Annotated in this window: 105 protein-coding genes, 1 tRNA gene and 1 riboswitch (2 of these 107 only partly in view); of the genes, 69 read left to right on the top strand and 37 right to left on the bottom strand. The window is 44.4% G+C overall.

Annotated features, from left to right (window positions below; genetic code table 11):
• The 5 genes from xthA to dinG all read right to left on the bottom strand — a co-directional run.
• Window positions 1-27: the beginning of an exodeoxyribonuclease III gene (xthA, locus tag J4N40_RS11500; RefSeq protein ID WP_005378433.1), read on the bottom strand. It extends 780 nt beyond the left edge of the window; the window shows 27 of its 807 coding nt (coding positions 1-27); the start codon lies at window positions 25-27; its stop codon lies off the left edge, out of view.
• A gap of 95 nt (window positions 28-122) precedes the next feature.
• Window positions 123-287, bottom strand: a complete 165-nt coding sequence (gene rsmS, locus J4N40_RS11495) for a pleiotropic regulatory protein RsmS (RefSeq protein ID WP_005378432.1) — start codon at window positions 285-287, stop codon at window positions 123-125.
• The gene (locus J4N40_RS11490) at window positions 287-832 is read right to left on the bottom strand and encodes a primosomal replication protein (protein ID WP_033905048.1); all 546 of its coding nucleotides are present in this window, start codon (window positions 830-832) and stop codon (window positions 287-289) included. The genes rsmS and J4N40_RS11490 overlap by 1 nt, the downstream gene beginning before the upstream one ends.
• Entirely contained in the window at window positions 829-1,614 is a 786-nt protein-coding gene (locus J4N40_RS11485) for a sulfite exporter TauE/SafE family protein (protein WP_115385848.1), read from the bottom strand. Before J4N40_RS11485 ends, J4N40_RS11490 begins: the two co-directional genes overlap by 4 nt.
• Before the next feature lie 14 nt (window positions 1,615-1,628).
• A complete protein-coding gene (gene dinG / locus J4N40_RS11480; protein WP_250654251.1) occupies window positions 1,629-3,704 on the bottom strand; it encodes an ATP-dependent DNA helicase DinG in 2,076 nt (691 codons plus the stop codon).
• Between the two features lie 515 nt (window positions 3,705-4,219).
• Between dinG and J4N40_RS11475 the strand changes: the two genes are divergently transcribed.
• Window positions 4,220-5,299 carry a porin gene (locus J4N40_RS11475; RefSeq protein ID WP_005378424.1) on the top strand — a complete coding sequence of 360 codons (1,080 nt, stop codon included), beginning with the start codon at window positions 4,220-4,222 and terminating at the stop codon, window positions 5,297-5,299.
• A gap of 76 nt (window positions 5,300-5,375) precedes the next feature.
• Entirely contained in the window at window positions 5,376-6,053 is a 678-nt protein-coding gene (locus tag J4N40_RS11470; RefSeq protein ID WP_213910982.1) for a DUF2057 family protein, read from the top strand.
• Window positions 6,054-6,138: 85 nt separating this feature from the next.
• On the opposite strand, the gene J4N40_RS11465 is transcribed toward J4N40_RS11470, so the two are convergent.
• Window positions 6,139-6,840 carry a pseudouridine synthase gene (locus J4N40_RS11465; protein WP_206957394.1) on the bottom strand — a complete coding sequence of 234 codons (702 nt, stop codon included), beginning with the start codon at window positions 6,838-6,840 and terminating at the stop codon, window positions 6,139-6,141.
• Between the two features lie 311 nt (window positions 6,841-7,151).
• Here J4N40_RS11465 and J4N40_RS11460 point away from each other — a divergent pair, with 311 nt between their 5' ends.
• The gene (locus J4N40_RS11460; protein ID WP_005378404.1) at window positions 7,152-9,377 is read left to right on the top strand and encodes an NADP-dependent isocitrate dehydrogenase; all 2,226 of its coding nucleotides are present in this window, start codon (window positions 7,152-7,154) and stop codon (window positions 9,375-9,377) included.
• A gap of 183 nt (window positions 9,378-9,560) precedes the next feature.
• Here the strand turns inward: J4N40_RS11460 and cspD are convergent, their stop codons facing one another.
• Window positions 9,561-9,779 carry a cold shock domain-containing protein CspD gene (cspD, locus tag J4N40_RS11455; RefSeq protein ID WP_005378407.1) on the bottom strand — a complete coding sequence of 73 codons (219 nt, stop codon included), beginning with the start codon at window positions 9,777-9,779 and terminating at the stop codon, window positions 9,561-9,563.
• A 704-nt stretch (window positions 9,780-10,483) separates the two neighbouring features.
• Here cspD and clpS point away from each other — a divergent pair.
• Window positions 10,484-10,804: an ATP-dependent Clp protease adapter ClpS gene (gene clpS / locus J4N40_RS11450; RefSeq protein ID WP_005378419.1), complete on the top strand. Its 321-nt coding sequence runs from the start codon at window positions 10,484-10,486 to the stop codon at window positions 10,802-10,804.
• 50 nt (window positions 10,805-10,854) lie between these two features.
• Window positions 10,855-13,122 (top strand): ATP-dependent Clp protease ATP-binding subunit ClpA, encoded by a 2,268-nt coding sequence (gene clpA, locus J4N40_RS11445; RefSeq protein WP_005387879.1) that lies wholly within the window; start codon window positions 10,855-10,857, stop codon window positions 13,120-13,122.
• A 133-nt stretch (window positions 13,123-13,255) separates the two neighbouring features.
• Here the strand turns inward: clpA and infA are convergent, their stop codons facing one another.
• The 3 genes from infA to aat form a co-directional block, all read right to left on the bottom strand.
• On the bottom strand, window positions 13,256-13,474 hold the full coding sequence (gene infA / locus J4N40_RS11440; protein ID WP_001040192.1) for a translation initiation factor IF-1: 219 nt from the start codon (window positions 13,472-13,474) through the stop codon (window positions 13,256-13,258).
• Window positions 13,475-13,555: 81 nt separating this feature from the next.
• A complete protein-coding gene (locus J4N40_RS11435) occupies window positions 13,556-14,257 on the bottom strand; it encodes an arginyltransferase (RefSeq protein ID WP_005378346.1) in 702 nt (233 codons plus the stop codon).
• The gene (gene aat, locus J4N40_RS11430; RefSeq protein ID WP_005387881.1) at window positions 14,254-14,961 is read right to left on the bottom strand and encodes a leucyl/phenylalanyl-tRNA--protein transferase; all 708 of its coding nucleotides are present in this window, start codon (window positions 14,959-14,961) and stop codon (window positions 14,254-14,256) included. The genes J4N40_RS11435 and aat overlap by 4 nt, the downstream gene beginning before the upstream one ends.
• Before the next feature lie 39 nt (window positions 14,962-15,000).
• Between aat and J4N40_RS11425 the strand changes: the two genes are divergently transcribed.
• A complete protein-coding gene (locus tag J4N40_RS11425; protein ID WP_005378348.1) occupies window positions 15,001-15,477 on the top strand; it encodes an outer membrane lipoprotein in 477 nt (158 codons plus the stop codon).
• A gap of 290 nt (window positions 15,478-15,767) precedes the next feature.
• The gene (gene aroA / locus J4N40_RS11420; protein ID WP_005387883.1) at window positions 15,768-17,048 is read left to right on the top strand and encodes a 3-phosphoshikimate 1-carboxyvinyltransferase; all 1,281 of its coding nucleotides are present in this window, start codon (window positions 15,768-15,770) and stop codon (window positions 17,046-17,048) included.
• 63 nt (window positions 17,049-17,111) lie between these two features.
• On the opposite strand, the gene J4N40_RS11415 is transcribed toward aroA, so the two are convergent.
• On the bottom strand, window positions 17,112-17,360 hold the full coding sequence (locus tag J4N40_RS11415; protein WP_005387884.1) for a YciN family protein: 249 nt from the start codon (window positions 17,358-17,360) through the stop codon (window positions 17,112-17,114).
• A gap of 434 nt (window positions 17,361-17,794) precedes the next feature.
• Between J4N40_RS11415 and topA the strand changes: the two genes are divergently transcribed.
• From topA to J4N40_RS11395, 4 genes are all read left to right on the top strand, one after another.
• Entirely contained in the window at window positions 17,795-20,425 is a 2,631-nt protein-coding gene (gene topA / locus J4N40_RS11410; RefSeq protein WP_005378351.1) for a type I DNA topoisomerase, read from the top strand.
• Between the two features lie 608 nt (window positions 20,426-21,033).
• Window positions 21,034-22,251 (top strand): glucose-1-phosphate adenylyltransferase, encoded by a 1,218-nt coding sequence (gene glgC, locus J4N40_RS11405; protein WP_017634726.1) that lies wholly within the window; start codon window positions 21,034-21,036, stop codon window positions 22,249-22,251.
• Window positions 22,241-23,698 (top strand): glycogen synthase GlgA, encoded by a 1,458-nt coding sequence (gene glgA / locus J4N40_RS11400; RefSeq protein ID WP_017820031.1) that lies wholly within the window; start codon window positions 22,241-22,243, stop codon window positions 23,696-23,698. The genes glgC and glgA overlap by 11 nt, the downstream gene beginning before the upstream one ends.
• Before the next feature lie 109 nt (window positions 23,699-23,807).
• Window positions 23,808-24,611: an alpha/beta fold hydrolase gene (locus J4N40_RS11395; RefSeq protein WP_005387891.1), complete on the top strand. Its 804-nt coding sequence runs from the start codon at window positions 23,808-23,810 to the stop codon at window positions 24,609-24,611.
• A gap of 31 nt (window positions 24,612-24,642) precedes the next feature.
• Here J4N40_RS11395 and J4N40_RS11390 read toward each other — a convergent pair whose 3' ends face one another.
• The 5 genes from J4N40_RS11390 to torD form a co-directional block, all read right to left on the bottom strand.
• Window positions 24,643-24,963, bottom strand: a complete 321-nt coding sequence (locus J4N40_RS11390; RefSeq protein ID WP_017820033.1) for a DUF2007 domain-containing protein — start codon at window positions 24,961-24,963, stop codon at window positions 24,643-24,645.
• Between the two features lie 20 nt (window positions 24,964-24,983).
• A complete protein-coding gene (locus tag J4N40_RS11385; protein ID WP_005378366.1) occupies window positions 24,984-25,670 on the bottom strand; it encodes a TVP38/TMEM64 family protein in 687 nt (228 codons plus the stop codon).
• Between the two features lie 114 nt (window positions 25,671-25,784).
• Window positions 25,785-26,375 (bottom strand): TfoX/Sxy family DNA transformation protein, encoded by a 591-nt coding sequence (locus tag J4N40_RS11380; protein ID WP_005378367.1) that lies wholly within the window; start codon window positions 26,373-26,375, stop codon window positions 25,785-25,787.
• 116 nt (window positions 26,376-26,491) lie between these two features.
• Window positions 26,492-26,581, bottom strand: a riboswitch (cyclic di-GMP riboswitch).
• A gap of 287 nt (window positions 26,582-26,868) precedes the next feature.
• Window positions 26,869-27,873, bottom strand: a complete 1,005-nt coding sequence (purR, locus tag J4N40_RS11375) for an HTH-type transcriptional repressor PurR (protein WP_005378368.1) — start codon at window positions 27,871-27,873, stop codon at window positions 26,869-26,871.
• A 468-nt stretch (window positions 27,874-28,341) separates the two neighbouring features.
• Window positions 28,342-28,989: a molecular chaperone TorD gene (gene torD / locus J4N40_RS11370; protein ID WP_005378369.1), complete on the bottom strand. Its 648-nt coding sequence runs from the start codon at window positions 28,987-28,989 to the stop codon at window positions 28,342-28,344.
• A gap of 266 nt (window positions 28,990-29,255) precedes the next feature.
• Here torD and torR point away from each other — a divergent pair, with 266 nt between their 5' ends.
• On the top strand, window positions 29,256-29,966 hold the full coding sequence (torR, locus tag J4N40_RS11365) for a two-component system response regulator TorR (RefSeq protein ID WP_005378370.1): 711 nt from the start codon (window positions 29,256-29,258) through the stop codon (window positions 29,964-29,966).
• A gap of 72 nt (window positions 29,967-30,038) precedes the next feature.
• Here the strand turns inward: torR and elyC are convergent, their stop codons facing one another.
• A complete protein-coding gene (elyC, locus tag J4N40_RS11360; protein ID WP_005387893.1) occupies window positions 30,039-30,824 on the bottom strand; it encodes an envelope biogenesis factor ElyC in 786 nt (261 codons plus the stop codon).
• A 114-nt stretch (window positions 30,825-30,938) separates the two neighbouring features.
• Here elyC and cmoM point away from each other — a divergent pair, with 114 nt between their 5' ends.
• From cmoM to mukB, 4 genes are read left to right on the top strand one after another with little or no spacing between them, the layout of a single operon-like run.
• The gene (cmoM, locus tag J4N40_RS11355; protein ID WP_025998624.1) at window positions 30,939-31,730 is read left to right on the top strand and encodes a tRNA uridine 5-oxyacetic acid(34) methyltransferase CmoM; all 792 of its coding nucleotides are present in this window, start codon (window positions 30,939-30,941) and stop codon (window positions 31,728-31,730) included.
• A 2-nt stretch (window positions 31,731-31,732) separates the two neighbouring features.
• On the top strand, window positions 31,733-33,070 hold the full coding sequence (gene mukF / locus J4N40_RS11350) for a chromosome partition protein MukF (protein WP_205460885.1): 1,338 nt from the start codon (window positions 31,733-31,735) through the stop codon (window positions 33,068-33,070).
• Window positions 33,051-33,776 carry a chromosome partition protein MukE gene (gene mukE / locus J4N40_RS11345; RefSeq protein ID WP_005378379.1) on the top strand — a complete coding sequence of 242 codons (726 nt, stop codon included), beginning with the start codon at window positions 33,051-33,053 and terminating at the stop codon, window positions 33,774-33,776. The genes mukF and mukE overlap by 20 nt, the downstream gene beginning before the upstream one ends.
• 2 nt (window positions 33,777-33,778) lie before the next feature.
• Window positions 33,779-38,242 (top strand): chromosome partition protein MukB, encoded by a 4,464-nt coding sequence (gene mukB, locus J4N40_RS11340; RefSeq protein ID WP_176311283.1) that lies wholly within the window; start codon window positions 33,779-33,781, stop codon window positions 38,240-38,242.
• Window positions 38,243-38,385: 143 nt separating this feature from the next.
• Here mukB and J4N40_RS11335 read toward each other — a convergent pair whose 3' ends face one another.
• The 7 genes from J4N40_RS11335 to J4N40_RS11305 all read right to left on the bottom strand — a co-directional run bounded on the left by J4N40_RS11335 (window position 38,386) and on the right by J4N40_RS11305 (window position 45,028).
• Window positions 38,386-38,538, bottom strand: a complete 153-nt coding sequence (locus J4N40_RS11335; RefSeq protein WP_005378381.1) for a hypothetical protein — start codon at window positions 38,536-38,538, stop codon at window positions 38,386-38,388.
• A gap of 227 nt (window positions 38,539-38,765) precedes the next feature.
• On the bottom strand, window positions 38,766-39,734 hold the full coding sequence (locus J4N40_RS11330) for an alpha-L-glutamate ligase-like protein (RefSeq protein WP_005378387.1): 969 nt from the start codon (window positions 39,732-39,734) through the stop codon (window positions 38,766-38,768).
• A gap of 3 nt (window positions 39,735-39,737) precedes the next feature.
• Complete coding sequence (locus tag J4N40_RS11325; RefSeq protein WP_005378389.1) at window positions 39,738-41,243, bottom strand: inactive transglutaminase family protein; 1,506 nt, start codon at window positions 41,241-41,243, stop codon at window positions 39,738-39,740.
• Window positions 41,244-41,254: 11 nt separating this feature from the next.
• Window positions 41,255-42,001 carry an ATP-dependent zinc protease family protein gene (locus J4N40_RS11320; protein ID WP_005378391.1) on the bottom strand — a complete coding sequence of 249 codons (747 nt, stop codon included), beginning with the start codon at window positions 41,999-42,001 and terminating at the stop codon, window positions 41,255-41,257.
• Window positions 42,002-42,277: 276 nt separating this feature from the next.
• Window positions 42,278-43,249, bottom strand: a complete 972-nt coding sequence (gene cmoB, locus J4N40_RS11315; RefSeq protein WP_017820038.1) for a tRNA 5-methoxyuridine(34)/uridine 5-oxyacetic acid(34) synthase CmoB — start codon at window positions 43,247-43,249, stop codon at window positions 42,278-42,280.
• A gap of 81 nt (window positions 43,250-43,330) precedes the next feature.
• Entirely contained in the window at window positions 43,331-44,068 is a 738-nt protein-coding gene (gene cmoA, locus J4N40_RS11310) for a carboxy-S-adenosyl-L-methionine synthase CmoA (protein WP_005378398.1), read from the bottom strand.
• 93 nt (window positions 44,069-44,161) lie between these two features.
• Complete coding sequence (locus J4N40_RS11305; RefSeq protein WP_064367988.1) at window positions 44,162-45,028, bottom strand: DUF72 domain-containing protein; 867 nt, start codon at window positions 45,026-45,028, stop codon at window positions 44,162-44,164.
• A gap of 273 nt (window positions 45,029-45,301) precedes the next feature.
• Between J4N40_RS11305 and aspS the strand changes: the two genes are divergently transcribed.
• From aspS to J4N40_RS11200, 21 genes are all read left to right on the top strand, one after another.
• Entirely contained in the window at window positions 45,302-47,080 is a 1,779-nt protein-coding gene (aspS, locus tag J4N40_RS11300) for an aspartate--tRNA ligase (RefSeq protein WP_005378401.1), read from the top strand.
• 144 nt (window positions 47,081-47,224) lie between these two features.
• The gene (locus tag J4N40_RS11295) at window positions 47,225-47,971 is read left to right on the top strand and encodes a YebC/PmpR family DNA-binding transcriptional regulator (RefSeq protein ID WP_005378402.1); all 747 of its coding nucleotides are present in this window, start codon (window positions 47,225-47,227) and stop codon (window positions 47,969-47,971) included.
• 92 nt (window positions 47,972-48,063) lie between these two features.
• Entirely contained in the window at window positions 48,064-48,585 is a 522-nt protein-coding gene (gene ruvC, locus J4N40_RS11290; RefSeq protein ID WP_005387909.1) for a crossover junction endodeoxyribonuclease RuvC, read from the top strand.
• A 67-nt stretch (window positions 48,586-48,652) separates the two neighbouring features.
• Window positions 48,653-49,264: a Holliday junction branch migration protein RuvA gene (ruvA, locus tag J4N40_RS11285; protein ID WP_017820041.1), complete on the top strand. Its 612-nt coding sequence runs from the start codon at window positions 48,653-48,655 to the stop codon at window positions 49,262-49,264.
• Window positions 49,265-49,551: 287 nt separating this feature from the next.
• The gene (gene ruvB, locus J4N40_RS11280) at window positions 49,552-50,556 is read left to right on the top strand and encodes a Holliday junction branch migration DNA helicase RuvB (protein WP_005378312.1); all 1,005 of its coding nucleotides are present in this window, start codon (window positions 49,552-49,554) and stop codon (window positions 50,554-50,556) included.
• 461 nt (window positions 50,557-51,017) lie between these two features.
• Window positions 51,018-52,604, top strand: coding sequence for a cytochrome ubiquinol oxidase subunit I (gene cydA / locus J4N40_RS11275; RefSeq protein WP_005378311.1), 1,587 nt, complete (start codon window positions 51,018-51,020; stop codon window positions 52,602-52,604).
• A 17-nt stretch (window positions 52,605-52,621) separates the two neighbouring features.
• The gene (gene cydB, locus J4N40_RS11270; protein WP_158173765.1) at window positions 52,622-53,758 is read left to right on the top strand and encodes a cytochrome d ubiquinol oxidase subunit II; all 1,137 of its coding nucleotides are present in this window, start codon (window positions 52,622-52,624) and stop codon (window positions 53,756-53,758) included.
• Between the two features lie 12 nt (window positions 53,759-53,770).
• A complete protein-coding gene (gene cydX / locus J4N40_RS11265) occupies window positions 53,771-53,878 on the top strand; it encodes a cytochrome bd-I oxidase subunit CydX (RefSeq protein ID WP_000270284.1) in 108 nt (35 codons plus the stop codon).
• Entirely contained in the window at window positions 53,871-54,173 is a 303-nt protein-coding gene (ybgE, locus tag J4N40_RS11260) for a cyd operon protein YbgE (protein ID WP_005378304.1), read from the top strand. Before cydX ends, ybgE begins: the two co-directional genes overlap by 8 nt.
• A gap of 172 nt (window positions 54,174-54,345) precedes the next feature.
• On the top strand, window positions 54,346-54,765 hold the full coding sequence (gene ybgC / locus J4N40_RS11255; RefSeq protein ID WP_017820044.1) for a tol-pal system-associated acyl-CoA thioesterase: 420 nt from the start codon (window positions 54,346-54,348) through the stop codon (window positions 54,763-54,765).
• Window positions 54,755-55,453, top strand: coding sequence for a protein TolQ (tolQ, locus tag J4N40_RS11250; protein ID WP_005378301.1), 699 nt, complete (start codon window positions 54,755-54,757; stop codon window positions 55,451-55,453). Before ybgC ends, tolQ begins: the two co-directional genes overlap by 11 nt.
• A 3-nt stretch (window positions 55,454-55,456) precedes the next feature.
• The gene (locus J4N40_RS11245; RefSeq protein WP_005378298.1) at window positions 55,457-55,900 is read left to right on the top strand and encodes an ExbD/TolR family protein; all 444 of its coding nucleotides are present in this window, start codon (window positions 55,457-55,459) and stop codon (window positions 55,898-55,900) included.
• Window positions 55,901-55,913: 13 nt separating this feature from the next.
• A complete protein-coding gene (gene tolA, locus J4N40_RS11240; protein ID WP_042522108.1) occupies window positions 55,914-56,981 on the top strand; it encodes a cell envelope integrity protein TolA in 1,068 nt (355 codons plus the stop codon).
• A 12-nt stretch (window positions 56,982-56,993) separates the two neighbouring features.
• Window positions 56,994-58,346 (top strand): Tol-Pal system beta propeller repeat protein TolB, encoded by a 1,353-nt coding sequence (gene tolB, locus J4N40_RS11235; protein ID WP_005387925.1) that lies wholly within the window; start codon window positions 56,994-56,996, stop codon window positions 58,344-58,346.
• A gap of 30 nt (window positions 58,347-58,376) precedes the next feature.
• On the top strand, window positions 58,377-58,901 hold the full coding sequence (gene pal, locus J4N40_RS11230) for a peptidoglycan-associated lipoprotein Pal (protein ID WP_005378293.1): 525 nt from the start codon (window positions 58,377-58,379) through the stop codon (window positions 58,899-58,901).
• Window positions 58,902-58,916: 15 nt separating this feature from the next.
• On the top strand, window positions 58,917-59,669 hold the full coding sequence (ybgF, locus tag J4N40_RS11225; RefSeq protein ID WP_005378285.1) for a tol-pal system protein YbgF: 753 nt from the start codon (window positions 58,917-58,919) through the stop codon (window positions 59,667-59,669).
• A 251-nt stretch (window positions 59,670-59,920) separates the two neighbouring features.
• Entirely contained in the window at window positions 59,921-60,982 is a 1,062-nt protein-coding gene (gene nadA / locus J4N40_RS11220) for a quinolinate synthase NadA (protein ID WP_017635054.1), read from the top strand.
• Window positions 60,983-61,100: 118 nt separating this feature from the next.
• Window positions 61,101-62,144: a potassium channel family protein gene (locus J4N40_RS11215; protein WP_017635053.1), complete on the top strand. Its 1,044-nt coding sequence runs from the start codon at window positions 61,101-61,103 to the stop codon at window positions 62,142-62,144.
• Window positions 62,144-62,560, top strand: a complete 417-nt coding sequence (locus tag J4N40_RS11210; protein ID WP_005378281.1) for a DUF350 domain-containing protein — start codon at window positions 62,144-62,146, stop codon at window positions 62,558-62,560. The genes J4N40_RS11215 and J4N40_RS11210 overlap by 1 nt, the downstream gene beginning before the upstream one ends.
• Before the next feature lie 8 nt (window positions 62,561-62,568).
• The gene (locus J4N40_RS11205; protein WP_025766906.1) at window positions 62,569-63,138 is read left to right on the top strand and encodes a DUF1190 domain-containing protein; all 570 of its coding nucleotides are present in this window, start codon (window positions 62,569-62,571) and stop codon (window positions 63,136-63,138) included.
• An 8-nt stretch (window positions 63,139-63,146) separates the two neighbouring features.
• Complete coding sequence (locus tag J4N40_RS11200) at window positions 63,147-64,313, top strand: glutathionylspermidine synthase family protein (protein ID WP_042522104.1); 1,167 nt, start codon at window positions 63,147-63,149, stop codon at window positions 64,311-64,313.
• Between the two features lie 73 nt (window positions 64,314-64,386).
• On the opposite strand, the gene J4N40_RS11195 is transcribed toward J4N40_RS11200, so the two are convergent.
• Window positions 64,387-64,998 carry a YecA/YgfB family protein gene (locus tag J4N40_RS11195; protein ID WP_005378278.1) on the bottom strand — a complete coding sequence of 204 codons (612 nt, stop codon included), beginning with the start codon at window positions 64,996-64,998 and terminating at the stop codon, window positions 64,387-64,389.
• Between the two features lie 51 nt (window positions 64,999-65,049).
• Between J4N40_RS11195 and J4N40_RS11190 the strand changes: the two genes are divergently transcribed.
• The 3 genes from J4N40_RS11190 to J4N40_RS11180 all read left to right on the top strand — a co-directional run bounded on the left by J4N40_RS11190 (window position 65,050) and on the right by J4N40_RS11180 (window position 68,654).
• The gene (locus J4N40_RS11190) at window positions 65,050-67,470 is read left to right on the top strand and encodes a hybrid sensor histidine kinase/response regulator (RefSeq protein WP_115385852.1); all 2,421 of its coding nucleotides are present in this window, start codon (window positions 65,050-65,052) and stop codon (window positions 67,468-67,470) included.
• A 502-nt stretch (window positions 67,471-67,972) separates the two neighbouring features.
• On the top strand, window positions 67,973-68,422 hold the full coding sequence (locus J4N40_RS11185; RefSeq protein WP_005378276.1) for an L-alanine exporter AlaE: 450 nt from the start codon (window positions 67,973-67,975) through the stop codon (window positions 68,420-68,422).
• A gap of 144 nt (window positions 68,423-68,566) precedes the next feature.
• Window positions 68,567-68,654, top strand: a tRNA-Ser gene (locus J4N40_RS11180).
• A gap of 273 nt (window positions 68,655-68,927) precedes the next feature.
• Here J4N40_RS11180 and J4N40_RS24555 read toward each other — a convergent pair.
• The 3 genes from J4N40_RS24555 to J4N40_RS11170 form a co-directional block, all read right to left on the bottom strand.
• The gene (locus J4N40_RS24555; protein WP_005378275.1) at window positions 68,928-69,056 is read right to left on the bottom strand and encodes a hypothetical protein; all 129 of its coding nucleotides are present in this window, start codon (window positions 69,054-69,056) and stop codon (window positions 68,928-68,930) included.
• A 349-nt stretch (window positions 69,057-69,405) separates the two neighbouring features.
• A complete protein-coding gene (locus J4N40_RS11175) occupies window positions 69,406-70,398 on the bottom strand; it encodes a cytochrome d ubiquinol oxidase subunit II (RefSeq protein ID WP_115385853.1) in 993 nt (330 codons plus the stop codon).
• 2 nt (window positions 70,399-70,400) lie between these two features.
• The gene (locus tag J4N40_RS11170; protein WP_086046618.1) at window positions 70,401-71,732 is read right to left on the bottom strand and encodes a cytochrome ubiquinol oxidase subunit I; all 1,332 of its coding nucleotides are present in this window, start codon (window positions 71,730-71,732) and stop codon (window positions 70,401-70,403) included.
• Window positions 71,733-72,548: 816 nt separating this feature from the next.
• On the opposite strand from J4N40_RS11170, the gene J4N40_RS11165 reads away from it, so the two are divergent.
• On the top strand, window positions 72,549-72,797 hold the full coding sequence (locus J4N40_RS11165; RefSeq protein WP_005378271.1) for a hypothetical protein: 249 nt from the start codon (window positions 72,549-72,551) through the stop codon (window positions 72,795-72,797).
• 5 nt (window positions 72,798-72,802) lie between these two features.
• Here the strand turns inward: J4N40_RS11165 and J4N40_RS11160 are convergent, their stop codons facing one another.
• The gene (locus J4N40_RS11160; RefSeq protein ID WP_213896180.1) at window positions 72,803-73,792 is read right to left on the bottom strand and encodes a Solitary outer membrane autotransporter beta-barrel domain; all 990 of its coding nucleotides are present in this window, start codon (window positions 73,790-73,792) and stop codon (window positions 72,803-72,805) included.
• A gap of 774 nt (window positions 73,793-74,566) precedes the next feature.
• Between J4N40_RS11160 and J4N40_RS11155 the strand changes: the two genes are divergently transcribed.
• The 4 genes from J4N40_RS11155 to J4N40_RS11140 all read left to right on the top strand — a co-directional run bounded on the left by J4N40_RS11155 (window position 74,567) and on the right by J4N40_RS11140 (window position 81,616).
• A complete protein-coding gene (locus J4N40_RS11155) occupies window positions 74,567-76,204 on the top strand; it encodes a methyl-accepting chemotaxis protein (RefSeq protein WP_053307463.1) in 1,638 nt (545 codons plus the stop codon).
• Between the two features lie 465 nt (window positions 76,205-76,669).
• On the top strand, window positions 76,670-77,809 hold the full coding sequence (locus J4N40_RS11150; protein WP_086046620.1) for an efflux RND transporter periplasmic adaptor subunit: 1,140 nt from the start codon (window positions 76,670-76,672) through the stop codon (window positions 77,807-77,809).
• Window positions 77,810-77,811: 2 nt separating this feature from the next.
• Entirely contained in the window at window positions 77,812-80,973 is a 3,162-nt protein-coding gene (locus J4N40_RS11145; protein ID WP_250654250.1) for an efflux RND transporter permease subunit, read from the top strand.
• A gap of 187 nt (window positions 80,974-81,160) precedes the next feature.
• On the top strand, window positions 81,161-81,616 hold the full coding sequence (locus tag J4N40_RS11140; protein ID WP_033905066.1) for a MarR family winged helix-turn-helix transcriptional regulator: 456 nt from the start codon (window positions 81,161-81,163) through the stop codon (window positions 81,614-81,616).
• A gap of 44 nt (window positions 81,617-81,660) precedes the next feature.
• Here J4N40_RS11140 and J4N40_RS11135 read toward each other — a convergent pair whose 3' ends face one another.
• Window positions 81,661-82,617: an AEC family transporter gene (locus tag J4N40_RS11135; RefSeq protein ID WP_053349488.1), complete on the bottom strand. Its 957-nt coding sequence runs from the start codon at window positions 82,615-82,617 to the stop codon at window positions 81,661-81,663.
• Window positions 82,618-83,218: 601 nt separating this feature from the next.
• Here J4N40_RS11135 and trpS point away from each other — a divergent pair.
• Entirely contained in the window at window positions 83,219-84,241 is a 1,023-nt protein-coding gene (trpS, locus tag J4N40_RS11130; RefSeq protein ID WP_250654249.1) for a tryptophan--tRNA ligase, read from the top strand.
• 84 nt (window positions 84,242-84,325) lie between these two features.
• Here the strand turns inward: trpS and J4N40_RS11125 are convergent, their stop codons facing one another.
• Both J4N40_RS11125 and J4N40_RS11120 read right to left on the bottom strand, forming a co-directional pair.
• Window positions 84,326-85,282 (bottom strand): hypothetical protein, encoded by a 957-nt coding sequence (locus J4N40_RS11125; RefSeq protein WP_064368018.1) that lies wholly within the window; start codon window positions 85,280-85,282, stop codon window positions 84,326-84,328.
• Entirely contained in the window at window positions 85,279-86,607 is a 1,329-nt protein-coding gene (locus tag J4N40_RS11120) for a sphingomyelin phosphodiesterase (protein WP_017634955.1), read from the bottom strand. The genes J4N40_RS11125 and J4N40_RS11120 overlap by 4 nt, the downstream gene beginning before the upstream one ends.
• A gap of 292 nt (window positions 86,608-86,899) precedes the next feature.
• On the opposite strand from J4N40_RS11120, the gene J4N40_RS11115 reads away from it, so the two are divergent.
• Both J4N40_RS11115 and J4N40_RS11110 read left to right on the top strand, forming a co-directional pair.
• Complete coding sequence (locus J4N40_RS11115; protein ID WP_017634954.1) at window positions 86,900-87,166, top strand: hypothetical protein; 267 nt, start codon at window positions 86,900-86,902, stop codon at window positions 87,164-87,166.
• A gap of 155 nt (window positions 87,167-87,321) precedes the next feature.
• Window positions 87,322-88,950, top strand: coding sequence for a methyl-accepting chemotaxis protein (locus tag J4N40_RS11110; protein ID WP_017634953.1), 1,629 nt, complete (start codon window positions 87,322-87,324; stop codon window positions 88,948-88,950).
• Window positions 88,951-89,075: 125 nt separating this feature from the next.
• Here J4N40_RS11110 and miaE read toward each other — a convergent pair whose 3' ends face one another.
• Complete coding sequence (miaE, locus tag J4N40_RS11105) at window positions 89,076-89,846, bottom strand: tRNA isopentenyl-2-thiomethyl-A-37 hydroxylase MiaE (RefSeq protein WP_017634952.1); 771 nt, start codon at window positions 89,844-89,846, stop codon at window positions 89,076-89,078.
• 97 nt (window positions 89,847-89,943) lie between these two features.
• Window positions 89,944-90,708, bottom strand: coding sequence for a hypothetical protein (locus J4N40_RS11100; protein ID WP_005378247.1), 765 nt, complete (start codon window positions 90,706-90,708; stop codon window positions 89,944-89,946).
• A gap of 313 nt (window positions 90,709-91,021) precedes the next feature.
• Between J4N40_RS11100 and cysB the strand changes: the two genes are divergently transcribed.
• Together cysB and J4N40_RS11090 are read left to right on the top strand one after the other, a co-directional pair.
• Complete coding sequence (gene cysB / locus J4N40_RS11095; RefSeq protein WP_005388967.1) at window positions 91,022-91,996, top strand: HTH-type transcriptional regulator CysB; 975 nt, start codon at window positions 91,022-91,024, stop codon at window positions 91,994-91,996.
• Between the two features lie 53 nt (window positions 91,997-92,049).
• Window positions 92,050-93,246, top strand: a complete 1,197-nt coding sequence (locus J4N40_RS11090) for a methyltransferase (protein WP_250654248.1) — start codon at window positions 92,050-92,052, stop codon at window positions 93,244-93,246.
• A 93-nt stretch (window positions 93,247-93,339) separates the two neighbouring features.
• On the opposite strand, the gene ald is transcribed toward J4N40_RS11090, so the two are convergent.
• Entirely contained in the window at window positions 93,340-94,464 is a 1,125-nt protein-coding gene (ald, locus tag J4N40_RS11085; RefSeq protein ID WP_005378241.1) for an alanine dehydrogenase, read from the bottom strand.
• Between the two features lie 156 nt (window positions 94,465-94,620).
• Between ald and lrp the strand changes: the two genes are divergently transcribed.
• The 8 genes from lrp to J4N40_RS11045 all read left to right on the top strand — a co-directional run bounded on the left by lrp (window position 94,621) and on the right by J4N40_RS11045 (window position 103,534).
• Window positions 94,621-95,115 carry a leucine-responsive transcriptional regulator Lrp gene (gene lrp / locus J4N40_RS11080; RefSeq protein ID WP_005378234.1) on the top strand — a complete coding sequence of 165 codons (495 nt, stop codon included), beginning with the start codon at window positions 94,621-94,623 and terminating at the stop codon, window positions 95,113-95,115.
• Between the two features lie 152 nt (window positions 95,116-95,267).
• Entirely contained in the window at window positions 95,268-98,315 is a 3,048-nt protein-coding gene (locus tag J4N40_RS11075; RefSeq protein ID WP_250654247.1) for a DNA translocase FtsK 4TM domain-containing protein, read from the top strand.
• 61 nt (window positions 98,316-98,376) lie between these two features.
• On the top strand, window positions 98,377-99,003 hold the full coding sequence (gene lolA / locus J4N40_RS11070; RefSeq protein ID WP_009705737.1) for an outer membrane lipoprotein periplasmic chaperone LolA: 627 nt from the start codon (window positions 98,377-98,379) through the stop codon (window positions 99,001-99,003).
• Entirely contained in the window at window positions 99,004-100,359 is a 1,356-nt protein-coding gene (locus J4N40_RS11065; RefSeq protein ID WP_020196990.1) for a replication-associated recombination protein A, read from the top strand.
• Window positions 100,360-100,450: 91 nt separating this feature from the next.
• On the top strand, window positions 100,451-101,758 hold the full coding sequence (serS, locus tag J4N40_RS11060) for a serine--tRNA ligase (protein ID WP_005437179.1): 1,308 nt from the start codon (window positions 100,451-100,453) through the stop codon (window positions 101,756-101,758).
• A 206-nt stretch (window positions 101,759-101,964) separates the two neighbouring features.
• Window positions 101,965-102,696: an ATPase gene (locus J4N40_RS11055; protein WP_250654246.1), complete on the top strand. Its 732-nt coding sequence runs from the start codon at window positions 101,965-101,967 to the stop codon at window positions 102,694-102,696.
• A complete protein-coding gene (locus tag J4N40_RS11050; protein ID WP_213966517.1) occupies window positions 102,690-103,130 on the top strand; it encodes a hypothetical protein in 441 nt (146 codons plus the stop codon). The genes J4N40_RS11055 and J4N40_RS11050 overlap by 7 nt, the downstream gene beginning before the upstream one ends.
• A 137-nt stretch (window positions 103,131-103,267) precedes the next feature.
• A complete protein-coding gene (locus J4N40_RS11045) occupies window positions 103,268-103,534 on the top strand; it encodes a DksA/TraR family C4-type zinc finger protein (RefSeq protein WP_033905078.1) in 267 nt (88 codons plus the stop codon).
• A 69-nt stretch (window positions 103,535-103,603) separates the two neighbouring features.
• On the opposite strand, the gene bioA is transcribed toward J4N40_RS11045, so the two are convergent.
• Window positions 103,604-104,884, bottom strand: a complete 1,281-nt coding sequence (gene bioA / locus J4N40_RS11040) for an adenosylmethionine--8-amino-7-oxononanoate transaminase (RefSeq protein WP_064368027.1) — start codon at window positions 104,882-104,884, stop codon at window positions 103,604-103,606.
• Between the two features lie 130 nt (window positions 104,885-105,014).
• Between bioA and bioB the strand changes: the two genes are divergently transcribed.
• From bioB to bioD, 4 genes are read left to right on the top strand one after another with little or no spacing between them, the layout of a single operon-like run.
• On the top strand, window positions 105,015-106,067 hold the full coding sequence (bioB, locus tag J4N40_RS11035; RefSeq protein WP_025766889.1) for a biotin synthase BioB: 1,053 nt from the start codon (window positions 105,015-105,017) through the stop codon (window positions 106,065-106,067).
• Window positions 106,054-107,205 (top strand): 8-amino-7-oxononanoate synthase, encoded by a 1,152-nt coding sequence (gene bioF, locus J4N40_RS11030; RefSeq protein WP_025766888.1) that lies wholly within the window; start codon window positions 106,054-106,056, stop codon window positions 107,203-107,205. The genes bioB and bioF overlap by 14 nt, the downstream gene beginning before the upstream one ends.
• On the top strand, window positions 107,205-108,026 hold the full coding sequence (gene bioC, locus J4N40_RS11025; RefSeq protein WP_005388087.1) for a malonyl-ACP O-methyltransferase BioC: 822 nt from the start codon (window positions 107,205-107,207) through the stop codon (window positions 108,024-108,026). Before bioF ends, bioC begins: the two co-directional genes overlap by 1 nt.
• Entirely contained in the window at window positions 108,023-108,709 is a 687-nt protein-coding gene (gene bioD, locus J4N40_RS11020; protein ID WP_025766887.1) for a dethiobiotin synthase, read from the top strand. The genes bioC and bioD overlap by 4 nt, the downstream gene beginning before the upstream one ends.
• Window positions 108,710-108,790: 81 nt before the next feature.
• On the opposite strand, the gene J4N40_RS11015 is transcribed toward bioD, so the two are convergent.
• Window positions 108,791-108,958, bottom strand: coding sequence for a hypothetical protein (locus J4N40_RS11015; protein ID WP_005378215.1), 168 nt, complete (start codon window positions 108,956-108,958; stop codon window positions 108,791-108,793).
• 509 nt (window positions 108,959-109,467) lie between these two features.
• On the opposite strand from J4N40_RS11015, the gene htpX reads away from it, so the two are divergent.
• The 7 genes from htpX to J4N40_RS10980 all read left to right on the top strand — a co-directional run.
• On the top strand, window positions 109,468-110,337 hold the full coding sequence (gene htpX / locus J4N40_RS11010; protein ID WP_005388085.1) for a protease HtpX: 870 nt from the start codon (window positions 109,468-109,470) through the stop codon (window positions 110,335-110,337).
• Between the two features lie 209 nt (window positions 110,338-110,546).
• The gene (locus J4N40_RS11005; protein ID WP_005378211.1) at window positions 110,547-110,966 is read left to right on the top strand and encodes a nuclear transport factor 2 family protein; all 420 of its coding nucleotides are present in this window, start codon (window positions 110,547-110,549) and stop codon (window positions 110,964-110,966) included.
• Window positions 110,963-111,688 (top strand): SDR family oxidoreductase, encoded by a 726-nt coding sequence (locus tag J4N40_RS11000; protein WP_025766886.1) that lies wholly within the window; start codon window positions 110,963-110,965, stop codon window positions 111,686-111,688. The genes J4N40_RS11005 and J4N40_RS11000 overlap by 4 nt, the downstream gene beginning before the upstream one ends.
• A 12-nt stretch (window positions 111,689-111,700) precedes the next feature.
• Entirely contained in the window at window positions 111,701-113,011 is a 1,311-nt protein-coding gene (locus J4N40_RS10995; protein ID WP_025766885.1) for an NAD(P)/FAD-dependent oxidoreductase, read from the top strand.
• A 1-nt stretch (window position 113,012) separates the two neighbouring features.
• Window positions 113,013-113,831, top strand: a complete 819-nt coding sequence (locus J4N40_RS10990) for a DUF1365 domain-containing protein (RefSeq protein WP_025766884.1) — start codon at window positions 113,013-113,015, stop codon at window positions 113,829-113,831.
• Window positions 113,825-115,081 (top strand): SAM-dependent methyltransferase, encoded by a 1,257-nt coding sequence (locus tag J4N40_RS10985; protein ID WP_025766883.1) that lies wholly within the window; start codon window positions 113,825-113,827, stop codon window positions 115,079-115,081. Before J4N40_RS10990 ends, J4N40_RS10985 begins: the two co-directional genes overlap by 7 nt.
• Window positions 115,082-115,087: 6 nt before the next feature.
• A protein-coding gene (locus J4N40_RS10980; protein WP_025766882.1) for a DUF2878 domain-containing protein crosses the window boundary here: on the top strand, window positions 115,088-115,343 show its 5' end (the start). 257 nt of this gene lie beyond the right edge of the window; only the first 256 of its 513 coding nucleotides appear in the window; it begins with the start codon at window positions 115,088-115,090; its stop codon lies beyond the right edge, outside the window.

The following is a 115,343-nucleotide window of genomic DNA, read 5'->3' as shown; positions in this document are numbered from 1 at the left end:
ATTGATGTTAAAGCTGATTACTTTCATTATTTATCCTTTTGGGGGCGTACTTTTTTATGAATAGTATCATTGTGTAAGAGCACTGAAAATGAGTCTCGGTGAAAGGATTGAAACGCTCTGAGCTACTTTGCTTTTAATTTGTTTTCTAAGTCGTTTTGCACGATCTTTAAAGCGTTAAGCGCAACTTCTGGATCTATCTCATTGCTCTCAAGCAAATAGATTAAATCGACAGCCAGTTTGATCTCTTCAGGTGCGTCATCTAAAGGCGAGGTTGGTTGATCAGCCATTATTGATGTTTTTCCCTATGTGTAATTTGGTTCTCTAGCTTAAGAAGTGCTGCTTCACAACGCGCTAAACGTTGCTCGGTTGCTAGTAATACTTTTTGAGCGTCGGCACGCATAAAACTCGGAGCGCTTTCGACAGCACGTTCTTTTTCTAACACCATCTCGCGCAAGCGTCTTGCCCACTCTTGGTGTTGAGCGAGTTCCTGATAAAGCACGTTGATAGGCTTGCGGAAATAGCTGCTATGTTTGATTTCATTCTTACGAATTTTAGTGGTAGAAATCTCGCGTTGAATTGCACCGATTTGCGCCACTAACCGTTCAGTGAGGTACTCAGCACGCAAAGCGGTGAGCTTACCTTCATTTTGCTCACGCACAATCGCATCCAGCGTGGCTTTTGCTTCTTTTACGCAAGGAGTAAGTAAGCGAGAGCGGCAACCAAATAAACGCTCATCAAAAAGCGGAACATGATGTTCGCCTCTTTGACGGTCAAGAACAGCGGCTTGCTTCGCCATTTGTTCTAGATTTTCCTGGAGTTGAGAAATGTTCATGACAAACCTACAAACCATGCGTCATAAGCCAATTTAATGGCTAGTATGCTGACGGCAGTAACAAATACAGGACGAATGAATTTAGAACCAAATCTAATAGCGGAGTGCGCGCCAACAAAAGCACCAGCCATTAAACATACTCCCATTGTTAAGCCTAGCACCCAGTTGATATGTCCGAGGAATGCAAAAGTGATCAAAGAGGTAAAGTTACTGGTAAAGTTCATTGCTTTTGCTAAGCCAGAGGCGAGCAAGATATTCAGCCGGTACAGCGCCATTGAACTTACTGTCCAAAAAGCCCCAGTTCCAGGCCCTGCGAGTCCGTCGTAGAATCCTATGGATAAGCCTTGCATGTACTGTTTTTTATGAAGTTTTGGGCAAGGCTCGGGTATTGGACTTTGATGAGCAGAGTGGGGGGTTTTATGAAAAACGGTATACAACGCTGCCGCCAAAATAACAAGCGGCAATCCTTTTTCCAGCCAGTCCGTACTAATCGCATCTACAAATAGCGTACCTAATGTCGCTCCGACGAGTGTTGCCACGAATGCACGCCTCCAGCATTGAGGTTTGAATAGACGTTTTTTGTAGTACGTAAATGCTGCAGTAGAAGAAGCAAAGGTAGCGGCAAGTTTATTGGTGCCTAGTGCAATATGAGGCGGCAAGCCTAGCGAAAGTAGAGCAGGTACGGTAAGCATGCCACCACCACCGGCAACTGCATCAATAAATCCTGCGACAAAAGCGACAAGCGCCAACACCAACAGCATGGTTGGCTCAATCATTTCCATAAATGGTGATTCTTCTAATATTCTATTTTACGTTTAAATGGAGGTAGTGAGTCGATTAAGGCTTGTCCGTATCGCTTAGTGACTAGGCGTCGATCAAGAATCGTTACTCTACCAGAATCTCTCTCTTTACGCAGTAAGCGACCTACGCTCTGGATCAGCTTTTTGCTTGCGTCAGGTACAGTTATTTGCATAAACGGGTTTCCTCCTTTTTTCTCGATGTATTCGGAGTGAGCCTGCTCAACAGGGGAGGTTGGAACACCAAATGGAATTTTTGTAATCACCAAGTTTTCAAGTAATTCGCCAGGTAAATCTAGCCCCTCAGAGAAACTGCCAGTACCAAATAAGATGCTGGTTTTATTTGATTCTATTAGCTTTTTATGTTTTTTTAGAATTTCTTGACGTGAGATTTCACCTTGAACTTGCAACGCCCAGCCTTTTTTTATGAACTCCGAAGAGAGTGCCTTCGCGACTTGGTTCATCTGCCAATAGGATGAGAATAATACTAAGTTGGCTTTCTTGTCTTCCAAGTACTTAGGCAAGATCTCAATAAGATATTCAGTAAATTGAGGCGCTGGTGGTTCATATTTCATCGCAGGGATGAGTAATTCTGCCTGGTTTTGGTAATCGAATGGTGACGCAAGCGCTAAAAACTGTGTGCCTGATTCTGGCTTGCCATCAATACCAACCTGATGGCAAAAGTAATGGAAGGAGTTTAATGCACGCATCGTTGCGGAAACCAAAATGGCGCCAATACATCTGCTCCAAATCTGTTGGTCGAGTTGCCATCCAATTTCAAGTGGCGAAACACTCACAATGAAATCACCCTCGCGATCGGGGTGGGTTTCTAACCAGCGAGCTAAAGGCGCACCTTTTTCACGAGCTGGTTCAGCCATTAAATGCCATACTTGCGCTAGGTTTTCTAACCTTTGAATGTAGAAACCGAGCTCTGCAAGCGCTGGTTCAGCCAACCTTGTCGCAAGCTCCCCGTCTTTTACTCTTTCCGCAATAAGATCGGCAATTTTTGCCACACTCTGATTTGCTTTTTTACTGAACTGTTTTAGTTCTTTGGATTGGTTCTCTAGCCACTCCGGTAGTTCACCGTGTTCGAAGCGGTAGATACCCTCTTCAAATTGAGCTGGGTCGAACTGTTTGGGCAATTGAGTCAGTGCCGGTATCAAGTTCTGAACCGCGTCTTGAAGGTCATTGCGAAATCGAGCTACGCGTTTCTCGTCTGCGAGTGATGAAAACTTACTAATCGACTGATTTAACTTCTCAAGCCATGCTGCCGCACCTTTTAAACTCGCAGATGCTGAAGCATGGTCACGAGCGACGTGAGGTAAGTGATGTGCCTCGTCGAAGACGTATATCGTGTTTTCTGGCTCAGGTAAAATCACGCCGCCACCTAAATCTGCGTCTGCCATGACGAGAGAGTGGTTAGCAATGATGACATCGTTTTTATCCAACTCTGAGCGCGCTTTTTGGAATGGGCAGCCGCGGTGGCCTGGTAAACTGTTATTGCAACTGTGTTTATCACTGACAATCAGTTGCCAAAGCTTATCATCGATGGTTTTAGGCCAAGAATCACGGTCACCGTCCCATTTCCCTTGCGCAAGAGAGCGATGCATTGTTTCCAACAGCTCTATATCTTTTTGCTTAGGTTTGGTTTCAAACATGGCTAACTGGCCACCATCAGCACCGCTAGCAGTGGCGAGCTTTTCAGCGCAACAATAGCGTTGACGGCCTTTTGCCAAAATAAAAGAAAACTCGCGGTCAGTAATCCGACGAAAAAGAGGGAGGTCTTTATTTATGAGCTGCTCTTGCAGAGCGACGGTCGCCGTTGAGATAACCACTTTTCTATTATTATGTACAGCCACGGGAATGGTCGCCATTAGATAGGAGAGCGATTTACCAATTCCAGTCCCTGCTTCTGCAACGAGTATTCGGTTAGATTTGTGATACTGACCGCACAGCGTTTTTGCAATCTCTGCAACAAGGTAGTTTTGTGCTCTTCTAGGCACAAAGTTATCAAGTTGATCTTGAAGGTTTTGATAGCTATTACGAATCGATTTTTGAATGTTACTGGTCAGCATACGGGCCTCAAATGCGTTGGAGGCGAATAGTAGCACACATCACTAGTTGTACAGTAGTTCACAAAACGGAATGCTTTTATAAGGAATGTAGATCTCCTTCACAAAAAAATATTGAACCTTATCTTAATGAAATTAATTTCATTATATGAAAAATATAAAACTCCAACTTGGTCTGATTTGTGGGTTTTTATTCTTTTTTTTGTTTTTTTAAATTTACTTATTGGATTAAAAAACCATTTGTTAATAATTTTGTAAATTACAAATAATAATGGAGATTGGTTAGATGTTCGTCGAATAAATAAAGGTAAACTTATCAAGTTATTGTTTTATAATGGTATTTTGTTTTTTTTACATTGGTATTTAGAAAATTTGACAGCCAGAATAATCTTTTGCACTCTTAGCTCCAGATTTTGAGGAGGTGCTGTATAACGTTTTGTTAACGCTCTACCTCAAACATATAAAAAAAGGGAACCGGACAAGGATATCCCGAACTAAGAAAAGGCAGTGGATTAATTATGAAAAAAACTCTATTAGCACTAGCTGTAGTTGCGTCTGCAACTTCAGTGAACGCAGCTGAAGTATTCAAATCTGAAGAAGGTTCTGTAGATTTCTACGGTCAGCTACGTCCAACTCTTCTATTCACAGAAAAAACTGATCACACAGCAGAGCTAAACACTAGCTCTTCTCGTACTGGTGTGAACGCGGTTTACGTTGTTGACGAAAGCCTAAAAGTTCTGGGTGAAGTTGAAATCGGTGTTGCTCTAGGTGACAACTACGACGCAGGTGCTGATTCAAGCGAGCGTACAGATGACTCTGTATACGTACGTCGCCACATCATCGGTTTTGATATGGGTGATATGGGTACTCTTCGCTTCGGTAAAGAAGGTACTTGGGCTGATGACGTATACTTCGCAGATTACTCTTACTTCTTCGGTGGTAACGCAGCGGAAACTGCATACGGTCACGCTTGGAACAACGATTCTCAAATCAAATACGCTTACGAAAATGACGCGTTCTGGCTAAAAGCTGGTTACGCGCTAGGCGAAAAAGATTCTAACGAAGAAGTACTAGAAGTATTCGTTGGTAAATCTTTCAACGACCTATCTCTACACGCTGGTGTACTTACTGCGAACAACGACATCAACGTAACTAAAGAGAAAAAACTAGTTCTTAATGGTGTAGAGCAAACAGTTTCTCACACAGAGCGTACTGATAACGAAAACCTATCTTTTGAAGTAACTGCTGAGTACGCACTAAACGAGCACACTCTAGGTGCTACGTACTACTACAACGAAAACGAAGATAAGCTAGGTAAATCAACAGTTGATTCACACTACATCGTTGTAGCTGGTATGTTCGCTGTTGCTCCTAAAACAACTCTATACTCTGGTTACGAGTACCTAGCTCAGTCTACTGACGAAGCAGGTAAAGTAGACGCAGACTCTTCTTGGTTCTACGCTGGTGTTGAATACAAGTTCTCTAAATGGGCACGTGTATTCGCAGAAGCGGGTTACACTTTCGAAGGTACTGACTTCGACAACAAAGACACAGACGACGCAACTAACTTCGGTGTTGGTGCTCGTTTCTACTGGTAATCAATACCCAGTTTGATATTGTAAGACCCAGCTATATGCTGGGTCTTTTACTATGAAGATAAGGATGAAAAATTCTATGCAGTTATCATTAAAAGTGGCAATGGCACTGTCTATTTTTGCCAGTACAAACCTCTACGCTGCAGCGACTTTAGTGGTTCCAGAAGACGTGAAGTTATTGGCCGTCAACATGGAGAAGCCAGATCTAGAAGGTGGTCTTTTTTCTAGTGAGAAGACAATCGAACTACCTGACGGAACGAATCAAATTGTCTTCAAATATCAACCTACATTCGAAATTAACGAAAACCTTAAGACGGTTTACAGTGATGTAATCGTTGCTAAATTTGATGCTGAAAACGAAAAGCTAACGTTTGAACTGCCAGAGTTTAAAACTCTTCGCCAAGCGCAAAACAACATCTCGCCTCTAGATTGGCAATTACTGGATACCAAAGGCCAACCTATTGCTTTGGTCGAAGATGTATTAGAGTCAGATGGTGTTCAAATTGGTCGTAATTACCCTCAAGAATCTCGTAACTACAATATTGCTGGCGGTATCGCGAGTGTTGCCGTTAGTTATGTAACTGTGAATCAGCATCAACAATCAGTAAGTGATATCGAGCCTCGAGTTGAGACTAGTGATACCCGTTCAACAGCCGCATCGAACGACAGCCCAATGGTTGATGTATTAAAGACTATGTACCAGAAAGCGTCTCCGGCGGAAAAAGAGGCATTTAAAAACTGGCTTGCTGAGCAGTAATCCCTTAGTTCATTAGATAGGGCTTAACTGAAAAAGTACGAATCTAAAAAGCAGGCTTTAAGCCTGCTTTTATCTTTTCTGCTTATTAGAGAGAGATTTCTCTCCATTCACCAGGCATTAGGTCGTTAAGGACGATATCACCCATCGAATGACGAATGAGGCGCAAAGTAGGGAAGCCAATGTGCGCAGTCATGCGACGCACCTGACGATTTCTTCCTTCGATAATGGTAATGGCTAACCAAGTGGTAGGGATATTTGCGCGAAAACGAACCGGAGGCGTTCTGTCCCAGACTTGTGGTTCTGGAATAACTTCAACTTCGGCTGGTAGAGTCATACCATCTTTTAGCTCTACTCCCTTCCTCAATTTTTCAAGATCTTGCTCCTGAGGAGCGCCATCGACTTGAACCCAATAAGTCTTCGGCGATTTTGACTTTGGCTGCGTTAACTTCGCCTGCAAGATGCCATCGTTAGTGAGTACCATCAAACCTTCGCTGTCTCGGTCCAATCGGCCAGCCGCATAGACATTTTTGATTGGGATATAGTCCGCTAACGTTTTGCGACCATCGCCATCGGTAAATTGACTGAGCGTATCGTAAGGCTTATTGAAAATAATGACTTTACGTTCTTTAGGGGCCACTTTTGGCTTTTGGCTTTTTGTTGGGCGATTAGGGCGGCGGTCTTGCTGAGTACGAGTCTTCGAACCATTGCGAGCTCCTGAGTGTTTAAAATGGCCCGTTTTAGACTGGTTACGACTGCGACCTTTTTCCTGACCTGTACGAGATGACATGTTAACTACCCTGCAAAAATGTAAATGAACTGTGTTTGAAAGTTTTAAGTTTTCTCATGATCGGATATGATTTGCGCGCCTAAAACTAACAAACGCGCACAGAATGATAGACTAATTCGTGTTATTTGTTTAATTATATCAGTGCACTCATGGATTCAGAGCTTAGAGCTTCAAACTACAACAAAGAGTGCGAACCGCATGTGGCGTTAGTGAGGAGACATGTACTGCTAACGTGCAGCAATGCGTCAATTAAACCAACTCAGACGCTGAGTTGATCAGCCAACAAGTTGATTAAAAAATAGGGAAATTTCATGCCTACAGAAAAACCTACAATTATCTACACCATCACTGATGAAGCGCCGGCGCTAGCAACTTATTCATTACTACCAATCATTCAATCATTCACAGCATCGTCTGGCATCAATGTAGATACTCGTGATATTTCACTAGCAGGTCGAATTATCGCTAACTTCCCAGAGCATCTAAAAGAAGAACAGCGCATTGGCGATGCGTTGACTGAGCTTGGTGAACTAGCTCAAACTCCAGAAGCAAATATCATCAAGCTACCTAACATTTCAGCTTCAGTTCCTCAGCTTAAAGCGGCGATTAAAGAGCTTCAGGCGAAAGGTTACGATTTACCAAACTACCCAGAAGAGCCGAGCACGTACGAAGAGAAAGCGATTAAAGCGGCTTACGACAAAATCAAAGGTAGTGCGGTTAACCCAGTACTTCGTGAAGGTAACTCAGACCGTCGTGCTCCGACTTCGGTTAAGAACTATGCGAAGAAAAACCCACACTCAATGGGTGCATGGTCAGCAGAATCTAAGTCTCATGTTGCGAGCATGTCAGACAATGATTTCTTTGGTAGCGAAAAGTCTACAACTATCTCTGGTGCAACAGAGGTCAAAATCGAGTTTGTCGGTAATGATGGTACAGTTAAAGAGCTTAAGTCTGCATTCCCATTACTAGATAAAGAAGTCATTGATACTTCAGTAATGAAGAAGAAGGCGTTGGTTGAATTTTTCGAGAAAGAGATTGCTGAAGCGAAAGCACAAGACGTGCTGCTGTCTCTTCATATGAAAGCGACGATGATGAAAGTTTCTGACCCTGTCATTTTCGGCCATGCCGTAAAAGTTTACTACAAAGACGTTTTCGATAAGTACGGTAAGCTGTTTGAAGAGCTAGGCGTTGATGTAAACAATGGCATCGGTGATGTTTACTCAAAAATTGAGTCTCTACCTGAAGCGCAAAAAGCAGAAATTGAAGCGGCCATTCAAGCGGTTTACCAAACTCAACCAGAACTTGCGATGGTTGACTCTGATCGTGGTATCACAAACTTACATGTACCAAGTGACATTATTGTAGATGCTTCTATGCCAGCAATGCTTCGCTCTTCGGGTCAAATGTGGGGACCAGATGGTAAACAAAAAGACACCAAAGCGATGATTCCAGATCGTAGCTACGCAGGTATTTACCAAGCGGTTATTGATTTCTGTAAAGAGCACGGCGCATTTGATCCAACCACTATGGGTAGCGTACCTAACGTTGGTCTAATGGCTCAGAAAGCTGAAGAGTATGGTTCTCACGACAAGACATTCATTCTAGACGCTGCGGGTACTGTTCGCGTTGTTGATGCTTCAGGTAACGTACTGTTAGAGCAAGCGGTTGAAGAAGGTGATATCTTCCGTATGTGTCAGGTTAAAGACGCACCAATCCAAGATTGGGTTAAACTAGCAGTGACTCGCGCACGTGCAACAGGTGTTCCAGCTGTATTCTGGCTAGATGAAAACCGCGCGCACGATGCTGAGCTCATCAAGAAAGTAAACGCCTACCTACCAGATCACGATACTGACGGTCTAGAGATTAAGATCCTATCTCCTGTTGAAGCTTGTAAGTACTCACTAGAGCGTATGAAAGCGGGCCTAGATACTATCTCTGTTACAGGTAATGTTCTTCGTGACTACCTAACAGACTTGTTCCCAATTCTAGAGTTAGGTACGTCTGCTAAGATGCTATCTATTGTTCCATTGATGAATGGTGGTGGTCTATTTGAAACAGGCGCTGGTGGTTCTGCTCCTAAGCACGTTCAACAAGTAGAAAAAGAGAATCACCTTCGTTGGGATTCTTTGGGCGAGTTCCTAGCGCTTGCAGCTTCGTTAGAGCATTTAAGTGTAGCGACAAACAATCCTAAGGCTCAGGTTCTCGCAGATACACTAGATAAAGCGACCGGTGAGTTTTTAGACACCAACAAATCTCCGTCACGCAAAGTGGGTGAGCTAGATAACCGTGGAAGCCACTTCTATCTCGCACTTTACTGGGCGAAAGCGCTTTCAGAGCAAACGGATGATGCGGATCTTGCTGCTGAATTTGCACCAATTGCAAAAGCGCTGTCAGAGCAGGAAGAAACGATCGTTGCTGAGCTAAATAATGCGCAAGGCGTGAAAGGTGAGCTAGGAGGTTACTACTTACTAGACGATGCATTGGTTTCTAAATTGATGCGTCCAAGCGAAACCTTTAACGCAATCATTAACAAGTAAGTTAGTGTAAAAACACGTCGTTTTCGACGTGTTTCCTATCCTGTAAGTGCGTTGTAAGTGTTCCTTTTGTAACGCGTGCTCTAAATAGTAAGAAACCCGCTATCTTGGCGGGTTTATTTTTCTCTTCAAAACATCAACGTGGCGTTTCGAGAGCAATATTTTTATATTTCGACAGCGCTCTAATTATTTGGCTTGGCCTTCAAGAGGCACGACGCTACTCGCGTGACAGCCTTTGGGACCTTTTTCAATCTCGTAAGAGACTTGTTGGCCTGCTTTCAGTGTACGATAACCGTCCATCTGGATAGTTGAGTAGTGGGCAAAGATATCTCCCTCTTCTTCATCTGAACAAATAAACCCAAATCCTTTGGCATTGTTAAACCACTTTACTGTACCTGTAGCCATGCTTTACATCCCTCATGCATTTTTTACTGATGTTGTTACTGCAACCAAGTTATACCTTTAACTTGGTACTACCATTGTCAGCGAATGCCAACAAACGTCAAATCAATGATAAGTCACATTCATCAAACCACTTAAAGAAGAGAGGTTTCAAAATGATGATTTATGCATCGACACTTTCCACTGTAGTCAATGAATTTCGACAGTCAATAGCAGTGAGCAACAAACAGAAACATAATTGAAAACAAATCACTTTTGAGATTAACAAATTTGCAAACAGTTTTTCGTATATACGCAGAAGTTTAGTCAATTTGCCTATGAAGTGGCTCATACTGAAAAAGCCATACTGTCCGTGTTGCTTATGGGAGAAGAATCCTCTGACTGAATAAAAAATGAAGTTTTCGTGATAATTACCGTATTCTCAATGAGGAAGTGTGATCCAGATAGAAGATGATGGGGTGGTTTGCAATAGTCCGAGAGCAATAAATAGAAAGTTCTTTTATAAGAAAAAATGTGTAACTTATCGACAAGCATCTTTTATTTGCGCCGTATCAAGACGTGCATTAGTCTCTATATTAGGTAGCAACTTTTATCGATCAAAGATCGAATTCGGTGCCATAACTCACTACACCGCGCTGCATGCTTGTGGTAGATTGTTTTTATAGGTCGAAAACATCAACCCTTTGATACGATATCTTTAGATTGCCATGAGTAAAAATTTTGAATGGGTCACTCCGGACTCTGATCTTCTGGAGCGAGAAAGTACGAAAGTCCAGCCACCTAAGCTGTACAATGTCGTGCTCAATAATGATGACTATACACCTATGGATTTCGTCATAGAGGTGCTTGAGCGATTTTTCTCACATGATATTGATAAAGCAACTCAAATCATGCTTCAGGTCCACTATGAAGGAAAGGCAATCTGCGGCACATACAGCGCAGAAATTGCCGAGACAAAAGTAGCGCAAGTTACGATGTACGCAAGGGAAAATGAACATCCGCTACTTTGCACTATGGAGCAAGCGTAAACAAAGAAGACTTGCTCGAACAACCCCAGTTGTTTTTTCGGGAGGTACTTATGCTAAATAAAGAACTAGAGTCAAGCCTTAACGGTGCATTTGCTCGGGCGCGAGATAAACGCCACGAGTTTATGACTGTCGAACACCTCCTACTTGCATTGTTGGAAAATGATGCAGCTAAGGAAGCCCTTCTAGCTTGTAAGGCGGATCTTGACGCTTTACGCAACGAACTCGATATTTTCATCGATCAAACTACGCCTCTTATCCCAGATAGTGATGAGACGCGTGAAACGCAGCCGACTTTGAGTTTTCAACGTGTACTACAACGCGCCGTCTTTCATGTACAGTCGTCTGGTCGTAATGAAGTAACAGGCGCCAACGTGCTTGTTGCTATCTTCAGTGAGCAAGAGTCGCATGCCGCTTACCTTCTGAAGAAAAATGACATCTCCCGATTAGATATTGTTAACTTCATCTCCCACGGTATTACTAAAGCATCAGGTGCAGGTGAGGATTCATCATCAGACTCGTTTAGCTCAGAAAGTGTTGAAGAGCCTAATTCTGAAGAACGCTTAGAAAGCTTTGCGACGAATCTTAATCAAGTCGCTAAAGATGGAAACATCGACCCACTCATTGGACGTGATAAAGAGTTAGAGCGCACTATTCAGGTACTTTGTCGACGCCGCAAGAATAATCCACTACTAGTGGGTGAGGCAGGGGTTGGTAAAACAGCCATAGCGGAAGGTCTTGCATGGAGAATTGTCGAAGGGCAGGTCCCTGAGGTTATTCAAAACAGCGTGATTTATTCACTAGATATTGGCTCTTTGCTCGCTGGTACCAAATACCGCGGTGATTTTGAAAAGCGCTTCAAGGCGATTTTGAAACAACTTGAAAAAGAAGAAGATGCCATTTTGTTCATCGATGAAATACATACCATCATCGGTGCAGGCGCGGCATCTGGTGGTCAAGTCGATGCAGCAAATCTTATTAAGCCTCTTTTAAGTAGCGGTAAGTTGCGTTGTATTGGTTCGACGACATACCAAGAATACAGCAACATTTTCGAGAAAGAGCGTGCGTTGTCTCGCCGCTTCCAAAAGATAGACGTTGTAGAGCCCTCATTGGATGATACAACTAAAATCTTGATGGGCTTGAAGCCGAAGTACGAAGCTCACCATGAAGTACGTTATACCAATAAAGCACTGCGTGCCGCGGTAGAACTGTCGGCTAAATACATTAATGAACGCCATCTACCAGATAAGGCCATTGATGTCATTGATGAAGCTGGTGCTCGTAGTCGTCTTGCTCCTGCAAGCCGTCGTAAAAAAACGGTCGGAGTGGCTGATATCGAATCAATGGTTGCCAAAATGGCGCGAATTCCAGAGAAGTCGGTTTCTTCTTCAGATAAAGACATTTTGAAAAACTTAGATAGCAAAATGAAGATGTTGGTATTCGGTCAAGATAATGCGATTGATGCATTGTCCGAGGCGATCAAGCTGACACGTGCAGGTTTAGGTGTAGACAACAAACCTGTTGGTTCATTCTTGTTTGCAGGCCCAACAGGGGTTGGTAAAACAGAGGTGACGGTGCAGTTATCTAAGCTTCTAGGTATCGAGCTACTTCGTTTTGATATGTCTGAGTATGGTGAGCGTCACTCCGTAAGTCGCTTAATTGGTGCGCCTCCTGGTTATGTCGGTTATGACCAAGGTGGTTTGCTAACCGATGCTGTTATTAAGCATCCACACTCGGTCGTATTACTTGATGAGATTGAAAAAGCGCACCCTGATATCTTTAACCTGTTGTTGCAAGTCATGGATAACGGTACGCTAACGGACAACAATGGTCGCAAAGCAGACTTCCGTAATGTCATTCTTGTTATGACAACTAACGCAGGTGTGGCGGAAACCGAGAAGAAATCAATTGGTTTGATTCAACAAGACAACAGTCACGATGCAATGGCGGAAATTAAGAAGGTGTTTACTCCTGAGTTCCGTAACCGTCTTGATAACATCATCTGGTTTAACAGCCTTGATGAAAGCGTTATCCATCAAGTGGTTGATAAGTTCATTGTTGAACTGCAAGTGCAACTTGATGCGAGAGGCGTTTCAATGGAAGTATCGCAAGACGCTCGCCATTGGTTAGCACATAAAGGTTATGACAAAGCTATGGGGGCTCGTCCAATGGGGCGTGTTATCCAAGAACAGCTTAAGAAGCCTTTGGCTAACGAACTGTTGTTTGGATCTTTAGTTGACGGCGGTACAGTGAAAGTAACGCTGGTCAACGATACGCTTGAGTTTGAATACTTAAGTGAGAAAGAGACAGCGATGCATTAATCGTTAGTCGGTAACAAACGCAAAAGCGCACGAGAAGATCGTGCGCTTTTTTATCTGAACTAAATCGGAAAAAATTGTGCAATAAAAAACGGAGCAGCTTGCTCCGTTTTTTATTGCATCCGAAAATCAGAGATTAACGAGCGCGGAAGACGATGCGGCCTTTTGACAGGTCGTATGGAGTCATCTCTACAGTTACTTTGTCACCCGTTAGGATACGGATGTAGTTCTTACGCATCTTGCCAGAGATGTGAGCAGTCACAACGTGACCGTTTTCAAGTTCAACACGGAACATAGTGTTTGGTAGAGTGTCAAGGACAGTGCCTTGCATCTCGATTACGTCTTCTTTAGCCATTTAATCCTCTTTAGAAATTAGGCAATATTAGCGGGCTATATTCTGCCGCTAAATAGTAATTATGTAAAGTTGAGGCGTATTCTACCCTCGCCAACGCTGATTTACTAGCCTTTGGTGGCGTTGAAAGCGTGTTTTGTAGCTCATTGCTGGGCACTCATCAATCTGATATCCCAAATATAGCCACTGTTGTTTGTTTTCTTGGCAGTATTTAATTTGATAAAGCACTGCTAACGTGCCAAGAGATAACTCGTAGTCAGGGTCAAAGAAAGTATAAAAAGCACTCGAGCATTGTGGCATCAAATCTGTCACCGCAATGGCGAGCAATTGATCTGATTCATCGTAAATGTGTAAAAACGACGTTGTCAGCCAGCTAGTTTGAGCAAATCGAGCAAACTCATCACGCTTTGGTGGGTACATAGTGCCGTTTTTATGCCGTTTGCAGATGTACCGACTGTAAAGCTCAAACCATTCCTCATCCATTTCAGGTTTCATTTCCCAGCGTAAAGACTGTGCTTTATTAAGCAGCCTCTTCTGACTTTTTGATAATCTAACGTCTGGAATCGAGACTCGAATTGGCTGGCAAGCGGTGCAATGCTCGCAATGCGGTTTATATATGGTATCTCCGCTACGACGAAAACCGTTAGCCATGAGCAACTGGTAATTTTCTTCAGTATGCAGCCTTTCATCAAGCGCCACCGCAACCCGCTCTTGCCGTTCAGGCAAATAACTACAAGGGTGATTATTCGTCAACCCTATTCGAATATGTTGTATATCCGTACTCATACTGAATCCTGCAAAACTTGGGGCTGATAGGCATCAAATAGTGTTTGCTTTTCTCTTAAAGATAGTAGTTTTTGCATAAATTCGTCACGCTCAAGTTCAAATGCGCCAAGTGATGCCAAGTGAGAATTCATAACTTGGCAATCGATTAATTGACCTTGCTTTGACGCCAAATGGTTGCATAAGTACCACAATGCAATTTTGGATGCGTTATCTTTTAGGCTAAACATCGACTCCCCGCAAAAAAGTTGGCCCACGCAGATGCCATATAGTCCGCCAATCAGGTTGTTGTCATGCCATACTTCTACAGAGTGACAGTGACCAAGTTTGGCTAACTCAATGTAGGAAGCTTGCATTTCCTCGTTGAGCCATGTTTCCTCTGCAGGGCGTGTTGAAGAACATAGTCTAATCACTTCTTCTGTCGCGAAATTGAGTGTTACTTTATAGTTATGTTTACGCTGAAATTTTTTGAGACTTTTAGATGGCTTAAACTGCAATGGGTCAAACACAGCGCGCGGAGAAGGGCTCCACCATAAAATAGGTTCACCAGGACCATACCAAGGGAAAATGCCTTGATAATAACCATTGAGGATTCTCATGGGGTTTAAGTCACCACCAAAAGCCAGCAAGCCATTGGGGTCGCTGAGTGCTTTATAGGGTGAGGGAAAGTTGAACGTTTCATCGAGTTCAGTTAAATAAATAGCCATAAGAAGTCGTTACCAACATTGGAGTCAGAGGAGTTTATGATGACCTGGTTAAGAAATATCGTAAAAGTATGGCTTGGGATCATACTGTTTTTACCACTTGTCGCCAACGCAGCCTATGAAAGAAATGTTGCCAAGCCAGTTAATGAAGTAGTTTACGGGAAGATTGACTCTGTCCGTTATATTACTCAACAAGAGGTTGTTCAATCGAAAAGTAACGGTTGGAAGACACTACTTGGTGCCACTATCGGTGGTTTAGTCGGTAATCAATTTGGTGGCGGTACGGGAAGAGAAGTCGCGACGGCAGTGGGTGCGCTTGCAGGTGCCGCAGTTGCTCAAAACCAAAGTAATTACCAATACACGGTTGAATATAAGTTAGTTGAGCTACTCATCAAAGTGAAGGGTGATAAGCTAATTAATGTCATCCAAGATGTTGATAAAAATATGTTATTTAGTCGAGGGGATGAAGTTCGTATTTTATATTTTGATGATGGAGTCAGGGTTGATATCACTTATTAACCCTAGGTTGTTTTAGCCTAACGAAGCCTAATCAGGCATGTACAGTCGGGCTGGCTTATCGTCAAATAAAGTCGAAATAGTTTGCTGTTTCGCCGTGCTTCTTTCGCTCTGATTTACATCGCTGGCAATGCCTTTAATTCTGTATCTTTAGGCTGCTTGAGGATATTCATAAATTAGCACCGATTTACTCTGGTTTTGTCGTGTTTTTTTGGGTAGTCTGAATTCACGAAGAATTGTTTAGCCCTCATAAAAAATCGTATGTTGAGGGCACAAAGGATTATCAACTTTTAATGGAAAGCCTAACGTTACAACCTATCAATAAAATTCAAGGGGAAGTGAACCTTCCTGGCTCTAAAAGCGTTTCTAATCGAGCTCTTTTACTTGCTGCTCTTGCTAAAGGCAGAACTCGCCTTACTAATCTCCTCGACAGTGATGATATCCGTCATATGCTGAATGCGCTGACTAAACTAGGCGTTCAATACCAACTTTCCGAAGATAAAACAGAATGTCTCGTTGAAGGCCTTGGGCGTCCGTTTTCTGTCTCAGAGCCGGTAGAGTTATTTCTCGGCAATGCTGGCACTGCGATGCGACCATTAGCTGCGGCTCTTTGTCTTGGAGAAGGGGAGTATGTACTGACGGGCGAACCTCGTATGAAAGAGCGTCCAATTGGTCACCTTGTCACGGCACTGAAAGATGCTGGTGCGAACGTTGAGTACATGGAAAACGAGAACTTTCCGCCTCTCAAAATAATTGGTACTGGCCTAAAAGCAGGTACAGTTTCTATCGATGGGTCCATTTCAAGTCAGTTCTTGACCGCTTTCTTAATGTCTGCGCCATTGGCTGAAGGTGAAATTCGCATCAACATTGAAGGCGATTTGGTTTCTAAGCCTTATATCGATATCACCCTGCATATCATGAAGCAGTTTGGAGTCGATGTGATCAACAACGACTATCAAGAGTTTGTGATCCCAGCCGGTCAGCAATACATCGCTCCAGGTGATTTCTTGGTTGAAGGTGACGCGTCTTCTGCTTCTTACTTCTTGGCGGCGGCAGCCATCAAAGGTGGAGAAGTTAAAGTCACGGGTATCGGTAAAAACAGCATTCAAGGTGATATTCAATTTGCTGATGCGCTTGAAAAAATGGGTGCAGAAATTGAATGGGGTGATGACTACGTAATTTCACGTGTTGGTCAATTAAAAGGCATTGATATGGATTACAACCATATCCCTGATGCTGCAATGACCATCGCGACAACAGCGTTATTTGCCGAAGGCACTACCGCTATTCGTAACGTTTATAACTGGCGTGTAAAAGAAACAGACCGTTTGTCAGCTATGGCGACTGAGTTACGTAAAGTTGGTGCGGAAGTGGAAGAAGGGGAAGACTACATCATCGTCAAACCTGTCTCTCAGTTAAAGCATGCAGCGATTGATACTTACGATGATCATCGTATGGCGATGTGTTTTTCGCTGGTGGCACTTAGTGATACGCCTGTGACGATTAACGATCCAAAGTGTACGTCGAAAACGTTCCCTGACTACTTCGACAAACTTAAGGCTTTGAGCTGCTAAATATTCTGACCTGAAACAGGAAAGCCAGAGTGAATAACACTCTGGCTTTTTTGTTTCCCAATACTATTTAACCAGCGTAAATTCCTTAGAAAGGTGATGCGCTAAGTATTTGAACATATTGAATACTGCAGTCGTATTTGAAGTTGGTAAACCTTTGTCATCAAGGAAGTATTCACCTTTAAAAACTAAAACACCTTCTTTTTCTTCTACACTTGTTGCTCGCATTCCCTCGATGTAATCATCGTGCTCTTGGATGATTTGGTTAGCGATCAAAAGAAGGTCGAACTCTTCGATAAACGTTCTATCAGACATATTCTTTCTACCATCCTATTCAGTTAAGAACGCTGAGTATACCTACAACTAAAATGGGTTTGCATGATTAATTCAGTCAATCGTTCAGTAAGACTAAACAGATCAATTTTTAGAGTATAAGCATGATGCGGAGGAAGATGGCAGAGCATTGAACCAAACTATTTTGTGATGGGTAACAAAATTTATTGCATTGGATTAGCGGATGCTAAGTTTGCCTGTTTAGATATGCCGCTCAATACCTTTCAGAACCCTGTCTCTTTGAAGTATAAAGACGATGAATTGTCAACCAATCGGATCTGAATTTCAAAAAAGCAGTTGATCTTCTTTTCATCTCGCACAATAGTAAAAAAAGAAGCAATGAAATAGAACATTATGCGGGTGGCCTTTAAACAAGGCTTCTACCCGCATTATTATGAAGGACGTTAGAGTCAGTTATGGGTAAATCACTCGTTATAGTGGAGTCACCAGCCAAGGCAAAGACGATAAATAAGTACCTTGGTAAAGACTTTATTGTTAAGTCTAGTGTTGGTCATGTGCGTGATCTGCCTACGGCCGGTCAAAGCACTGGTGAGAAAAAAGCCGCAGCCATCTCAACTAAAGGGATGAGTCCGGAAGAGAAAGCGCGCGTTAAAAAAGAGAAAGACCGCAAAGCGTTGATCAAAAAGATGGGGATTAACCCATATCATGACTGGGAAGCGAATTACCAAATCCTTCCAGGCAAAGAAAAAGTTGTCAACGAACTACAAAAACTCGCCAAAGACGCAGATTGCGTTTATCTCGCAACCGATTTGGACCGCGAAGGGGAAGCAATCGCATGGCACCTTCGTGAGATCATCGGTGGCGATGAAGAGCGATACAAACGTGTAGTTTTTAACGAAATTACGAAAAACGCGATCCAACAAGCTTTCCAGACACCTGGCGAGCTGAACATGGATGGTGTAAATGCCCAACAAGCACGTCGCTTCATGGACCGTGTCGTTGGTTTTATGGTTTCACCTTTACTTTGGAAAAAAGTAGCTCGTGGCTTATCTGCTGGTCGAGTGCAGTCTGTTGCGGTGAAATTGTTAGTTGAGCGTGAGCGTGAGATTAACGCGTTTGTACCAGAAGAATTCTGGGACATTCATGCGAATACGAAAACGAAAGACAAAGCGGACTTTAAACTGCTTGTTGCGCAGAAAGACGGTTCTGCGTTTAAGCCAGTTAATGAGGCAGAAACCAAAGCAGCGATGTCTGTACTTGAGAATGCAAGTTACGAAGTATGTAAGCGTGAAGACCGTCCTACAAAGAGCAAGCCTTCAGCACCTTACATCACCTCTACGCTTCAACAGGCAGCGAGTACACGTCTGGGCTACGGCGTGAAAAAGACCATGATGCTAGCTCAGCGCCTCTATGAGGCCGGTTACATCACTTACATGCGTACTGACTCGACTAACCTAAGTGCCGAGGCTGTGGACGCTGTACGTGACTTTATTGGTTCTGAGTTTGGTGATAAGTACCTGCCAGCGAAACCATTGACGTACGGTAGCAAAGAAGGGGCACAGGAAGCGCACGAAGCGATCCGTCCTTCAAATGTGGGTGTTAAGGCGGAAGACCTGCAAGGTGTCGATGCTGATGCGCACAAACTTTACGCTTTGATTTGGAATCAGTTTGTAGCGTGTCAAATGACGCCAGCAGAATACGATTCAACAACCATCAGTGTAAAAGCGGCAGAATACACGCTTAAAGCGAAAGGCCGTATCCTTAAATTTGACGGCTGGACTCGTGTACAGCGTCCAATGGGCAAAAACGAGGATACAATCCTTCCTGCGGTACAACTTGGCGATAAGCTAAGCTTAGAGTCACTTGACCCTAAACAGCACTTTACAAAGCCACCTGCGCGCTACACTGAAGCAGCACTGGTTAAAGAGCTGGAGAAACGAGGTATTGGTCGTCCGTCGACTTACGCATCGATCATTTCTACGATTCAAGATCGTGGCTACGTGAAAGTTGATCAGCGCCGTTTCTACGCTGAAAAAATGGGTGAAATTGTTACTGACCGCCTTGATGACAGCTTTAACGATTTGATGAACTACGACTTTACTGCGCGTATGGAACAGAAATTGGACCAAATCGCTGAAGGTGAAGTGAACTGGAAAGCTGTGTTAGACAACTTCTTTGCTGATTTTACTGGCGATCTTGAAAAAGCGGAGCTGGATGAGTCAGAAGGCGGTATGAAGTTAAACCACATCGTCATGACGGATATCGAGTGTCCGACGTGTAGCCGTCCAATGGGCATCCGTACTGCTTCGACAGGTGTGTTCTTAGGCTGTTCAGGTTACGCGTTACCACCAAAAGAGCGTTGTAAGACAACCATCAACTTGGGTGACGAAGAAGGTATTATTAACGTTCTAGAAGAAGACGTTGAAACCGCAGCTCTTCGTGCTAAAAAGCGTTGTCCGATCTGTGAAACAGCGATGGACGCATACCTGATTGATGACAAGCGTAAGATGCATGTTTGTGGTAATAACCCGAATTGTGAAGGCTACCTTGTTGAATACGGCGAGTTCAAAGTAAAAGGCTACGATGGTCCAGTTGTTGAGTGTGACAAATGTGGCTCTGATATGGTGCTTAAGAACGGTCGCTTTGGTAAATACATGGATTGTACGAGCGAAACGTGTAAGAACACTCGTAAGATTCTTAAGAATGGCGAAGTCGCGCCACCGAAAGAAGATCCTGTTCATTTCCCCGAGTTGCCATGTGAAAACTCAGATGCGTATTTCGTACTTCGTGATGGTGCTTCAGGTCTATTTATGGCGGCAAGCAACTTCCCGAAATCGCGCGAGACACGTGCTCCTTTGGTTGCTGAACTGGCACGTTTTGAAGAGCGTTTACCTGAGAAGTTCAAATACCTAGCGACCGCACCGCAAGAAGATCCTGATGGTCGTCCTGCAGTCGTACGCTTTAGTCGCAAAACAAAAGAGAACTACGTTCGTTCGGAAGAGAATGGCAAACCATCTGGTTGGACAGCGCTCTTTGTTGACGGTAAGTGGGAAGTCACTGATAAGCGTAAAAAAGCGAAAGCATAATAACGTACGATCTAAGTAATGTAAAAAGGCAGCGATATCGCTGCCTTTTTTGCGTTTTGTTTTTGCGTAAAGGCCACTGTGTTGTTCGTATAGATCTTTGCTGCTTTGACTGAGTTTTGCTGACGCGAGAAGATCCCAGCATCAATATTTCGTAGTCGCTGATGTATTTTTTATGTAAAAAATATTCGTTGTAACTTTCATTTTGCATTCACATATTTGTTATACATTGGGCTAAAAAATCGGTGGTGTAGTGAATCCGTTCGTAAATTGTTTTCACAATGTAATCGTTTGCTTTTCCATGTGTGATCTAGATATCGTCTTGAGTACGCAAGAGCTGTATGGTACACAGAATGGCGTATTAAAAATTGTAATTTAGAACCCGCTTAGATAATTTATTACAAAAATTAGTGCAACTGTGTGCATTGTTTGCGTCAAAAAATAAGGAAAGAGTGGACGTTGCATACTGGAAGTGCCGTAGCTTTTTTATCCGTGTTGTAAGAGTTCACAGAAACTCAGAGACGGTTGCTAAATGTATTCGCTTGACTCCCCGAGTATGACTCATTCAAGCGAGTACCAAATCCAAGCTATAACGATATGGAGAACAACAAATGGCTGGTGTTTTGGGAATGATTCTTGCTGGTGGTGAAGGCTCTCGTTTGAGACCTTTAACGGAATCTCGCAGTAAACCTTCGGTACCGTTTGGTGGTAGTTATCGATTGATCGATTTTGCTCTAAACAATTTTGTTAATGCGGATCTGATGCGCATTTACGTCCTAACCCAATTTAAATCTCAATCTTTATTCCATCACTTAAAAAAGGGGTGGAACATCAACGGCATTACAGACCGCTTTATCGATCCTATTCCCGCTCAAATGCGTACTGGTAAACGTTGGTACGAAGGGACGGCGGACGCGATCTATCAAAACCTGCGTTTTATGGAATTAGAGGAACCAGAGCAAGTTTGTATTTTTGGCTCTGACCATATCTATAAGATGGATATCAAACAAATGCTGAACTTCCACTCAGAAAAGCAGGCTTCTCTGACGGTATCTGCATTGCGCATGCCACTAAAAGAGGCGTCGCAATTTGGGGTTATCGAAGTGGATAGTGAAGGTCGTATGATTGGCTTTGAAGAAAAACCAGCAAATCCAAAGTCGATTCCTGGTGACCCTGATTACGCTTTAGTTTCAATGGGTAACTATGTTTTTGAAGCTCAGGTACTGTTCTCAGAGTTGGTCGAAGATGCGGATAATGAAGCTTCATCACATGATTTTGGAAAGGACATCATTCCAAAGATGTTCCCTAGAGGTGATGTGTTCGTGTATGACTTCAGTACCAACAAAATCAGTGGCGAAAAAGAAGAGGTGTACTGGCGTGATGTCGGAACTATTGATGCGTACTGGCAAGCGCATATGGATCTGCTAGAAAAAGATGCTCCATTTTCGCTGTACAACCGTAAATGGCCATTGCACACCTACTACCCACCATTGCCACCTGCGACATTTACCGACTCTGATAATGGTCGTGTGCAGATAATCGATAGTTTAGTGTGTAATGGCAGCTATGTTAGAGGCTCAAGAATCGAAAAGTCGGTGCTTGGTTTTCGCAGTAATATTGCTTCTGCTTGCGATATCAGCGAATGTATACTTCTTGGTGACGTAAAAATTGGCGAAGGCTGTGTTTTACGTCGTGTGATTGTCGACAAGGATGCCGATATTGCTCCTGGTACTCAGATTGGTGTGAATCTTCAAGAAGATAAAAAACACTTCCACGTGTCTGAGGAGGGCATTGTTGTTATTCCGAAAGGAGCTCGAGTTGGCTACTAACAACTTATCTATTCTGTTTGTAGCTTCTGAGGTTGAAGGCCTCATTAAAAGTGGTGGCTTGGCAGATGTTGCCAAGGCACTACCGGAAGCCCTTCAAAACCTACAGCAAGACGTAAGAATTACCATCCCTGCGTACAGTAGTATTGATAAACTCGCAGACGCAGAAGTTGTATTAGAAACAGAATTAACATCATGGCCGCATACGGAGTATCGAGTTTTGCGGCTCATGTTAGGTCAAAATCCTGTTTACCTGATTGATTGTCCGCCGTATTTCAATCGACCATCAATGTATGCGGAGAACAACCAAGCGTATACTGATAACGGCGAGCGCTTTGCGTTTTTTAGTGCAGCATGTCTCGATATGTTACCCAAGCTCGCCTTTCAACCTAATATCATACACGCGAACGATTGGCACACAGGTCTTGTTCCATTTTTGCTCAAGCACAGGTATGGCAATGATCCGTTTTTTGCTCATACTAAAAGCGTCATTTCAATTCACAATGCGGTCTTTAAAGGCGTATTTAGTTATGAAGACGTGCAGTGTTTGCCAGAGTTTCATTGTAGAAACGTTCCCGATGCTGCGGTGAGTGCAACGCATATTACGATGCTTAAAGCTGGTGTAATGAATGCAGATAAGATAAACGCGGTTAGCCCTACGTACGCAGAGGAACTAAAAACAGAGCTTGGCAGTCACGGCATGGCTTGGGAGTTTCAGCAACGTGCGCAGGACTTAGTCGGCATCTTGAATGGTTGTGATTACAGCGCTTGGAATCCGGAAACTGATACCTACTTGCCGGTTAATTACTGCGCCGACCAGCAAAGTATGTCGCAAGGGAAGAAAGCTTGTAAAAAAGCATTACAACAACGACTAAATTTGCCCGAAAAAAATGTAGCTATGTTCGGTATGGTTTGTCGGTTGACCCAGCAGAAAGGCGTTCATTACTTGTTGCCTGCTTTGGCCGATTTTTTGAAGCACGATGTTCAGCTAGTTGTCGTTGGGACCGGAGACCCTGTTCTTGCCGCTCAGTTACGAGAGGTTGCCGCGCAGTTTTCTAGCAAATTTGCCTTTGTAGAAGCGTATGACAATGAACTTGCGCATATCGTTGAAGCTGGTTCTGATTTCTTCTTGATGCCTTCTGAGTTTGAACCATGTGGCTTAAACCAAATCTATAGTATGGCTTATGGGACATTACCGATAGTACGCGGTGTTGGTGGCTTAAAGGACAGCGTTAGCGATTATGATGTAAACCCATCTGAAGCAACGGGGTTTGTTTTTTTCGAACCGACACCGCAGGCATTGTTGTTAACGATGCTAAGGGCACTGTTGCTCTACGCTCAAAACGAGCCTGAAGTGAATAAAGTACAGTTGCACGCGATGCAACAAGACTTTTGTTGGCAAAAGGCCGCAGAATCTTATTTGCAGCTTTACCACTCAGCGTTAGTTTGACTTAAAATTGTAACGAAAGGCACCGAATGAGGTGCCTTTATTATCTTGAGTAAGGGGAGTGTGGTAGGATGGCTTTTTACTCAATAGCACGATCTTTTTGATACTCAATATGACCCAGCCGCTACTTTTTCATAAAACCTATTTGCACCCTACTAGTCATGAGTGGGTTGTATTTGTGCACGGTGCTGGTGGTAGCTCTTCTATCTGGTTCAAGCAAATTAAAGCTTACAAGCAACACTTTAACTTATTGCTGATCGATTTAAGAGGTCATGGAAAGTCAAATCAGTTACTTAAAGAGCTCATTGCTAGCCGTTATACCTTTACGGAAGTTACCCAAGATATTTTGAAAGTATTGGACCATTTAAAGATCCAATCCGCTCATTTTGTCGGTATGTCGCTTGGTACTATTATTGTTCGAAACCTTGCTGAATTGTCATCAGAGCGCGTACGTTCGATGGTGCTCGGCGGTGCTGTCACAAGGCTTAACACTCGTTCTCAGATATTGGTGAAATTAGGTAATTTTTGTAAGCATATCCTACCGTACATGTGGCTCTACAAACTGTTCGCTTATATTGTTATGCCTCAAAGAAGCCAACGAGAATCTCGCCACCTTTTTATTCGCGAAGCCAAGAAGCTTTGCCAAAAAGAATTTAAACGTTGGTTTATTCTCGCCGCTGATGTAAATCCGTTAATGAAATATTTTAAAGATCGAGAGTTACCCATTCCGACTCTTTACTTAATGGGCGACAGGGATTACATGTTTATTAAACCTGTCAAAGAAATGGTTGCAGCACATAAGCTCAGCATTCTACGAGAAATCCCGAATTGTGGTCATGTATGCAATGTAGAGCGTCCAGAAGACTTCAATCAACACTCCATCGAGTTTATTAAACAGCAAGCTGTATGTGCTTAAAACTGAGTGCATCCACTGAATAGGAGAGCCGCTATAGCTCTCCTAGTTGATATCCACATTGCCAACATGCACCAAATTGCCCTTCGTTTATTTCATGACATTTTGGGCATTGCCAATCTTGATACTCATGCCTATCGGATTGTTTTCGATATGCTTTTACTATTTCTTCAGCTTTCATCTTTTGTGCAGTGTCAAAAAGCCACACATAAGGATCGGTATCATCACCAAACGGCAGTTCTCCTTTTAAGCCGAAAATACCTTCTCCACGAACTTCACAGTAAATTTGTTCCACTTTAAGCAGCTCACATACAATGTGTGCTTCTGCTGGGTTTTTAGCGATAAATATTTTCATCAAAATACCCACTTCACCAATTACGAGTTTTGCTGACTTGGTGTCGGCCTTACTTTATTCATAACCCATTTAGTGATGATTGGAAATAGTCCCAATAGCGCAAAAGACGCTAATACTGCGGGTGAAACAATGCCCGATAGGCTTTCAATTGTTGCTAATTGAGTACCTGCATTCAGATATACGGCTGTGCCTGGCAGCATACCTATTTGGCTAGTGAGATAAAATCTACCTACAGACATCGGCGTTAAGCCCATCAGTAAGTTGATTAGAAAGAAAGGGAATACAGGGATTAGACGCAAGGAAAATAGATAAAAAGCTCCGTCTTTTTCGACACCTTGATTAATTGCGTTGAGTTTATTTCCGAATTTGTTTTGTACCCAGTCACGCAATAAGTATCGGCTGCTCAAGAAGGCCAGTGTTGCCCCCATAGTGCTAGCGAAAGAAACCAGTAGCAAGCTTGTCCAAAAACCAAATAAGGCTGCACCAAGTAAGGTGACTACTGCCGCTCCTGGGATAGAAAAAGCGGTAATTGCAATGTAGGTAAAAAAGTAAATCGCAGCCGAGAATACAAAATTCTGATCGATGTATGTAGTTAGTGCTTCTTGTTGGGCTTTTGCATTCTCTAAGGTTAAATACTGGCCAAAGTTAATACCTAAAAAGACGATAGCCGCTAGTAGGATGAGACCTAAAATCAGTTTCTTATTCATAATTTTGATTCCAATTTGGGATATATGTAATAAGACAGTAGGAAAACCGAAAAAATTTCACAAAAAAACCGCAGATTAGACTGCGGTTTTACAAGATAGTTTTTAGGCCGACTTTTATTGGAGGCCGTTCATCAACTCATCTCGGCGAGCTTGAGGTACCACACTCCAATGAGTGCCGTTGATAGCACCTTCTAGTGCCCATAGCAACTCAATGTTGACGGTTGCAGAGTGCGTATCTCTTATCGCTTTATAGGCGTTAAGCGCACCTTCCTCTTCAAGCTTCTCTACGGATTCGATGCCGGCTTTTTTTAGCATGCGCTCGGTAGCCAGTCGTAAGTTAGGCAAATCTTTCAAACGGTTAGGCTTTGTACTTGCTTGCTGTTCTTTCTCAAGCTTTGCCTTTTTCAATGATTGATTCGCTACTTCGATTAAGCGTTCGCTTGATTCCCATAAATCGCTGGAAATAGCGTAGTACTTTGTAACGACTGGAAAGCCACGTTTTTTATAAACGTAAGGCTTTAGCCCTTGTTTCTCGAAGTCAGATGAAGTTTTTTGGTCTGCTCTGATATGAAGCTGATTGTTTACCACTAGTGCAAACATTGTTTCATCAGCGAATAGTCCGAAGCCACCAAACATTGAGCGCGACTTGATATTACCAAGTGCCTCAAATAGCTTCATAGAGTCTTTGAGTATCGGTTTATCCATGTTTTGTTATCTCGGTGTAATTAATATTACGCCACCAAAAGTCAGGTCCGAGAGAGTAGCAAACATGCGTAAAAACAATGTCATTACAGAGTAAAGTCATTGCTTACACACTTGCCATCGGTAACCCCGCTACCTTCCATATCGTAATATGGTTCAGGCCGGAGGCTTTGCGTCCCACTCTTTCGAATGGTTTGCCCTGTGCGTGACACAATGAGCATACTTCTTATATTGAATTAACATCACGGTTTAGCGTTAAAAGTGTGATTTCGGTTCAATAAAAATGATAGATTGAATGCTCTATTTTGCATATGGAAAGGTGTAAATTGGCCTTTGAAAAGTAGTTCTTAATATATATTACATTTATATAAAACAGGGAGTTAACGTTAGTCAATTGTTATTAGAGCAGTGTGAAGTATTAGAGAATGCTTAATTTTCCCAAAAAAATAAGCGCCCCTATAGAGCGCTTATTTAACACGGTTAAATACAGTGAAATTTAGTTCATTTTTTTCACAGTATTTCGAATTACAAGCTCAGGTTGCATTTCGAAAATTCGTTTTTCGTGTTCTTTATCTTTGATACGCTCAAGTAGAATTTCGAATGCATTTTTACCAACACGACGCTTAGGTTGGTGGATAGTCGTTAGCGGTGGAGAGAAGTATTCCGCAAGCTCGATGTTGTCGTAGCCGATCACTGAAATATCTTCAGGAATTTTGATCCCGTTTTGTTGCAAGCGGCTCATTAGGCCTAGAGCCATTGTGTCGTTAAAACAGAATACCGCCGTCGGGCGCTTGTCCATTGCGGTAATTTTATCTGCAACTAATACGGCCGTATCACATTCAAAGTTACCTTCAAGGATCCAGTCTTCATTTACAGCTAGGTTCGCTTCGCTCATTGCGCGACGGAAACCTGCAATGCGCTCTTGGCAAGCAAGCTTTTCAAAATGACCGCTTAGACAAGCGATATCCGTATGACCATTGTCAATCAGATGTTTGGTTGCAATGTAGCCACCTTCTTCTGAGTTATCCATGATCTTGTCTGCTTGTGAGCTCTCTGGGCCCCAATCCATGACCACTTTAGGAATGTCCGCATGACGGTCAAGCATCTCTTTTAGTTCTTCGGTTAAGTCAGAACACATCACAAGGATGCCATCAACGCGCTTTTCAGCCAGCATACGAATGTAATCGCGTTGTTTTTCGTAAATCCCGCCTGTGTTACATAAAATCAGAGTATAGCCTTGGCGGTAACAGTAGCTCTCAACGCCATCAATCACTTCTGAGAAAAATAGGTTAGTTGACTGAGTTACTAACATGCCAATCGTACGAGTTGAGTTGCATTTTAGGCTGCGTGCAACGGCACTTGGCGCGTAATTCAGCTCGTCAACGGCTTTCATTACTTTTTCTTGCGTTGCTTCTGCAACGAAACGCGTTTTATTGATAACGTGCGAAACTGTCGTAGTGGAAACGCCGGCTAAGCGAGCAACGTCTTTTATCGTGGCCATAAATGGTGTCCTGTATCGAGCTACTGAAATATGTCGTATTGGATGTACCTGATGCTCTAATGGTTTCACACCTAGCAATCTAAAATTGGCGCTAAGTGTCTCGGCAGCGGTTGATCCAAGTGCGACAAAAGGGTGCGTAGCAGCATCGGTCGATGAATTTTATCTTTTTTCTATCTGATGAGAAATTGCCATCAACCTGTTAAGAAAACACAAAAACCGCTATATTTCAGCGGTTTACATATAAATCATATTTAATCGTTTGCGCTCACATTTTAGCCCTATGTGGACTGACTAGCAATGTTTTCAGCAAGAGATTTGTGTATTTGAAGTCACATTTTGACTGCTAAATAACCAAGCGTCTTTGCGCTAAGTTAAGGCAAACGAATATTATACCCAAGTTACTTACAATTGGTCACTTTCAGGCATACAGGAAGCCCGATAGGCAGGCTCCCTAAAAATAGGCGGCAATTATTCACCAAGAAGGTAGGCGCTGTCTAGTTTACAAAATGCAACTAATAGTTTCGCGACACTCGAGTAAAATCCAAATTCGTCGAATTTTTTACATTTGTCTGAAAACTGAGGTAACCAAGACATCAATTGTTGCTGGATAAAGTCGTTTTGTTTAACGAAGGCTTCTTCCATGTGTTTTTCTTGTTCAAGCTCGTTTGAGCGGATAATCATGTTCCCGAGAAAGTCGAGCTCAACGGCTAAGTGATCCGCAGGTTCCTTTAGGTTTTCGTCTACTTGAACGCCAAATTCAGCCATCAACTTTTCCATTTCCTCAGCTGGCTTGTCATTCAGTAAACCTGATTCACCAATGTACATGGATGCGTAAGGAAGAGCGCCGTATTTTTCTGTCTTCAAAAACAGTTCACAAAAGTCAGCTGCAAGCTCTAGTTGTGCATCTTCACGATCTTGTAACCGATTCAATGCATCAACTAGGCTATCAACAGCTGGTTTCAGCGACTCATTTTCACCTAAACCTGCGAGAAAACTGCGAATTTCAACACTGTGATAGGCTTCCAATTCTTTCTCTGTTAGTTCTTTTGCGAACAAGCTCGAAAACCACCAGTAAATTTCAGCGCGTTTTTCATTAAAAGCTTTCACTTCTTGCATTTTGGGCTCCTGAATGATGCTTCAAGTCATGCATCACAAAGTCAATTAGGGATATCCCCTAAGTGTAATCAATTAAAATGAATAGCAGTAACTATAATTGTTATGTTTTATGGTCAAAAATGACCGTTTATTAATAGCAATGGGCAAGCTTGTTTTGAATCAATAAAAACGCTAAATCTTGCGTTTTAATGTATCTATGACTAGAAATGTTACTAGTTATGAATAGAATACGTCTTGGATAATAAGAAGACAGAAAAGTGGTGTAAATGAGCTATCACGTATTAGTCGTAGAAGATGATGTTGTAACTCGTAGTAAGCTTGCGGGATATTTCCAAAATGAGGGCTACCAAGTCAGCGAAGCAGAGAGTGGCGCAGAAATGCGTGAAGTTTTGCAAGCGGGCGATGTAGACCTGATCATGCTGGATATTAACCTGCCTGGTGAAGACGGCCTGATGCTTACTCGTGAGTTACGTAGCCAATCGGATATTGGTATCATATTAGTAACAGGACGCACGGATAGCATTGATAAAATCGTAGGCCTAGAAATGGGTGCTGACGATTATGTGACAAAACCTTTTGAACTGAGAGAGCTGTTAGTTCGCGTTAAAAACTTGCTGTGGCGTATTTCAGCAGCGCGCAGTGGCAGCTCGAAAGCGAATGAAACCAGTGAAGAGCACATTGTGCGCTTTGGGGAGTGGACATTCGACATTCAACGTCGCGCACTTAGCCGCAACGGTGAGCCAGTAAAACTAACTAAAGCAGAGTATGAACTTTTGGTGGCATTATCGTCTTACCCTAACCAGGTGTTAAGTCGTGAGCGTATTTTGAACATGATCAGCCATCGAGTGGATGCGCCGAATGACCGCACCATTGATGTTCTTATTCGACGTATGCGCGCAAAAATGGAGTTCGATCCTAAGAACCCACAGATTTTTGTAACGGTACACGGCGAAGGCTATATGTTTGCTGGTGACTAGTTGGAACATAACTCAATCGTAAAAAGAAAAAGGAGAGCTTCGGCTCTCCTTTTTTGTGGCTTCAAGATAATACTAGTTTGCTTCAACCATTGGTGTTTGGCCGACAGTATCACGCAACCTTTGCCAAATACTGCCCAAGTACTCATGCCAATAAAGCTCTGTTTGTTCTAAGTAACGCGCTTTAGGTGAGTATTTATCCCAAGGTTGACTGATTTCGCTAATAGCTAAGAAGTTGGTCGGGGCTGGGATTGGTTTAATGCCTGCTGCGTTGAACTCATACAATGCACGGCTCATGTGACTCGCAGAAGTGACTAACACAATCTCCTTTTGTTGAACGAATGCAGCCGCTTGACGCGCCTCTTCCCACGTATCTTTCGCATCTTCTAATAAAATGATATCGGATTTCGCGACTCCCAACGCAAGGGCAACGTTCGCCATCATTCGCGCGTGGCTAATTTCAGATCCGCCAGCATAGCCGGATAAGATTAATTTCGCGCCTGGATACATTCTTAAAATACGAATGCCCTCAGTTAAGCGCATTAATGCTGCACGGCTTAACTGCGAGGTGGGTGGAATTTCGTCATCGATAACATGACCATTCCCTAAAACCATCACGTAGTCGATGGTGCCAGAAACTGGCAAAAAGGCTTTATGCTCTCGCTCTAACGGCATAAGAAGCTTGGTTGAAACAGGTTGGAAGGCAACAAGAAAAATGCCAACAAAAGAGAATAGAACAACGAAGCAGCCAGTTTTACGTTTTGTAGTAAAACTAATGAGAGCAAGACCCAACAAGCCTATCAGCAGCAATGCCGGAAGGGGCATAAGCATGGCTGACACTACTTTTTTCAGCTCAAACATACATAAATAGTCCGAAAAAACATCAATTGATAATAAAAATGAGGGTATCCCTCTTTATTCCTGCTTTCCTTGTGCCAGAATAGCGGCACAATCCGTTATGATAACTCAGCAGAAGTGACAGAAGACCGCAATTTCGACGATATCGCCCACAAATTTGCAAAAAATATTTACGGCTCCGATAAAGGGGAGATCCGCCAAATCATTGTGTGGGAAGATTTTCTACAGATTCTAAGTGAATTAGATGCTGACCAGCAACCCCTAGAAGTGTTGGACGCTGGTGGTGGTTTGGCACAAATGTCGCAAAAGCTTGCTAAGCTCGGACATCGAATCGCTTTATGTGATCTATCTTCGGAAATGCTGCAGTTGGCTAAGCAGGATATTGAAAAAAACGGTTTGCTTGAGCAGTATCGCCTGATTCATTCGCCTGTCCAATCCATCGGTGAACATATGGATGTACAGGTCGATCTGGTTATGTTCCACGCTGTGATGGAGTGGCTGGTTGATCCTAAGGCCGCACTTGAAACAGTTCTAGAACAAGTAAAACCGGGAGGCATCGCATCAGTCATGTTCTACAACCACCACGGTTTAGTCTATAAAAACGTGGTTTGTGGCAACATTCCTCATATATTAGACGGCATGCCTCACCGAAAAAGATTTAAACTACAGCCGCAAAAAGGCTTAAAACCTGAAGAAGTCTACCAGTGGATAGAAAATTCAGGTTTTAATATTTGTGGCAAATCTGGTATTCGCTCATTTAGTGATTACATAGGCAATATGGAATACATGGGTGATTACGAGTTTGAAGATGTGTTGGCGCTAGAAAAACAACTTTGTCGACAAGAGCCATACCTCTCATTAGGCCGCTACATTCATGTGTGGGCTAAAAAGAACGATAAACAGGAATAACAATGAGTGAGATGACTCTCAATGCTGCAGAGCAACCAATCGATGAGCTGGTTGGCTGGGTTAAGCAGCACGATTTCTCGTTGAACCTGACCACAGAGCGATTGGCATTTTTGATAGCCATTGCCGTACTGAGTAATGAAAGGTTCGATGAAGAACTGGGTGAAGGTGAACTGCATGATGCATTTGCCATCGTCACTCGACTATTTGATGAGACCGGCGAAGCCTCCGCTTTTCGTGCGAACAATGCGATCAACGAGATGGTTAAGCAGCGTCTTATGAGCCGTTTTGTCAGTGAGATTACTGACGGAGCGAGCATTTACCGCTTGTCGCCATTAGCGATAGGAATAACCGACTACTACGTGCGTCATCGTGAGTTCTCAAAACTGCGTCTATCTATCCAGCTATCCATGGTAGCGGATGAAATGGCGAAAGCGATTGAGGCAGCGCAAAAAGGTGGCACACCGGGTCACTGGAAGAAAAACGTATACGGTGTTTTAAAATATTCTGTAGGCGAGATCTTCGATCAAATCGACCTTAACCAACGTGTGATGGATGAGCAGCAACAGTCTGTTAAACAACAGATTGCTGATCTGCTTAACAAAGACTGGCGTGAAGCGATCAACAACTGTGAGGCGCTACTGTCAGAAACGTCGAGCACGTTGCGTGAACTTCAAGATACGCTGCAAGCTGCCAGTGATGAACTGCAAACTCAGATCCTAGATATTCAAGAAATTGTTTACGGTGACCCTGAGCTGGAGTTCATCGAAGAAGCCTTGTTTGGTCTGCAAATGAAGCTGGACCGAATCACAAGCTGGGGCCAGCAAGCGATCGATCTCTGGATTGGTTATGACAGACACGTACACAAGTTTATCCGTACTGCTATTGATATGGATAAGAACCGTGCGTTTAGCTCGCGTCTGCGTCAATCCGTCAAAGATTACTTCGATGCGCCTTGGTATCTGACTTATGCAGATGCGGAAAGGCTTTCTGACCTTCGTGATGAAGCCCTAGTACTGCGTGATGACGAGGTAACGGGTCAAGTTCCGATGGAAGTAGAATACGAAGAGTTTCAACAAGTCAATGATGAGTTGGCAGAGCGAATTGGTGACATGCTAAAAGCGCATAAAGATCAAGGCACACCAATCGACTTGAGCGTGGTACTGCGAGATTACCTTGCACAACACCCATACACTCATCACTTTGATTTAGCTCGCATTGTCGTTGATCAGGCGGTACGTCTGGGTTACTCAGAATCCGACTACCAAGCTGTTCAGCCAGACTGGAAAGCAATCAACGAATTTGGTGCAAAGGTACAAGCGAATGTCATCGACCGATACTAATGAATACATGTCAGAGAATCTGGCAAAAGCAATTTCTAACCCTCTGTTCCCAGCGCTAGACAGCATGCTTCGAGCAGGGCGTCATATCTCAAGTGAAGATCTAGACAACCACGCGTTGTTGTCGGATTTCGAACTTGAGCTTTCTTCTTTCTACCAACGCTACAACACCGAATTGGTGAAAGCGCCAGAAGGTTTCTTCTACCTTCGTCCACGTTCAACGTCTCTGATTGGCCGTAGTGTTCTTTCTGAACTGGATATGCTGGTGGGTAAGGTATTGTGTTTCCTTTACCTAAGCCCGGAGCGTCTTGCGCACGAAGGCATCTTCACTAACCAAGAGCTGTACGACGAACTGCTTGCTCTAGCAGATGAAAACAAGCTGATGAAGCTAGTGACGAACCGTGCGACTGGTTCCGACCTTGATAAAGAAAAGCTGTTTGAAAAAGTACGTACGTCACTTCGTCGTCTACGCCGTCTAGGCATGATCATCAACATCGGTGAAACCGGTAAATTCAGCATCAGTGAAGCGGTATTCCGCTTTGGTGCCGATGTACGTATTGGCGATGACATGCGTGAAGCGCAGCTGCGTCTGATCCGTGATGGTGAAGCAGTAGTGCACACCAAAGAGCCAAGCCAAGGCAGCTTATTGTCTGAAGAAGATCAAGACGACCAAGCCCAAGAAGAAACAACAGAAGAGGGTGAAGCATGAGCATGATTGAACGCGGTAAATACCAATCGCTGACCATGGTCAACTGGAACGGCTTCTTTGCCCGTACGTTTGACATCGATGGTCTGGTCACCACGCTATCAGGTGGTAACGGTGCAGGTAAATCAACCACAATGGCGGCGTTCATCACCGCATTGATTCCTGACCAAACGCTGCTGCACTTCCGTAACACGACAGAAGCAGGCAGCAGCCAATCGTCTCGCGACAAAGGTCTGTACGGTAAGCTACAGCCGGGCGCGTGTTATGCGGCGCTTGACGTGGTTAACTCACGTAACCAACGCCTATTGTTCGCAGTAAAACTGCAGCAAGTTGCAGGTCGTGATAAGAAAGTAGATATCAAACCGTTTGTTATCCAAGGTCTTCCAAGCCATGTGAAACCAACAGATATCTTGGTTGAAAGCGTATCTGCGACTCAAGCTCGTGTACGTCAAATCAATGAAGTAAAAGAATCAATCGCAGAATTTGAAGGCGTTCAATTTAAAGCCTTCTCTTCTATCGTGGATTACCACGCACAAATGTTTGAATTCGGTGTGATTCCGAAGAAACTGCGTAACTCTGGTGACCGTTCTAAATTCTACCGCCTGATCGAAGCATCGCTTTACGGTGGTATCTCAAGTGCGATTACCCGTTCGCTACGTGACTACCTTCTGCCACAAAACGGCGGCGTGAAGAAAGCGTTCCAAGATATGGAATCGGCGCTGCGTGAAAACCGCATGACGCTAGAAGCGATCAAAACTACGCAAGCAGACCGTGACTTGTTCAAACACTTGATCACAGAGTCGACTAACTACGTGGCAGCGGACTATATGCGCCATGCTAACGAGCGTCGTAAAAAACTAGAACAGACATTGTCTTTGCGTTCAGAGTTATTTGGTTCTCGCGAGACCTTGATTGAGCAAAACAATCTGCTTAATCGCGTTCAAGAAGAGCTGGAACTGCTGATCGAATCAGAATCTTCTTTAGAGCAAGACTACCAAGCGGCTTCTGATCACTTGCAACTGGTGCAAAACGCGCTGCGTCAGCAAGAGAAGATCGAACGCTACCAAGAAGATCTTGAAGAGCTGAGCGAGCGTCTTGAAGAACAAATGATGGTAGTGGAAGAAGCGCAAGAACGCGTGATGATGGCTGAAGAGCAAGCTACCGTTGCAGAAGAAGAGGTGGATAGCCTTAAGACGCAACTTGCTGATTACCAGCAAGCTCTTGACGTTCAGCAAACTCGCGCCCTTCAATATCAACAAGCAGTTCAAGCGCTGGAGAAAGCGAAGCAGCTACTTGGCGATGACAGCCTAACGGCGGAATCGGCTCAAGCGCTTGTCTCTGAGCTTAAGAGCAAAGAATCAGAACACACCAATGCGTTGCTATCGGTTAAGCACAAACTGGACATGTCTTCTGCAGCGGCAGAGCAGTTTGAAACCGCGCTTAAACTGGTACAAAGCATCGTTGGTCAAGTTGAGCGCAAAGACGCGTCTGAACATGCGAAAACTGCAATTGCGAAAGCGCGTGAGTCACAACAAATTGCACAAAACGAACAACAATGGCGAGCACAACACCGTGATCTCGAACGCAGCCTTAACCAGCAGCGTCAAGCACGTGAACTGGTTGCTGAATACAAAAAGCAATATCACGTTGAACTAACCGATGAGGTTACGTTTGAACAAGAACGTGAACGTCATGCGACGCAAATCGAATCACTAGAGATAGCTCAAGAAGAAGTTCGTGATCAGCGTGGTGAACAGCGCCGTCTAGAGCAAAACGCGGTGGCAGAAATCAGTAAGCTTGAAGCAATAGCACCAGCTTGGATTGCGGCGAACGATGCGCTAGAGAAACTGAGAGAGCAGAGCGGTGAACAGCTTGAGGATCGCCATGCGGTAATGAACCACATGCAAGTTGTCCTTGAACAAGAAAGGGAGCTGTCTTTAGCTAAAGATAAGCTTGCTGAGCGCCGTAGCCAGCTAGACTCTGAGATTGAGCGTCTTGCTTCTCCTGGTGGTTCAAATGACCCTCGCCTGAAAGGTTTGGCAGATACGCTGGGCGGTGTATTGCTGTCTGAGATCTACGATGACATCACGATTGATGACGCGCCTTACTTCAGTGCGATGTACGGTCCGGCTCGTCACGCTATCGTCGTTTCTGACTTGTCAGGCATCGAAGAGAAACTGGTAGAGCTAGACGACTGTCCAGAAGACTTGTACATCATTGAAGGTGACATCGATGCCTTTGATGACAGCTCGTTCGATGCAGAAGAGTTAGAGGGCGCGGTTTGCGTTCGTATGAACGATCGCCAAATGCGTTACTCTCGCTTGCCTGAGATCCCATTGTTTGGCCGTGCGGCACGTGAGCAGCGTCTAGAGTTGCTGCGTAACGAACGAGAAGAAGTGGTAGAGAAACACGCAAAAGCGGCGTTTGATTCTCAGAAAATGCAGCGCTTGTACCAAGCGTTTAACCTATTTGTGTCTAACCACATTCAGGTTGCTTTTGACGCCGATCCAGAACAAGCACTGGCAACTATTCGTGATAAGCGTAACCAAATTGCTCGCGTGCTGGCGGATCTGGATGCGAAAGAGCAACAACAACGTTCTCAGCTTCAAACCAGCAAGCAAGCGTTGTCTTCTCTGGACAAGCTAGCGTCACACATGGTGCTTGTTGAAGATGAGTCATTGCAAGCGCGTTTTGATGAGCTAGAAGAGAAAATCGCTCAGCTTGCAGAGGCGAAGAACTTCTTAAGCAACCATGCAAAAGCCGTCGCGCAATTAGAGAATATTGCGTCTGCGCTTGATGCTGACCCAGAGCAATTCGATGCACTAGAAGCAGAATACAAAGCGGCAGACGAGCGGCTACAAGATCTTAAGAAGCAAATCTTTGCACTCTCGGATCTCGTTGAACGTCGTCACTACTTCGCTTACTCAGATTCAGTAGACCTACTGAACAAGAGTAGCGAACTGAGTGAGCAGCTAAAAGCTAAACTGGTTCAAGCTGAACAAATGCGTACTCGCTCTCGTGAAGAGTTGAAGCAATCGCAGGGTCAAATGAACCAATACAACCAAGTATTGGCATCATTGAAGAGTTCACACCAAGCGAAACTGGAAACGGTTCAAGAGTTCAAACAAGAACTTCAAGAGTTTGGTGTTAATGCGGACGAAGGTGCGGAAGAGCGCGCAATGCGTCGTCGTGACGAATTGCACGAGCGTCTACACACGTCTCGCAGCCGTAAGAGCGAATACGAGCGCACGATCACCTCTACTGAACTAGAGATGAAAGGCTTGGCAAAACGTCTGAAGAAAGTTCAGAAAGAATACGTTGAGCTGCGTACGTTCGTGGTTGCTGCGAAAGCTGGCTGGTGTTCAGTACTTCGTCTGGCGCGCGAGAACGATGTTGAGCGTCGTCTACACAAGCGTGAACTGGCTTACATGTCTGCGGATGAACTGCGTTCAATGTCGGATAAATCATTGGGTGCGCTGCGTCTAGCTGTTGCGAACAATGACGACCTGCGTGATGCGCTGCGTCTATCAGAAGACAATGCACGTCCAGAGCGTAAAGTTCTGTTCTACATCGCGGTTTACCAACATCTTCGCGAGCGCATTCGTCAGGATATCATCCGTACTGATGATCCAGTTGAAGCGATCGAAGAGATGGAAGTGGAGCTAGCGCGTCTAACAGAAGAGCTAACGCAACGTGAAAACCGCCTAGCGATCAGCTCTGAGTCGGTAGCGAGCATCATCAAGAAGACGATTCAGCGTGAGCAAAACCGTATTCGTATGCTGAACCAAGGCCTGTCGAACATTTCGTTTGGTCAGGTGAAGGGCGTACGTCTAAACGTGAAGATCCGCGAAAGTCACGAAGTGCTACTGAACGGCCTAGCGACACAACAAGAGCAGCATAAAGATCTGTTTGAATCGACTCGCTTTACCTTCTCTGAAGCAATAGCGAAGCTGTTCCAACGCGTGAACCCACACATCGATATGGGTCAACGTTCTCCTCAGGTTCTGGGTGAAGAGCTACTGGATTACCGTAACTACCTAGAGCTAAGTGTAGAAGTGAACCGTGGTACAGATGGTTGGCTACAGGCTGAGTCTGGCGCGCTATCAACAGGTGAGGCGATCGGTACTGGTCAGTCAATCCTACTGATGGTTGTTCAAAGCTGGGAAGAAGAATCACGCCGCCTGCGCAGTAAAGACATTGTGCCTTGTCGTCTGCTGTTCTTAGATGAAGCAGCGCGTCTGGATGCGAAATCGATCGCGACATTGTTCGAATTGTGTGACCGTCTGGATATGCAGCTTCTTATCGCGGCACCAGAAAACATCAGCCCAGAGAAAGGTACGACCTACAAACTGGTGCGTAAGGTGTTTAAAGACCACGAACACGTACACGTAGTGGGTCTGCGCGGTTTTGGTCAAACGGATAAACCTAAGACCGAAGCACAAGAGATGATTGAAGAGTTTGAATCGTAAACTTCGAATCTAACAAAACGCCCGCAATGAACGCGGGCGTTTTTGTATCTGTTTGCGAGGCAGGCTTCGAAATACATAAGATAAGCCGAGACTGTAGGACGGCAGTCTCGGCTTATTAACGGAACTTAATGAGGAAGCGACGTTTATTCCTCTGGAATATCGTCCCTGACTTCGATCATTTCAGCAAGCTCTTCGAGTGCTTGGACAGAAAGCTCAGACAAGCGTTGTAGGTGTTGGTCTAAGCTCTCTTGTTCTTCAAGCTCTGGTTCATCATTATTTGTTTCTTTTATTAGCATTTCCCAACCTCTCAAGTTGAGTAAGGGGAGCTCTCATCATACTCAAAAGGCAAAGTAGAAAAGAAACGATCTATGTTGATTTTGTTAGCTCGATCATTGATTCAACTTATATATGAGAAGGATGTGTTTAATAAGGAGAGCAAGTGCAAGGTTTTTGGATGCGGGAACAAAAACGCCAGTAATCATGACAATTACTGGCGAGTAATAACGAACATTATGTCGGAGGGTTAGAACAACGGCTTCACACCGAACTGCTCTGCCGCGTAAGCGACGCGTTCAATCGGTTTTGGATACTCAGCAGGTGTGCCAAGGCTCTCTATGTGTTTCAAACGAGGAAGCAAGCCTGCACCATTAGCGATTTGGATAGCCAGACCAGGGCGAGCGTTAAGCTCTAAAACCATAGGTCCTTCATCTTTATCCAGCACCATATCCGTACCCATGTATCCCAAACCTGTCATTTCCCAGGCACTTGACGCAAGCTCCAGCAAGCGCTCCCAATGCGGTACTTGAAGGGTCGAAAGGTCTTTACCTGTATCAGGGTGATGAGTCACTGGATGATCGAACTGCACCGCTCTGACGGCTTTACCTGTCGCGATGTCAATGCCTACTCCTACCGCACCTTGGTGAAGGTTTGCTTTGCCGTCGGAAGCCGCTGTAGAGCAGCGCATCATCGCCATAACTGGATAACCTTTAAATACGATGATCCGAACATCTGGTACGCCTTCATAACTGAAGCCATCAAAACAGTCATCAAACTTGATTAAGTTTTCAACCACAGCAACGTCATTTTTACCACCAAGAGAGAAAAGGCCAGCTAGCGCATTACTAATGTGACGCTCGACCTCATCCCTACCAATTGTAGAGCCGGAGGGTTTGGTATATACCCCGTTTTTGTGAGACGTAACAACCAGAATGCCTTTACCGCCACTACCTTGTGCAGGTTTGATTACAAAACCAGGCCAGTTCTCAACCATTTTGTGGATAGTCTTAACTTCAGCTTGGTTATGAATGACACCGATCAGGGCAGGAACTGTTGCTCCTGCTGCCTGTGCAATAATTTTGGTCTTTAGCTTGTCATCGACAAGTGGGTATTTAGAACGATCATTGTAACGGCCAATATAGCTGTGGTTACGCTTGTTCATCCCCATAATGCCTTTATGGCGAAGCTTAGACGGCGAAGTAAAACTTTCGAACATCGTTTAGTCCTCCGCTAGTGGTTTGAAGCGTCGTAGCTCAGTGAGGCGGTAACCTGTGTAAGTACCTAGTAATAGAATACCGGCCAGAACAATCAACTGTAGACCAATGAAGTTAAAGGTTAAGTGTTGAATGTATGAGTTCGTCATTGCAAGATAAACTAATACCGCTGTCAGCAATGAACCACCACCTTGCAGAGCAACTTCCTTCGCACCTTCTTCTTCCCATAGGATTGACATACGTTCAATCGTCCAAGACAAGATGATCATAGGGAAGAAGGTAATTGTTAGGCCTTCCGTTAAGCCCATCTTAAACGCAACAACGGTGAACACCGAGATGATCATGATAACGGTAATAATGACCGCAGATATCCTTGCTACCAGCAATAAGTTCAACCTAGACAAATAGCTTCGAATAATCAGGCCTGTACCTACAATTAGCAAGAAACCGACAATACCCGTTAATAGTTGAGTTTGAACAAAAGCAACGGCAATCAACACAGGCATGAAGGTACCGGATGTTTTCAGGCCGATAATCACACGCAAGAACACAACGATCAGAGCACCGATAGGGATGAGCATAATGGTTTTGAACATCGCTTGCTCTTCCAAAGGTAGGCTATGAATTGAAATATTCAGTAATCCATCTGCTTCTATTTTGTTGTTTGTAGCTTGTTGTGGTGTCATTTCTTGCTTAATCATCGAGAAATGCACTTGGCTATTTTTACCACCAACAAGGTCAAGCAAGGATACGTTTGATTCATCCCACACTAACAAGTTGGGTTTCACTGCTTTTTGTTCGGATTTTGGCGAAAACAGTACCCAATCTTTACCTGACCAAACCTGAACCATTGGTTGAATTGTTTGGCGTCGACGACCATCTTCTAGTTCGATAACACCGACGGTTTTGCTCTGTATACCTGCGGTAAGCAAAATGTTATGTAGTGCATCAGTACGGCTGAAATCGTTCAGTAGTAGCGACGAGTTTTGGCTATCTGGGTCATTAAGCGCTTTGATAAGCTCACGAGTAAACGTCACATTATCGGCTGAGCGACTCATCGCACGTTCGATAAGGGCATTTGCCGCTGCTGCTTGTGGTGCTGATAGCGTTGGTGGCGTAATGTCTTCCGTTGGCGGTAAAGGAGTGACTTTAGCCTGAGGGTCTACTAAGAACTGGGCTTTGTAGTATATGGTTTGTGGCCCTTGAGCTTGGCGAATTGACCATTCTGCACGACGGCCTGAATCGTCATTGATGTAGGAAACGCCATAACCTGATGAGGAAGCAGATTCACCTATAAGTGTGTAACCACTTTGCGTATGAGGTGCTGCAAGTGACGCTTTTACTTCGTTGCCGTTAGCATTGAACTCAATACGAGCTTCTACATCCCACACCTGGCGAGTTTCGCCTGGCGTCCAAGGCACGCCGTAGTTTTCATGTCTGAAAACACTCAGAGCAATGCCCGCAATCACCAATAAGATGATAGAAAGGTAAAACGGTATTTTTGACGTCATAATCTACCTTATTATTTTTTATCTTCGTCCGTTTGGATATAGGTACGACTTACATCGACAAGTGCTATGTCGCGCATAAATTCTCTACCCAGTAAAATAGGATGGTTCATATGTGAGCGATCTGCCAACGTAAATTGCGCTTTTTCATGAATTTTTCCAACGCGCACCCAAAGTTCTACCACAGCGCGGCGTTCTAACTCTTCACTGGTAACCTGGCGGATTTTGACGTAGCGAATGACAGGAGCTTCGATCCAAGTACTTTTCTCTTCTTCGGATTTACTGGTGTCTGCTAAGTGGAATCGGACCCATTTTTTACCATTTCTTTCGAACTCTTCAATATCAACGGCATTTAAAGACGACGTCGCGGCACCAGTGTCGATACGTGCATCAAAAGTTTGCTTAATCGACTCTACAGTGACCTTTTCGATAGAGCCAAGGACAATATCGTGAGTTGGGGTTGGTTCCACAGGAGCGGGAGATTGGACAATAATCGGCTCTTTCGGTTTTTTTACTTCTGCCATTGCTTCATCGCGAAATGTAAGAAGTTCAACCTGTAGTTTATCGACTTGTTCTTCAAGGCTGTCGATATAGTCCGATTGGTTGCTGAGCTGTAGCTCTAGGTTGGTAATGCGATTATTGACATTCGCTTCTGAATTTTGAATCGCCGCTAACGTTTCTTGGTGGTACTGTTCGCCTTTGGTTAGTGAGCATCCAGATAGTAAGGCGATGGCAACAATCGGGGTCAATCGTAATAACATTGAAAACCTTGGGATTGGATTAAGTTGTTTATTTTTTAGGAGTTTAGCTTATATCGATAAAGCCTCACAAGTAAGAATGTTTCTCTATTACTTATTGTTTGAGGAATAGTGATGAAAAGCCAAAAATCAAGGACATAAAAGCGCATCCTTATTTAGAGCGTGCTTATATTTTGACGTGAAAAATGGATTCAAAAAACAAACTCGCTCATTACGAGGAAAGAGGGTAATGTCTTAACTCGTAAAATGAGTTAAGACAATGTCAGGAATCTCAGCGAATTATGATTTGCGAGCGACAAGAACCGCGCGGCGAGGGGCAGGATAGCCTTCTACAGTTTTGCTTGGGTCGTTCGGATCTAAGTAGTCAGGTAGAGAGTTATGCGTCATCCAATCTGTGGTACGTTGTTCGTCTACGGACGTGATGTTTTCATCAACGATACGAACATCTTCAAAACCGACCAATTCTAGCCACACTTTTAGGGCTTTTGCTGAAGGGAAGAAATAGACATTACGCATTTGCGCGTAACGAGAAGTCGGGACCAGTACTGCATTCTCATCACCTTCAATCACGAGTGTTTCCAATACGAGTTCACCTCCAGATACCAATTGATCTTTTAGTTGCACTAAATGATCGAGAGGCGAGCGGCGATGGTAAAGCACGCCCATGCTGAATACCGTATCGAACGCTTCCAACTTAGGTAGTTGTTCAATGCCCAATGGCAGTAGGTGTGCACGTTGGTCATCGCCCATTAGTTTACGAATTGCTTCGAACTGAATCAGGAACAGGTGAGATGGATCGATACCGACAGTTAAGCGTGCACCTTCGCCTAGCATGCGCCACATGTGGTAGCCGTTACCACAACCTACATCGAGTACGCTGCGATTCTTTAATGGAGAAATATGTGGAAGCACGCGGTCCCATTTCCAATCACTGCGCCACTCAGTATCAATATGGATGCCGTGTACGTTGTATGGGCCTTTGCGCCAAGGATGGAATGTACGAAGTAAGCTTTCTAGCTTTTTAAGTTCCCCTTGAGGCATGGGCTCATTGTTTGAAATCGTGACAGAATCAACAATGTCGATGTTGTCCGGTCTACCCGCTGGGATTTTGTTCAGGGCTTTCAACCAGCGACCAAAGTCACCGTGCTCTGCATTTTGCCAATCCGTTAGCTGTTGTGGAAGCACATTAAGCCAAGGTTGAAGACGGGTGTCTTGGGCAATCAATTGGTAGAAATTTGCAAAGTTAAACATAGTTAGTTAATCGCTGAGTTGATGGGTATAAATTATTAACAAAAGCCGAAATCGGTATGGTTCAGGCTTGGTATGCATGGTCTATTTAATCGCGAACATGGAGCCGAAGTTAAAGCATTGGAACCAAACGTCATAGCTAGAAAAGCCAATTTTAGCGAAACGCTCTTTATGTTCTTTCTTTGAATCTGGGCGCATTACGTTTTCTATCGCGCTGCGCTTTTGGCTGATTTCTAGTTCGCTATAACCATTCGCACGTTTAAAGTCGTGGTGAAGGTCAATTAACAGCTCGTTCGACACTTCATCTTCAAACACGAACTTTTCAGACAGAATCAAAATACCGCCCGGAAGCAGACCCGCGTAGATTTTCTCTAGTAGAGCATAGCGGTCTTCTGGAGAAAGGAACTGCAGTGTGAAGTTCAATACCACAACGGATGCGTTTTCAATTTCGATATTGCGAATGTCTGCTTCTACTACATCCACAGGAGTGTCACTGCGGTAAGCGTTGACGTGAAGTTTACAACGCTCAACCATTGCAGGAGAGTTGTCCACTGCGATGATTTGGCAACCTTCTTGTTTGATATGGCGACGCATAGACAATGTTGCAGCACCCAAAGAACAGCCAAGGTCATAGATGTTTGAGTGAGGTTTTACAAAACGCTCTGCCAGCATACCGATTGCAGAAATGATATTGCTGTAACCCGGTACCGATCGTTGAATCATGTCAGGAAATACTTCCGCTACGCGTTCATCGAACGTGAAATCCCCAATTTTATCGATTGGAGCCGAAAAAATAGTATCTGGATTGCTCTTAGGGTTCATAACTAAGTCTCTGCATACAAGCCGCCTGAAAATGTCAGGCACCAAAAAAGGCGCGTATTTTATGGGAATTTCGCGCCTCTGTCATGTGTTGCGTTAGAACATCTGTAACTGCGAGTTGCCATCGTCAGCTGGGAAAGGTGATAACTCAGGGAGTGTGATACGCTTTTGTATGTCTTTATATAGGTTTGCGGCCAACTCTGGCGCAATTATATTGTCTGCGGTATGGATCATGACATATGGCTGTTTACCTTCGGCAATCCATTGTGGCAACTTGTTGAGCCATGGTTTAAAAAACTCGTAATTTTGTTGTTCTTCTGGATGACCAATAAAGCGAATCAAAGGATGTGAAGCGGTAGCAATGGCGTGAACAGGGACTCGTGGTTTTTTCATTTGTGCATCAATAATCGCCTCATTGTCGGGCTTAGCGGCAAAGACTGGGCGGCTATCCATAATAATGCGGTCAATATTATTCTCTACTAACCATTGGTTAAGTGCTCGCTCTTCTTCGCCTTTGGAGAAAAATGCCATATGGCGAACCTCAACACCGAGAGGGAAGTTAGGTGGAAAGCTCGCGCAGAACTTTTTCAGTCGATCAAGGTGCTCAGGACCAAATGCGGCTGGTAATTGAATTGTCCATTGGCCTACACGGTCATGCAAAGGCTCCATGACTTTCATGAAGTCTCTCAGTTGTTCGCTGCAACCTCTTAGCATTTGCTCATGAGTAATGGCTTTAGGAAGTTTGAAAGTAAAGCGAAAATCATCGTGGGTTGCGGCTCTCCAGTTTTGCACTGTATTGAGCGTCGGTGTGGCATAAAATGTCGTGTTGCCTTCCACGGTATGAAACACTTGCGCATACCTTTCTAAACGTTCAGCGGGCTTTGTCCCGCTGCCGTAAAAACTTTGTTGCCATTGATTGTGCGACCACATCGTCAATCCAAGTCGAAGAGGTAAGTTATCCATTATTCTTTACTGCTTGCTACTCGTGTGAATACTTTTCGAGAGTTTTGCTGAAATAGGTAATTTCACGCTATAATCCTCCCCAATTTTTTCGCTTTGGTGCGCTTTTGAACATTTGTTGTACTAAAAAGCACCAGTGAATGATAAAACACACGTAATTGTATGTTGAGTAGTCGATTTTCGTGGACATTCAGCGTATAACTGAATCTTTACTCTGCTTAGCAATGAGGCTGACAGAGCGTAGTTAACAACATTTGAGAGATTGGGAATTTCATTATGCGTACCCATTACTGTGGTCACCTGAACAAGTCCCTTGCAGGACAAACTGTAGAACTTTGCGGCTGGGTTAACCGTCGTCGTGATTTAGGCGGTCTTATTTTTATTGATATGCGAGATCGCGAAGGTATCGTTCAGGTAGTTGTTGATCCAGATATGGCGGATGCGTATGAAGTGGCGAACACACTTCGTAATGAATTCTGTATCAAACTAACGGGTGAAGTGCGCGTTCGCCCAGAGAGCCAAGCAAACAAAGACATGGCAACAGGTGAAGTTGAGATCCTTGCGAAAGGTCTTGAAATCATCAACCGTTCTGATGTTCTGCCTCTAGACTTCAACCAAAAGAACTCTGAAGAGCAGCGCCTGAAGTACCGTTACCTAGATCTACGTCGTCCAGAAATGAGCGACCGCATCAAGCTACGAGCTAAAGCGTCTAGCTTTGTTCGTCGTTTCCTAGATGACAACGGTTTCCTAGACATCGAAACACCAGTCCTAACAAAAGCGACTCCAGAAGGCGCTCGTGACTACCTAGTACCTAGCCGTGTTCACAAAGGCAGCTTCTACGCGCTTCCTCAGTCTCCACAGCTATTCAAACAACTTCTAATGATGTCTGGTTTTGACCGTTACTACCAAATCGTTAAGTGTTTCCGTGATGAAGACTTGCGTGCTGACCGTCAACCAGAATTCACTCAGATCGATATCGAAACGTCATTCATGACGGCTGACCAAGTTCGTGCAACGACTGAGAAAATGGTTCGTGAAATGTGGCAAGAGCTACTAAACGTTGACCTAGGTGAATTCCCAGTAATGCCGTTCAGCGAAGCGATTCGTCGTTTCGGTTCTGACAAGCCAGACCTACGTAACCCACTGGAACTAGTAGACGTTGCTGACCTAGTGAAAGACGTTGAGTTCAAAGTATTCTCAGGTCCAGCAAACGATGAAAAAGGCCGCGTTGCCGTTATTCGCGTTCCAGGTGGCGCTTCTCTGACTCGTAAGCAAATTGATGGCTACGGTGAATTCGTTGGCATCTACGGTGCGAAAGGTCTAGCTTGGATGAAGGTTAATGACCGTGCAGCGGGCATGGAAGGTATCCAATCTCCAGTCGCTAAGTTCCTAAATGAAGACGTGATCAACGGCATTCTAGATCGTACTCAAGCGGAATCTGGTGACATTATCCTATTTGGCGCTGATAAAGCGGGTATCGTTGCAGAAGCAATGGGTGCGCTACGTTTGAAACTAGGTAAAGACCTAGAGCTAACGGATGAGTCTGCATGGGCTCCACTATGGGTTGTTGACTTCCCAATGTTCGAAGAAGATGACGAAGGCAACCTACACGCGATGCACCACCCATTCACATCGCCTCTAGGTGTGACTGCAGAAGAGCTAAAAGCAAACCCTGCTGCGGCAAATTCTAACGCTTACGATATGGTTCTAAATGGCTACGAAGTGGGCGGCGGCTCTGTTCGTATCCACAACGCAGATATGCAAGAAGCCGTATTTGATATTCTAGGTATCACACCTGAAGAGCAACAGCTTAAGTTCGGCTTCCTGCTTGATGCGCTGAAATTCGGTACGCCTCCACATGCTGGTCTTGCATTTGGTCTAGACCGTCTAGTAATGCTGCTATGTGGCACAGAGAACATCCGTGATGTTATCGCGTTCCCTAAAACAACAGCAGCGGCGTGTCTACTAACAGACGCACCAAGTATTGCGAACCCAGCAGCGCTAGAAGAGCTAGCAATCGCAGTAACTGCAGCGAAAGAAAAAGACGCAGAATAAGCGCACAACATTTGAAGAAAACTCCCGCAACTGCGGGAGTTTTTGTTTAAATAAACCCAAGAAACTTCCAAAGCAATTTCCCAAGCAACGCTTTTTAGAACATGTTTTTGTTATTAAGCGTCAAAATACATTAAAAGGTGAATTATGGCTGGTCATAGTAAATGGGCGAATATTCGTCACCGTAAAGCAGCGCAAGATGCGAAGCGCGGCAAAATCTTTACTAAATTAATTCGTGAAATCGTTGTTGCGGCAAAAGAGGGGGGCGGTGAGCCAGAAAATAACCCACGTTTGCGAGCAGCAATTGATAAAGCACTGTCTAACAACATGACACGTGACACTGTCAACCGCGCTGTCAGCCGAGGTGCTGGTGGTGAAGGCGACGACAACATGGAAACCGTGATCTATGAAGGTTATGGTCCAGGTGGTACGGCGGTCATGGTCGAATGTATGACGGATAACCGAAATCGTACGGTATCTGGCGTGCGCCATGCATTCTCAAAGTCAGGCGGTAATCTGGGGACGGATGGTAGCGTCAACTATCTTTTCGACAAGAAAGGCGTGATTTCATATGGCCCAGGTTTAGATGAGGATGCGGTAATGGAAGTAGCATTAGAAAGTGGTGCTGATGACATTGAAACGGCAGAAGATGGCTCGATTGATGTCTACACGGCCCCAGGCGATTTTGGACTCGTAAAAGATGCTCTTGATGCCGCAGGGTTTGAGGCAGAGAACGCGGAGGTGTCGCTGATCCCATCTACGAAAGCAGATTTGGACGCGGATACTGCGCCAAAACTACTTCGTTTGATTGACGCTTTGGAAGATCTGGACGACGTTCAAGAGGTTTATCACAATGGTGATATCTCTGACGACGTTGCGGCTACGCTAGATTAAACTCAAGGTGTCGGGAGCGGTATTTGCTCCGAAGTTAGCAAGTAATAATAAAAAGACTGAGGCCGAATTAGGCCTCATTTTTAGGAACATTCATGTCAATTATTTTGGGCATTGACCCAGGTTCGCGCATTACCGGCTATGGGGTCATTCGTCAAAATGGACGCCACTTGCAATACCTTGGTAGTGGCTGCATTCGTACTTCAGAAAAAGAACTTCCGGGTCGGCTTAAACAGATTTATGCAGGCGTCACGGAAATCATTACCCAGTTTCAACCGGACGTTTTCGCGATCGAGCAAGTGTTTATGGCCAAAAACGCGGATTCAGCGCTAAAACTTGGCCAAGCTCGTGGCAGTGCAATTGTTGCTGCGGTGAATGCGGAGTTGCCGGTATTTGAATACGCGGCTCGTCTTATTAAGCAAGCTGTCGTAGGCACTGGTGGCGCGGACAAAGCGCAAGTTCAGCATATGGTTCAGCAGATGCTTAAATTGCCCGCCAAGCCTCAAGCGGATGCGGCCGATGCTTTAGGTGTGGCGATTTGTCATGCCAATACTAACAAGACTCTCGTTGCCTTAGCGGGCAAAGCAACCAGTGCCAGAAAAGGGCGCTATCGATAAAATTAACTGGATGTCTATCCAGTTCTTTATTATCCTGTCGCAAATTCATTTCCAAAGAGTATTTATAGTGATTGGACGTCTTCGTGGCATACTGATTGAAAAGCAACCACCTGAAGTATTAATTGAAGTTAATGGCATTGGCTATGAAGTCCAGATGCCAATGAGCTGTTTTTACGAACTGCCAAATGTTGGCGAAGAAGCCATTATTTATACTCACTTTGTTGTCCGTGAAGATGCGCAATTGCTATATGGTTTCAACACGGTAAAAGAACGAGCACTTTTCCGTGAAGTGATCAAAGCCAATGGCGTTGGTCCTAAACTCGGTCTTGGTATTCTCTCTGGTATGACAGCAACGCAATTTGTTACTTGTGTGGAACATGAAGACGTTTCTACGCTGGTTAAGCTTCCAGGCGTTGGCAAGAAAACCGCAGAGCGATTGGTTGTTGAAATGAAAGACCGCTTGAAAGGGTGGGGCGCAGGCGATCTATTTACACCATTTACGGATGCTGCTCCTGCGGATTCTAGTGCGACATCCAACAACGCGGAAGAAGAGGCAATCAGTGCGCTTCTAGCTCTAGGTTACAAGCCGACTCAAGCGTCGAAAGTGGTATCTCAGATCGCTAAACCGGACATGAGCAGTGAGCAAATGATCCGTGAAGCTCTAAAATCAATGGTGTAACGCTGGTTGCACAGTGAACATTTGTTCAAGATAACTCATTCTCTAAGGTTAACGCCAATCGCTTAACGATGTTTTTTTGTGTCATTTCAGCGAGCCTGGCGAGACTGGGAATCTAATAGCAGCACGCTGAGCGGTTAATGAAACAATTTGACCATAAATCGCTCGGATAGAAGATCCTGTATCACGCTCCTTCGTCGCTGTACAGGATGACGAGATATAGAAATATGCCACTTGCTGTTAAACGAGCGGCATTATTCTCTCAGGTAACCATTTTTCAAGGTAAAAAGATGATTGAAGCCGATCGTTTAATCGCGCCAGAAAACCCTGCCTTTCGTGATGAAGATGTCATTGATCGTGCTATTCGGCCAAAAAAATTAGCGGATTACCAAGGTCAGGACCATGTCCGTGACCAAATGGAGATCTTCATTAAAGCTGCTCAGTTACGTAGCGAAGCACTTGATCACCTTTTGATTTTTGGTCCCCCAGGTTTGGGTAAAACCACACTTGCGAATATCGTTGCCAATGAAATGGAAGTGAACATTCGCACTACTTCAGGCCCTGTACTTGAGAAAGCAGGCGATTTGGCCGCGCTGTTAACCAACCTTGAAGAAAACGATGTGTTGTTCATCGATGAGATTCACCGCTTGAGTCCGATGGTTGAAGAGGTGCTATATCCGGCGATGGAAGATTATCAACTGGATATTATGATCGGTGAAGGTCCGGCCGCTCGTTCTATTAAGATCGATTTACCACCGTTTACGTTAATTGGTGCGACGACCCGAGCGGGCTCTTTGACGTCACCATTGCGCGACCGCTTTGGTATTACTCAGCGCCTTGAGTTTTATAAGATAAAAGACCTCCAAGATATCGTGCAGCGAAGCGCGGATTGTTTAGGTTTATCAATGGAACCTGAAGGTGCATTGGAAGTGGCAAGACGTGCGCGTGGCACACCACGTATTGCTAACCGTTTGCTACGCCGTGTTCGTGATTATGCGGAAGTAAAAGGCAATGGTCACATTTGCGCCGATGTTGCCGATAAGGCGTTGAATATGCTTGATGTGGACGCCGAAGGCTTCGATTACATGGACCGTAAGCTACTACTCGCGATTATGGAAAAATTTGGTGGTGGTCCGGTCGGGCTCGACAACATGGCAGCGGCAATAGGTGAAGAAAAGGACACTATTGAAGACGTTCTTGAGCCTTATCTTATTCAGCAAGGTTATTTACAACGCACTCCGCGTGGAAGAATCGCGACAGATCGTGCGTATTTGCATTTCGGAATTGAAAAATAAGATTCCCTCGCTGGGCCTTTGTTGCCCAGCGCTTCATTAAAGTTGACCAAACTCACATTTTTTGAATTTTTTCTCATACTGGTTTAGTAAGTAAAAAGCATTGATTGTTAACTCGATGTTTGCTTGCAACTGGTTAATTTCTCTCCTGATTACTCTCTCTTAACATCCGTATCCAATACTGGTTGATCTAGATCAATGTGATGGATTTTTGTGCAAATTCCGCGCATAAACATTGATGTATATCAAAGCGCGTTACGGCTATAAACCTTTTGAAACAATCTGTTTTTACAAGTAATATTAGCCCCAGCTATATTAGCTGATGCTTAACAATTAACTAACCAATGAAGCACATTTTTGCAACAATGAGTTGTGATAATTCAACATTTTTCAAGTGTAAATAACACCTGAATATGGATTGCAATATGTAGAGAGTGTCATTCAGCCGACACATAGGAGTTACCATGATTGACGTAGTTGATCTATCGCGGTTGCAGTTTGCACTGACAGCGATGTATCACTTCCTATTCGTACCATTGACCCTTGGTATGGCCTTCCTTCTGGCCATTATGGAATCGATGTACGTAATGACGAACAAGCAAATCTATAAGGACATGACCAAGTTCTGGGGTAAGCTATTCGGTATTAACTTTGCACTTGGTGTGGCGACAGGCCTTACCATGGAGTTCCAGTTTGGTACGAACTGGTCTTACTACTCCCACTATGTAGGTGATATCTTCGGTGCACCGCTAGCGATCGAAGCACTTGTCGCATTCTTCCTGGAGTCAACTTTTGTTGGTCTATTCTTCTTCGGGTGGGATCGTCTATCTAAACGCCAACACTTAGCGGTTACCTGGCTTGTGGCACTAGGCTCTAACTTCTCTGCTCTTTGGATTCTTATCGCAAACGGCTGGATGCAAAACCCAGTAGGCGCAGATTTCAACTTCGAAACCATGCGAATGGAAATGGTGAGCTTCTCTGAGGTTGTACTAAACCCAGTTGCTCAGGTTAAGTTCGTGCATACGGTTGCTTCTGGTTACACTTGTGGCGCAATGTTTATTCTAGGCATCAGTTCATACTACCTATTAAAAGGTCGTGACATTGCGTTTGCTCGTCGTTCGTTTGCTATTGCTGCTTCTTTCGGTATTGCAGCTATCTTATCTACCATCGTTCTTGGTGACGAATCTGGCTACGAGCTTGGTGAAGTTCAAAAAGTGAAACTCGCTGCAATTGAAGCAGAGTGGCACACTGAACCTGCACCTGCCGCATTTACGTTATTTGGTGTTCCTAACCAGGAAACGATGCATACCGATTACGCAATTAAGATCCCTTACGTAATGGGTATTATCGCGACACGTTCTTTTGATGAGCAAGTAACAGGTCTTCGTGATTTACGTGATGAACACGTCGATCGTATTCGTGACGGCATGTACGCTTATGAACTTCTAGAGAAGCTTCGTGCGGGCGATAAGTCAGAAGAAAACATGACTGCGTTTGATGAAGTGAAAGGTGACCTAGGTTACGGTCTACTTCTAAAACGCTACACAGACAATGTTGTTGATGCAACAGAAGAGCAAATCCAAGCTGCTGCGGACGACTCAATCCCAACAGTATGGCCGCTATTCTGGTCATTCCGTATCATGGTTGCTTGTGGCTTCATCATGTTGTTTGTCTTTGGTGCGGCGTTTATCCAAACGTGTCGTCAGAAGATTGAGCAGAAACAATGGATTCTAAAAGCTGCACTATTTAGCATTCCACTACCTTGGATTGCAATTGAAGCGGGTTGGTTCGTCGCTGAGTACGGCCGTCAACCTTGGGCTGTAGGTGAAATTTTACCAGTGCATGTTGCAGCTTCTGCACTAACTGCAGGTGAAATCTGGACTTCACTCTTCGCAATTCTGGCGCTATACACGGTATTCCTGATTGCAGAAGTTTACCTAATGTTGAAATTCGCTCGTAAAGGCCCAAGTAGCCTGAAAACGGGTCGCTACCACTTCGAGCAAAATGCTGACTCTGTTGAAGACAAAGTTAGTCGCCAAGTAGAAGCGTAAGGTAAGGAGATAACAAGATGTTTGATTACGAAATCTTGCGACTCATCTGGTGGGTACTAATCGGTGTTCTACTAGTTGGTTTTGCAGTAACAGACGGCTTCGATATGGGTGTAGGCGCGCTTGTACCTATCATCGGTAAAAACGACACGCAACGCCGTGTCATGATTAACTCAATTGCTCCTCACTGGGATGGTAACCAAGTTTGGCTTATCACTGCTGGTGGTGCACTGTTCGCAGCTTGGCCTTTGGTTTACGCAACGTCATTTTCAGGCTTCTACTTAGCGATGATTTTGACACTAGCAGCGCTATGGCTTCGTCCTCTGGGCCTAGACTACCGCTCTAAAATCGAAGATCCAAAATGGCGCAATAGCTGGGATATCTGTATCTCAATCAGTGGTTTTGTTCCGCCAATCATCTTTGGTGTAGCGTTTGGCAACCTTCTACAAGGTGTACCATTCCAGTTGAGTGAGTTCTTGATGCCAACATACCATGGCTCATTCTTTGGTCTACTAAACCCATTTGCACTGTTGTGTGGTCTAGTAAGCTTGTTCATGATTTTGATGCAAGGTTCTACTTGGCTACAAATGAAAACAACAGGCGAAGTGCATGTGCGTGCGCGCAACGTTGCTCAGTTGGCTGGTTTACTGACGGTTGCTACGTTTGTAGCGGCTGGTTTCTGGATCCAAAATATCGATGGCTACGTCATTGTTGGCGGTATCGACACTAACGCAGCTTCTAACCCTCTAAACAAAGAGGTTATCCGTGAAGCTGGTGCGTGGATGAAGAATTTTGAAAACTACCCATTACTATGGGCTGCTCCTGTACTAGGTGTTGCAATGCCGCTTCTCGCTGTATTGGCATCTCGTCTTGAAAAATGTGCGATTTCGTTCATTACTTCAAGCTTGGGTGTTGCTGGTGTTATCTTTACTGCAGGTTTTGCGATGTTCCCATTCATCATGCCTTCAGACTTAATGCCAAGCCACAGCTTAACAATGTGGGATGCAACGTCATCTGAGCTGACTCTGAACCTAATGACAGGCGTTGCGTTTGTTATGGTGCCAATCATCCTTGGCTACACATCTTGGACTTACTACAAGATGTTTGGTCGCCTTGATGACCAGTACATTGAAGACAACAAAAACTCACTTTACTAAGGAGCATTTACTATGTGGTATTTCGCATGGATTCTAGGTGTACTACTTGCTTGTGCATTCGGTATCATCAACGCTCTTTGGCTAGAGCACTCAGAAATGATGGATAAAGACAGTGAGTAACCTCGCTGATAAGGTAGCGAAACTTCACGCACCAATGGATAAGACTCTGCTACGAGTCTTATCTCTCATCCTTGGCTTTATGCACGTAGGATTGGTGATGTGGGACCCTGAAGCTTACCATCAAGCAATTGGTGGTTTTAACTCAATCATCGCACCAGCACTGATTTGGTCTGTATGTTCAAGCATGGTGTATGGGGTGGGCTTCAAGCCAAGAAACTGGTACTGGCAAGTTTTGTTTAGTCCTTATTTCTCGTTAGCTATCTTAATTTATCTAACGGCACTTTATTTCATTTAGGCTGAAATATGCTGTAATAAAGTCGGTTACTAAATCATCGAATAAAAGCTAGGTATCTCGCCTAGCTTTTATTTTTTCTACAAATTTCAAAAATATTTCCTTAGCTCGGTACCAATTGCTGTCGCTTCAGTTATAGTAATTACTTTAAAGAATTGAATATATTGGTACTCCCTTGCAAGGCACATCAAATCTCTTTCACTGGCCGATCACCGTGTACTATGAAGACACTGATGCGGGCGGTGTTGTATATCATTCTAATTATCTAAAATTCTTTGAGCGCGCACGGACAGAGATGTTACGTGCTAAAGGCATTTCTCAACATGTGTTACTGGAACAAAATATCGGCTTTGTTGTCCGACACATGGATATCGATTTCAACCAAGGGGCTAGGCTGGACGAGCATCTGACAGTCGTAACCCGAGTGTCAGAAATAAAACGTGCTTCTCTGCAATTCTGTCAAGAGTTGGTCAATGATCAAGGCAAGATATTGTGCAAGGCCTCGGTTAAGGTAGCATGTATCGATAATAAGAAAATGAAACCAATAGCTATTCCAACCTTTATAAATTCGGAGCTAACAAATAGTGACTGCTGATATTTCCATTTTAGATCTCTTTCTTCAGGCCAGTCTGTTGGTAAAGCTTGTGATGTTGACGTTGCTTGGCATGTCAATTGTGTCATGGGCAATGATCATCAAGCGCAGCAAAGTGCTTTCTCAAGCGTCAAAAAATGCAGAGCAGTTTGAAGACAAATTTTGGTCGGGTACTGATCTTTCTCAGCTTTACCAAAAAGTAAAAGCGCGTAAAGACGAAATTGAAGGCACAGAAGAAATCTTCTACGCAGGTTTTACAGAGTTTGCTCGCCTACGTAAGAGCAACGCAAATTCACCAGCTTACATCATGGAAGGCACTGGCCGCGCAATGCGCGTTGCTGTTTCTCGTGAAGTAGATGAGCTAGAAACAAGCTTACCGTTTTTGGCAACAGTCGGCTCTATAAGCCCTTATATCGGCCTATTTGGTACCGTTTGGGGCATCATGCACGCCTTTATTGCGCTGGGTGAAGTAAAGCAAGCTACGCTGTCTATGGTTGCACCGGGTATCGCCGAAGCACTTATCGCGACAGCGATGGGTCTATTTGCGGCTATTCCGGCAGTAATGGCGTACAACCGCCTAAGCAATAAAGTGAGTAAACTAGAGCACACTTACGCAACATTTTCTGAAGAATTCCACAGCATCCTTCATCGTCAAGCGATGGCTGGCCGAGACAGCGCGGATAAGGAATAAAGCATGGCGGGTTATCAACCTAAAAAGCGAAAAATGACAGCGGAGATCAACGTTGTTCCGTATATCGACGTAATGCTCGTACTGTTGATCATTTTTATGGCGACCGCTCCATTTGTGACTCAAGGCGTCGACGTTGATCTTCCGAAAACATCGACCGCAGAATCTATGCAAGACCTTGCTGGCGAGACTGACAGTAGCTTTATTATCATCGAAATTGATAGCGAGGGTAATTTAGGCCTAAGCGTAAATGATGAAGAAGTTCAGCGAGGTTTGTCGTTGCAAGATGTTATTGTGCGAGTGAAAGCGGAGCGAGAGGTTAAGCCGGACTCACCAGTTGCGGTAGGTGGCGACGCGGCAACACCATATGCCGATGTTGTTCTATTGCTTGATGAACTAAGTCGAGCTGGTATCCCTAAGGTAGGTCTAATGACCGATATCAGGGAATAGACATCAATTATCTATGAAAGATCACAAGAAGAAACCCAACCAATACGCCAAACCGATAGCAATATCGGTTGGTTTGCATGCAATTCTAGTTGCAGCCCTGCTTTGGGGGACGGACTTCAACATGTCTAAACCAGAGCCTACAGGGCAAATGGTTCAAGCTGTTGTCATCGATCCAAAACTTGTGCAGCAACAAGCGAAAGAAATTCGCCAGCAACGCGAAAAGGCAGCGAAAAAAGAACAAGAGCGTCTTGATAAACTGAGACGCGAAGCAGAGCAGCTAGAAAAAAACCGCAAAGCTGAAGAAGAGCAAATTCGCAAGTTGAAAGAGCAGCAAGCGAAAGATGCTCAAGCGGCGCGAGAAGCAGAAGCTGCACGTAAGAAAAAAGAGCAAGAGCGCAAGCAGGAAGAAGAACGTGTTCGCAAAGAAAAAGAGCGAGCTGCTAAGCTAGAAAAAGAGCGCAAGGAAAAAGAAGAAGCCGTGCGTAAAGCTGAGCAGGAGCGTTTAGCAAAAGAAGCGGCTATAGCAAAAGCTGAGCAAGAACGTTTGGCTCGTGAAAAAGCAGCAAAAGAAGCGGAAGAAAAAGCACGTCGTGAGCGTGAAGCTGCTGAAAAAGCTGAACAAGAGCGCATTGCAAAAGAGAAAGCGGCAAAAGAGGCAGCGGAGCGAGAGCGTAAAGCGAGAGAAGCAGCTGAGCGTGCCGAGCGTGAGCGTAAAGCTCAAGAAGCCGCGTTAGATGATATTTTTGCGGGTCTCGAGGATGAGGTCAGTAAAAACAGTGCTGCGCGCAATCAATTTATTGACGACGAACTTTCTCGTATGTCATCCATCTATACTCAAAATATTCAGCAAAAGCTGATTAAGGATGACTACTTGCTGGGAAAGGAGTGTAGGGTAAACATCAAATTGATTCCGACAGGAACTGATATGATGGTCTCTGGTGTTACCGTTTTGAGTGGCGATACTCGAGTATGTGCTGCGGCGAAGCGAGCAATAGCTCAGGTAGGGACGTTCCCTAAATCTTCAGAATCAGCGGTCAATGAAAGACTAAAAGACATCAACATAACTGTTGCTTTGGACTAAAAGGAATAAGACGTGATTAGACGCCTTTTACTAGGAATGTTTGTACTGTTTAGCAGTATGACAAATGTGGCGAATGCCGCATTAGAGTTGGTCATTACCGATGGTATTGATTCAGCACGACCAATTGCTGTTGTTCCGTTTAAGTGGGAGGGCACACAAGCGCTTCCAACGGATGTTTCTGCTGTTATCGCCTCGGATTTACAACGTAGTGGTAAATTCAGCCCAGTTCCAACGAGCAAAATGCCACAAACACCGTTCAGTGAATCAGAAGTTAATTTTGATGCTTGGACCAATTTAGGTGTGGATGCGCTATTGACTGGTTCAATCAAGCAAAACGACCAAGGTGACTACGTTATCAACTATCAACTTGTTGATATTGTGCGTGGTCAGTTAACAGGTGGGAAGAGTAAGGCGCTTGGTAGTGACGGTGAATTGGTTCTGTCAAAAGATCATGTGCTGTTCAATAAAGTAGCCACTGTTCAAGGGCCTCGTATGCGTGAGTACGCTCACCGTATCTCTGATTTGGTGTATGAACAGTTAACTGGCGACCGTGGCGCTTTCATGACTCGTATCGCATATGTGGTAGTGAACGATAAAGACCGTTTCCCTTACCAACTTCGAGTCGCTGATTACGATGGCTACAATGAGCGTCTGGTTTTACGTTCTAAGCAACCATTAATGTCACCAGCGTGGTCACCAGATGGTAAAAAGCTTGCGTATGTTAGCTTCCAAAATGGCCAAGCAGAAATCTTCATCATGAACATCTACACCGGTGAACGTGAGAAAATTACTTCATACCCACGTCACAATGGTGCGCCAAGATTTTCGCCAGATGGCAATAAGTTAGCGATTGTTCTTTCTAAAACAGGCTCGCTTCATGTTTATACGTTTGACCTTAACACTCGTAAGCTGACGCAAATTACGCGTGGCAGATCAAATAATACGGAACCGTTCTGGCATCCGGATGGAAAATCGTTGATTTTCACATCGGATAGGGGTGGTAAACCACAGATTTATCAAGTAAATTTGGGCAGCGGTTCTATTGACCGTTTGACTTGGCAAGGCAGCCAAAATTTGGGTGGTCAGATTACTCCTGATGGGCGATTCCTAGTTATGGTGAACCGCAGCAACGCAGGATTTAATTTGGCGAAACAAGATTTGGAAACTGGTGCTCTTCAAGTCTTAACTAAGACCTTGCTTGATGAGTCTCCTAGTATTGCCCCAAACGGTGGCATGGTTGTGTATAGCTCGATTTACAACAAGAAAAACGTACTATCGATGGTGTCAATTGATGGTCGATTCAAGGCTAGATTACCGGCAACAAATGGGCGTGTTCGAGCGCCTGCATGGTCACCGTTTTTGTAGTAATAAGTTTGATTAATAAAGGAAAATAAGATGCAACTGAACAAGGTTCTAAAAGGGCTACTAATCGCGCTTCCTGTAATGGCTGTTACAGCGTGTAGTTCAAGCGACGACGCTGCTTCTAACACTGGTGCAGCAACAAACAACAATGGCGCAGTGGAAACAACAGTAGCTACGCCAATTGATCAAAGCGGTCAGTTGACAGAGCAAGAGCTAAAAGAGCAAGCGCTACGTGAAACTCAAACAATCTACTTTGCTTTTGACAACTCAACAATTGCAGCAGATTACGAAGAGATGCTAGCGGCTCACGCTTCTTACCTAAGCAAGAACCCAGCACTTAACGTAACTATCGAAGGTCACGCTGATGAGCGCGGTACACCTGAGTACAACATTGCTCTAGGTGAGCGTCGTGCACAAGCAGTAGCGAACTACCTACAAGCACTAGGTGTTCAAGCTGACCAAATCTCAATCGTTAGCTACGGTGAAGAGAAGCCACTTCTTCTAGGTCAATCAGATGAAGTTTACGCTAAGAACCGTCGCGCGGTTCTAGTATACTAATTCGAGGTAATCCTCATGTTCAGTAACACTAAGCGCGCTGTTGCGCTTACGTTACTGGCAAGTGCAGCGAACTTTGCGTTCGCTGCACCAGCTCCAGTATCCGATCTCAACAGCACATCATCCGTCTCTAAGAGCCGTTCATCTGAAACGGAAGTAGAACGTCTAGAACGTTTGCTACAAAATCGCAATCGCGTTCAGCTCCAAATGCAACAGCAAATTGACCAAATGTCACAAGAGATCAGTGAATTGCGTGGTCAATTAGAGCGAAATAGCTACGAAATGAAACAAATGTTGCAACGTCAACGTGAGTTGTTTGTCGAGCTGGATCGTGTTCGTGGAGAGATAAAATCCACACCTGCACAAGAAGCACAACCTGTGAAAACAGGTGGCCAGTACACTCCAAATGTTGATGAGCAAACGGCATATCAGAATGCAGTTGACCTCATTCTCAAAAAGCGTGATTACACTGGTGCAATTGCAGCGTTCCAGCAGTTCCAGAAAGATTATCCTGATTCTACATATTCAGCGAATTCTCACTACTGGTTAGGTCAGTTGTACTTCGCTAAAAAGCAGGATGAGGATGCAGTGAAAAGTTTTGCCGCTGTGGTGTCTTATAAGGACTCCAATAAGCGAGCCGATGCGTTGCTTAAGTTAGGCGAAATCGCTGAGCGTAATAACAATGCAGCTCAAGCGAAAAAGTACTACCAACAAGTGGTTGATGAATACCCAGGTAGTGCATCTGCAAAACTTGCCAGCTCTAAGCTGTAAGACGTTATGTTTTAAAAAGGAAGCTTCGGCTTCCTTTTTCTTTTCCATTTTCTGTTGGTGCAGAACGGCTAAGTCGATAGCAATGATGCAGAGCCTCTGACCTTATGTTGCACCGAATTTCGCTACTCGGAAATGCTACCTGTAACAAAGATATACGGCTAGACCGCTAGAAATCCCCGCGACAAGTTGGTTTTTGAAAATTAACGAGGTTACAATACTCGGATTAAAGGAAGTTGCGTAGAGCAAGAGCAATGAGCCATATATTAGATAAAATCGACACTGTTTACCCATTCCCACCGAAACCAGTTCCATTAAGCGAAGAAGAAAAAGCATCTTACATTGAGCGTATTAAAAAGTTACTCAAAGAAAAAGATGCGGTACTTATCGCGCACTACTATACCGACCCTGAGATTCAAGCCCTAGCTGAAGACACTGGCGGGTTTGTTGGTGACTCGTTGGAAATGGCGAAGTTTGGTAATCGTCACCCTGCAAGTACATTGATTATTGGTGGTGTTCGCTTTATGGGCGAGTCGGCCAAAATTCTGACACCAGAAAAGCGCATTCTAATGCCAACGTTGGAAGCGGAATGTTCGCTCGACCTTGGCTGTCCTGCGGATAAGTTCAGCGAGTTTTGTGATGCTCACCCTGATCATACGGTTGTAGTTTACGCAAACACCTCAGCAGCGGTTAAAGCCCGTGCCGACTGGGTCGTTACATCGAGTATTGCGCTTGAAATCGTGGAACACTTAGACGCTGAAGATAAGCCAATTATTTGGGGACCAGACCGTCACCTAGGATCGTACATCGCTAACAAAACTGGCGCAGATATGCTGCTTTGGCAGGGTGAGTGTGTGGTTCATGATGAGTTCTCTGCTGATGCGTTACGAAAAATGAAGAGCGTGTATCCAGATGCGGCTATTTTGGTTCACCCTGAGTCACCAGCAAGCGTCGTAGAACTTGCCGATGCCGTTGGATCAACGAGTCAGCTGATCAAAGCAGCGAAAGAGCTTCCTCACAAACAAATGATCGTTGCGACAGACAAAGGTATTTTCTTTAAAATGCAGCAACTAGTGCCAGAAAAAGAACTTATCGAAGCACCAACCGCAGGTGCAGGCGCAACATGCCGCAGCTGTGCACACTGTCCTTGGATGGCAATGAACGGTTTGAAAGCAATTGAGAAAGCGCTTAGTGAAGGTGGTAAAGAGCACGAGATTTTTGTTGACGAAGAACTGCGTGTTAAATCCCTTATACCACTTAACCGCATGCTAGATTTTGCTGAGCAGCTAAATATGCAAGTGAAAGGTAATGCTTAAAAAGTAGGCGTAACTGAAAGTAAATCTCAAAAACCAGTCGAATATGGCTGGTTTTTTTGTGTCTTACTATCAATGAGTTACTATTGATGCAATCAATGAATATCGAGGTCATAAATTTATGGCGGTGTGGTTAGTAGTTAAAAAGTGGCTTAGTTCACACCTTTTTAAATTGAGCAACCGAAGCCTTCTCATCTTTAGTGGCTTATATGTGAGCCTTTCATGGTGGCTGCTGGTTCTCGCTGGTGAAACAGCATTAACAGACAGTTTCGCTAACTTTATCTATTACCTCATGGTTACGGCGAGTACGGTGGGTTATGGCGACCATTCTCCAGTAACAGATTTGGGTAAATGGGTTGTCGTACTATTTGTAATCCCCGGCGGTTTGAGCTTATTCGCCGCATTATTGGGGCGTGTCGCTGGAGCCGCGATGGACTATTGGCGAGCGGGTATTTTAGGAAAACGGAGAGTAAGAGTGGAAAACCATATTGTATTGTTGGGCTGGAATGGATCGAGGACGATGCACCTTATTCGCATGTTACAACATGAAGAAGAGGGAAAGCGTCCGATTGTTTTATGCAGCCGTTCAGAAATAGAGAACCCGTTACCTGGCGAAATCAGTTTTATCAAAGTGACCAGTTATACCGATTCGCAAGAAATGAAAAACGCCAATATTGCCGAAGCCGCTTGCATTATTGTGGATAATCTCTCGGACGACATTACCTTGTCAGCCGCTCTATACTGCGCATCTGTAAACCCTTCCGCTCATTTGGTCGCTTACTTTAAAGATGAAGCGCTAGGCCGACTTCTAAGTCAGCATTGCCCGAAAGCGGAATGCATACCTGCTGTTGGCGCAGAAATGTTGGCAAAAGCGGCGGTTGACCCGGGCTCAAGTGCGCTTCATCAGGAGCTTTTGGCTTCAACACGAGGTATGACGCAATACTCAGTTATTTATCCCGAGGGTCAGTCTGCCACCACTATTGAGAATCTCTTCGTTTTTCTCAAAAGACGCCATCATGCCACGCTGATTGCTTTTGATATTGGCGATGGTATTCAACTCAACCCAGATTTAGATGCTGAAGTACCCGCGAGTACCAAGCTGTTTTACATTGCAGATGAACGTATTGAAGATTTTGCCTGGAAAGAAATGAACAAGGAACAATAATGCACATGATTGCCGGCCTGTTAGCAGGCTTCCCAAACTTTTTACTCTATTTCTCTGTTTCTATTATTTTTGTATTGGCGTTTAAGTTCATCTACGTCAAGTTGACGCCATACGATGAGTGGCATCTGATCAAAGAAAAACAAAATACAGCAGCAGCGATTGCGCTAAGTGGGGCCTTCCTTGGTTATTGTCTCGCGATTTCGGGGGCGGCAAAAAACTCGGTCAATATCGTCGATTTTATGGTGTGGGGCGTTGTTGCAATGCTTGCTCAAATTATCGCATTTGCAATTGTACGCTTTATTTTACTTCCGAAAGTGGCAGAGCGTATCGAAAAAGATGAACTGCCAGCCGGTATTGTATTAGCCGCAGTTTCTGTTTCGGTCGGCGTATTGAATGCCGCTTGCATGACTTACTAGGAGGAACGATGAAGCGGAGTTCTAACGTTAAACGTTCTTCCATGGACAAAAGCTTAAAGCTTGGGAAAATTCTTCCCTTTGCTGCCTTTGGTGGTATTTTCTTCTTTGCTACGTACGAGTCAAAAACAGAAGGGTACATTTTTTCTGATGCTGATGAGTGTAAATCTAACTCGCCTGAGTTTAGTGAACAGTGTGACATTGCATACCAAGAAGCTTTAGCTCGTGCCGAACAAAATGCCCCTCGCTACCGCAGCGAGTTCGAATGCGAGAATGATTTCTACGAGGATGATTGTTACTACAGTTCCAGTTCCCGAGCTTATGTACCTAACTTTGGCGGTTTTTTTTACAGTCGCTCATTAAGCGGGTTGAAAGGTTATAACAAGAGCTATTACTCAGAGCCGATGTACCGTTATAAATCCAAATTCTATAATGGAGCAGGACAATTCTTTGGCTCCTACCGAAATCAGCCGACCAAAGTTGCGACTAATAGCCTTAATAAACGTGGTGGCGGCACCATTGGCAGGGCGATGTCTCGAGGCGGGTTTGGTAAAGCGGTGTCGGTCAGTCGAGGCGGTTAAAAAGCACTATGTTTCGACGAGAAATACAAGAGCGCGAAAACTGGCGTGAATTAGCACGCCAGTTTGGTTTTGGTTTCCATACCATGTATGACCAACCGTATTGGGATGAGAGTGCTTACTATCAATTCACGCTGGAGCAAATTGAGCGCGATATAGAAGCGCCCACTGAAGAGCTGCATCAGATGTGCCTGGCTATTGTGGATGAAGTCGTTCGGAGTGAGCGGTTGCTGACGCAATGTGCGATCCCTGAATCTATGTGGGAGCAGGTCGCTTCTTCATGGAGACGAAGCGAACCTTCGCTTTATTCGCGGCTGGATTTCGCGTACAACGGGACCTCGCCAGCAAAATTACTGGAAAACAATGCGGATACGCCAACCAGCTTGTTTGAAACTGGCTTTTGGCAGTGGGTGTGGCTAGAAGATGTTGTAAATAAAGGTCGAGTTCACCAGAGCGCGGATCAATTCAATATTCTTCAAGACTTTTTGATCGAGCGCTTTGCCGAAATAGCAAAATACCAACCAGGACAAACACTTCACTTTAGCTGCTGCAAGTACACTGAAGAAGATAAAGGGACTGTCCAGTATTTAGAGGATTGCGCGCGAGAGGCAGGGTTAGCAACGGCATTCGTGCATGTCGAAGATATTGGAGTTACGGAAGATGGTCTGTTTGTGGATGCTGACGACAGAGCGATTCGTTGGATGTTTAAGCTTTACCCTTGGGAGTTTATGTTTGAAGAGGAATATGCGAAGTACTTAGCGACTGCGAACGTAAACTGGTTAGAACCGATGTGGAAGTCGATTCTATCCAATAAAGCACTTTTACCGTTATTGTGGGAGCGCTTTCCTAATCACCCGAACCTTTTGCCCGCTTATTTTGCTAACGATTCAAAAGCGAACACTATGAGAGATTATGTCATCAAGCCACTATTTTCTCGAGAGGGCGCGAACATCGAGATCGTCATCGATGGAAAACGTTTTGTTAAAACGTCAGGGCCTTATGAATCTAAATTCAATATCGTCCAGCAATACCATCCACTACCTAAGTTTGGGCACAACCATACGTTAATTGGCAGTTGGTTGGTCAATGATAGAGCTGCCGGTATTTCGATTAGGGAAGATAGTAGCTTAGTGACTCAAGATATGGCGCGGTATATTCCACATGTAATTTTAACATGATCAAAAAAGCTCTCCATTTGGAGAGCTTTTTGTCTATTCAGCCGTTCAATCTTGATGGTCGACAGCGTTGCGTCTATTGTTCTTCAGCTAATGCAACACCGCGCTGGGTAAGACCACATAACATCACTGGCATTGCATTGAAGATCTCTTCAAACTGCTCTAAGCCTTCCATACCTTGTTCGGCCAATGTTTCAATGGTTGTTTCTGGGTCGTAAAGCATAGTAAGAGAAAGTAAAACACCACCGAGTAGGGCATTATCTTCGCTATCCTCAGGCATCAACGTTTCCCAGTCATCACGCGCAAGTTGCCAGCCTTGTAATACACCTTCACAGAAATCGCGAGCCTGACTTGTTACAATGTCTTGCTCATCTAGCGCGCACCCTGCAGGCCACTGCCAAGTGCCTTCTAGGAGAGCGGGACGAGTTTGGTTCCACATTTGTACAATCTCGTCAATGTACTGCTCTAGTTGTTCACCGTCAGTAAATGGCGCTGTTTCTTCTCCACCCCATAAGAATGGCAACCACTCTTGAGGCATTAATACGTTTGGCGCTGCAGCCATCGCTGTTACAAAGCCTTGAGTTTTTGCTAGGTTTAGTAGTTTACCGTCAAGTTCTGGGAGAGAAAGGATGTCTTGTAGTTTCAAAATAGAATACCATTTGTTAATGGGCTGGTTGATTGCGCTCATCTTACCAATCAATTAGTGATAAATCGATATTAGGGAATGATTCACACATCTATGGAAATTCGCTCATCACTTAGAAAAAAAAGCATTCTCGCCCTAACACTTTACCTGTGCTTCTTTATCGCCACTATCGGTTCTGTCGCCTATTTGGTTGTTGAGCCACCGGTTAGACAAAAGCTAGAGCAAAACCTAGAGTTACGTACCCAACTCCTGGCTCTTGAGATAAAAGAGCCCCTCCTCAGTTCTACAGGTGTATTGAGCAGCTTAGTAGGGCTAGCCCAAGGGACTGAAAATATTCAATCTCTCAACACAATAATTCCACATATACTTCAATTGAGTGACAAGATGCTTGTTAGTGGTGGCGTATGGCCTAAACCCGAACTAAAAGCAGAACAATGGAGATATAAAAGTCTATTCTTCAATAAAAACAGTGATAGTGGTATTGACCAAATTCACTCCTACAATAACCCCGAATCTGGCGGTTATGATAATGAAGCCTGGTATGTCGCTGCCGCCGATGCTCCGGTAGGTTCTGTTAGTTGGTCTACGGTTTACATCGATACCTTTACTCAGGTCCAGATGATTACCGCGTCTTCTCCGTACTACCAAAACGGTCGATTCGCTGGAGTTGTAACGGTAGACCTATCACTTGATGCACTTTTTCAGTTTATTCGAGAGCACACGAACCAGCATTCTTTGGGGGTAGTGGTTCGCGATGCTGACTCAAACGTGATTATTGAACACAACTTTCAACTGACGGACGAAATTTATGTCAGCGAGCTTGATTTCGGAGAGTTCGATTGGCGCATGGAAGTTGTCAACGCAAAAGCTAAAGTCGCCGATCAAGTGTTTGAACAAGTGATGAGCGTTGAGGGGAGGATCATTCCATTTTTGCTCTTGTGTGTCTTGGTCGGTTACTACTTACTGAATCGCTATATTGTTGAACCAATTGTTCGCATTGCCGCTAAGATTGATGACTCGAAAACTGGTGGGATCATAGATATTGACTACGATAGCGATGACGAAATCGGACAGCTTATCGAGAAGTTCAATGAAAAGACGATCTATTTAGAGCAGGAGAGAATAAAAGCTCAGGCTTCGACAAACGCTAAAACGGCATTCTTAGCCACATTGTCCCACGAGATTCGCACACCAATGAACGGTGTACTAGGAACTGCCCAGATACTGTTAAAAACACCACTTACCGATGAGCAGCGTAAGCACCTGAGAACACTTTATGATTCAGGTGATCACATGATGACATTACTCAATGAGATTTTAGATTACTCAAAAATTGAACAAGGGCATGTTGAGTTTGAAAATAAGCCTTTCCCAATTGAGTCGATTATCGGCAGTATCAAGAGTGTTTATCAAACTCTATGTGCAGAAAAAGGTCTTCGCTTTAGAGTCGTCTCGCATTTACCAACGGGTCGTTGGTACAACAATGACAAAGCCCGTTTGCGTCAAGTACTGTTCAATCTACTCAATAACGCTGTTAAGTTCACCGATCGTGGCATCGTAGAGGTAGAGCTAGCCGAGAAATCGAGTAAGGCAGGCACCAAGCTGATACTAAAGGTAAAAGATACAGGAATTGGTATTTCAAAAGAGGCACAAAAACGCATTTTTCGTCCTTTTGAGCAAGCGGAGTCATCAACGACTAGACGGTTTGGTGGTACAGGGCTTGGTTTAGCAATAGTCAAAGAAATCGCGGAACATATGGGTGGGCAAGTGGTTGTAGAGAGTCAGGAGGACGCTGGAACGACTTTTACTGTCGAAATTGCCCTTACACCTTGCAAGCCAGGTAAAGTAGAGTCAATCAATACACATAAATTGAACTGTAAAGGGTTGAAAGCACTCATTGTTGAAGACAACCGAACAAATGCGATCATTATGGAAACTTTCCTCCGAGCCAAGGGCTTTGAGTGCACAAGTGTCGAAAATGGTCAGCTTGCAGTCGATGAGGTTGCGATCAAACCATTTGATTTGATACTGATGGATAATCATATGCCTGTTCTAGATGGCGTTGGGGCCATATCAGCCATTCGAGCAATGAGTTCACCTGCTAAGTCGGTACTGATTTTTGGCTGTACAGCGGATGTGTTCAAAGAAACACAAGAGCGTATGATTAATGTAGGAGCAGACCACATAATAGCGAAACCAATAGTGGAGTCTGAATTAAATGATGCACTGTATCTTCATGCGACACAGTTATATCAGTACCAATCGGACTTTGATGGAAATGCAGCAGATAGCTTTAATACTGAAAAGTGGTTACTCAACTTCTATGTCGCTCTAGATAATGGACATCTTAATGAAGCACTTGAGGCTATTTCAGCGATCATTGCGGAGGCTCCCCTTGAACTCAGTGGCGACGTTTCTTCAGTCGCCGAACGGATAAGAAGTAACTTAAAGCGTCAGCAATCCCCGGACCAAGATGATATCGATACATTAACGATTTTGCTGGCCTCACCATAACTGAATCAATATGGCGCAACTGTGAATTGTTCTTACTATTCATACGTCATCCAGCGTCGTCACAAACTCTTCTAACCTGCAATGAACAGGCTTGCAGTTTTACTTTTACGAGTAAAGCAGCAAGACCTTCTACTGTGATTATATCGGTAATACTCTGAATTTTCGCAGCTTGGTAGCATAAGCTATAGGAGTGACTGTTTACAGTCCGAGTTTTGTTCTAACTTTACGTCAAAATAATTATCGTAACCCCTTTTTATGTAAGTGAAATCCGTGTTTTTGTACCATTTTTACGTGATTTTAGGCGTTTTTACTCGCCATTGGTGAAAAAAACTACTTTTACTTTAAAAGTTGGTTATAAATTTACAACTTAATTTTAAATACAGAACCATAAGCTAGTTTTTGTGTGCTCTAATTGCATCATTAACTGGCTTGGTGTCTTTTTAGTGGTTAATAGTTTTATTATTTTTATTAATTGCAGTGTTTGATTTTAAGGGTTTTGTAAATGAAGTCTCGTGGACCATTTTGTATTCGTCACGCCGCAGCGGATACCTTTGCTATGGTTGTTTTTTGCTTTATCACAGGGATGATTGTCGAGATTTTGATTTCAGGGATGACATTTGAGCAATCTCTAGCATCGCGTACGCTATCGATTCCAGTGAATATCGCCATTGCTTGGCCGTATGGGGTTTTTCGTGATTGGGTGCTGCATCAAGGTAGTAAGGTGTCGCCGTCTTCCTTTATGAAGAACATCTCTGATCTGGTCGCTTATGTACTATTTCAATCTCCAGTTTATGCGGGTATTTTATTCGCAGTTGGCGCGTCTACAGATCAAATTGTGACCGCAGTGGCAAGTAACGCTGTTATTTCTTGTGGCATGGGTGTGTTGTATGGGTACTTCTTGGACATGTGCCGCCGTTGGTTCCGTGTTCCCGGTTATTCTCAAAGCATGTAAATGCCCCAGTTTTGCTCAATTTAGTTACTTAGTGAGCAATCGATTCGAAAAGGGCGCTTTTTTTTATGTTTAGCCTTGACCATCAGGCACATAATCATTAAATTAGCGCCTCGTTAGCCAATGATGCTAACCAAAATTTGATTCGGTGAGTTGTCCGAGTGGCTGAAGGAGCACGCCTGGAAAGTGTGTATACGGCAACGTATCGAGAGTTCGAATCTCTCACTCACCGCCACATTCTAAAAGGTCTGATTTATTAGGCCTTTTTTCGTATCTACACTAAAGTAATGCGTCATTGAAAGTACACAAGAGTGCTCAAGGTGCAAGCGCCATTCTATCTACAAGCCAACTATTCACATCTCACCTCTATACAACGCCAAAATTGAAGATGCTATACAGAGGCAGCCATAATCTGATTGGTGCGGGTTAGCACATCCGCTTTAATCTAGAATCTAGCACCCATATCACATGAGGTATGAATACGGCCACAAGAATGAACGTAGTGCTACTAGATGCTAAGCAAAACAGCCATGAACACGAATACAACAGCAATCATACCAAAGAGATCTGTGTTTAGATTGAGGTCATCAGGGTTAAATTTTTCAATGCTTTGCGTCGTTTTGCATCTTATCTTCATGTTCTTGTCCTTATTTCATGTACGATTTCAACAGCAACATAACATGCAATTGAGTGTTCACAAGTCATAAAAAGCATAAGTATACTTGCACCTCATTGAGCGCAAAAAATACTCAAAGCGTTTTAAAGTGGCGGTCTACCTTTTGTAACATCAAATATTCTTTCTGTTTTTGTGCCTGTATCGCTATAGTTGAGAAACGGTTATCTCGTTCTAGTTAGGAACAAACTACTGGCTGCCGCTACATTCTCTCAGCGTTCCCACTCAGTCGCCTTGGGTAGATACTTTAGTCGTTGAGTACTGCAAAAAAACGCCGCATGAGCAGCGGCGCTTTGTTGAGGAATTCCCTTTCCTACTTGTAGCTAAGTTCTGTCGCTTTGCCTTTGAAGATCCGGTATACCACAAAGGTGTAAAGCAATATCACCGGCATAACAATCATCACACCGTAGCCCACGATTATTAACGTCGCAGGCGAGGAGGCGGCTTCTTGTGCGGTCATTAATCCCGGCACAACTTCTGGGAAGAAGCTATACGCAAGACCAAGAAAGCTCAAGGCGAAAATGACGGTGACACCAAAGAAAGGCCAACGCACACCCAGATCATTCACCATCGGAACCTGACGCAAATAGCGATCAACGAGGAAGATGGTCGCCAACACAATTAACGGAACTGGGGCAAGCAACAAGACTTCTGGGAAACTGAACCAACGCAGGGCAACTTGTTGATTTACAATTGGGTTTACAACGCTCACGACTAAGATTCCTAAGGCTGCTAACCAACCAGCACGACGAGACCAACGTGCTGAACGTATTTGTAAATCACCTTCCGTTTTCAGTACCAACCATGCGCCACCGATGTAAACATACGCCGCCGTTACACAAAGTGCGCTTAACCAAGCAAAGCCAAATGCTTCGGCTGATTGCTCAAATCCCATGATGTAACGACCCACCATGTAACCCTGAGTTAGTGCGGTGATTAGCGAGCCAATTCGGAAGCACCAATCCCAATGAGGCTTATGATCCGAGTTCGCTTTGGCGCGGAAGTCGAACGCCACGCCACGCATGATCAATGCGATAAGCATGATGGCGGTCGGCATATAAAGCTCAGTCAAAATCAAGCTATGAGCGGTAGGAAAGGCAATTAGCAGAATACCGACGGCTAACACTAACCACGTTTCATTCGCGTCCCAGAAAGGGCCAATAGACGCTATCATTCGGTCACGTTGCGCTTCATTATCACTTGGCAACAGGATACCGACGCCAAGGTCGTAGCCGTCGAGCACGGCATACATAAAGACCGAGAAGCCAAGCAGCAGAAGATAAATTTCTGGTAGATAGTCGAACATGATTAGGCCTCTTGTTGTGTCAGTGGGACTTCATGGGCTGCAACGTCTTTGCGCGCCAAATAGAACAGGGTATGGATGTACGCAACCAGCAATGCCGCGTAAATGGCTAAGTACATAATGAGCGAAGTCATCACACTACTGCTCGCAACCGTGGTGACGGCTTCTGATGTACGCAATACACCGCTGACCAACCAAGGTTGTCGACCAATCTCAGTAACATACCAACCCGCTAGTGTGGCTATCCAACCAGAGAACGTCATGGCTAACACTGTGTACAGGTAAGGTTTAGGTAGCGCTTTTTGGCGTGCTAGCTTCACCGCGCCATACCAGCTAACTAGCAGCATAAGAACACCTACACCAACCATCACGCGGAAACCAAAGAACAAGGGCTTCACTGGCGGGTGATCAGGTGCAAACTCGTTAAGTCCTTGGATCTCCCCGTCTAGGTCATGCGTAAGAATCAAACTCGCCAGCTTAGGGATGCCCACTTCAAAATCATTGCTGCGAGTTTCTTCATTTGGCATCGCAAACAGAAGAAGAGGCGCGCCTTGCTCGGTCTCCCACACGCCTTCCATTGCTGCGATTTTTGCAGGTTGATGTTCAAGCGTGTTTAACCCGTGAAGGTCTCCGACAAAGATTTGAATTGGGATGAATCCAGCCGCCGCGAACAACGCGACTTTTAAGCCAAGTTTGGCTGAGCGATGATCTGGCTTTTTCATTATTTGATAAGCCGAGATACCCGCAATCAAGAAGCTGGCAGTCAGCGCCGATGCTAATAGCGTGTGCAGAAGACGGTAAGGTAAAGAAGGATTGAAAATGACTTCCTTCCAACTGGTTACATGCACAATACCGTCAATCACTTCATAGCCACTTGGTGTGTGCATCCAGCTGTTAAGCACCAGAATCCAAAATGCGGACATACTTGTCCCAACAGCAACCAGAACGGTGGCGAGAGTATGAACCCATTCTGGCACTCGTCCTCGTCCAAAAAGCATCACGCCAAGGAAGGTGGCTTCCATAAAGAAGGCGGTCATCACTTCGTACCCGAGCAATGGTCCTGCTACGTTTCCGACTCGTTCCATAAAGCCTGGCCAGTTGGTACCAAACTGGAAACTCATCGTAATGCCGGATACCACACCTAAGGCGAAAGTAAGAGCGAATATCTTGACCCAAAAGTAATAAACATCGAGCCATACGGGAGCTTGTGTGCGGTTATATCGCCACTTGAAAAACACCAACATCCACGCCAACGCGATGGTGATGGTCGGGAAGAGAATATGAAAGCTGATATTGGCCGCGAACTGGATCCGCGACAGCATGAGGGTATCTAACATCTTGGTTCCTCAAAAACGTGCCATACTAAAAATCGTGTCTATCTGTAATTTAGTTACGAAAAGTCGGGCAGTTTGGATTCATGTATCGAGAAATACAGGTGATTCTGTTTTCTTCTAACCATGATTTATATCAACTAAGGGAAAGAAAGGAGTGTAGGAAATTGTCTCAAAATGCCACTAATAGTCGCGAGAAGTGAGTAAAAGAAAGCAAATGTAACTGAAGGAGCATGGATTAAGATTAGTTCGAATTATCCTTATGATGGTTTCGATAATCCTGAAATAAAATTACAAAAACAATATTTTTAGTAAGGAAAATTGCCTTGCCTTCACTTTGAACCTCCATACTATTTATACACTAGTCATGTCGAGATCATCTCAAACACAGCAAACTTACTGGCAGTTAAGGTGGGAAACTTTAGCTAATTGATAAACTTAAAATTGCACTGCTAATGACATGTGCATCATAAGTTCGTTAGCACTCGACCAGAAGTGCGATAGGCTACATTTTTATACTAGCGAACGATTTGGCGCTAGGTAATTCGGTTTTCACTAGATCAACAAGTCGACTGCGGACCATTTTCGATTCCTGATGAGTTTCAATCCAAACTGACACTTACTTTTCAGCAAGTGTGCTAGTGTCTTTCTTGTTATTTATTAAATAATTAATAAATGCCGATCTGGTAAAGAGAGTTGTGGACAGCTATCTCGAGCAGTAGACTGGCGCTAGCCAGAGAGTCTGACTTTGAGGGGGGCATTCTACATGAACTTTGGATTCTGCCACCGCAAAGCTGATATTGAATTTGATGGAGATGGATAATGAACGACAGTTGGGCTAATTTCTTTCCTTACTTTGCTGGAGCTTTTAAGCTTATTGTATTAGGGATAGGAGCCTACTTAGCCATTAAATGGCATTTTGACGAAGAGCGAAGGGTAAGAGAAGCGGAAGGTGTAGTGTTTGATAACCCAAGTCTCATGAAAAAGTTTGCGAAGACGCTAACTCTGCCATTCCTTTTGTGTCTTCTAGTTCTTCTTGTTATATATGCTACCAACTGGTTCCTGTACTGACAGCGTTATTGTTTGTTGTAGTAAAGTTGAATGCTGCCACCTCTGAGAGTCGAGCCGTAGTTGAAGTTAACGCCTATGCCGAAATTGTCTAACCAATCAAAGGGCTTTGGTGCATAAAATAGCCATCCTATAGAAGCTTCGTAGTAATGCGGACTTCCCAGTTCATCGCTTAAATCATGCGAAAGGTCGACTCTTTTAATCCCGGTAAATAAAGCTTGCTCACCGTGATAAATATTGTAGTAACCGGTGATTTCATTAGATAGGTACCAACCTTTAGGGTTGCCTATATTGCCGTTATTTGCGCTTCCCCAGCTGTGCCCAATGAATGAATTCAATGTCGAACTGGCATGCCATTTCCCCCAACTTGTGGGAGATGTGTATTTGGCTTTAATGGATGGTTGAACTATTGCCGCCCATGCTGAAACGTTAACGGCACGGCCGTCTAGGATTCTTCCAATGATGGAGGAAAGTTTATTATCGGTAGAGAATGAGTTTTCATAACGCATAAGGTGAGTCGTCGTTCTGGTGCTAAGGGTGACGTTTTCACTTGCTTTGTATAGATACCCATAACCAATCGATGCACCGTATGTCCTTTCCTTGAGAAGATCCTTACTTGTGCCGAATAGTTTGAGATCATTCTCTGTTTGTATCGTAAATGCCTTAAACGACAGCTCATGTAAGTCCTCGCTGCCCTCTATATTAAAGTTAGTCGTGTAAGGGAGAACATATACGGATTTGCTTCTCCGTTCATTGATCGATTCATCAGTCCCGAACTCTGGGTTGGCGGTATCAAATAATGCATTCGGATCAAAGTCGCCAATACCAAACGCAATTGCGTCAGTGTCGGACAGCAAAACCGCGATAGAAAAACGTTGTTGGAGAAGGTTGCTAATTTCCTTATCTAGTGGATCCGCTTGAGCAGTGTGAGGAAGAGAGAGTAGGAGAGCGAGCGAAACGACTCGCCACTCCACTGAGGCGAAGTTGGGTTGGAACATTTTGGCTCTTTCAAATGGTTCATGCATGGAGTTTTTGGACGTACCGGTACGCTAACATTAGTTTAATCGTTGAATGGTCGGTGTAACTTTGAGAAATCTATGTTTTCTCATATTGATATGAAAAAGTTCCTTAAACGAGTTTAGCTTCAATGTGTATGCTGCACCAGATTTGTTTAGCAACATCATTCTTTTCTGAAGATGTAGCAAGACTTTGTGACTAGGTTGCATTATTTTCTTTAATGCGTCTATTGAGAGGAAAATAGCAAACTTTTTTATTGCCTTGGCGCTCAAGAAAATCTGAATCGTTCACTGTGCTACTGGTTAACTTCGAAAACTTGTAAGCATCCTGTCTGCCAACATCACGACTAATATCCTCACGGAGTAACCCTAAATACGTCAGATAAACAATGGTTTTTTTGAGCTTTAGAAGAAATGTTCGGACCTTTGCATATTCCGCGGTGGTGCTCAATCCAAGAACTGTGTTTTGTATGTGTTCTCAGTAAAGCATTGAGTCGATCTATTCTTCAAAATGTGGTCCCTTTTAATTCACTTTCTGTTACATATTTTTCGTTTTGAAAGAGCATTTTAATTTGCATCTTTTGAAAAGATCTCTTTGTTAAATTTTGTATAAAATCAACTAATTGTTGAAATTAGAACCCTTGTCAAAAAGTCATTAGATTTCATGTTGAATAGCCTCTTTTACCTAATAGTATACTCTATTTGTTTGATATAATTTCCGGCAGTTTGTATACCATAAATAAAGAGAGTCTATTCATGTTCCAGAACTTAACGATCAAGCAGAAGATAGTGATTCCGCTGTCATTGATTATTGGATTGTTTATTGTGAGCTCTGTATTAAACGTTATGACAAGTTGGAAGCAATCTGAATTGAGTGAGACACTCAACGAACAGATCGTGCCGAACTTATTAACGATTGAAGATGCTTATCGCGATCTTTACCAAGCAACATCTGCAATCCAAGGTGTTGCACTTTCTGATACTCAAAACGATATTGATCATCACATCGGTGAATACAAAGACAACGCCTACAAAGCACTGCCACGTATGGAACAAATGATTGAGCTATCACAAGCCGGTGTGATGCCTTCTACACATGGTAATGAAGTTCGAACGCTTGTCTCTTTGGGTGAAAAGTGGTTAGCAAGTTATGAGGCGATGCTACGTTTACCTCAATCTCAATGGCGTGGTTACTACAATGAGCACAAACATACCTTTGAAGACCAATTTATCGAGGTTAGAGCGCAGCTTAACGTTGTAAAAGATGCAATAGAAGAAAAGCAAAGCCAATTGAAGGACGAAATATCAGCGGCTGCAACAAGAGCAGAACTCATTCTTGAGGCTGGCATTGTGATTGTTATTTTTGCCGCTATCGCGATGGCTTTTTTGTTGTTACAAACGGTTGTGAAGCCTATCAATGATATTAAAAATGCGATGACAGAAATTGCGTCCGGTGAAGGTGATCTAAGTCAGCGAATCGATGTAAAAACACAAGACGAAATTGGCAATTTAGCAGACGCATTTAACCAGTTCGTGTCCAAAATTCAAATGACAGTCGCTCAGGTAATTGAAAGCTCAAATACCTTACGTAACGAAATGGCAAATCTTAGCTCGTTGACCACGACCATCGCGAACTCGACCGTTTCTCAGCAAAAAGATAGCGAGGCGGTAGCGGCGGCAGTGCATGAAATGCAAGTCACCAGCAGAAATGTAAGCGATAGCGCTAACGAAGCTGCGGTTGCGAGCCAAACAGCGAATGATGAACTTACCAATACCAATGTTATTTTGGATCAAACGGTTAGCTCAATTCGTAGCCTCGCAAGTGAAATCGAAAGCGCAAGCCACGTCATTAACACATTGGATCATGATGTGAGTAACATTGCGTCCGTACTGGATGTAATTCGTGGTATTGCCGAGCAAACAAACTTATTAGCGCTTAACGCAGCCATTGAAGCGGCTCGCGCTGGAGAGCAAGGGCGAGGCTTTGCTGTGGTAGCGGACGAGGTTCGTTCTTTAGCCAGTCGTACGCAACAGAGTACGGGAGAAATCCAAACCATGATTGAAAAGCTACAATCTGGTGCAGGACAAGCTGTAGAAGTGATGCGCGGTAGCCAAAATAGCAGTGATGAAACGATCAAGTCCGCTGGCCGAGCGAGTGAATCCCTTTCTGAAATCTTGAACGCGATTTCACGTATGAACGAGATGAATACACACATTGCAACGGCTGCGAGCCAGCAAAGTACAGTAAGTGACGAAGTAAATAGCAATGTACAAGGCATTGCAGACAGTAGCACTTCAATTGTGGAAATCGTAAACCAAGCGCAAGCTTCTTTAGCCATGTTGTCAGAGCAAACTCAACGTTTAGATCATCAGGTCAGTCAGTTCAAAGTATAAGCTTGAGAACAGCAGTCTCACTGATGAAATAACCCGCTTCTTAGCGGGTTATTTTTTAGATAAGTGGCGAACCTGACTTGTGAAATATCGACTATATTTACAATCCTTTCTCACTTTAGTTCGTATACCAGAGTGGCCAAAAACCCTAGACAGCAGTAACAAACTCTGTACAGCGTGATGATGCTTTTATCATCACTTTTGCTGCTTTTTAACCATTGTAATTGCTCACAGGAAAATGTGATTTCCAACCCAAAATCTTCAAATTTGAGAACTTCATAACACCTTTACCATAAACGTTTTTCGTAAGCGTATAGAACTGTAAATTTTGTTGTATGTACAACACTGGGTATTTATCATCCTAATTAATTTGTTCTGGATATACATCCGTTAGTCATTATTAAGTCATTCTAGAAGCTTTTAATAAGGAATCTTGAAGGCTTGTCGGTAGATAAGAGAGAAAAATTCATGAGACGTAAAACCACGCTATCTCTGCTGATTGCGTCGAGCCTTTTTGTGGTTGGATGTCAACCTAGCGAAGAAGGATCGAGCCAAGGTGGTGGTCCTGCGCCCGCAACCGAAGTAGAAGTGTTAACAGTGCTGCCAACGCGCCAAGCATTGACAGTAGAGTTGCCGGGTCGTAGCCGAGCATTCAAAGAAGCAGAAGTTCGTCCGCAAGTCACTGGCATTATTTCGGAGCGAAATTTTGTTGAAGGTGGCCTTGTTGAACAAGGGCAGTCGCTATATCAAATTGATGATTCATCATTTCAGGCGGATTTGCTGAGCGCTGAAGCGGAATTAATCCGTGCGCAAGCTGCGGCAGAGTCGACCTATGCCACGGTGAAGCGTTACAGAACCTTGATCACCAAAAAATCCATCAGCCAACAAGACTTGGATGAAGCAGAAGCGGCATACAAAGAAGCGAAAGCGCAGGTCCTAGTCGCAAAAGCCAAGATCAACACAGCAAAAATCAATTTAGATTACACGCAAGTCAAAGCTCCGATTAGCGGGGTGATCGGTAAATCGAGTGTGACAGCGGGAGCGTTGGTTACGGCTAACCAAGCTGCCAAATTAGCAACCATTCAGCAGCTTGACCCTATCAATGTTGATATTGTGCAATCATCCGCGCAACTGCTGCGTTTGAAAGCATCACTCTCCCAAGGCCATATGCAAGAAGATGACTCTGCGCAAGTTACATTGATGCTTGAAGATGGCAGCACTTACGAACACAAAGGCACAATGAAATTTACTGAGGTCAATGTGAACGAAAGTACGGGCAGCGTGACGCTTCGTGCCGAATTCCCAAACCCTGACGGTTTGTTGCTACCTGGAATGTTTGTTCGTGCGACGGTCATTACTGGTGTCGACCCTGATGCGATTCTAATACCACAAAATACGGTATCTCGTGATGCGACAGGTAAAGCGACAGTGATGACGGTTAATGGCGAGAACAAAGTGGAAGCGAAACCAGTGAAGACTGCCGAAGCGATCAATAGCCAATGGCGCATTATTGATGGTTTGAACGCGGGTGATAAAGTCATTACCGCCGGTTTACAAAAGGTAGGGCCAGGCAGTTCGGTAACTATCCAAAACGGTGAACAGGAGTAATCATGGCACGATTTTTTATCGATCGTCCGGTATTTGCTTGGGTTCTCGCGATTCTAACGATGTTGGCGGGGGTAATGTCATTATTCAATTTACCCGTCTCGCAATACCCAACGATTTCACCGACGACGATCACCATCAGTGCTCGCTATCCAGGTGCATCAGCAAAAACCGTTGAAGACTCGGTAACGCAGGTTATCGAGCAAAACATGACAGGATTAGATTACCTTCGCTACCTATCATCGAGCAGTGATGCATTTGGTAATGCGACAATTACCCTGACGTTTGATAGCGAAGCTGATCCTGATATCGCGCAAGTACAGGTGCAGAACAAACTGCAATTGGCATTGACTTCATTGCCGATGGAGGTACAAAACCAAGGTATTGTCGTCAATAAATCCAATACGGCATTTCTCATGGTTGTCGCAGTTTATTCTGAAGATCCTGACTTTACAGAAAACGATATCGGCGACTTTGTTGTAACGAATATTCAAGACCCGATAAGTCGTGTAACTGGCGTAGGACAAGTGCAGGCGTTTGGTGCGCAGTATGCAATGCGAGTTTGGCTGGACCCTTTTAAGCTTACGCAGTTCAACTTGACCGCGATCGACGTAGCAAATGCAATCAGTGAACAGAACGCGCAAGTTTCTTCCGGTCAACTTGGTGCGGCACCTGCGCAGGAGGGTCAGTTGTTGAATGCTACGATTTCTTCTGCAAGTCGTTTGAGCAGTGTAGAAGAGTTCCAAGACATCATTCTTAAGTCCGACGCCAGTGGTTCGAATGTTTATTTGAAAGATGTAGCTCGCGTTGAGCGTGGTGCAGAAAGTTATGATATTCGAGGCCAATATAATGGCTTCCCAGCATCGGGGTTAGGTATTTCATTAGGTACTGGCGCAAACGCGCTTGAGACAGCCAATGCGGTAAAAGAGCGCTTAGAACAACTGAGTGCAACGTTCCCAGAAGGGTTGCAGATTGCTTACCCATTTGAAACAACGCCATTCGTCAAAGCCTCGATTCAAGAAGTGGTTAAAACGCTATTAGAAGCCATTCTTCTTGTGTTCTTAATCATGTACCTGTTCTTGCAGAACTTCCGTGCGACGATCATTCCAACGATCGCAGTGCCTGTCGTATTGCTCGGAACCTTCGCTATTTTGTACGCGACTGGATTTAGTGTAAACACGTTAACCATGTTCGCGATGGTTCTGGCTATCGGTTTGCTGGTGGATGATGCCATCGTTGTGGTAGAAAACGTCGAGCGTGTGATGCATGAAGATGGTTTAGAGCCCAAAGAAGCGACCAAAAAATCGATGGGACAGATTACTGGTGCCCTGATTGGTGTCGGTTTGACGCTTTCAGCGGTATTCGTCCCTATGGCGTTTATGTCTGGTTCTACCGGGGTTATTTACCGTCAGTTTTCAATAACTATTGTGGCGGCTATGACGCTTTCCGTTTTGGTTGCGATAATTCTGACTCCAGCATTGTGTGCTACGTTGCTGAAAAAAGGCGATGCTGAGCTTCTAGAGAAGAAAGGCTTCTTTGGCTGGTTTAACCGCAAGTTTGATGCGATGACAGCAGGCTATGAAACCGGCGTTGCCAAACTTCTAAAACGCACAGGTCGCATGTTGGTTGTATTTTTGGCAATGAGTGCAGGTGCTGGCTGGTTATTTATGAACCTTCCAACGTCATTTTTGCCAGATGAAGACCAAGGCACAGTATTCTCAATGGCTATTTTGCCGCCTAACTCAACACAAGAACAGACGGAAAAAACACTTGAGAAAATGCGTGACTTTTACCTAGTAGACGAAAAAGACAATGTAAAGTCTGTCTTCTCCGTTGCTGGATTTAGTTTCGCAGGCCAAGGCCAAAACATGGGGATGGCATTTATCGGTCTGAAAGATTGGTCTGAGCGTGAAGCGCCTGGCGCTGATGCGGCTTCCATTACGGGCCGAGCGATGGGGTACTTCTCTACCATTAAAGAAGCTTTGGTGTTTGCGTTCGCCCCTCCAGCGATTCAAGAGCTAGGTAACTCGACAGGTTTCGATTTCTATCTCCAAGACTCGTTGAATAAAGGGCACGATGCATTAGTTGCGGCTCAAGGGCAACTTCTGGGCATGGCAGCACAAAACCCGAAACTTGTCGGTGTTCGTCCAAACGGTCAGGCAGATGCGCCAATGTACAAAGTGAACATTGACCACGTCAAACTTCGTGCTTTGGATGTCAGTATCAATGACGTAAACCAAATCCTGTCAGCTGCATGGGGCGGGGCTTACATTAACGATTATATTGATCGCGGTCGTGTGAAGAAAGTGATGGTGCAAAGTGATGCGGAATACCGCATGCAGCCAAAAGACTTCGATTCATGGTACGTACGCAACGCTAAGGGAGAGATGGTGCCTTTCTCTGCTTTTGCGAGTGGCGAGTGGACATATGGTTCTCCTCTTTTGCAGCGCTTTGATGGTTTGCCAGCAATGAATATTCAAGGCGGTGCAGCTCCTGGTGTAAGTACTGGTGAAGCCATGGAAGAAATTGAAGCAATGGTAGAAAAGCTACCAGAAGGTTTCACGGTGAACTGGAATGGTATTTCGTATGAAGAGCGCCTTTCCGGAAACCAAGCGCCGATGCTATATGCGCTATCTATCCTTGTCGTATTCTTAGTTCTTGCCGCTTTGTATGAAAGTTGGTCAGTACCTTTCGCCGTGGTGTTAGTTGTTCCTCTTGGTGTGCTTGGTGCTGTGCTTGCGGTAATGATGCGCAGTATGGATAACGATGTGTTCTTCCAGGTGAGCTTATTAACTACGGTCGGCTTGGCAACCAAAAACGCCATTCTGATTGTTGAGTTTGCAAAGGACTACTATGAGAAAGGCGCTGGGCTTATCGAAGCAACCTTACATGCTGTTCGCGTTCGTCTGCGCCCAATTATCATGACATCGCTTGCTTTTGGTTTGGGTGTGGTACCACTTGCTATCAGTTCAGGTGTGGGATCGGCAGGTCAAAACGCAGTAGGTACCGGCGTACTTGGTGGCATGATCAGTGCCACGATATTGGGTATATTCTTCGTCCCAATCTTCTTTGTAGTGGTTGAGCGATTGTTTGATCGACGTGCGAGAAAAGAGTCGGAGGCAGAGTTGTCTGAGACCAGCACTAAACCCACTCAGCAAAGCGAGTAGGACTTGGTTGTTTTAACTGAGTTATACTAGTGATAATAAACACGATTAAAGGGCGCTTCGGCGCTCTTTATTTTATGTTTTCACTTGGTGGTTACCGTCTATGACGCGAGCCTGAAAGACGGCGTGTTGTGTGCAGTATCAGCACAGCCTTTTCGGCCGAATGAAAGCCTAAAGAAGAAAAACGACGATGAAAGATCAGAAAATTTCCCCAATTTCCGTTTTGGATCAAAGTCCTATGTTTGTTTGTGGTGTGATGCAGCGCATGTACCGCAATCGTGCCCAAGCTGAGCTCTCTCGGCAAAATTTGATGACACTAGAAATGGCAAGTGCACTGGCCGCTTTAGAAGAATTTCAGCCTATGAGCCAGCAAGCGTTAGCTGATGCGGTTCGAACTGAGCGAAGTGTAGCAAAGCGGATGGTGGACAATCTGGAAAAGAGAGGGTTTGTTCAAGTTTCTAAAAGTAAATCGAATCAGCGCCTTAAAATGCTAAGCATGACAAAAGAGGGGGCAAATGCTTTAAAGCAAGTTCATCAAATCATGACGAATTTACAGAAAGAGTTTTTTTCTTGTTTGTCGGAATCTGAAGCGAATGAATTTTTTCGTCTGGTAAGAAAGCTCACTTTTGCGAATCACGACCAGTAACTGACATCAATGCCGTTTAGCGTCTTTATTTTATCGCGGACCAATTATATTAAGCTGTAGAACTTAAGAAATAGGATGCCCAACGTACAGGTCACGGTAGAAAGCACCGTAGTGAGTGCGATGATATTTGCAGCTAACGTGGCATTGCCTCCCATGGAACGCGCCATGACATAGCTGGCTGCAGCGACTGGAGAGGCGTTCATAAAGAAAAGAATACCTAGCTCAATTCCTCGAAATCCTACTAAGTAAGCTCCCATGGTGATGATGACTGGCGCTACGATGAGCTTGTAACTGCTCGCAAACCAAGATGAACCTTTCTCTTTTCTCATCAAGCTAAAGTCAAGTGAGCCACCCGTACACAACAGCGCCAAAGGCAATGTCATTTTGGACAAGTAGTCTCCTGCGTCAATAACCACATTCGGTACTGGAATAGCGAGTAAATAAAAAGCCATTCCTAGAACAATAGAGATTATGAGTGGATTCCTAGTCAGTGTTCGGCCCATCATCTTTGCTGCTTGCGAGGCAGACGTTGCTCCTTTGGGAGATAAGCAAATTACCGCTTGGACGTTATAAATAAATGTGGTGACCGCGACATAGAGAGCCGCTAACGCCACACCTTGAGAACCATACGCATTGGCAACGTAAGCGATGCCAATAATACCTGTATTTGCTCGGAACCCACCTTGGATGAGAACGCCTTGATCAGGCGATGCTTTGAATAGAAGTTTGACGGAAAGATAGGTGAAAATGAAAAACGAAATACTAGCGATGACGCCGAAATTGACGAATCCACTTGCCGCGGAAAAGTCGTGTTCTGAAGCCACAATGCTGACAAATAACATTGCAGGCAAGGTAACTTGAAACACCAGTTTAGAGCCTACTTCGATAAAATTATCGTTGATTAGACCAAAGCGCTTAAAAAGAACGCCAAGTACCAACATCAAACAGATAGGTCCGGTTATCGACAAAGAGAATTGCAACTGATGTAAAACAGCTTCCATGTAAGTATCCGCAGCAAAAGAAAAAAGTGTTCCTGCTGCCTATTAAGCCACAAACCCGGAGGGTAGGACAGTAACGTGATGAAATTTTCTTCTGTTGTAGGTTCCGGAGTCATTTACACTCCAAGTTATGGACGAGGTCCCAATTTAACAAAGCGGTACTGGTCCTACGTGCGATATGTTGGTTAACTCATTGTCGTGATGCATCCACATGCGTATTAGATGTGAGGGCTGGTCATCGTAGTTATGGATAGGAGTTCATCAATGAAAAGGAAACACAACAAAACTGTACTGTGTGCGTTTGTCTCTGGTTCGGTATTTGGTGCGGTTTTGGTCATTGCGATGTCTTTACCAATGTAATCCTCTTAATTGGCTGTTGGAACACTCACACTAATTCAGTACAAAACAGATTGAGTTCTGCGGTGTGTGCTGTTAGTTTAAAAAACATGAAAATACACGTTCGCCCTTCATTAACAACCTTCTCTTGGTGGCGCTCTAAATAGAGCGGCGCGGAATACTTACATTCTTAAGCTGCTGGATGGTAGCTAAGAGTGTTTGATCTTTTTATCTCCAGTAGCGATCTATTAAATACTTGGAGACAAATATGAATACCCATAAAAATACATCTCAGCGTGAAATTATACTTACCGGAGATCGAGCAACAGGTCCATTACACCTAGGGCACTATATTGGTTCATTGCAACAACGAGTCAAATTGCAAACGGAGCACGAGCAAACGATCTTGGTCGCGGACATGCAAGGGTTGACGGATAACGCGCATAATCCATCAAAGGTATCCTCTAATATTCTCAATGTCGTTGCAGATTATTTGGCTGTTGGTATCAACCCCGCTCAAACTACGATCACGTTGCAGTCTCAAATTCCAGCGTTAGCCGAGTTGACAATGTATTACAGTAATCTTGTTTCTACCGCACGATTAGAGCGAAACCCTACGGTTAAAAATGAGATTCAGAGTAAAGGTTTTGAACGCTCTATTCCCGCAGGCTTTTTAACGTATCCAATTTCTCAAGCTGCTGATATTACGGGGTTTCATGCGACGCTAGTACCAGTGGGTGATGACCAACTGCCGATGTTAGAGCAAACTAATGAAATCGTGAGAAAAATAAACCATCTGGGTGGAAAAGAGGTTCTTAGAGAATGCCGTCCATTACTTAGCGATGCACCTCGTTTGCCGAGTACTGACGGTAAAAATAAGATGTCTAAAAGCATGGGGAACGCAATCAACTTAGGCGCCTCCGAAAAGGAGATTTCCGCGGCAGTGAAATCTATGTATACCGATCCCAATCATCTGAAAATTGAGGACCCTGGCCAAGTCGAAGGGAATATTGTATTCATCTACCTCGATGCTTTTCATCCTGATAAAAATTATGTCGAACAGCTAAAAGACCATTATCGACGAGGTGGATTAGGTGATGGTTTGACCAAGAAAGTGTTAGAAGAATGCTTACAAGAAATGCTTCGCCCTATTCGAGAAAAGCGCGCTATGTATTTGAATGATAAAGCGCAGCTGATTGATATTTTAAAACAAGGTAGTGAGCGTTCTCGCGAGAAAACCGAAAAAGTGCTATTTGATGTGAAAGATGTATTTGGTTTAAATTTGTTCTGAATTAAAAGTAGAGAGTTGAACATAAGGCACGACGGCTGGTTAGCAACGTGCCTTTTTAAGTTCCCAGTCAGTCAAAGCGCATTATTAAGAAGAAAAAAATTCACGACGAAAATCCGCGACTTCTTGTTGGTAATAGCTTTGCCATTCCGGTTCTGACAAATTTGAATGGCTTGTGGCTCTCTCTTTTCTGAGCCTGGACTCAAGTTGTTGCAATGCTTGTTGGTAACCTCTGACTTGCTCTTTTTGCTCAGCAATTTGTTGCTCACGAGCGTGAATGTTTTTAGTTTCTTCTTTCGTTAAGTAAGTTCGTTCTAGCTCTGCGATGATCGCCAAGCGATCTGGTAGGCTCATACTATTAGGAATCAGGGTGACCGCACGCTCATATTTTTCCTGGTCGCTTGTTAGCCCGATAGCACCTGCATGTTCTTGCCAGTCAATGGTGAGTTGCTCGAAAGCTCGCAAAAAGTTATCTGGGCTTTGAGTGTCCAGCTTTTGGGCTTCTAAGTTGAAATCGTACAGCGCGAACTCATCCGCAAAAACAACATCAGCCAATTCCCCCCAGATGCTTCTTGCTTCGTTCTTCAGCTGTGCAACACGCGACGCCAGTGATTGTTGCTCATCAAATAACAAATTTCCTACACTCTCTTGCCATTGGCTGCTGAGCTGAGGGTAGTTCGCCAAAAGCTGGAATCGAGCTGAAGATAAATGCGCCTCAAACAAGGCGACCTGCTCTTCACAACTACGGTTCAACATACACTCTTGCCAAAACGTCTCAAGTTCGGCGACAAGTTTCCTGCCTTTGAGTTGAGTTAATCGCTCAGTCGTTATTTGAACTGTGGAAGGGAGCTTAGCGGTTTGTGGTGAAGTATCTGTATCGGGCACGATGCTGCTTGTTTGTGGTGATGTACTGGAGACATTCTGATTTTTTGTCTTAGGGGAAGGAGAGGAAGCGAGCTCTTCTTTTTGAACATCGTGACTGAAAGTTAAAAATATCATGCCCGCCATAATGGCGGACATGATTATCAAAGCGATTTTCTTCATGGCTTGATTGTTGCGCTTACTGGGAAATGGTCAGAAAGGTTATAGTGTTTCCATAAACTCTCTGCGGTTGTGCGCGGCACGTCTACACGGTTGTCATTGAATGATTTCACCCCGTATTCACTACTCACCATAACATAGTCAAGGTATTCCACGTTTTCGCCACCTGATAACGCTTCACCTGCAAAGTTATTGATACGGGGATCAAAGGTTGACTCCGTGTAACCAGAGTACTGAGGTTCGATGGCGCTTAAGTTAGCGATCATTTGTTGGTAGTCACCAGGGAACTTTCTTTTGTTTACGTTAAAGTCGCCGCTGTATACCACAGTTTCGCTTGAAGGAATGTTAAGAGATTGGGCGAGTGCGCGGATTTGTTTGAACTGGCGCTGACGATACTCACGGGCGGTGTCTGTATCGAAAGATGCGGTATGGGTAGCAAACACATGGTAAGCCTGACCACCTTTAATTATTTCCGCATAATTTACGCCTTTATCGGCAAAGCAGTCTGTACCAGAACAATCGGGAAAGACATATTGCGCTTCGTTCACGATAGGGTAGCGACTAACTATGATTACGCCACCATCATGAATATTAACGCCTTCTTTATCTAACATCTTTGTTTGGTAAGGATATTCCTTGGCTAACTCACGTAAGAATGCTTCACGGCCGCTGGCAAACACCTCTTGCAGCGCCAAAACATCGTAACCTTTTACATGTTGAGGAATCAGTTCGTAACGATCTCCAATGTGCGATGCAATAGCCGTCAACGCCCAGATGTTATAAGTCATCAACTTAAGGTTTTGTTCTTCGTTGTCGACAGACTCCGCTACCTTGCTTGGCGTGATGGTGTAGTAAAGATCATCATATCGAGCGGTACTGTCTGACTTAAATGCCAGTTCGGTTTCTCTCGCACCAAAAGCGTTAGTGTTGGCACGATGAATGTTACGATCATCTTTGAGTGATAACTCGACATCGGCTGCGGACAAGCCGTATTCAATGGTCGAATTGTACCAATGGCCTTCCATTATTTGATTGAGTGTTATGCTTTCACCTTCAGGGCTAGAAACCACCGTTTCAAAACGGTAAGTTTGATTTGATTTCACGCCCTCCCAACGGTTGAAGCTTAATACAGATTTAGTTTCCCACGGACCAAGTACCTGCACATGTTGTTGCCACTCTTCTCCGTATTGAAGCAAATCACTGCCTTCATGTTTTACTTGAATAGTTAACGGTTGATCAGAGTTATTCGTTAGGTAAACGTCGGTATCTGCAATGCAGGGTAACGCTATCAAGCTACTTAATAAAAGGCTCCACTGCGAAAATTTCATCTTATTTTTCCATCATTTGAACTAGAGCAATCATTCTTGTTTATAAATGTTACTTGCACGTTAAATATGGATGACATCTAAGCCAGCGCTGAAAATTGTTATCAGAATGTGATCTTTATTCAATGGTTAGGATGGGGGTATTGAGTGTGTGGCCGTTGAAGCGGTGGAAAAATAATACCAACAGTCAACGAATTGCATTCACTGCAATCAAGCTGTCATCTTTGCTCTATAAGTTGTGCGGCGTCATTCATCTAGCCATATGGCTAGAACTCAAATTGATAGATGGAGCACCATGGCTAGAGCAGTAAATCCAACCGATGAAACCATCATTAAATTGTTACAAGAGCAAGGTTTGATTAGAAGTGAAGCAGAAGCACGTTTAAAGAAAGAGGTGTACCGCTTGCAACCTAATGAGATAGCAAAAGTAAAAAATTATGCCCAGCATTTTGGGATAAATGCGAAAGAAAAGCTCATCGATGAGATCTTGGATCTGCGCCGAGAAGCGCTCATGAAAAGATGTAGACACAATACGGAGCATGCGAGCCTATCTCTAAAATAGCATGTGATAAAACTATCAATTACTGGTCAAAATTTGATCTCTCAAGCCGATGTATATAAGAGCGTTCAATGATATCGAGCGCAAAAAACAGTGTGTTTTAGAGGTTAAGCTTTCACTTAAGTGAGAGGTTTGGAAAGGCTGCGGGGAGAAAGTGCATGCGTATTAAAGACTTAAGTGTCGTAAAGAAAATATCGGTTAGTTATTTAACCGTTTTTGCCGTGTTTGGTTTAGTGTCAGTAATGTTGGTGCAAGGTTTGTTAACACTGAATAAAGACATTTCAGTGTTAACAGATAAAAGTTTACCTTCTGTTGCGATTTTGAAAGGTATCCAAGTTGATATTACTAAAGTGCGTAAAGATGAGTTCTCTTTATTGCCAAACGCAAATCACCCCAAAATTGGTGAATGGTTAAAAGGCCTCGACCAATGGCGTTCTGATGTGCAGGCTGGTATTGCAGAATACGAAAAGCTCGACCTTAATAAGCGTGAAACGCAGTCCTTTAGCGTTTTTAAAGAAACTTGGAATCAATACATCAAAGAAACGAAGACTTACAACGTATTGCTAAGCCAAGGCGATGCTGAAAGTGCAAATGATGTAATTTTATCAAGTTTCGATACCTACTCAAAAGCGTTGAGCAGCTTGGATGATACCCTCGCGTTGAACGATGAGTTGGTGAATTTGATTGGCGAAGAAGTACAAAGTGAAGCGGCATTTACACAATACAGCGCTGCTGTTGGTGCGCTTGTCGTCGCATTGGTCATGGTAATGTCTGCCATGTTGCTTTCTCGAGTCATCTGCGGGCCTGTTGATCGAGCACTGGAATTCGCTTCCAAAATCGCCAAGGGTCAATTGAATAATCAAATCGACGAAAGCGAATTGAGCAAAGACGAGTTAGGAACGCTGCTCAAAGAGCTTGTCGGTATGCAAACAAACTTACATTCGTTGGTTTCTGAGATTAATGACTCAACGATTCAGCTAACGGCAGCAGTAGAGGAAGTGAGTGCTATTTCTTCTCAGACCGCTTCTGGTATGCAAAATCAACAAATTGAACTTAGCTCGGTGGCTTCTGCGATGACAGAAATGCAAGCTGCTGTAAGTGAAGTGGCACAAAATACCGAAGTTGGCGCAACCTCTGCTTATTCGGCTGCGGAAGTGGCAAAGCAAGGAACGGTGACGTTACAACAAACTATCGCAGTAATTGAGCGTGTATCACATACGATCCAAGAATCAGATGAACTGGCACGTGAGCTTGAATCGAGCTCAAACAATATCAATGTGGTCGTAGATGTGATCCGCGGGATTGCCGAGCAAACAAACTTGTTAGCACTGAACGCCGCAATTGAAGCCGCTCGGGCTGGTGAACAAGGACGTGGGTTTGCTGTTGTGGCAGATGAGGTTCGTTCTCTGGCGCAACGCACTCAAGACTCCACTTCACAAATTGTGGAAATTGTTAATCAACTACAAGAGAGCAGCAGTAAAATAGGGCATTCAAGCCGTGATTGTCAGGAGGGTATTTCTCAGTGTGTTGAGCAAGTTAATGATGCTGATAGCCAGATAAAAGAAATTGAACATTCTGTCGATAACATAGCGCAAATGAGTACACAAATCGCAACGGCGTGCAGTGAGCAGAATTCTGTATCCGAAGAGCTGAATCGCAGCGTGGAGCATATTAATAGTGCTTCAACAGAGATGGCTGAGGGAGCTTCACAAACGGCTGTGGCTTGTCAGCAGATTAGTAGCCTAGCGCACAACTTGAAAACTCGAATGGGTTCATTCCAGCTCTAGTTGTTGTGTTTCAGCTTTATTCCTAACCTCATTGCTACAATAAATAAGCCGGACGAAATGTCCGGCTTATTTATTCTCTGTCTATATAAGTTCAGAGTATGCTCAACCTTGGGAGAATATGCTCGCTAGGCTGGAATACCACTGTGAAACTTAAAATCTGTATCTGGCGTAGAAATTAAATCTGCCTCTATACGTCCAAAGTAGGCGATGCGCTCGCTGATATCTTTGCCTGCGATTTGCTCCGCTAATACAAGATAATCCTGGTAATGGCGTGCTTCTGAACGTAATAAAGAAATGTAGAACTTTGCGATATCGTCATCCATATGTGGTGCTAGTTTGGCAAAACGCTCACAAGATCGGGCTTCGATGTACGCACCAATGATGAGTTTATCGATCAGCGTTTCCGGCTCATGAGTCTTCATATGCGAAATCAGTCCTTTAGCATAACGACTTGCTGGAATATTTTTGTACTCAATTCCACGACTTTCCATGATCTCTAAAACTTGATAAAAGTGGTGTAACTCCTCTTTTATCAAAAGCACCATCTTATCGATCAAATCTTGGCTGTATGGTGAGTCGGACTTAGCCATGATTGACTTAGAAATATTGCTCTTGCCTTTTAAAGTTTCCAATGAGCCTACGTTACGGTAAGCAAAATCTTCGTAGGGCTTAAACCAGTCAAGTAGAGCATGTGAACTGGATTGGTCAACGGCATACTTACGAATTAAAAACATGGCAGATTGGCCAGCTTTTAGTTCGCACAGTAGGTGGTCTAACAAAATGGTTTGAAGGTTCTCTGGTTTCTTTGCTTCCTCTACCCATTCATCAGGTGTACTGCATCGCAGAAATTGGTTAATGGGAGCAAGAAGATCTTGATAGGCGTCTAGATTCATCATTTTAGTTTTAGTACTTCACATTTTTATTGGGCATATCCGTTGTCTTGCGGATAGAAAAAAGGCTGCAATTGCAGCCTTTTTTGACCTGAAGTGAATGTTACCACTTTTTCTTCTCGCCGAAGAGAGCTTCCATGTCATTGTCACGCTCTTTGTCAGCAATCTGCTGCATTTCGGCATCGCTTTTATCTTGGCGCTTTTTATCTAAGTCACCTAACATCTCTTCAAGCTTTTGTTTCGCTTGAATAGAATAAGGATCGCTCTTAGTGCTCAAAGCATCGATACCTTTACGCAGCAGTTGAAGCGCGGTGCCTGGTTGGCCACGAGCGATAGAGTCGTTTGCTCTTTTGATGACATTTTCAATGTTGATGCGAATTTGCATCGTTTCCAAGCGCGCATTTTCGGTGACGTAAGTCTGGGTATCCAATCGGCCTTTGTTGTGCTCGTTACGGATAGTGTCGCGAAGTCGTTTAACCAGCTTAAGCATGACGATAGCTTGTTTATCACTACTCGGCATCTTGAAAGTGGTACTCTCGCCAGTAGGACCATTCTCTTTTAGCTGCGTAATCTGCTGCTTCATATTTTCGATACGTTGAGCAAGTTGCTTGTTCTTCGGGTCCAGCTCATGCATGCTCTCTAGCGCGTCAAGAATACGATTGTTTAGACACAGCAACAGCTCTTTACTAAAAGGGATATGGTGCGCATGACCAATCAACTCTTCAGTACCATCTATCAAGGCTACATATCGCGCTGATTCCTGCCTTTTTGCGGTTTCAACTTTAACCTTATATTGCAACATAATGTTATAGCCTAGGATTAACACCAGTAGGATGGCTACCAAAGCGATTATTAAACCAATATTCATATCTTTGCGTCTGCTTTACTTTTCTGCGGCTAGCGTTAAAGAATACATGAATCTTATCTTACTCGGCACCTTATTTGTTTGATTATTTTGTCTCTCCCACGTTTTAGTTACTGATAGAAGTCACATCATAGAACTTCGGTCATTTATTGGCTCAACTTTGTGCATATTGTTTCTTGCTTGAAGATTATTAGTATGTGATTGAGGTATAAGTTAGAAATTGCTGTTCATTTCGATTTGAACGCGTTATAACTAATTATTATATCGCTCGCTTGAGTGGCCAATAAACTCTCTCATGAATAAGTAAGGGATTACGATGAAACTGCAGCAGCTGAAGTATATTGTTGAGGTTGTAAACCATAATCTGAATGTATCTGCAACGGCGGAAAGCTTATATACCTCTCAGCCAGGTATTAGTAAACAGGTTCGGTTGCTGGAAGATGAGTTAGGTATTCAGATTTTTGAACGTAGCGGTAAGCACTTAACGCAAGTGACGCCAGCTGGAGAAGAAATTGTACGTATCTCTCAAGAAATTCTCGCTCGTGTAGAAAGTATCAAAGCGGTGGCTGGAGAGCACACCCATCCAGAAATGGGGACGCTGAATATCACCACGACACATACGCAGGCTCGTTATGCACTGCCAGATGTCATCAAAGGTTTTACTTCTCGTTATCCAAAAGTGTCGTTACACATGCACCAAGGTACACCGTCACAAATGTCTGAGGCGATAGCTAAAGGCACTGCGAATTTTGCGATTGCGACAGAAGCTCTTCACTTATATCAAGATGCCATCATGCTGCCTTGTTATCACTGGAATCGTTCAATAGTTGTGCCTAAAGACCACCCACTAGCGAAGAAAGACAAAGTAACGATCAGTGATCTTGCCGCTTACCCATTAGTCACTTACGTGTTCGGTTTTACTGGTCGTTCAGAGCTGGATACAGCATTCAACCGCGAAGGTTTAACCCCGCGAGTGGTGTTCACGGCAACTGATGCAGACGTCATTAAAACTTACGTTCGTATGGGTATTGGTGTGGGTGTGATTGCAAGCATGGCTGTGGATGAAGAGCAGGACGGTGACTTGGTTGCAATAGATGCGAGCCATTTGTTTGGCGCGAGCACCACGAGCATCGGCTTCCGCCGTGGTACATTCTTACGCTCTTACATGTTCGATTTTATGGAGCGTTTTGCACCGCACTTAACGCGTCCAGTGGTTGAGCAGGCGATTTCGTTGAAGTCTAATGCAGAAATCGAAGAGATGTTTAAAGACATCGAGCTTCCGGTGAGATAACACTTCATTGATGTTTCGATTCCCTCTACAATGCGCTCGTTGTAGGGGGAGCTATGAAAACGCAATTTCAGTTTATTAATGACTGCTTAATCGAAAACCAATCTTTGTGGCGATTCGAGCCTTTTAAAAGCAGCATTCACACATCATTACCTTGGCAGGAGCAACATCCTCGACTGTGCCAATGGCTAGCGTCTCTTACTCCCTCTCAAATCGAAGAATACAAAGCAGCACCAGAACTCGCGTTAAAAGCACTTAGTCCGTTTTTGCCTGAGCTTGAACAACTCGCAGAACTGACTCATTTAGAGCTTTTGTCGTTAAACGGCTTGGAACTCGCTCGTGGTTTAGATAACGGTATTCCGGGACGTAAGTTGGAGCAAATTAGCTCGATGGGTGAAGCTGCAATTCAACAACACTGTGGCGAAGAATGGCTAGAATGGTGCTCAGGTAAAGGTTACTTGGGGCGAATCCTGACAACGCAAACCGATCAGCCTGTAACCAGCTTTGAATACCAACAAGCACTGTGCGATTCGGGGCAACAAGCAGCCAATGAACATCATTGGAAGATGACGTTTATTCAAGGCGACGCGTTTGATAGCAAAGCGAAAGCCGTGTTTAAGCCAACGCAACACGCAGTAGCACTGCATGCATGCGGTGACCTTCACGCTCGTCTAATGCAGTACGGCAGTGAAAATGGGATTGCTGCGATGACCATATCACCTTGTTGTTACCACTTGATTCAGTCGGAACAATACCAGCCGATGTCGGAATCGGGCAGGGCTTCTTCTCTCTCATTGTCTAAGCAAGAACTGCGTATCCCATTACAACAAACGGTGACAGGAGGAGAGCGCGTGCGTCGTCATCGTCAGCAGGAAATGATGTTTCGTCTTGGGTTTGATTTGATCACGCGACAAGCTTTGGGAATGGCAGAGTATCAGCCTGTGCCGAGTATCCGTAAGTCGCAATTAAGTGATGGTTTTGAATCGTTCTGTCGCTGGGCAGCGGAGCAAAAAGGCATTGTTCTTCCTCAAGAAATCGATTTCTCTCATTTTGAAAAGTTAAGCGAACAACGCTTCTGGCAAATGGAGAGAATGAGCTTAGTGCAACTTGTTTTTCAACGTCCGTTGGAGATCTGGCTCGCATTAGACAAAGTGCTTTATCTTGAAGAACGTGGTTACCGTGTTAGATTGTCAGAGTTTTGCCCTAAATCGGTCACACCTAGAAATATTTTAATTTGTGCATATAAGATTTAGTTATTCTTTATAGCCAAACGCTCTATATGAAAAAGCCCACTTATGAGTGGGCTTTTGTAAACAAAACGTGACAAGTTATGTTTTATTTTGTCATTAATTAAACATAGCGATAGCTTGAGTTGGTTCAACGTATTCCAAGTCAAAGCTTTCTGCTACTTCTTTACATGTTACTTTTCCGTGAATAACGTTTAGACCTTCAAGGAAGCCTTTGTCTTCTAGAAGTGCTTCGCGGTAGCCTTTATTTGCTAACTTCACGATGTATGGAAGCGTAGCGTTGTTGAGTGCAAATGTTGAAGTGCGAGCAACTGCGCCAGGCATATTTGCTACACAGTAGTGAACCACTTCATCAACGATGTAAGTTGGATCTGCGTGAGTTGTCGCGTGTGAAGTTTCGAAACAACCGCCTTGGTCAATTGCCACGTCAACCACTGCTGCACCAGGCTTCATCTTAGCAATGTGCTCTTTAGTGACCAGTTTAGGTGCTGCTGCGCCAGGAATTAGAACGGCACCGATAACAAGGTCCGCTTCTAGAACATGCTTCTCGATAGCGTCTTCAGTAGAATAAACCACTTTTGCGCGACCTTGGAATTCTTCGTCAAGCTTACGAAGTGTGTCTACGTTACGGTCTAGAATGGTGACGTCAGCGCGAAGGCCAACCGCCATACGAGCAGCGTTTGCACCAACAACGCCACCACCAACGATAACGACTTTTGCAGGTTCAACACCAGGTACGCCGCCTAGGAGCAGACCACGACCGCCGTGCGATTTTTCCAACGTTTGCGCACCAGCTTGGATAGACATCCGACCTGCCACTTCTGACATTGGTGCTAACAGTGGCAAACGACCCATATTATCTGTTACAGTCTCATAGGCTATACAGACAGCTTTGCTCTTGATTAGCTCATCAGTTTGTGGAAAATCTGGTGCTAGGTGTAAATAAGTAAATAAAATTTGCCCTTCGCGGAGCATTGCTCTCTCTACTGCTTGGGGTTCTTTTACTTTTACAATCATGTCTGCTTGCGCAAATACGTCAGCAGCATGAGGGAGAATGGATGCGCCGACAGCGATGTAATCATCGTCTGAAAAACCAATGCCGGCACCTGCATTGGTCTCAACTAAAACTTGGTGACCATGTGAGATGAGTTCTCTCACGCTAGCTGGGATCATACCAACACGATATTCGTGATTCTTGATTTCCTTAGGTACGCCAATGATCATCCTGTATCCTCTTTCTATAATGGTTGTATTAACTGTTAGTAGGGTGTTATTGTCGAATTAATAACTAGTATAGTTATAGATTTGTAAAATTTGGCACCAAATATTAAAAAGTTGTAGTATATTTTTTTGCAAGGAAGTAATAAGGTGGAATAAAAAATGGCAGACAACTATAAAAAGCCGTCCAAGGAACTAGACCGTATCGACCGCAACATTCTTAATGAGCTGCAGAAAGACGGTCGTATTTCAAACGTTGAGCTTTCAAAACGTGTGGGACTTTCTCCAACGCCATGTTTGGAGCGTGTACGTCGCTTAGAGCGTCAGGGTTATATCACAGGGTATACTGCATTATTGAATCCGCAGTTCCTGGATGCATCACTATTAGTATTCGTTGAGATTACGCTAAACCGTGGTGCGCCGGATGTGTTTGAGCAGTTTAACTCAGCTGTTCAAAAGCTAGACGACATACAAGAGTGTCATCTTGTTTCAGGTGACTTTGACTATCTTCTTAAAACCCGTGTATCAGATATGGGTGCTTACCGCCGACTATTGGGCGATACGTTACTACGTCTACCTGGCGTAAATGACACTCGCACATACGTTGTTATGGAAGAAGTGAAACAATCTAACCAGCTTGTGATCAAAACTCGTTAATTTCTTGCAAAGAAAGCGGTATATGCTTCCGCTTTCGCCAGAGAGTAATTGGGTTTTTCTCCTTGATATGGTTAAATCAATTTACCGAGCGGCTTGATGCCGCTCGGAATGTTTTGCAATTTCCTATTTCATTTCCATATTCAAGTTGATTTATGTTCAAAGAGAACGCAAAGAAAGTCGAAACCATTATCAAAACCAGTGAAGAGCCCCAGTCTTCACGCTTAAATGGCTTCCAACGCTTAAAAGAGTGCTGCTTTATCGTTGGCGTTCTTAGCTCGGTATTGCTTGCGGTTGCACTATTTACCTTCAGTCCGGCCGATCCTTCTTGGTCCCAAACCGCATGGGGAGGGGATATCGATAATGCTGGTGGCCTTTTCGGCGCTTGGCTAGCCGATACTCTATTCTTCACATTTGGCTCTCTCGCTTACCCAATCCCTTTCTTGCTAGCGGCGGCTGCATGGGTGATTTGCCGTAAACGAGGAGAAGATGAGCCAATTGATTTCATGCTATGGGGTACAAGGCTGCTCGGTCTGGTCGTCCTTATTATGACCAGTTGCGGTCTTGCCGATATTAATTTTGATGACATTTGGTATTTTTCATCTGGAGGTGTGGTCGGGGATGTATTGTCTAGCCTCGCTTTACCTACATTGAATGTACTCGGTACCACATTGGTACTGCTGTTCTTGTGGGGAGCGGGCTTTACGCTCTTCACTGGCATCTCATGGCTTAACATCGTGGAATGGCTTGGTGATCGTGCATTAGCACTAATTGCCGCGCTTGCAAATAAGGCAAGAGGTTCAGAGCAGGAAGTTTTAGAACCTCAGCTTGATGAGTTTGTAGAAGATAAAGTCTCTACGCCTAAACATAATGTAGACCATGAAATTGATGATGAGCCGCTTCCTCATTTAACGGCGTACGATGTCGATGAACCGAAAGAGCCGGCGCCAGCGCATGAGTATCCTATTTATATGCCGCAAGCTAAACCTGATAAGCCTGCGGAACAGGCGATGGTAGAACCGACGCCACCACAACGCAAGGCTACGGTTAATGCTGCGCCAGTTTATTCTGAACCTGAGCCTCAAATACAACCTATCCATACGGTTAACACTGATAACGTTGATCCGCTCTTGGAACGCACCAAGCAACTGAATGTTACGATAGAAGAGCTTGAAGCAGCGGCGCAACAAGCAGATGACTGGGGAACTGAAGAACAGGCTGCCCCATCATTTGCAGACACTTACTCTTCCTATGTAGAGCAACATACAGCTACAGAAGAACCGATCAGTGTTGAACCAGATTATGCGGAGTACGAACAATTTGAAGCAGAGCAAGTACAGCAGCCAAGTATTGAGCATCCTGTACATGAAGAGCCTGCAATTGATTCTGCTGTATTAGATAGCATCACGGCGCAAACAGAGTCGAGCCAACATATTGAGCCTACGATCTCTGACTTTGATGTGTTAGATGATGAAGACGAAGTGGAGTCTCAGCCTGCGCAGCAAGTACAGCCAACAACGCCTCATCAGCAAGCAGCAACACCTTCAACAACATTTGAACCTGCTCCTCAAAAAGTGGAAGTAGAAGAGGTCCAAGACAAGGACCAAGACGTTACCGCATTCCAAGATATGGTTTCCAATGCGCAAGCCAAAGTCGCTGCAACACAGAACCCATTTTTGGTACAGAAAGAAGAAAACTTGCCAGTTCCGGAAGAGCCACTCCCAACGCTCGAGTTGCTTTATCATCCAGAAAAACGTGAAAACTTTATCGACCGTGATGCGCTAGAGCAGGTCGCTCGATTAGTAGAGAGCAAACTCGCTGACTACAAAATCAAAGCCGATGTGGTTGGTATTTATCCTGGTCCAGTGATCACTCGTTTTGAGCTTGATTTGGCGCCGGGGGTGAAAGTAAGTCGTATTTCTGGTCTTTCAACTGACTTAGCGCGTGCATTGTCTGCGATGGCGGTACGTGTCGTGGAAGTAATCCCTGGCAAGCCTTACATCGGTTTGGAACTGCCAAACATGAGTCGTCAGACGGTCTATTTATCTGATGTCATCAGTAGCCCTCAGTTTGAGCAAGCAACGTCACCAACAACGGTTGTGTTAGGTCAAGACATTGCGGGTGAAGCTGTGGTGGCCGATCTTGCGAAGATGCCTCACGTGCTAGTAGCAGGTACAACAGGTTCTGGTAAGTCGGTGGGTGTGAACGTGATGATTTTGAGCATGCTGTATAAAGCAGGTCCAGAAGATGTACGCTTCATCATGATTGACCCGAAAATGCTAGAGCTTTCTATTTATGAAGGTATCCCTCATCTTCTTTCTGAAGTTGTGACTGATATGAAAGACGCATCAAACGCTCTACGTTGGTGTGTGGGCGAGATGGAACGTCGTTACAAATTGATGTCGGCATTAGGTGTACGTAATGTGAAGGGCTTCAACGAAAAATTGAAGATGGCAGCAGAAGCGGGCCACCCAATCCATGACCCGTTTTGGCAGGAAGGCGACAGCATGGATACTGAACCGCCATTGCTAGAGAAGCTGCCTTACATCGTCGTTGTTGTTGACGAATTTGCTGACCTGATGATGGTGGTAGGTAAGAAAGTTGAAGAACTGATTGCTCGCTTGGCGCAAAAAGCGCGCGCGGCAGGTATTCACTTAATTCTTGCGACTCAGCGTCCATCGGTTGATGTTATTACCGGTCTAATTAAAGCGAACATTCCAACTCGTGTTGCGTTTACGGTATCGACTAAAACGGACTCTCGTACAATCCTAGATCAAGGCGGCGCAGAATCACTACTTGGTATGGGTGATATGTTGTATCTACCGCCGGGATCAAGTCATACAACTCGTGTTCACGGTGCATTTGCATCAGATGATGATGTTCATGCTGTTGTAAACAACTGGAAAGCGCGTGGTAAACCGAACTACATTGAAGAGATCATCAGTGGAGATCAAACTCCAGAAAGTCTATTGCCAGGTGAGCAAATGGAAGCGGATGAAGATGTAGACCCGCTCTTCGATCAAGTTGTTGAGCACGTGGTTCAATCACGTCGAGGTTCGGTTTCCGGTGTTCAGCGCCGATTTAAGATAGGTTACAACCGTGCCGCCCGTATTGTAGAGCAGCTTGAAGCGCAGGGCATCGTAAGTGCTCCGGGTCATAACGGTAACCGTGAAGTACTGGCACCTGCGCCACCAAAAGATTAATGAACTTGTGTTACTCACCTCAGTCCAACTGAGGTGAGTGGTTCTAATAATAGGTATCTGAATGAAAAAACTATTTTCAGCGAAACTTTTCTCTGCGCTTGTTTTAAGCTTTTCCCTCTTTTCTACTGCACACGCAGCATCTCCTAAAGATGAATTAAACAAACGCCTTTCTATGAATGATGGCTTTAGTGCGGATTTCTCTCAGCAAGTTATCAGCCCTGAAGGCGAAACGGTGATGGAAGGAGAAGGCACGGTTGAAATCGCTCGTCCAAGCCTGTTCCGTTGGAGCACAACATTCCCAGATGAAAACCTACTGGTTTCTGACGGTAAGACATTGTGGTACTACAGCCCATTCATCGAGCAAGTGAGTATCTACTGGCAAGAACAAGCAACAGAGCAAACGCCATTTGTTTTGCTAACGCGTAATCGCGCAAGTGATTGGGATAACTACAAGATTTCCCAAAAAGGTGATGAGTTCATCCTCATTCCTACTGCAGTAGACTCCACACAAGGTCAATTCCAGATTAATATTGATGCTAAAGGTGTGGTGAAAGGTTTCAATGTGGTTGAACAAGACGGTCAAAAAGGTTTGTTCACCTTTAATAACGTGAAGCTTGGTAAACCAAAAGCAGACAGATTCACGTTCACAATTCCAAAAGGTGTGGAAGTGGATGACCAAAGGAATTAATTGGTAGTGAGCAATTACACATTAGATTTCTCGGGGGACGAAGATTTTCGTCCCCTTGCTGCTCGTATGAGACCGGAAACGATCGAACAATACATCGGACAGCAGCACATTTTAGGTCCCGGTAAGCCACTGCGCCGTGCGCTAGAGGCGGGTCACATTCACTCGATGATCCTTTGGGGACCACCGGGCACAGGCAAAACGACATTAGCAGAAGTGGCTGCAAACTATGCCAATGCTGAAGTTGAGCGTGTGTCTGCCGTGACATCTGGTGTGAAAGAAATCCGTGCAGCAATCGAGAAAGCACGTGAGAACAAAATGGCGGGTCGCCGCACCATCTTGTTTGTGGATGAGGTGCATCGCTTCAACAAATCTCAGCAAGACGCGTTTTTGCCGCATATTGAAGATGGCACGGTTACCTTTATTGGAGCGACGACAGAAAACCCATCGTTTGAGCTAAACAACGCATTGCTGTCACGTGCACGTGTGTACAAGCTAACGTCTCTCGACAAAGATGAAATCTCGTTGGCGTTGAACCAAGCCATTAGCGATAAAGAACGTGGGCTGGGTAATACGCCAGCACACTTCGCTGATAACGTATTAGACCGCCTAGCAGAACTGGTAAACGGTGATGCTCGTATGTCTCTCAATTATCTTGAGCTGCTTTACGACATGGCAGAAGACAATGCGCAAGGTGAAAAAGAGATCACGCTTAAGTTGCTTGCGGAGGTAGCAGGGGAGAAGGTCTCTCGCTTCGATAACAAAGGTGACATCTGGTACGACTTAATCTCTGCGGTTCACAAATCAATTCGTGGCTCAAACCCGGATGCTGCGCTGTATTGGTCTGCGCGTATGATTGCTGCTGGTTGTGACCCTTTGTATATTGCTCGACGCTTATTGGCGATCGCTTCTGAAGATGTAGGTAATGCTGACCCTCGCGCAATGCAAGTGGCACTGTCTGCTTGGGATTGCTTCACCCGAGTTGGTCCAGCAGAAGGTGAACGTGCGATTGCACAGGCGATCGTGTACTTAGCGTGTGCGCCGAAAAGTAATGCTGTTTACGTGGCATGGAAACAAGCGCTCACAGACGCTCATAACTTACCTGAATATGAAGTGCCGCATCACCTTCGAAATGCACCAACCAGTTTGATGAAAGACATGGGTTACGGTGCAGAGTATCGTTATGCTCACGATGAGCCTGGCGCTTACGCTGCGGGTGAGCAATATTTGCCACCTGAAATGGGCGATCGTAGGTACTATCAGCCGACAAATCGTGGTCTAGAGACCAAAATCGGCGAAAAGTTAGATTACTTGGCTACTTTAGACGCAAATAGCCCACAAAAGCGCTATGAAAAGTAGGCGTTTTTGGATACATTTGTTCAGTAAATTTTTTTAACGCGTACGCTTGGAAAGTGCGCGTGATTTCACAACAAAAAGCATAGGATTAACAATGCTGGATTCTAAATTACTTCGTACAGAGCTGGATGAAACAGCTGCTAAACTGGCGCGTCGTGGCTTTAAGCTAGACGTAGATACTATTCGTAAACTTGAAGAACAACGTAAGTCCATTCAAGTAGAAGTAGAAAATTTACAATCCACGCGTAACTCCATCTCCAAGCAAATCGGCCAAAAAATGGCGGCTGGCGACAAAGAAGGCGCAGAAGAAATCAAGAAACAAATCGGTACTCTAGGTAGCGATCTTGATGCGAAGAAAGTTGAACTTGAGCAAGTAATGGCTCAACTAGACGAATTCACGCTTTCTGTACCAAACATCCCAGCAGATGAAGTGCCAGATGGCAAAGATGAAAACGACAACGTTGAAATCTCTCGTTGGGGTGAGCCAAAGTCTTACGACTTCGAACTGAAAGATCACGTTGACCTAGGCGAAATGGGTGACGGTCTAGACTTCGCAAGTGCTGTTAAGATCACTGGCGCACGTTTCATCGTGATGAAAGGCCAATTCGCTCGCCTACACCGTGCAATCGCTCAGTTCATGCTGGATCTTCACACTGAAGAGCACGGCTACACAGAAATGTACGTACCTTACCTAGTAAACTCTGACAGCCTATTCGGTACTGGTCAGCTTCCTAAGTTTGGTAAAGACCTTTTCCACACTGAGCCGCTAGTAGAAAAAGTAAACGACGAAGAGCCACGTAAACTGTCTCTAATCCCTACTGCAGAAGTGCCAGTAACGAACCTAGTTCGTGACACGATTTCTGACGAAGCGGATCTACCAATTAAGATGACAGCTCACACGCCATGTTTCCGTTCAGAAGCAGGTTCTTACGGTCGTGATACTCGTGGTCTGATTCGTATGCACCAGTTCGACAAAGTTGAGCTAGTACAAATCACTAAGCCAGAAGATTCAATGAACGCACTAGAAGAGCTAACAGGTCACGCTGAGAAAGTTCTACAACTTCTAGAGCTTCCTTACCGTAAAGTGGTTCTATGTACAGGTGACATGGGCTTCGGCGCTCGTAAAACTTACGACCTAGAAGTTTGGGTTCCTGCTCAAGAAACTTACCGTGAAATCTCTTCATGTTCTAACATGTGGGACTTCCAAGCTCGTCGTATGCAAGCGCGTTTCCGTCGTAAAGGCGAGAAGAAACCTGAGCTTGTACACACGCTAAACGGTTCTGGTCTTGCTGTAGGTCGTACAATGGTTGCTATCCTAGAAAACAACCAAGAAGCAGATGGCCGCATTGCAATCCCTACAGTACTTCAGAAGTACATGGCGGGCGCAACGCACATCGGTTAATTCATTAACCACTAGAACACCAAAACCCAGCCTCAGTGCTGGGTTTTTTGTTATCTGCGTCGAGTGAAAATACGTTGTTATGTAATTAGCACACGCATTAGTGACGAGCTCGCCCAGAATCTGGCAGTACGAGATAAATGATATTTTTCTAAGCGGTATTTCACGTGACAAGCTAATTGCTTCATCTGCCCTTGTTGTTAAACGTTATGCCAGTAAATCATCTTTCATTTCTCGTAACTTTTGCGCTTACCTTACTCGTTAGTGAGAGTGTTATCGCAAGTAAACTTATCCAGCCTCAATACTTAGATAGTGAGCGAACCAACCGCTTTTTTACACGCCAAGTAGCGCAACCTTCCAAAGAAAATATGCAGCTTCGTAATTCACTCGACTGGGGATACGGGCTTGAGTTGGCAAGTGCGGCTGGTGACACGGAATCGGTGTCTAATTGCAAAGACTTAGCGATTGCAAACTCTGCGGGCTTTACTGCGGCTAAAGCTTATGAATACGGCGCGTATAAGGCGTATTTAACTCAGTGCCAAACATGGAGTGAGATGGCAAAGTTAACCGCCTCTAAGCGCTCATATATATCGAAATTTAAGTTAGATGATAGCTTTCCTAGTTTGACTCCAAGTGCGCTTGCTTTTGTTATTTCTAACGAAAGTGCTGAGAAAGCAAAGACACTATCAACGTGGGATGAAGCAGACCATATCCAAAGAACTCATGTCTCCAGTGAAGTGAGAGCAGAGTACTTCGACGCGACCGATGGCTTTCAAGTCATTACGATTGTAGCAAAAGGTGATTACAACGCTGACGGCATCGAGGATATCGTTATTGAGAAAGAGAATAGTGTACTCAGTGGCTCGTATTCATCTTCACACGGATATGTATTAACCCGTATGTCTGAACAAGCGCTATTTAAAGTGTTGGCTGAATGGTAATGAAACGGTTGGTGGCTACTTGGGGCTTAAGTGTTGCCATGATGAGCACGTTTGCCGTTGCTAGCACCTCGCCCAGAAAAGTCTTTGAATGTTCAGTAAACAAAACTATGAATTTTAGTATTTCGATAGAGCAAGGCAAAGGTGGGCTTATCTTTAATAAGTTCATTGTGAATCAAAGCCCAGTTTTACTGCGCATTAAACCTCAAGATTATCGTATCAAACATTACCATCGAGCGTTGGTAGATGAGAAGTCACTGGAATTTAGTATTGGTGAGCTCGTCATATTAGTCAGTGAGTACTTTAGCGAGGAGTTTGGTGAGGTAGAGAAGATACTCAGTGTTACTTTGAGAGAGCCTGAGCAAACGCAGTACTTTGAATGTGAGGAAGGGAGTATGAGTAACCTTGCATTGCTTTTCCATGAGAGTACCGAATAATCGTTTGCAGAGTAATTATTACCAAAACGTAATAGTGTTTTCGAATTTACCCTAATTATCTTGTTATTTGTAATCGATATAATCATCCACCTTACCACGGTAAGTAGATTTTCTCATTCAAGTAACGAGGAGGGCTTATGGCCGTAGGGTGGGCAAACGACGATAGCGTCAGCCAACAAATTCAAAACACAATAGACGACGAGATTTCCCGTGTTCGTGGCAGTATCACAAAGGGTGAGAGCACCCATTACTGCGATGAGTGTGGTGATGAGATCCCAGAAGCGCGTCGTCTTGCAATGAAAGGCGTTCGTTTGTGTATCGAATGTCAGTCAACAATCGAATTGGTATCTCAACGCCAAGCATTGTTCAATCGACGAGCGAGTAAAGACAGTCAACTTCGATAGCTTTACTGCTCTAATAAATAACGAGACGGTTTGAGTCTCATACTCAAACCGTTTTCGTATTGAATGGAACTATGAAGCGAAGCAGTCTTTACGTTGCAACGCTGCATCAATCGCGTTAACTAGCTTCTCAATATCTTCTGGCTTGCTGATGAACGGCGGCATCATATAAATCAGTTTGTCAAATGGACGAATCCACACTCCGTGTTCAACAAACAAGGCTTGGATGGTTTCCATATTCACAGGGCGAAGCGTCTCCACTACGCCAATAGCACCCAACCAACGGGTGTTTTTCACCAAGTCGTATTCTTCAAGTTTTGGTAGTAACTCAGAAAACAGCGTTTCAATTTGTTGGGTTTGTTGCTTCCAATCACCTTGCTCGATCAATTCCAAACTTGCAGTAGCTACGGCACAAGCGAGTGGATTCCCCATAAAGGTTGGACCGTGCATAAAACACCCAGCATCACCACCACAAACAGTGTCTGCTACGTGTTTGCTCGCGAGGGTCGCAGAGAGGGTCATGTAGCCGCCAGTAAGTGCTTTCCCGACACACAGAATGTCTGGTTGAATATCCGCATGTTCGCAGGCAAACAATTTACCTGTGCGTCCAAAACCGGTAGCGATCTCATCTGCAATCAATAACAGACCGTATTTGTCGCAAAGTCTACGCACGCCTTTGAGAAATTCTGGATGGTAGATGCGCATGCCACCTGCGCCTTGAACGATAGGCTCAAGGATCACCGCAGCAAGTTCTTGGTGGAGCGTTTCAATCTTGTGCTCGAAGTCGGTAAGGTCCTCTGGCTTCCATTCATCCCAATAACCACAAGTTGGTGACTCCGCAAAGATATGTTCAGGCAAAAAGCCTTTGTAAAGAGAGTGCATTGAGTTGTCAGGATCGGTAACCGACATCGCCGCAAACGTATCGCCGTGATAACCGTGTCGCAAAGTAAGAAACTTCGGTCGGCGTTCGCCTTTTGCATGCCAATATTGCAGTGCCATTTTTAAGCTGACTTCTACGGCAACGGAGCCTGAATCGGCAAGGAATACATGTTCAAGATTACTTGGTGCTAGGGACAGTAGCTTCTTACACAAACTGATTGCTGGCTGGTGGGTAATCCCGCCAAACATCACGTGAGAGACCTGATCGATTTGCTGGTGAGCGGCTTGATTTAAATGCGGATGGTTGTAGCCGTGGATCGTCGACCACCAAGAAGACATGCCATCGACAAGCTCAGTACCGTCTTCCAATTTAATGTGAACACCACTTGCTGATGCCACTGGGTAGCAGGTCAGAGGTGTCAATGTCGAAGTGTAAGGATGCCAGATATGCTGGCGGTCGAAGGCGAGATCCATGTGCGATTCCAATAACAATTAAGATTAAAAAACAAACAAATGTAAACTTTGTTCTTTTGTGTTGTGTTGACAGTTTATCGAGACTCAGTAGACTGTCAACACAACAACAAAAGTGACTAAAGGAATACACGTGGAAGTTCGTCATAACTGGACGCATGCTGAAGTGCGCGATCTCATGGAAAAACCATTCATGGATCTCCTATTCGAAGCGCAGCTTGTACATCGTCAATATCAACAAACCAACCATGTTCAAGTAAGCACGCTTCTGTCGATTAAGACAGGTGCTTGTCCAGAAGATTGTAAGTACTGTCCTCAGAGTGCTCGTTACACCACAGACATCGAGAAAGAGCGTCTGATGGAAGTAGAACGCGTACTCGATGCTGCGCAAAAAGCCAAAAATGCTGGTTCTACTCGATTCTGTATGGGCGCAGCATGGAAAAACCCGAAAGAGCGTGACATGCCACATTTGACCGACATGATCAAAGGCGTGAAAGGCATGGGTTTAGAAACGTGTATGACATTAGGCATGTTGACACCAGATCAAGCAAAACAACTGGCAACCGCAGGTTTGGATTACTACAACCACAACCTAGATACGTCTCCTGAATTTTACGGCAACATCATTACCACACGTACTTATCAAGACCGTTTAGATACGCTTTCTCACGTTCGTGATGCCGGCATGAAGATTTGTTCTGGTGGCATCATCGGTATGGGTGAGAGTGCCAATGACCGAGCAGGTTTGTTGGTTGAATTGGCTAACTTACCGGTACACCCTGAAAGCGTTCCAATCAACATGCTCGTGAAGGTAAAGGGCACACCGTTGGAAGAAGTGGATGATGTTGAGCCATTTGATTTCATTCGCCTGATTGCGATTGCACGAATCATGATGCCTCAATCAGCCGTTCGTTTATCCGCTGGCCGTGAAAACATGAACGAACAAATGCAAGCGCTGTGTTTTATGGCGGGTGCAAACTCCATCTTCTACGGCTGCAAACTTCTGACCACGCCAAACCCTTCAGAAGACAAAGACATGATGCTGTTCAATAAGCTCGGCATTAACAGCCAAGAGGTGTCTCAAAAGCCTGATGAAATCGAAGAAAATGAGTTACTCGATCGCGTCGTAGAGCGTGTTGCTGCTCGTCCAACAAAAGACGACCTTTTCTACGATGCCAGCGTTTAAATCTCGTATCGAGTCCGCCCTTGCTGAGCGTAAAACGCAAGGGTTGAATCGTTCTATGAATGTGGTGTTTGCCGGTAACCAGTCCGTTTTGGAACACGAAGGTAGACGCTACATTAATTTCTCAAGTAATGATTATTTGGGATTGGCCAATGACCAAGCGCTTGTTCGTGCTTGGCAGCAAGGTTTGAGTGTATACGGCAGTGGTAGTGGGGCATCACCGATGGTGACTGGCTTTAGTGCCGCGCACAGCAATTTAGAAGCCGCACTGACCGAATGGCTGGGTTACGACAGAGCAATTTTGTTTGGTTCTGGGTTCAGTGCTAATCAAGCCTTGTTGTTCACCTTGTTAGAAAAGTCAGACGTATTGATCCAAGACCGTTTGAACCATGCCTCACTGATGGAAGCGGGGACGTTGTCACCAGCTAAGATGAAGCGTTTCAAGCACAATGACATCGAGCACCTGAAATCGCTGATTAATAGCGAAGACAACCATCTGGTTGTGACTGAAGGGGTGTTCAGCATGGACGGTGATTGTGCGCCGCTCAGCGATATAGCTGAAGTCACTCGCAGTCATGATGCTTGGCTTGCTGTCGATGACGCTCATGGTATTGGCGTTCTTGGTCAATCCGGTGGTGGCTCTTGCGAGCATGCCGCGGTTAAGCCTGAGTTATTGGTCGTTACCTTCGGTAAAGCGTTTGGTACGTCTGGCGCAGCTATTTTATGTGACCACGCAACGGGGGACTTTTTAACTCAGTTTGCTCGTCACCATGTGTATTCCACGGCGATACCGCCAGCACAAGCGTATGCGTTGACTCATGCAGTCTCGATGGTTCAAGAGCAGTCTTGGCGACGTGAAAAGCTCTCTGAGCTTAGTGAAGTGTATCGAGATAGCCTTAGCGGCCTTGAGGGGTTTGTTGAGACTCAAACTTCGATTAAGCCCTTTTTGATTGGTGAATCTGAATTGGCTTTGCGAGTAGCAGGTGCTTGTCGCCAAAACGGTATTTGGGTGACTGCTATTCGCCCTCCGACGGTGCCTAAAGGAACGTCTCGTCTTCGAATAACACTCACTGCCAATCACACTAATGAACAAGTTAAAACGCTTTCAATCGCATTGAAGCAAGCATTAGGAGCGCTGTAATGGATAATGCAACTACCGCATTAGCGCAAACGCTTGCGTTAGAGAGTTTCCATCAAGATAAAGACGCGATTGCCTCTTCGTTTGGTAAAGCAGCAGAAACATACGATAAACATGCGGCTTTTCAACGTGATGTCGGGCATCAGCTGCTTGATAAACTTCCTGAAAACTTGACGGGAAAACGTGTATTGGATTTAGGTTGTGGCACGGGTTATTTCTCCCAACTACTTCAACAACGCGGTGCGGAAGTAGTCTGCGGCGATATCTCTCAAGCCATGTTAGATAAAGCAGAGCAGCGTTGTGGTGCAGTACGAATGCATTACCAAGTTGCTGATGCTGAAAACTTACCATTTGACGATGATAGCTTCGATTACGTGTTTTCAAGTTTAGCGCTGCAATGGTGTACAGATTTAAGTTACCCACTAAAAGAAGTGCGCCGCGTGCTAAAAAATGGTGGGAAAGCGTGGTTCTCTACACTGGTTGATGGATCACTGTATGAGCTGCGTGCATCATGGGAAAAAATTGATGCATATCAACACGTCAATAACTTTCTAACGCTCAATCAGGTAAAAATTGCGTTAGCGCAATCTCGATGTGACAGCCATCAACTAGACTTGACCACCATCACAGTTTGGTACGACTCTGCATTTTCAGTTATGCGTGACCTCAAAGGTATAGGTGCAAATCACGTAAGCGGGCGCTCACACGGTTTAACTAGTCGCGAGACTTTGTTAAAAGTTGAGCATGCGTACCAAGCGTTTAAAAACGATCAAGGTCTTCTACCTGCAAGTTATCAGGTTTGTTTTGGAGTAATACATCTATGATTGATGCTTTTTTTATTGCTGGTACGGATACTGATGTTGGAAAGACGGTAGCGTCTAAAGCCATTTTGCAAGCGATCGCCGCAAAAGGACTAAACACTATTGGTTATAAGCCAGTGGCAGCAGGGAGTGACAAGACTGAAGCCGGATGGCGTAACTCTGATGCTTTACACTTACAAGACGCCGCAACACTCGATGTGGACTATGATGATGTGAACCCATACGCTTTAGAGTTGCCTGCTTCTCCCCACATTGCAGCGAAGCATGAACATGTCGAAATAAGTTACGATGTTCTGAGTCAAAAACTGGCTCAACATAAGCAGCAAGCCGATGTTGTTCTCGTTGAAGGTGCTGGAGGCTGGCGTGTGCCAGTATCCGATACGGACTGTTTATCTACATGGGTAAAAGAAGAGCAGTTACCTGTTGTACTGGTGGTTGGCATTAAATTAGGCTGTTTGAGCCACGCTTTACTCACAGCAGAGAGTATTAAAGCGGATGGTTTGAATCTTGTTGGCTGGGTGGCAAACCGCGTCAACCCAGGCACAGAGCACTACGCTGACATTATCGAGATGCTAGAAGCACGTATCGATGCACCTAAGCTTGGGGAAATTCCATATATTCCAAGTGCTAAACGTAAAGAGCTAGGCAAGTACATTAATGTAGAGCCGTTGCTAAACACTGACTAATGGTGTTTAGGGTAAAAGACTAAAAAACCAAAGGGCTGCGCAATGCAGCCCTTTCTTGTTGGTGTAACCTAAAAAGTCAGATTACTTATCTTGGCTGAGCCCCATCAATGCTTGTTGTGTTTCTGCAACACGCTGAGACATATGATGATCGGTTGAAATACCAAGTTGTTGCTTTGCCTCGTCCTCTGAGATGCCTAGGTGACAACGCAGTAAATCAATAGCCATTTGATAGTCGTTAGTTTCTACCATGGTTTTTCCCTCAATACATGGAGTTTTTGAGCTCACCCAATGCACTTTTTGCAATGTACTTAGAGTGACTCTGTTTTGTTCATCTCATTCGAATTTAGCATGTCCATGTAGCCGCACAATAAGACCAAAGTCTATAGCAGAGCTAACGTACTGTTTTTGGTCTATTAAAAAATTTCTAGCTAAGTTGCTAAGAGGTGATAGATTTAACACCAAGATCATCTATCAATAGATGATGGGTAGGTCAGAGCTTATTTCATCATTTTGATAAATGTATATGAACGGAGGTTCCGGCTCCTACCAAAGCATGTTTTGAAATCGCTTGAATTAAATATTTCAGTCCCGAAAACAAATGTTGCAATTTATTGCTTAACCTTGTTTTTATCGCGGATAGACTATATCTATAACGCACGGAACATGAAAATCAACGGAATTGGCTTTTATAGCGATTACCATTTGTTCCTTATAACAATCCGTTTTAAAAAAACGATAAGCTTCCTCGGAGAAAAGTAATGAAGCGAATTATGTTATTCCTAGCAACTAACCTAGCTGTCGTGCTAGTGCTTAGTGTTGTTCTGAATATTGTTTACGCTGTAACTGGAATGCAACCAGGCAGTCTGTCAGGTTTACTTGTAATGGCTGCTGTATTTGGTTTTGGTGGCGCATTTATTTCGTTGATGATGTCAAAGGGTATGGCGCTACGCTCGGTTGGTGGTATGGTCATTGAAAGCCCGCGCAACGAAACGGAGCATTGGTTAGTCGAAACTGTGGGTCGTCAAGCTCAACAAGTGGGTATTGGTATGCCAACGGTGGCTATTTATGATTCACCAGATATCAATGCATTTGCGACAGGTGCAAAACGAGATGACTCTCTTGTCGCCGTTTCTACTGGTCTTTTACACAATATGACTCGTGATGAGGCAGAGGCAGTACTTGCACACGAAGTGAGCCATATTGCAAATGGTGATATGGTCACGATGACGTTGATGCAAGGTGTCGTGAACACGTTTGTTATCTTCCTATCACGCTTTATTGCCAATATCGTGGCATCGAACGATGATGAAGAAGGCCAAGGTACAAATATGATGGTTTACTTTGGCGTATCCATGGTGCTTGAACTGGTATTTGGTTTCCTAGCTAGCTTCTTGACTATGTGGTACAGCCGTCATCGCGAATTCCACGCGGACGCAGGTGCTGCGCGCCTCGTTGGCAAAGAAAAAATGATTGCGGCTCTAGAGCGTTTGAAGGTGAGTCATGAATCTCAACTGGATGGCACCATGATGGCGTTTGGTATCAATGGCAAGCAGTCGCTGACTGAGCTATTAATGAGCCACCCTCCGCTAGATAAACGTATTGCAGCGTTGCGAGGCCAGCAATACTAATTGTTCCTACTTAAATAATTGTTAATCTGCTGAAAAGGCTTGGTTTTGACCAAGCCTTTTTTTTCGCCGATTGATCGCGTGCGAACTTCATCACGTACTACTTACAGAAATAAAGTTATACAAAATTATTTTTGTACAACTTTGGTGGAATGAACTATCTTGTACATATAATAATTTTGTACAACTTAATGGGCGTGTAGGAGTAAAAAATGGACATACAGTCTGTTGGCAATATCTATCAAAAGCTCAACAAAGCGAACTTACATCTGCTTAAGGATATATATCACCAAGATGTAGTATTTGAGGACGCAGCGCATCGTTTAGAAGGATGGCCAGCACTTTCGGATTATTTCACCTCATTATATGCCAACGTCATCAGTTGTGATTTTGTAATCCATGAGCATCAACAAGTCGGAGATACAGGCTTCCTAACTTGGACAATGGACCTTCAGCATCCCAAACTTCAGAAGGGTGCGCCTATTCTCGTCAATGGTGTTTCGCACCTCAAATTTAGCGAAGGTCAGGTCATTTATCACCGAGACTATTTTGATCTCGGAGAGATGCTCTATGAGCATTTACCGTTACTTGGTTCAGTCGTTAAAACCATCAAGCAGAGGTTAGGACAATGAACAACACCATCTTAATCACAGGCGCCACCTCCGGAATAGGAAGGCAGCTTGCCCTAGATTACGCGAACTCAGAATGGAATGTGATTGCTTGTGGTCGGAATCAAGATGTTCTTGCAGAACTGGAGGCAGTTTCCTCCAAAATTCATACATTGCAGTTTGATGTGACAAATTATGAGGAAACTCAGCAGGCGCTCTCTAATTTGCCATTTACGCCAAACACATGGGTTTTTAACGCAGGCGATTGTGAGTACATGGATGAGGGAGTGGTCGACGCGAAACTCATGGCGCGTGTGATGAACGTAAATGTTGTCGGTGTTGCCAACTGCGTTGAAGGCTGCCAAGTGCATTTAGAGAGAGGGCACCGCATTGTTATTGTTGGCTCTATCGCATCAGAAGTGGCATTGCCTCGTGCTGAAGCTTACGGCGCATCCAAAGCGGCAGTCAGTTATTTTGCACGCACGCTCGCCGTCGACTTGAAAAAGAAAGGGATCAAAGTGGTAACGGTGTTTCCTGGTTTTGTTGAAACGCCGTTGACTAACAAAAACGACTTCGAAATGCCAATGATCATTTCTACTCAGCAAGCGTCGGACTCTATCAGGAAGCAGTTAGCCGCCAACAAGACCTATATCTATTTCCCGGCGAGATTTACCAGTATTTTACGTTTTATCTCGTTACTTCCATACAGTTGGCAAGCTCGCCTAACTGCTAAACTCGTATCATAAGAAGGAATAAAAATGAAAACAGCAGGAAGAAAGAAGATAGCGATTGTGGGAACGGGAATCTCTGGCCTTACTTGTGGTTATTACTTGCATAAAGAACATGATGTAACGCTGTTTGAAGCGAACGATTACATCGGTGGCCATACTGCAACCGTTGATGTGAGCCTTGATGGTAAAGAATACGCGATAGATACTGGGTTCATCGTCTATAACGACCGTACGTACCCTAATTTCATTAAAATGATGAGCGAGATTGGCGTTGAAGGTCTGCCGACTCAAATGAGCTTCAGTGTCAGAAATGATGGGAACGGACTAGAGTACAACGGCCACACAGTGTCGACATTGTTTGCTCAAAAACGTAACTGGGCAAACCCTAAATTTTATCGATTTATCTTCGAGATACTTCGTTTCAATAAACTTGCCAAGCGCTTCGCTAGCGAGCAGTCCACGCACTCTCAGACGTTAGGTGAGTTCCTTGACGAACACAAATTCAGTGCTTTCTTTACCGATAACTACATATTACCGATGGGCGCTGCGATTTGGTCGTCGACTTTGGCTGACATGCGCGCATTCCCTCTTATGTTCTTCTTACGTTTCTTCCTCAACCACGGTCTGCTAGATGTGACTAACCGACCACAATGGTATGTGATTAAAGGTGGTTCACGTTCATACATTCCACCATTGACTAAAGGCTTTGTCGAGAATATTCGTCTTAATAGTCCTGTCGAAAAAGTGGTTCGCAACGAAAAAGGGGTTGGCGTTCAAGTTCGCGGAGAAACACATTGGTTTGATGACGTTATCTTTGCTTGTCACAGTGATCAAGCAATGAGAACGCTAGAGGATATCAGCCCAATTGAGCAGGAAATCTTGGGGGATATGACATACCAAGCCAATGAAGTTGTTCTTCATACCGACTCTGCCGTACTACCAAAACGTAAGGCAGCATGGGCATCATGGAACTACCTATTGGAAGGAAGTGAAGAGGAACAGCAACGCCTCCCTTCGCTCACTTATAACATGAATATTCTTCAGCATATTCAATCAGAACACACGTTTTGTGTAACGTTGAACAGTACTGAGCAAATTAACTCAAATAAAGTCTTGCGTTCGTTCACTTATCATCATCCAGTATTCACCACTGAGTCTATTGCAGCGCAGCAGCGCAAAGATGAGATACAGGGCAAACAAAGTACCTGGTTCTGCGGGGCTTATTGGTACAACGGTTTTCATGAAGATGGCGTGCGTAGCGCGCTTGATGTTGTGAAAGAACTAGAAGAAAAGTACCGCGAACAAAATGTGGTTCCTTTCGAAAAAGGCGCAGCGTGATATGGATAGCCAAATGAACAGCCGATTGTTTATAGGCAACGTTCGTCACCGTCGATTCACGCCGGTGAATCATGAGTTGAACTACTCTTTATTTATGCCCGCCATTGATGTAGACGAGATCGATGCTTTAGAGAAAAAAGTATGGGGTTTTGGTTCGCGTTGGTGGCATTGGGCTCGCTTCAAGCGCAGTGATTACATTGGTGAAGGTAGCGTCAAGTCGGCAGTGCACAGCAAAATTGAAGAACTGACAGGTGTTCGCTGTACCGGCAAGGTAATCGCAGTCTGTCACTTGCGTTATCTAGGACTTTATTTCAGTCCCGTTAATTTCTACTACGTTTATAACGCGGAAGGAGAATGGAAGTATCTCCTCGCAGAGGTGAGTAACACTCCTTGGAATGAACGACATTACTACGTGGTGTCAGCAGATAAAGAAGAAGAAAAGTTTGGTTGGGAACAAGTTAAAGCATTCCATGTTTCACCATTCAACCCGATTGACCAACTCTACCGCTGGAGAATTAAACCTTTGACAGACAAGTTGAATATTCATCTTGAATGTCACAAAGGAGAGAAACACTTTGATGCCACCATGGTTATGAAAGCCAAGCCACTTTCAAGCAAAACCTTATTGAGGTGTTTGATCGTTACACCAATACAAACGGTAAAAGTAATGGTTGGTATTTATTGGCACGCATTAAAACTTTGGGTGAAAGGCGCACCTTTTTATTCTCATCCTAAATATTCAACGCATGAAGAAATAGAAGCCGATACTGAAAAAACAGACAAAAAAAATAAAAAGCACAAGGAGAATTCTGCATGTTAAATACTAGTTCTATGACATTGCCGCGTAAATTGACGACAACGCAAAAAGCGGCTCGCGGAGTTATTTTTCAATGTCTGCAAAAAATGGAAATCGGCTGCTTAACAGTTATTGAAAGTTTTAAGACGGAAACGACAGAGCGAAGCGAGCGTTTTAGTGCGCCAAATGGGGAGTACAGTGGTCAACCTGTTGTCGCTACTATAGAGGTAAAACATCCAGGCTTTTATTCACGGATCTTGCAGGGCGGCAGTATTGCTGCTGGTGAGGCTTATATGGATGGGTGGTGGGATAGCCCCGATTTAACCTCATTAATGAAACTGATGGCCCTTAACATGCGTGCTCTAGATAAACTCGAAGAGCAAGGCAGTTGGTTGACTAAAATACTGTACAAGTTCAGCCATTGGTCAAACAGAAACTCTGAAGAGAACTCACGTAAAAATATCCATGCGCATTACGACTTGGGTAACAACCTATACGAAGCGTTCCTTGACACCAATATGCTGTACTCGTCGGCGCTTTACAATCATGCGGACGACTCTCTAGAGCAGGCTCAAATCAACAAAATGGATCGTCTATGTCAGCAACTTGAGCTGAAATCTACCGATCATGTTGTTGAAATTGGCACTGGGTGGGGCGCTATGGCGATTTACATGGCTGAACAATACGGTTGTCAGGTCACCACAACAACGATATCTGAAGAGCAACACGCGTACGCGGAGCAAAAAATCAAAGAGCGTGGCTTAGAAGACAAAATCACTCTACTCAAAGAAGATTACCGAAACCTAACCGGCACTTATGACAAGCTCGTTTCTATTGAAATGATTGAAGCTGTGGGCAAACAATTCCTGCCTTCGTACATTAAGGTCTGTGAGTCTTTATTGAAGTCTGGTGGCTTGATGGCGATTCAAGCGATTACGATTGCCGATCAGCGTTACGATTACTACAGTAACAACGTCGACTTTATCCAAAAGTACATTTTCCCGGGTGGTTTTTTACCGTCGGTAACCTCACTAACCCAAGCAACAACAAAGTACAGTGACTTAGTGACGCGAGACTTGTTCGATATTGGTTTGGACTACGCCAAGACGCTGAACGAATGGCACCTTCGTTTTAATCGAGCAGAGAATGAAGTGCGCTCGTTTGGCTACGACGATCGCTTTGTGCGTATGTGGCGCTACTATTTGAGCTACTGTGAAGGGGGCTTTTTGGCTCGCACGATCAGTGCAGTTCACATGACGTTTCAACGCCCGTAGTTCGTTATGAAGGTATTTCTTGCTTCGACATGGTTCCAACTCTGCTGGTTTGCAGCGGTGCTTGGAACCTATCAATGGCAATGGGTGACGTTATTCCTTACTTTGGCAACCCTACTATATTGTTTGAAAACTGACGCATCTTCGCTCAAAAGTATTGGTGTGATCGTCACGAGCGGGCTCGTGCTTGATACGCTCAATCAACAACTCTCGGTCTTTGTCTTTCCAACCCCATGGCTGCCAGTCTGGTTATTATGCTTGTGGG

It is taken from the genome of Vibrio sp. SCSIO 43097 (assembly GCF_023650755.1).
GTDB lineage: Bacteria > Pseudomonadota > Gammaproteobacteria > Enterobacterales > Vibrionaceae > Vibrio > Vibrio alginolyticus.
The sequence above is the reverse complement of the archived record's forward strand: the minus strand, read 5'-3'. Positions and strand labels throughout refer to the sequence as shown.

Bases quoted from the DNA above. Each gene is read 5' to 3' on its own strand.
- purR (WP_005378368.1), bottom strand. From the start codon at position 27,873: ATGGCCACGATAAAAGACGTTGCTCGCTTAGCCGGCGTTTCCACTACG.
- J4N40_RS11210 (WP_005378281.1), top strand. From the start codon at position 62,144: ATGCACATGATTGCCGGCCTGTTAGCAGGCTTCCCAAACTTTTTACTC.
- mukB (WP_176311283.1), top strand. From the start codon at position 33,779: ATGATTGAACGCGGTAAATACCAATCGCTGACCATGGTCAACTGGAAC.
- cydA (WP_005378311.1), top strand. From the start codon at position 51,018: ATGATTGACGTAGTTGATCTATCGCGGTTGCAGTTTGCACTGACAGCG.
- J4N40_RS11385 (WP_005378366.1), bottom strand. From the start codon at position 25,670: ATGAATAAGAAACTGATTTTAGGTCTCATCCTACTAGCGGCTATCGTC.
- J4N40_RS11005 (WP_005378211.1), top strand. From the start codon at position 110,547: ATGGACATACAGTCTGTTGGCAATATCTATCAAAAGCTCAACAAAGCG.
- J4N40_RS11055 (WP_250654246.1), top strand. From the start codon at position 101,965: ATGCCAGTAAATCATCTTTCATTTCTCGTAACTTTTGCGCTTACCTTA.
- dinG (WP_250654251.1), bottom strand. From the start codon at position 3,704: ATGCTGACCAGTAACATTCAAAAATCGATTCGTAATAGCTATCAAAAC.
- cmoB (WP_017820038.1), bottom strand. From the start codon at position 43,249: ATGTTTAACTTTGCAAATTTCTACCAATTGATTGCCCAAGACACCCGT.
- nadA (WP_017635054.1), top strand. From the start codon at position 59,921: ATGAGCCATATATTAGATAAAATCGACACTGTTTACCCATTCCCACCG.
- J4N40_RS11000 (WP_025766886.1), top strand. From the start codon at position 110,963: ATGAACAACACCATCTTAATCACAGGCGCCACCTCCGGAATAGGAAGG.
- J4N40_RS11015 (WP_005378215.1), bottom strand. From the start codon at position 108,958: ATGGTAGAAACTAACGACTATCAAATGGCTATTGATTTACTGCGTTGT.
- mukE (WP_005378379.1), top strand. From the start codon at position 33,051: ATGTCATCGACCGATACTAATGAATACATGTCAGAGAATCTGGCAAAA.
- J4N40_RS11460 (WP_005378404.1), top strand. From the start codon at position 7,152: ATGCCTACAGAAAAACCTACAATTATCTACACCATCACTGATGAAGCG.
- bioF (WP_025766888.1), top strand. From the start codon at position 106,054: ATGCCAGCGTTTAAATCTCGTATCGAGTCCGCCCTTGCTGAGCGTAAA.
- J4N40_RS11125 (WP_064368018.1), bottom strand. From the start codon at position 85,282: ATGAAGAAAATCGCTTTGATAATCATGTCCGCCATTATGGCGGGCATG.
- J4N40_RS11110 (WP_017634953.1), top strand. From the start codon at position 87,322: ATGCGTATTAAAGACTTAAGTGTCGTAAAGAAAATATCGGTTAGTTAT.
- J4N40_RS11170 (WP_086046618.1), bottom strand. From the start codon at position 71,732: ATGTTAGATACCCTCATGCTGTCGCGGATCCAGTTCGCGGCCAATATC.
- J4N40_RS11395 (WP_005387891.1), top strand. From the start codon at position 23,808: ATGACCCAGCCGCTACTTTTTCATAAAACCTATTTGCACCCTACTAGT.
- infA (WP_001040192.1), bottom strand. From the start codon at position 13,474: ATGGCTAAAGAAGACGTAATCGAGATGCAAGGCACTGTCCTTGACACT.
- cmoA (WP_005378398.1), bottom strand. From the start codon at position 44,068: ATGAACCCTAAGAGCAATCCAGATACTATTTTTTCGGCTCCAATCGAT.
- J4N40_RS11090 (WP_250654248.1), top strand. From the start codon at position 92,050: ATGAAAACGCAATTTCAGTTTATTAATGACTGCTTAATCGAAAACCAA.
- J4N40_RS11425 (WP_005378348.1), top strand. From the start codon at position 15,001: ATGACCTGGTTAAGAAATATCGTAAAAGTATGGCTTGGGATCATACTG.
- J4N40_RS11190 (WP_115385852.1), top strand. From the start codon at position 65,050: ATGGAAATTCGCTCATCACTTAGAAAAAAAAGCATTCTCGCCCTAACA.
- bioD (WP_025766887.1), top strand. From the start codon at position 108,023: ATGATTGATGCTTTTTTTATTGCTGGTACGGATACTGATGTTGGAAAG.
- trpS (WP_250654249.1), top strand. From the start codon at position 83,219: ATGAATACCCATAAAAATACATCTCAGCGTGAAATTATACTTACCGGA.
- J4N40_RS11215 (WP_017635053.1), top strand. From the start codon at position 61,101: ATGGCGGTGTGGTTAGTAGTTAAAAAGTGGCTTAGTTCACACCTTTTT.
- J4N40_RS11140 (WP_033905066.1), top strand. From the start codon at position 81,161: ATGAAAGATCAGAAAATTTCCCCAATTTCCGTTTTGGATCAAAGTCCT.
- lolA (WP_009705737.1), top strand. From the start codon at position 98,377: ATGAAAAAACTATTTTCAGCGAAACTTTTCTCTGCGCTTGTTTTAAGC.
- J4N40_RS11145 (WP_250654250.1), top strand. From the start codon at position 77,812: ATGGCACGATTTTTTATCGATCGTCCGGTATTTGCTTGGGTTCTCGCG.
- J4N40_RS11160 (WP_213896180.1), bottom strand. From the start codon at position 73,792: ATGTTCCAACCCAACTTCGCCTCAGTGGAGTGGCGAGTCGTTTCGCTC.
- J4N40_RS11135 (WP_053349488.1), bottom strand. From the start codon at position 82,617: ATGGAAGCTGTTTTACATCAGTTGCAATTCTCTTTGTCGATAACCGGA.
- J4N40_RS11335 (WP_005378381.1), bottom strand. From the start codon at position 38,538: ATGCTAATAAAAGAAACAAATAATGATGAACCAGAGCTTGAAGAACAA.
- J4N40_RS11415 (WP_005387884.1), bottom strand. From the start codon at position 17,360: ATGTCTGATAGAACGTTTATCGAAGAGTTCGACCTTCTTTTGATCGCT.
- cysB (WP_005388967.1), top strand. From the start codon at position 91,022: ATGAAACTGCAGCAGCTGAAGTATATTGTTGAGGTTGTAAACCATAAT.
- J4N40_RS11490 (WP_033905048.1), bottom strand. From the start codon at position 832: ATGAACATTTCTCAACTCCAGGAAAATCTAGAACAAATGGCGAAGCAA.
- bioC (WP_005388087.1), top strand. From the start codon at position 107,205: ATGGATAATGCAACTACCGCATTAGCGCAAACGCTTGCGTTAGAGAGT.
- J4N40_RS24555 (WP_005378275.1), bottom strand. From the start codon at position 69,056: ATGAAGATAAGATGCAAAACGACGCAAAGCATTGAAAAATTTAACCCT.
- J4N40_RS11330 (WP_005378387.1), bottom strand. From the start codon at position 39,734: ATGTTCGAAAGTTTTACTTCGCCGTCTAAGCTTCGCCATAAAGGCATT.
- J4N40_RS11120 (WP_017634955.1), bottom strand. From the start codon at position 86,607: ATGAAATTTTCGCAGTGGAGCCTTTTATTAAGTAGCTTGATAGCGTTA.
- J4N40_RS11245 (WP_005378298.1), top strand. From the start codon at position 55,457: ATGGCGGGTTATCAACCTAAAAAGCGAAAAATGACAGCGGAGATCAAC.
- torR (WP_005378370.1), top strand. From the start codon at position 29,256: ATGAGCTATCACGTATTAGTCGTAGAAGATGATGTTGTAACTCGTAGT.
- clpA (WP_005387879.1), top strand. From the start codon at position 10,855: ATGCTAAATAAAGAACTAGAGTCAAGCCTTAACGGTGCATTTGCTCGG.
- J4N40_RS11165 (WP_005378271.1), top strand. From the start codon at position 72,549: ATGAACGACAGTTGGGCTAATTTCTTTCCTTACTTTGCTGGAGCTTTT.
- J4N40_RS11195 (WP_005378278.1), bottom strand. From the start codon at position 64,998: ATGAGCGCAATCAACCAGCCCATTAACAAATGGTATTCTATTTTGAAA.
- cydB (WP_158173765.1), top strand. From the start codon at position 52,622: ATGTTTGATTACGAAATCTTGCGACTCATCTGGTGGGTACTAATCGGT.
- pal (WP_005378293.1), top strand. From the start codon at position 58,377: ATGCAACTGAACAAGGTTCTAAAAGGGCTACTAATCGCGCTTCCTGTA.
- cydX (WP_000270284.1), top strand. From the start codon at position 53,771: ATGTGGTATTTCGCATGGATTCTAGGTGTACTACTTGCTTGTGCATTC.
- ald (WP_005378241.1), bottom strand. From the start codon at position 94,464: ATGATCATTGGCGTACCTAAGGAAATCAAGAATCACGAATATCGTGTT.
- tolA (WP_042522108.1), top strand. From the start codon at position 55,914: ATGAAAGATCACAAGAAGAAACCCAACCAATACGCCAAACCGATAGCA.
- J4N40_RS11045 (WP_033905078.1), top strand. From the start codon at position 103,268: ATGGCCGTAGGGTGGGCAAACGACGATAGCGTCAGCCAACAAATTCAA.
- J4N40_RS11175 (WP_115385853.1), bottom strand. From the start codon at position 70,398: ATGTTCGACTATCTACCAGAAATTTATCTTCTGCTGCTTGGCTTCTCG.
- J4N40_RS11320 (WP_005378391.1), bottom strand. From the start codon at position 42,001: ATGTTATTACGATTGACCCCGATTGTTGCCATCGCCTTACTATCTGGA.
- J4N40_RS11075 (WP_250654247.1), top strand. From the start codon at position 95,268: ATGTTCAAAGAGAACGCAAAGAAAGTCGAAACCATTATCAAAACCAGT.
- glgC (WP_017634726.1), top strand. From the start codon at position 21,034: ATGGCTGGTGTTTTGGGAATGATTCTTGCTGGTGGTGAAGGCTCTCGT.
- J4N40_RS11295 (WP_005378402.1), top strand. From the start codon at position 47,225: ATGGCTGGTCATAGTAAATGGGCGAATATTCGTCACCGTAAAGCAGCG.
- J4N40_RS11390 (WP_017820033.1), bottom strand. From the start codon at position 24,963: ATGAAAATATTTATCGCTAAAAACCCAGCAGAAGCACACATTGTATGT.
- J4N40_RS11325 (WP_005378389.1), bottom strand. From the start codon at position 41,243: ATGACGTCAAAAATACCGTTTTACCTTTCTATCATCTTATTGGTGATT.
- lrp (WP_005378234.1), top strand. From the start codon at position 94,621: ATGGCAGACAACTATAAAAAGCCGTCCAAGGAACTAGACCGTATCGAC.
- miaE (WP_017634952.1), bottom strand. From the start codon at position 89,846: ATGATGAATCTAGACGCCTATCAAGATCTTCTTGCTCCCATTAACCAA.
- elyC (WP_005387893.1), bottom strand. From the start codon at position 30,824: ATGTTTGAGCTGAAAAAAGTAGTGTCAGCCATGCTTATGCCCCTTCCG.
- J4N40_RS11050 (WP_213966517.1), top strand. From the start codon at position 102,690: ATGGTAATGAAACGGTTGGTGGCTACTTGGGGCTTAAGTGTTGCCATG.
- ruvB (WP_005378312.1), top strand. From the start codon at position 49,552: ATGATTGAAGCCGATCGTTTAATCGCGCCAGAAAACCCTGCCTTTCGT.
- J4N40_RS11485 (WP_115385848.1), bottom strand. From the start codon at position 1,614: ATGGAAATGATTGAGCCAACCATGCTGTTGGTGTTGGCGCTTGTCGCT.
- bioA (WP_064368027.1), bottom strand. From the start codon at position 104,884: ATGGATCTCGCCTTCGACCGCCAGCATATCTGGCATCCTTACACTTCG.
- cspD (WP_005378407.1), bottom strand. From the start codon at position 9,779: ATGGCTACAGGTACAGTAAAGTGGTTTAACAATGCCAAAGGATTTGGG.
- topA (WP_005378351.1), top strand. From the start codon at position 17,795: ATGGGTAAATCACTCGTTATAGTGGAGTCACCAGCCAAGGCAAAGACG.
- J4N40_RS11115 (WP_017634954.1), top strand. From the start codon at position 86,900: ATGGCTAGAGCAGTAAATCCAACCGATGAAACCATCATTAAATTGTTA.
- J4N40_RS11150 (WP_086046620.1), top strand. From the start codon at position 76,670: ATGAGACGTAAAACCACGCTATCTCTGCTGATTGCGTCGAGCCTTTTT.
- ybgF (WP_005378285.1), top strand. From the start codon at position 58,917: ATGTTCAGTAACACTAAGCGCGCTGTTGCGCTTACGTTACTGGCAAGT.
- J4N40_RS11475 (WP_005378424.1), top strand. From the start codon at position 4,220: ATGAAAAAAACTCTATTAGCACTAGCTGTAGTTGCGTCTGCAACTTCA.
- ruvC (WP_005387909.1), top strand. From the start codon at position 48,064: ATGTCAATTATTTTGGGCATTGACCCAGGTTCGCGCATTACCGGCTAT.
- J4N40_RS11155 (WP_053307463.1), top strand. From the start codon at position 74,567: ATGTTCCAGAACTTAACGATCAAGCAGAAGATAGTGATTCCGCTGTCA.
- J4N40_RS11470 (WP_213910982.1), top strand. From the start codon at position 5,376: ATGCAGTTATCATTAAAAGTGGCAATGGCACTGTCTATTTTTGCCAGT.
- J4N40_RS11465 (WP_206957394.1), bottom strand. From the start codon at position 6,840: ATGTCATCTCGTACAGGTCAGGAAAAAGGTCGCAGTCGTAACCAGTCT.
- serS (WP_005437179.1), top strand. From the start codon at position 100,451: ATGCTGGATTCTAAATTACTTCGTACAGAGCTGGATGAAACAGCTGCT.
- htpX (WP_005388085.1), top strand. From the start codon at position 109,468: ATGAAGCGAATTATGTTATTCCTAGCAACTAACCTAGCTGTCGTGCTA.
- J4N40_RS10985 (WP_025766883.1), top strand. From the start codon at position 113,825: ATGTTAAATACTAGTTCTATGACATTGCCGCGTAAATTGACGACAACG.
- J4N40_RS11205 (WP_025766906.1), top strand. From the start codon at position 62,569: ATGAAGCGGAGTTCTAACGTTAAACGTTCTTCCATGGACAAAAGCTTA.
- torD (WP_005378369.1), bottom strand. From the start codon at position 28,989: ATGCAAGAAGTGAAAGCTTTTAATGAAAAACGCGCTGAAATTTACTGG.
- J4N40_RS10990 (WP_025766884.1), top strand. From the start codon at position 113,013: ATGGATAGCCAAATGAACAGCCGATTGTTTATAGGCAACGTTCGTCAC.
- aspS (WP_005378401.1), top strand. From the start codon at position 45,302: ATGCGTACCCATTACTGTGGTCACCTGAACAAGTCCCTTGCAGGACAA.
- aroA (WP_005387883.1), top strand. From the start codon at position 15,768: ATGGAAAGCCTAACGTTACAACCTATCAATAAAATTCAAGGGGAAGTG.
- aat (WP_005387881.1), bottom strand. From the start codon at position 14,961: ATGGCTATTTATTTAACTGAACTCGATGAAACGTTCAACTTTCCCTCA.
- J4N40_RS11305 (WP_064367988.1), bottom strand. From the start codon at position 45,028: ATGGATAACTTACCTCTTCGACTTGGATTGACGATGTGGTCGCACAAT.
- rsmS (WP_005378432.1), bottom strand. From the start codon at position 287: ATGGCTGATCAACCAACCTCGCCTTTAGATGACGCACCTGAAGAGATC.
- mukF (WP_205460885.1), top strand. From the start codon at position 31,733: ATGAGTGAGATGACTCTCAATGCTGCAGAGCAACCAATCGATGAGCTG.
- J4N40_RS11435 (WP_005378346.1), bottom strand. From the start codon at position 14,257: ATGAGTACGGATATACAACATATTCGAATAGGGTTGACGAATAATCAC.
- J4N40_RS11100 (WP_005378247.1), bottom strand. From the start codon at position 90,708: ATGAATATTGGTTTAATAATCGCTTTGGTAGCCATCCTACTGGTGTTA.
- J4N40_RS11185 (WP_005378276.1), top strand. From the start codon at position 67,973: ATGAAGTCTCGTGGACCATTTTGTATTCGTCACGCCGCAGCGGATACC.
- J4N40_RS10995 (WP_025766885.1), top strand. From the start codon at position 111,701: ATGAAAACAGCAGGAAGAAAGAAGATAGCGATTGTGGGAACGGGAATC.
- J4N40_RS11200 (WP_042522104.1), top strand. From the start codon at position 63,147: ATGTTTCGACGAGAAATACAAGAGCGCGAAAACTGGCGTGAATTAGCA.
- J4N40_RS11380 (WP_005378367.1), bottom strand. From the start codon at position 26,375: ATGGATAAACCGATACTCAAAGACTCTATGAAGCTATTTGAGGCACTT.
- clpS (WP_005378419.1), top strand. From the start codon at position 10,484: ATGAGTAAAAATTTTGAATGGGTCACTCCGGACTCTGATCTTCTGGAG.